The sequence below is a fragment of the Paraburkholderia piptadeniae genome (genome assembly GCF_900007165.1).
Lineage (GTDB): Bacteria > Pseudomonadota > Gammaproteobacteria > Burkholderiales > Burkholderiaceae > Paraburkholderia > Paraburkholderia piptadeniae.
In genome coordinates, this window is record NZ_CYGY02000024.1 from 56,292 (window position 1) to 170,591 (window position 114,300).

At 64.9% G+C, this 114,300-nt stretch carries 102 protein-coding genes, 1 tRNA gene, 1 other RNA gene and 1 riboswitch (2 of these 105 running past the window's edge); of the genes, 49 read left to right on the top strand and 55 right to left on the bottom strand.

Features of this window, described 5'->3' with window-relative positions; all coding sequences use genetic code 11:
- Positions 1–84: the end of a class A beta-lactamase gene (bla, locus tag BN2476_RS12035; protein ID WP_087734390.1), read on the top strand. The gene continues 810 nt to the left of window position 1, outside the view; only the last 84 of its 894 coding nucleotides appear in the window; the start codon falls outside the window, past its left edge; the stop codon is at positions 82–84.
- A 31-nt stretch (positions 85–115) separates the two neighbouring features.
- On the opposite strand, the gene BN2476_RS12040 is transcribed toward bla, so the two are convergent.
- The 3 genes from BN2476_RS12040 to lptF are packed head-to-tail and all read right to left on the bottom strand — an operon-like array spanning position 116 to position 2,771.
- Positions 116–496, bottom strand: a complete 381-nt coding sequence (locus tag BN2476_RS12040) for a sirohydrochlorin chelatase (protein ID WP_087734391.1) — start codon at positions 494–496, stop codon at positions 116–118.
- A 22-nt stretch (positions 497–518) separates the two neighbouring features.
- Positions 519–1,667 carry an LPS export ABC transporter permease LptG gene (lptG, locus tag BN2476_RS12045; RefSeq protein ID WP_087734392.1) on the bottom strand — a complete coding sequence of 383 codons (1,149 nt, stop codon included), beginning with the start codon at positions 1,665–1,667 and terminating at the stop codon, positions 519–521.
- Positions 1,668–1,670: 3 nt separating this feature from the next.
- Positions 1,671–2,771 (bottom strand): LPS export ABC transporter permease LptF, encoded by a 1,101-nt coding sequence (gene lptF, locus BN2476_RS12050; protein WP_087734393.1) that lies wholly within the window; start codon positions 2,769–2,771, stop codon positions 1,671–1,673.
- 137 nt (positions 2,772–2,908) lie between these two features.
- On the opposite strand from lptF, the gene BN2476_RS12055 reads away from it, so the two are divergent.
- The 3 genes from BN2476_RS12055 to BN2476_RS12065 all read left to right on the top strand — a co-directional run bounded on the left by BN2476_RS12055 (position 2,909) and on the right by BN2476_RS12065 (position 5,738).
- The gene (locus tag BN2476_RS12055) at positions 2,909–4,420 is read left to right on the top strand and encodes a leucyl aminopeptidase (protein ID WP_087734394.1); all 1,512 of its coding nucleotides are present in this window, start codon (positions 2,909–2,911) and stop codon (positions 4,418–4,420) included.
- 46 nt (positions 4,421–4,466) lie between these two features.
- Positions 4,467–4,883: a DNA polymerase III subunit chi gene (locus BN2476_RS12060; protein WP_087734395.1), complete on the top strand. Its 417-nt coding sequence runs from the start codon at positions 4,467–4,469 to the stop codon at positions 4,881–4,883.
- A 78-nt stretch (positions 4,884–4,961) separates the two neighbouring features.
- Positions 4,962–5,738 carry a DUF2486 family protein gene (locus tag BN2476_RS12065; RefSeq protein WP_087734396.1) on the top strand — a complete coding sequence of 259 codons (777 nt, stop codon included), beginning with the start codon at positions 4,962–4,964 and terminating at the stop codon, positions 5,736–5,738.
- Between the two features lie 68 nt (positions 5,739–5,806).
- Here the strand turns inward: BN2476_RS12065 and BN2476_RS12070 are convergent, their stop codons facing one another.
- Positions 5,807–6,133 (bottom strand): c-type cytochrome, encoded by a 327-nt coding sequence (locus BN2476_RS12070; RefSeq protein WP_087734397.1) that lies wholly within the window; start codon positions 6,131–6,133, stop codon positions 5,807–5,809.
- A gap of 193 nt (positions 6,134–6,326) precedes the next feature.
- A complete protein-coding gene (ilvD, locus tag BN2476_RS12075) occupies positions 6,327–8,000 on the bottom strand; it encodes a dihydroxy-acid dehydratase (RefSeq protein ID WP_087734398.1) in 1,674 nt (557 codons plus the stop codon).
- 176 nt (positions 8,001–8,176) lie between these two features.
- Between ilvD and BN2476_RS12080 the strand changes: the two genes are divergently transcribed.
- Together BN2476_RS12080 and lgt are read left to right on the top strand one after the other, a co-directional pair.
- Entirely contained in the window at positions 8,177–9,130 is a 954-nt protein-coding gene (locus BN2476_RS12080) for a LysR family transcriptional regulator (protein ID WP_087734399.1), read from the top strand.
- Between the two features lie 112 nt (positions 9,131–9,242).
- Entirely contained in the window at positions 9,243–10,148 is a 906-nt protein-coding gene (gene lgt / locus BN2476_RS12085) for a prolipoprotein diacylglyceryl transferase (RefSeq protein WP_087734400.1), read from the top strand.
- A gap of 112 nt (positions 10,149–10,260) precedes the next feature.
- Here lgt and BN2476_RS12090 read toward each other — a convergent pair whose 3' ends face one another.
- The 5 genes from BN2476_RS12090 to BN2476_RS12110 form a co-directional block, all read right to left on the bottom strand.
- Positions 10,261–10,995: an SIMPL domain-containing protein gene (locus BN2476_RS12090; protein WP_087734401.1), complete on the bottom strand. Its 735-nt coding sequence runs from the start codon at positions 10,993–10,995 to the stop codon at positions 10,261–10,263.
- Between the two features lie 221 nt (positions 10,996–11,216).
- Positions 11,217–11,687 (bottom strand): EVE domain-containing protein, encoded by a 471-nt coding sequence (locus BN2476_RS12095; protein ID WP_087734402.1) that lies wholly within the window; start codon positions 11,685–11,687, stop codon positions 11,217–11,219.
- Between the two features lie 103 nt (positions 11,688–11,790).
- Positions 11,791–11,972: non-coding RNA, 6S RNA (gene ssrS / locus BN2476_RS12100), on the bottom strand.
- Positions 11,973–12,035: 63 nt separating this feature from the next.
- Positions 12,036–12,350: a cell division protein ZapA gene (locus tag BN2476_RS12105; protein WP_087734403.1), complete on the bottom strand. Its 315-nt coding sequence runs from the start codon at positions 12,348–12,350 to the stop codon at positions 12,036–12,038.
- A complete protein-coding gene (locus BN2476_RS12110) occupies positions 12,347–12,712 on the bottom strand; it encodes an ATPase (RefSeq protein ID WP_087734404.1) in 366 nt (121 codons plus the stop codon). The genes BN2476_RS12105 and BN2476_RS12110 overlap by 4 nt, the downstream gene beginning before the upstream one ends.
- A 220-nt stretch (positions 12,713–12,932) precedes the next feature.
- Positions 12,933–13,198, top strand: a riboswitch (cobalamin riboswitch).
- 64 nt (positions 13,199–13,262) lie between these two features.
- Here BN2476_RS12110 and BN2476_RS12115 point away from each other — a divergent pair.
- From BN2476_RS12115 to cobC, 6 genes are all read left to right on the top strand, one after another.
- The gene (locus tag BN2476_RS12115) at positions 13,263–15,275 is read left to right on the top strand and encodes a TonB-dependent receptor plug domain-containing protein (RefSeq protein WP_087734405.1); all 2,013 of its coding nucleotides are present in this window, start codon (positions 13,263–13,265) and stop codon (positions 15,273–15,275) included.
- Positions 15,276–15,281: 6 nt separating this feature from the next.
- Positions 15,282–16,331: a FecCD family ABC transporter permease gene (locus tag BN2476_RS12120; RefSeq protein ID WP_087734406.1), complete on the top strand. Its 1,050-nt coding sequence runs from the start codon at positions 15,282–15,284 to the stop codon at positions 16,329–16,331.
- Entirely contained in the window at positions 16,328–17,146 is an 819-nt protein-coding gene (locus BN2476_RS12125) for an ABC transporter ATP-binding protein (protein WP_087734566.1), read from the top strand. The genes BN2476_RS12120 and BN2476_RS12125 overlap by 4 nt, the downstream gene beginning before the upstream one ends.
- A gap of 52 nt (positions 17,147–17,198) precedes the next feature.
- The gene (gene cobT, locus BN2476_RS12130) at positions 17,199–18,269 is read left to right on the top strand and encodes a nicotinate-nucleotide--dimethylbenzimidazole phosphoribosyltransferase (RefSeq protein WP_087734565.1); all 1,071 of its coding nucleotides are present in this window, start codon (positions 17,199–17,201) and stop codon (positions 18,267–18,269) included.
- 85 nt (positions 18,270–18,354) lie between these two features.
- Positions 18,355–19,104, top strand: a complete 750-nt coding sequence (locus BN2476_RS12135; RefSeq protein ID WP_087734407.1) for an adenosylcobinamide-GDP ribazoletransferase — start codon at positions 18,355–18,357, stop codon at positions 19,102–19,104.
- Positions 19,089–19,679, top strand: a complete 591-nt coding sequence (cobC, locus tag BN2476_RS12140) for an alpha-ribazole phosphatase (RefSeq protein ID WP_087734408.1) — start codon at positions 19,089–19,091, stop codon at positions 19,677–19,679. The genes BN2476_RS12135 and cobC overlap by 16 nt, the downstream gene beginning before the upstream one ends.
- Positions 19,680–19,712: 33 nt before the next feature.
- On the opposite strand, the gene BN2476_RS12145 is transcribed toward cobC, so the two are convergent.
- Genes BN2476_RS12145 through cobU form a run of 4 tightly spaced genes read right to left on the bottom strand, consistent with a single transcriptional unit; the run spans position 19,713 to position 23,136 of the window.
- Entirely contained in the window at positions 19,713–20,597 is an 885-nt protein-coding gene (locus BN2476_RS12145; protein ID WP_328590289.1) for a cobalamin-binding protein, read from the bottom strand.
- A 47-nt stretch (positions 20,598–20,644) separates the two neighbouring features.
- Complete coding sequence (gene cobD, locus BN2476_RS12150) at positions 20,645–21,646, bottom strand: threonine-phosphate decarboxylase CobD (RefSeq protein ID WP_087734410.1); 1,002 nt, start codon at positions 21,644–21,646, stop codon at positions 20,645–20,647.
- Positions 21,647–21,649: 3 nt separating this feature from the next.
- Positions 21,650–22,591 (bottom strand): adenosylcobinamide-phosphate synthase CbiB, encoded by a 942-nt coding sequence (cbiB, locus tag BN2476_RS12155; protein WP_087734411.1) that lies wholly within the window; start codon positions 22,589–22,591, stop codon positions 21,650–21,652.
- Positions 22,588–23,136, bottom strand: coding sequence for a bifunctional adenosylcobinamide kinase/adenosylcobinamide-phosphate guanylyltransferase (cobU, locus tag BN2476_RS12160; RefSeq protein WP_087734412.1), 549 nt, complete (start codon positions 23,134–23,136; stop codon positions 22,588–22,590). Before cobU ends, cbiB begins: the two co-directional genes overlap by 4 nt.
- Before the next feature lie 159 nt (positions 23,137–23,295).
- Here cobU and BN2476_RS12165 point away from each other — a divergent pair, with 159 nt between their 5' ends.
- Complete coding sequence (locus BN2476_RS12165) at positions 23,296–24,786, top strand: cobyric acid synthase (RefSeq protein ID WP_438942876.1); 1,491 nt, start codon at positions 23,296–23,298, stop codon at positions 24,784–24,786.
- A 122-nt stretch (positions 24,787–24,908) separates the two neighbouring features.
- Positions 24,909–25,343, top strand: a complete 435-nt coding sequence (locus BN2476_RS12170) for a DoxX family protein (RefSeq protein WP_087734413.1) — start codon at positions 24,909–24,911, stop codon at positions 25,341–25,343.
- Between the two features lie 113 nt (positions 25,344–25,456).
- Here BN2476_RS12170 and BN2476_RS12175 read toward each other — a convergent pair whose 3' ends face one another.
- Entirely contained in the window at positions 25,457–25,876 is a 420-nt protein-coding gene (locus tag BN2476_RS12175; protein ID WP_087734414.1) for a PaaI family thioesterase, read from the bottom strand.
- 214 nt (positions 25,877–26,090) lie between these two features.
- Between BN2476_RS12175 and BN2476_RS12180 the strand changes: the two genes are divergently transcribed.
- On the top strand, positions 26,091–26,750 hold the full coding sequence (locus tag BN2476_RS12180; protein ID WP_087734415.1) for a ParA family protein: 660 nt from the start codon (positions 26,091–26,093) through the stop codon (positions 26,748–26,750).
- 65 nt (positions 26,751–26,815) lie between these two features.
- Here BN2476_RS12180 and panD read toward each other — a convergent pair whose 3' ends face one another.
- The 4 genes from panD to BN2476_RS12200 all read right to left on the bottom strand — a co-directional run bounded on the left by panD (position 26,816) and on the right by BN2476_RS12200 (position 29,519).
- Complete coding sequence (gene panD / locus BN2476_RS12185; protein ID WP_087734416.1) at positions 26,816–27,202, bottom strand: aspartate 1-decarboxylase; 387 nt, start codon at positions 27,200–27,202, stop codon at positions 26,816–26,818.
- Between the two features lie 85 nt (positions 27,203–27,287).
- Positions 27,288–28,121: a pantoate--beta-alanine ligase gene (gene panC, locus BN2476_RS12190; RefSeq protein WP_087734417.1), complete on the bottom strand. Its 834-nt coding sequence runs from the start codon at positions 28,119–28,121 to the stop codon at positions 27,288–27,290.
- Between the two features lie 339 nt (positions 28,122–28,460).
- Positions 28,461–29,333 (bottom strand): segregation and condensation protein A, encoded by an 873-nt coding sequence (locus BN2476_RS12195; protein WP_087734418.1) that lies wholly within the window; start codon positions 29,331–29,333, stop codon positions 28,461–28,463.
- On the bottom strand, positions 29,334–29,519 hold the full coding sequence (locus BN2476_RS12200; RefSeq protein WP_087734419.1) for a DUF3460 family protein: 186 nt from the start codon (positions 29,517–29,519) through the stop codon (positions 29,334–29,336).
- A gap of 465 nt (positions 29,520–29,984) precedes the next feature.
- Between BN2476_RS12200 and BN2476_RS12205 the strand changes: the two genes are divergently transcribed.
- Complete coding sequence (locus BN2476_RS12205; protein WP_235850805.1) at positions 29,985–31,697, top strand: autotransporter assembly complex protein TamA; 1,713 nt, start codon at positions 29,985–29,987, stop codon at positions 31,695–31,697.
- A gap of 43 nt (positions 31,698–31,740) precedes the next feature.
- A complete protein-coding gene (locus BN2476_RS12210; RefSeq protein ID WP_087734421.1) occupies positions 31,741–36,090 on the top strand; it encodes a translocation/assembly module TamB domain-containing protein in 4,350 nt (1,449 codons plus the stop codon).
- Between the two features lie 73 nt (positions 36,091–36,163).
- Here the strand turns inward: BN2476_RS12210 and BN2476_RS12215 are convergent, their stop codons facing one another.
- From BN2476_RS12215 to BN2476_RS12225, 3 genes are all read right to left on the bottom strand, one after another.
- Positions 36,164–38,032 carry an adhesin gene (locus BN2476_RS12215; protein ID WP_087734422.1) on the bottom strand — a complete coding sequence of 623 codons (1,869 nt, stop codon included), beginning with the start codon at positions 38,030–38,032 and terminating at the stop codon, positions 36,164–36,166.
- A 309-nt stretch (positions 38,033–38,341) separates the two neighbouring features.
- Positions 38,342–40,528, bottom strand: a complete 2,187-nt coding sequence (gene metG, locus BN2476_RS12220) for a methionine--tRNA ligase (protein WP_087734423.1) — start codon at positions 40,526–40,528, stop codon at positions 38,342–38,344.
- Positions 40,529–41,178: 650 nt separating this feature from the next.
- Positions 41,179–41,829, bottom strand: a complete 651-nt coding sequence (locus tag BN2476_RS12225) for a YiaD family glycine zipper/OmpA-like lipoprotein (protein ID WP_087734424.1) — start codon at positions 41,827–41,829, stop codon at positions 41,179–41,181.
- A 270-nt stretch (positions 41,830–42,099) separates the two neighbouring features.
- On the opposite strand from BN2476_RS12225, the gene apbC reads away from it, so the two are divergent.
- The 8 genes from apbC to BN2476_RS12265 all read left to right on the top strand — a co-directional run bounded on the left by apbC (position 42,100) and on the right by BN2476_RS12265 (position 49,955).
- On the top strand, positions 42,100–43,188 hold the full coding sequence (apbC, locus tag BN2476_RS12230) for an iron-sulfur cluster carrier protein ApbC (RefSeq protein ID WP_087734425.1): 1,089 nt from the start codon (positions 42,100–42,102) through the stop codon (positions 43,186–43,188).
- Between the two features lie 215 nt (positions 43,189–43,403).
- Positions 43,404–43,934: a superoxide dismutase family protein gene (locus tag BN2476_RS12235; RefSeq protein WP_087734568.1), complete on the top strand. Its 531-nt coding sequence runs from the start codon at positions 43,404–43,406 to the stop codon at positions 43,932–43,934.
- A 305-nt stretch (positions 43,935–44,239) separates the two neighbouring features.
- The gene (gene dcd, locus BN2476_RS12240) at positions 44,240–44,809 is read left to right on the top strand and encodes a dCTP deaminase (protein WP_087734426.1); all 570 of its coding nucleotides are present in this window, start codon (positions 44,240–44,242) and stop codon (positions 44,807–44,809) included.
- 76 nt (positions 44,810–44,885) lie between these two features.
- The gene (locus BN2476_RS12245) at positions 44,886–47,168 is read left to right on the top strand and encodes an arginine/lysine/ornithine decarboxylase (RefSeq protein ID WP_087734427.1); all 2,283 of its coding nucleotides are present in this window, start codon (positions 44,886–44,888) and stop codon (positions 47,166–47,168) included.
- A gap of 2 nt (positions 47,169–47,170) precedes the next feature.
- Positions 47,171–47,908 (top strand): lysozyme inhibitor LprI family protein, encoded by a 738-nt coding sequence (locus tag BN2476_RS12250; RefSeq protein WP_173819613.1) that lies wholly within the window; start codon positions 47,171–47,173, stop codon positions 47,906–47,908.
- A gap of 291 nt (positions 47,909–48,199) precedes the next feature.
- Positions 48,200–48,880 (top strand): CsgG/HfaB family protein, encoded by a 681-nt coding sequence (locus BN2476_RS12255; protein ID WP_087734428.1) that lies wholly within the window; start codon positions 48,200–48,202, stop codon positions 48,878–48,880.
- Between the two features lie 26 nt (positions 48,881–48,906).
- Positions 48,907–49,275, top strand: a complete 369-nt coding sequence (locus tag BN2476_RS12260; protein ID WP_087734429.1) for a DUF4810 domain-containing protein — start codon at positions 48,907–48,909, stop codon at positions 49,273–49,275.
- A gap of 2 nt (positions 49,276–49,277) precedes the next feature.
- Entirely contained in the window at positions 49,278–49,955 is a 678-nt protein-coding gene (locus BN2476_RS12265) for a DUF799 domain-containing protein (RefSeq protein ID WP_087734570.1), read from the top strand.
- A 64-nt stretch (positions 49,956–50,019) separates the two neighbouring features.
- Here the strand turns inward: BN2476_RS12265 and BN2476_RS12270 are convergent, their stop codons facing one another.
- Entirely contained in the window at positions 50,020–50,940 is a 921-nt protein-coding gene (locus BN2476_RS12270) for a bestrophin family protein (RefSeq protein WP_087734430.1), read from the bottom strand.
- On the opposite strand from BN2476_RS12270, the gene BN2476_RS45470 reads away from it, so the two are divergent.
- A complete protein-coding gene (locus BN2476_RS45470) occupies positions 50,933–51,142 on the top strand; it encodes a hypothetical protein (RefSeq protein ID WP_143810953.1) in 210 nt (69 codons plus the stop codon). The genes BN2476_RS12270 and BN2476_RS45470 overlap by 8 nt on opposite strands.
- Here the strand turns inward: BN2476_RS45470 and argH are convergent.
- Together argH and BN2476_RS12280 are read right to left on the bottom strand one after the other, a co-directional pair.
- Entirely contained in the window at positions 51,097–52,503 is a 1,407-nt protein-coding gene (gene argH / locus BN2476_RS12275; RefSeq protein WP_087734431.1) for an argininosuccinate lyase, read from the bottom strand. The two genes, BN2476_RS45470 and argH, sit on opposite strands and share 46 nt — an antisense overlap.
- 141 nt (positions 52,504–52,644) lie before the next feature.
- A complete protein-coding gene (locus tag BN2476_RS12280; protein ID WP_087734432.1) occupies positions 52,645–53,460 on the bottom strand; it encodes a helix-turn-helix transcriptional regulator in 816 nt (271 codons plus the stop codon).
- Positions 53,461–53,781: 321 nt separating this feature from the next.
- Here BN2476_RS12280 and BN2476_RS12285 point away from each other — a divergent pair, with 321 nt between their 5' ends.
- Positions 53,782–54,534 (top strand): class I SAM-dependent methyltransferase, encoded by a 753-nt coding sequence (locus BN2476_RS12285; protein WP_087734433.1) that lies wholly within the window; start codon positions 53,782–53,784, stop codon positions 54,532–54,534.
- Positions 54,535–54,607: 73 nt separating this feature from the next.
- Here BN2476_RS12285 and ppc read toward each other — a convergent pair whose 3' ends face one another.
- A complete protein-coding gene (gene ppc, locus BN2476_RS12290; RefSeq protein ID WP_087734434.1) occupies positions 54,608–57,676 on the bottom strand; it encodes a phosphoenolpyruvate carboxylase in 3,069 nt (1,022 codons plus the stop codon).
- Positions 57,677–58,040: 364 nt separating this feature from the next.
- Here ppc and hemC point away from each other — a divergent pair, with 364 nt between their 5' ends.
- From hemC to BN2476_RS12305, 3 genes are read left to right on the top strand one after another with little or no spacing between them, the layout of a single operon-like run.
- Positions 58,041–59,036: a hydroxymethylbilane synthase gene (gene hemC, locus BN2476_RS12295; protein WP_087734435.1), complete on the top strand. Its 996-nt coding sequence runs from the start codon at positions 58,041–58,043 to the stop codon at positions 59,034–59,036.
- Positions 59,036–61,090, top strand: coding sequence for a fused uroporphyrinogen-III synthase HemD/membrane protein HemX (gene hemDX, locus BN2476_RS12300; RefSeq protein ID WP_087734436.1), 2,055 nt, complete (start codon positions 59,036–59,038; stop codon positions 61,088–61,090). The genes hemC and hemDX overlap by 1 nt, the downstream gene beginning before the upstream one ends.
- Positions 61,091–61,092: 2 nt before the next feature.
- A complete protein-coding gene (locus tag BN2476_RS12305) occupies positions 61,093–62,283 on the top strand; it encodes a heme biosynthesis protein HemY (protein ID WP_087734437.1) in 1,191 nt (396 codons plus the stop codon).
- A 96-nt stretch (positions 62,284–62,379) separates the two neighbouring features.
- Here BN2476_RS12305 and BN2476_RS12310 read toward each other — a convergent pair whose 3' ends face one another.
- The 3 genes from BN2476_RS12310 to BN2476_RS12320 all read right to left on the bottom strand — a co-directional run bounded on the left by BN2476_RS12310 (position 62,380) and on the right by BN2476_RS12320 (position 66,252).
- Entirely contained in the window at positions 62,380–63,699 is a 1,320-nt protein-coding gene (locus BN2476_RS12310; RefSeq protein ID WP_087734438.1) for an MFS transporter, read from the bottom strand.
- Between the two features lie 257 nt (positions 63,700–63,956).
- Positions 63,957–64,715 carry an SDR family oxidoreductase gene (locus BN2476_RS12315; protein WP_087734439.1) on the bottom strand — a complete coding sequence of 253 codons (759 nt, stop codon included), beginning with the start codon at positions 64,713–64,715 and terminating at the stop codon, positions 63,957–63,959.
- Between the two features lie 97 nt (positions 64,716–64,812).
- Positions 64,813–66,252: an aldehyde dehydrogenase family protein gene (locus BN2476_RS12320; protein ID WP_087734440.1), complete on the bottom strand. Its 1,440-nt coding sequence runs from the start codon at positions 66,250–66,252 to the stop codon at positions 64,813–64,815.
- Positions 66,253–66,596: 344 nt separating this feature from the next.
- On the opposite strand from BN2476_RS12320, the gene ppa reads away from it, so the two are divergent.
- Positions 66,597–67,124 carry an inorganic diphosphatase gene (gene ppa / locus BN2476_RS12325; protein WP_087734441.1) on the top strand — a complete coding sequence of 176 codons (528 nt, stop codon included), beginning with the start codon at positions 66,597–66,599 and terminating at the stop codon, positions 67,122–67,124.
- Between the two features lie 75 nt (positions 67,125–67,199).
- On the opposite strand, the gene BN2476_RS12330 is transcribed toward ppa, so the two are convergent.
- From BN2476_RS12330 to BN2476_RS12340, 3 genes are all read right to left on the bottom strand, one after another.
- The gene (locus tag BN2476_RS12330; RefSeq protein ID WP_087734442.1) at positions 67,200–67,529 is read right to left on the bottom strand and encodes an H-NS family nucleoid-associated regulatory protein; all 330 of its coding nucleotides are present in this window, start codon (positions 67,527–67,529) and stop codon (positions 67,200–67,202) included.
- Positions 67,530–67,685: 156 nt separating this feature from the next.
- Positions 67,686–67,994: a GIY-YIG nuclease family protein gene (locus BN2476_RS12335; protein ID WP_087734443.1), complete on the bottom strand. Its 309-nt coding sequence runs from the start codon at positions 67,992–67,994 to the stop codon at positions 67,686–67,688.
- A gap of 9 nt (positions 67,995–68,003) precedes the next feature.
- Complete coding sequence (locus BN2476_RS12340; protein WP_087734444.1) at positions 68,004–69,176, bottom strand: GNAT family N-acetyltransferase; 1,173 nt, start codon at positions 69,174–69,176, stop codon at positions 68,004–68,006.
- Between the two features lie 397 nt (positions 69,177–69,573).
- On the opposite strand from BN2476_RS12340, the gene BN2476_RS12345 reads away from it, so the two are divergent.
- Both BN2476_RS12345 and BN2476_RS12350 read left to right on the top strand, forming a co-directional pair.
- On the top strand, positions 69,574–71,631 hold the full coding sequence (locus BN2476_RS12345; RefSeq protein WP_087734571.1) for an NAD(+) synthase: 2,058 nt from the start codon (positions 69,574–69,576) through the stop codon (positions 71,629–71,631).
- Positions 71,632–71,761: 130 nt separating this feature from the next.
- Entirely contained in the window at positions 71,762–72,100 is a 339-nt protein-coding gene (locus tag BN2476_RS12350; protein WP_087734445.1) for a P-II family nitrogen regulator, read from the top strand.
- Positions 72,101–72,351: 251 nt separating this feature from the next.
- On the opposite strand, the gene BN2476_RS12355 is transcribed toward BN2476_RS12350, so the two are convergent.
- The 5 genes from BN2476_RS12355 to BN2476_RS12375 form a co-directional block, all read right to left on the bottom strand.
- Positions 72,352–73,518 carry a porin gene (locus tag BN2476_RS12355; protein ID WP_087734572.1) on the bottom strand — a complete coding sequence of 389 codons (1,167 nt, stop codon included), beginning with the start codon at positions 73,516–73,518 and terminating at the stop codon, positions 72,352–72,354.
- A 580-nt stretch (positions 73,519–74,098) separates the two neighbouring features.
- Entirely contained in the window at positions 74,099–74,884 is a 786-nt protein-coding gene (locus BN2476_RS12360; RefSeq protein ID WP_087734446.1) for an ABC transporter ATP-binding protein, read from the bottom strand.
- A gap of 30 nt (positions 74,885–74,914) precedes the next feature.
- Complete coding sequence (locus BN2476_RS12365; RefSeq protein ID WP_087734447.1) at positions 74,915–75,628, bottom strand: ABC transporter permease; 714 nt, start codon at positions 75,626–75,628, stop codon at positions 74,915–74,917.
- Positions 75,625–76,314, bottom strand: a complete 690-nt coding sequence (locus BN2476_RS12370; protein ID WP_087734573.1) for an ABC transporter permease — start codon at positions 76,312–76,314, stop codon at positions 75,625–75,627. Before BN2476_RS12370 ends, BN2476_RS12365 begins: the two co-directional genes overlap by 4 nt.
- Positions 76,315–76,616: 302 nt before the next feature.
- Positions 76,617–77,393, bottom strand: coding sequence for an ABC transporter substrate-binding protein (locus BN2476_RS12375; protein ID WP_087734448.1), 777 nt, complete (start codon positions 77,391–77,393; stop codon positions 76,617–76,619).
- A gap of 543 nt (positions 77,394–77,936) precedes the next feature.
- Between BN2476_RS12375 and BN2476_RS12385 the strand changes: the two genes are divergently transcribed.
- Positions 77,937–78,644 (top strand): pirin family protein, encoded by a 708-nt coding sequence (locus BN2476_RS12385; protein WP_087734450.1) that lies wholly within the window; start codon positions 77,937–77,939, stop codon positions 78,642–78,644.
- A 182-nt stretch (positions 78,645–78,826) separates the two neighbouring features.
- Here the strand turns inward: BN2476_RS12385 and BN2476_RS12390 are convergent, their stop codons facing one another.
- Positions 78,827–79,369: a Spy/CpxP family protein refolding chaperone gene (locus BN2476_RS12390; protein ID WP_087734451.1), complete on the bottom strand. Its 543-nt coding sequence runs from the start codon at positions 79,367–79,369 to the stop codon at positions 78,827–78,829.
- A gap of 223 nt (positions 79,370–79,592) precedes the next feature.
- Here BN2476_RS12390 and BN2476_RS12395 point away from each other — a divergent pair, with 223 nt between their 5' ends.
- Positions 79,593–80,318 (top strand): response regulator, encoded by a 726-nt coding sequence (locus BN2476_RS12395; protein WP_087734452.1) that lies wholly within the window; start codon positions 79,593–79,595, stop codon positions 80,316–80,318.
- Positions 80,302–81,633 (top strand): ATP-binding protein, encoded by a 1,332-nt coding sequence (locus tag BN2476_RS12400; protein WP_087734574.1) that lies wholly within the window; start codon positions 80,302–80,304, stop codon positions 81,631–81,633. Before BN2476_RS12395 ends, BN2476_RS12400 begins: the two co-directional genes overlap by 17 nt.
- Positions 81,634–81,745: 112 nt before the next feature.
- Here the strand turns inward: BN2476_RS12400 and BN2476_RS12405 are convergent, their stop codons facing one another.
- A complete protein-coding gene (locus tag BN2476_RS12405; RefSeq protein ID WP_087734453.1) occupies positions 81,746–82,012 on the bottom strand; it encodes a double-stranded DNA-specific endonuclease in 267 nt (88 codons plus the stop codon).
- A gap of 157 nt (positions 82,013–82,169) precedes the next feature.
- The gene (locus BN2476_RS12410; RefSeq protein WP_087734454.1) at positions 82,170–83,849 is read right to left on the bottom strand and encodes a sensor domain-containing diguanylate cyclase; all 1,680 of its coding nucleotides are present in this window, start codon (positions 83,847–83,849) and stop codon (positions 82,170–82,172) included.
- A 695-nt stretch (positions 83,850–84,544) separates the two neighbouring features.
- Here BN2476_RS12410 and BN2476_RS12415 point away from each other — a divergent pair.
- A complete protein-coding gene (locus BN2476_RS12415) occupies positions 84,545–86,299 on the top strand; it encodes an ABC transporter permease (protein ID WP_087734455.1) in 1,755 nt (584 codons plus the stop codon).
- Positions 86,300–86,321: 22 nt separating this feature from the next.
- Positions 86,322–87,665 carry an ABC transporter ATP-binding protein gene (locus BN2476_RS12420; protein ID WP_087734456.1) on the top strand — a complete coding sequence of 448 codons (1,344 nt, stop codon included), beginning with the start codon at positions 86,322–86,324 and terminating at the stop codon, positions 87,663–87,665.
- Between the two features lie 123 nt (positions 87,666–87,788).
- Here the strand turns inward: BN2476_RS12420 and BN2476_RS12425 are convergent, their stop codons facing one another.
- The 3 genes from BN2476_RS12425 to BN2476_RS12435 all read right to left on the bottom strand — a co-directional run bounded on the left by BN2476_RS12425 (position 87,789) and on the right by BN2476_RS12435 (position 90,373).
- Complete coding sequence (locus BN2476_RS12425; protein ID WP_087734457.1) at positions 87,789–88,355, bottom strand: hypothetical protein; 567 nt, start codon at positions 88,353–88,355, stop codon at positions 87,789–87,791.
- Positions 88,352–88,939, bottom strand: coding sequence for a hypothetical protein (locus BN2476_RS12430; protein WP_143810954.1), 588 nt, complete (start codon positions 88,937–88,939; stop codon positions 88,352–88,354). The genes BN2476_RS12425 and BN2476_RS12430 overlap by 4 nt, the downstream gene beginning before the upstream one ends.
- Before the next feature lie 375 nt (positions 88,940–89,314).
- Positions 89,315–90,373, bottom strand: coding sequence for a sigma-54 interaction domain-containing protein (locus tag BN2476_RS12435; RefSeq protein WP_087734458.1), 1,059 nt, complete (start codon positions 90,371–90,373; stop codon positions 89,315–89,317).
- Between the two features lie 508 nt (positions 90,374–90,881).
- Between BN2476_RS12435 and BN2476_RS12445 the strand changes: the two genes are divergently transcribed.
- From BN2476_RS12445 to otsA, 6 genes are all read left to right on the top strand, one after another.
- Positions 90,882–91,199 carry an ElaB/YgaM/YqjD family protein gene (locus BN2476_RS12445; protein ID WP_087734460.1) on the top strand — a complete coding sequence of 106 codons (318 nt, stop codon included), beginning with the start codon at positions 90,882–90,884 and terminating at the stop codon, positions 91,197–91,199.
- A gap of 70 nt (positions 91,200–91,269) precedes the next feature.
- Complete coding sequence (locus BN2476_RS12450) at positions 91,270–91,527, top strand: hypothetical protein (RefSeq protein ID WP_087734576.1); 258 nt, start codon at positions 91,270–91,272, stop codon at positions 91,525–91,527.
- Between the two features lie 313 nt (positions 91,528–91,840).
- The gene (locus tag BN2476_RS12455) at positions 91,841–93,247 is read left to right on the top strand and encodes a sigma-54-dependent transcriptional regulator (protein WP_087734461.1); all 1,407 of its coding nucleotides are present in this window, start codon (positions 91,841–91,843) and stop codon (positions 93,245–93,247) included.
- Positions 93,248–93,326: 79 nt separating this feature from the next.
- The gene (locus BN2476_RS12460; RefSeq protein WP_438942873.1) at positions 93,327–93,644 is read left to right on the top strand and encodes a hypothetical protein; all 318 of its coding nucleotides are present in this window, start codon (positions 93,327–93,329) and stop codon (positions 93,642–93,644) included.
- A gap of 188 nt (positions 93,645–93,832) precedes the next feature.
- Complete coding sequence (locus BN2476_RS12465) at positions 93,833–94,045, top strand: hypothetical protein (protein WP_087734462.1); 213 nt, start codon at positions 93,833–93,835, stop codon at positions 94,043–94,045.
- A 200-nt stretch (positions 94,046–94,245) separates the two neighbouring features.
- Positions 94,246–95,667 carry an alpha,alpha-trehalose-phosphate synthase (UDP-forming) gene (gene otsA, locus BN2476_RS12470; RefSeq protein ID WP_087734463.1) on the top strand — a complete coding sequence of 474 codons (1,422 nt, stop codon included), beginning with the start codon at positions 94,246–94,248 and terminating at the stop codon, positions 95,665–95,667.
- 123 nt (positions 95,668–95,790) lie between these two features.
- On the opposite strand, the gene BN2476_RS12475 is transcribed toward otsA, so the two are convergent.
- The 9 genes from BN2476_RS12475 to BN2476_RS12515 form a co-directional block, all read right to left on the bottom strand.
- Positions 95,791–96,381 carry a hypothetical protein gene (locus BN2476_RS12475; protein ID WP_087734464.1) on the bottom strand — a complete coding sequence of 197 codons (591 nt, stop codon included), beginning with the start codon at positions 96,379–96,381 and terminating at the stop codon, positions 95,791–95,793.
- Positions 96,382–96,567: 186 nt separating this feature from the next.
- Entirely contained in the window at positions 96,568–98,010 is a 1,443-nt protein-coding gene (locus tag BN2476_RS12480) for an MFS transporter (protein WP_087734465.1), read from the bottom strand.
- Between the two features lie 214 nt (positions 98,011–98,224).
- Positions 98,225–98,734, bottom strand: a complete 510-nt coding sequence (locus BN2476_RS12485; RefSeq protein ID WP_087734466.1) for a YbhB/YbcL family Raf kinase inhibitor-like protein — start codon at positions 98,732–98,734, stop codon at positions 98,225–98,227.
- Positions 98,735–98,930: 196 nt separating this feature from the next.
- Positions 98,931–99,377 (bottom strand): very short patch repair endonuclease, encoded by a 447-nt coding sequence (locus BN2476_RS12490; protein ID WP_087734467.1) that lies wholly within the window; start codon positions 99,375–99,377, stop codon positions 98,931–98,933.
- Complete coding sequence (dcm, locus tag BN2476_RS12495) at positions 99,377–100,675, bottom strand: DNA (cytosine-5-)-methyltransferase (protein WP_087734468.1); 1,299 nt, start codon at positions 100,673–100,675, stop codon at positions 99,377–99,379. Before dcm ends, BN2476_RS12490 begins: the two co-directional genes overlap by 1 nt.
- 325 nt (positions 100,676–101,000) lie before the next feature.
- Positions 101,001–101,324: a hypothetical protein gene (locus tag BN2476_RS12500; protein WP_087734469.1), complete on the bottom strand. Its 324-nt coding sequence runs from the start codon at positions 101,322–101,324 to the stop codon at positions 101,001–101,003.
- Positions 101,325–101,802: 478 nt separating this feature from the next.
- Positions 101,803–102,093, bottom strand: coding sequence for a hypothetical protein (locus BN2476_RS12505; protein WP_087734470.1), 291 nt, complete (start codon positions 102,091–102,093; stop codon positions 101,803–101,805).
- A gap of 489 nt (positions 102,094–102,582) precedes the next feature.
- Positions 102,583–102,657 (bottom strand) — tRNA-Arg (locus BN2476_RS12510).
- Between the two features lie 107 nt (positions 102,658–102,764).
- Positions 102,765–102,956, bottom strand: coding sequence for a rubredoxin (locus BN2476_RS12515; RefSeq protein WP_087734471.1), 192 nt, complete (start codon positions 102,954–102,956; stop codon positions 102,765–102,767).
- Between the two features lie 270 nt (positions 102,957–103,226).
- On the opposite strand from BN2476_RS12515, the gene BN2476_RS12520 reads away from it, so the two are divergent.
- Both BN2476_RS12520 and BN2476_RS12525 read left to right on the top strand, forming a co-directional pair.
- Positions 103,227–103,628, top strand: a complete 402-nt coding sequence (locus tag BN2476_RS12520) for a DUF4399 domain-containing protein (RefSeq protein ID WP_087734472.1) — start codon at positions 103,227–103,229, stop codon at positions 103,626–103,628.
- 246 nt (positions 103,629–103,874) lie between these two features.
- Positions 103,875–105,800 carry an ATP-binding cassette domain-containing protein gene (locus BN2476_RS12525; protein WP_087734473.1) on the top strand — a complete coding sequence of 642 codons (1,926 nt, stop codon included), beginning with the start codon at positions 103,875–103,877 and terminating at the stop codon, positions 105,798–105,800.
- Between the two features lie 27 nt (positions 105,801–105,827).
- Here BN2476_RS12525 and BN2476_RS12530 read toward each other — a convergent pair whose 3' ends face one another.
- The gene (locus BN2476_RS12530; protein WP_087734474.1) at positions 105,828–106,187 is read right to left on the bottom strand and encodes a HepT-like ribonuclease domain-containing protein; all 360 of its coding nucleotides are present in this window, start codon (positions 106,185–106,187) and stop codon (positions 105,828–105,830) included.
- A 486-nt stretch (positions 106,188–106,673) separates the two neighbouring features.
- On the opposite strand from BN2476_RS12530, the gene BN2476_RS12535 reads away from it, so the two are divergent.
- The 3 genes from BN2476_RS12535 to BN2476_RS12545 all read left to right on the top strand — a co-directional run bounded on the left by BN2476_RS12535 (position 106,674) and on the right by BN2476_RS12545 (position 111,807).
- Positions 106,674–108,659, top strand: a complete 1,986-nt coding sequence (locus BN2476_RS12535) for a DNA topoisomerase IV subunit B (protein ID WP_087734475.1) — start codon at positions 106,674–106,676, stop codon at positions 108,657–108,659.
- An 81-nt stretch (positions 108,660–108,740) separates the two neighbouring features.
- Positions 108,741–111,059, top strand: coding sequence for a DNA topoisomerase IV subunit A (gene parC, locus BN2476_RS12540; RefSeq protein ID WP_087734476.1), 2,319 nt, complete (start codon positions 108,741–108,743; stop codon positions 111,057–111,059).
- A gap of 289 nt (positions 111,060–111,348) precedes the next feature.
- The gene (locus BN2476_RS12545; RefSeq protein WP_087734477.1) at positions 111,349–111,807 is read left to right on the top strand and encodes a CopD family protein; all 459 of its coding nucleotides are present in this window, start codon (positions 111,349–111,351) and stop codon (positions 111,805–111,807) included.
- Positions 111,808–111,914: 107 nt separating this feature from the next.
- On the opposite strand, the gene BN2476_RS12550 is transcribed toward BN2476_RS12545, so the two are convergent.
- Together BN2476_RS12550 and BN2476_RS12555 are read right to left on the bottom strand one after the other, a co-directional pair.
- Positions 111,915–113,132, bottom strand: coding sequence for a chromate transporter (locus BN2476_RS12550; RefSeq protein WP_235850802.1), 1,218 nt, complete (start codon positions 113,130–113,132; stop codon positions 111,915–111,917).
- A gap of 212 nt (positions 113,133–113,344) precedes the next feature.
- A protein-coding gene (locus BN2476_RS12555; RefSeq protein ID WP_087734479.1) for a bifunctional diguanylate cyclase/phosphodiesterase crosses the window boundary here: on the bottom strand, positions 113,345–114,300 show its final stretch. 1,414 nt of this gene lie beyond the right edge of the window; 956 of the gene's 2,370 nt are visible here — the last part of the coding sequence; the start codon falls outside the window, past its right edge; the stop codon is at positions 113,345–113,347.

The following is a 114,300-nucleotide window of genomic DNA, read 5'->3' on the forward strand; positions in this document are numbered from 1 at the left end:
ACTGGACTAACGCCGAAGGAAACGCCGCCCCAGGACGAGGTCGTCGATGAGGCTGCGCGGATCGTGTTCGACGTGATGAAGTGAAGCGTGCTTCTTGTCCGTGGCGTAAAGCCGGTCAGGAAGAAGCCTGCCGCAGGCAATAACCGGCGATAGCCTCGATCACATCGGCGTCTTCGCCGACGGCAACGGAGCAGCGGATCTCGACATTGGGGTTGGCCGCTCGGCACTGATCGAGGATAAGCGGCAAGTCGCGCCGGATATGTCCGCCTTGGCCGAAGAACACAGGCACGACGGTCACGACGGACGCCCCTGCGGCCGCCTGATCGGCGACGGCGGAAGGCAGATCAGGCGTCATCAGTTCGAGGAACGCGAGCGACACGGGCCCTGCATCGGCGCCGCGCAACTCGCGCAAGCGGGTAGCAAGACGCTCGAACGGCTCGGCCCAGCGCGCGTCACGCGCGCCATGCGCAAACAGCACAATGCCATGCGATCCCATAGCCGGAGCGTCCCGTAAAAAACTAATGCCGGTCGACCCACTTGAGCCCCACGAGCCCAAGCACGAGGTACAACAGCGCCGGCGTCGCGGCCGTCAACGGCGCCGGCCAGGTGTTCAGATTACCGATGTGCGAGAACAGTGTGTTGAAGAGCTGAAAGCTCATCCCCAGCATGATCCCGCCGAACACCTTCACGCCCACCACGCCTGCACGCGTGTGCAAGTAGGCGAACGGCAACGACAGCACCAGCATCACGAACACCGCGAACGGATACAGCAGCTTGCGCCACAACGCGATCTCGTACCGTTGCGTGTCCTGATGGTTCTCGGTCAGGTGCTGGATGTAGCGGAACAGATTGAACATCGACATCCGCTCCGGCGCGACCAGCAGCACCGACAGAATCTGCGGCGTCAGTTCCGAGCGCAACGAGTATTCGGGCAGCGTCACCTGCTTCGCGCGATATACCGGGTTCAGTGCGTCGGCGGGCTTGCCCGCGTCGGGCGCGACGTCGATCAGTTGCGTATCGGTGACGTCCGTCAGCGCCCAATGTCCGGGCGGCTGATACTTGCCCGACTTCGCGATGCGCACGTTCGACAGACGGAACTTCGAATCGAACTCGTAGATGCGCACGTTCGTGATCGTCGCGTCGGGCTGCAACTGGCCGACGTTCACGAAGCGCGTTACCTGTTCGCCGTCGGCGCGCGCCGTCAGCGTGTCTTTCACCCAGACGCCCGACTCGAAGTTGCTCGACACCGACGAGCCCAATGCCTCCAGACGCACGCGCTCGGATAACTGGTCCGTGTACGGGCCGACCACTTCGCCGATGAGGTACGTGAGAATCACGAGCGGAATGCCGATCTTCAGCAGCGAGCGCAGCGCCTGGTTCGTCGCGAGGCCGGACACGCGGAAGATCGTGTACTCGGAATTGGCCGCCATCTGCGCGAACACATAGATCGCGCTGATCAACGCGGCGACGGGAATGATTTCGTAGAAGCGCGACGGCGTCTGCAACGCGACGCGCAGCACCGCATACTGGAACTTGTAGTTGCCGTGGCCGACCGAGTTCAGTTCGTTGATCAGGTCGAAGAAGAAGAACAGACCGGAAAACGCGAACAGGATGAAGATGAACGTGAGATAGACCTGCCGCGCGAAGTACTTTTCATAGATGCGCATCGGTCACGCTCCCTGCGCCGTGCGGCCGAACATCGCCCGCGTGAACAACGGCCGGTTGCGCACCCGCAGCCAGAAGATGAACGCGACGACCAGCGCGACGACGATATGCAGGCCCACGAGGCCCACGCCGAACGACATCTTGCCCTGCTCGATCCACGACTGCACGACGTTCAGCAGATTCGAATACGTCAGATAGATCAGCACGGCCATCACGAGATTGATCGTGCGGCTGCGGCGCGGATTCTGGTGTGCAAGCGGAATGGCGAGCAGCATCAGGTTGATCGCGATCAGCGGCAGCCCCGCGCGCCACGCGAATTCGGCGAGATTCTGGCGCGTCGGATCGCGGAACAGGTCAAGTGTGGGCGTGCCCGTCGTGGTCGGCGTGTTCACGACAGGCTGGCTCTGGATCTTCACGCCGTATCGCTCGAACTCCATGATGCGGAAGTCGGGATGTCCCGGCTCGCCGTCGTAGCGGCGGCCGTTTTCGAGCACGACGAAGCGGTCGCCGTTCTTGTGCGTTTCCGTGTGGCCGTTCTTCGATACGACCACGTTCACCTTGCCGTTCTCCGTGCTCGTGACGAACACGTTCTCGACGTGGCCCTGATCCGGCGACATCTTCTCGATGAAGAACACACGGTGGCTCGTAGCCGATTCGCGGAACTGGCCCGGCGCGAGCAGCGAGACTTCGTCGCGCTGCTGGAAGCGCGCGCGGATCAGCTTGCTCTGCTGGTTCGACCACGGCCAGCCGACGAACACGAAGAATGCAATCAGAATGATGATGGGCGTCGCGAACAGTCCGACCGGCTTGATGAAGCGCGTGAGGCTCACGCCCGACGCGAGCCACACGACCATTTCGGAATCCTTGTACCAGCGCGTGAGCACGAACAGGATCGACACGAACAGCGTCGCGACCAGCATGATCGCGAGATAGCCGATGACCGTGAGGCCGATCAGCACGAGCACGTCGCGCGGATCGATTTCACCCGATGCGGCGAAGCCGACGATGCGGATCATCATCGTCGTCAGAACCAGCGTGAGCAGGACCATGAACACGGCACCAGCCGTGTACGCCAGTTCGCGCTGGAGGGAGCGTTCAAAAATCATGGTTGATGAGGAGAGGGCGCGCCACGGTGGACGGCGGGGTTGGGCCCCATCACGCCTTCCGTGCAGCCGCCGCGGGAAAAATAGCGGATAATTGCGGCTTTCATCCTAAGCCCAGATTTTATCCGAGGACAAGCGCGATGGACTTTAGCATAAAAGCCTGTGATTGGAGCAAAGGCTCGACCAACGGATTCCTTACCGGGAAATCGGATTGCGTCGTGATCGGAGTGTTCGAGTCGCAGACGCTGTCGGGCGCAGCGCTGGAAATCGACGCGGCCACCAAGGGGCTGCTCACGCGCATCGTCAAGGCCGGCGACATGGACGGCAAGATCGGCAGCACGGTGTTCCTGCATGAAGTGCAGGGCATCGGCGCGTCGCGCGTGCTGCTGGTCGGCCTCGGCAAGCAGGATGCCTTCACGCAGAAAGCCTACGGCGACGCCGTGCGCGCGGCATGGCGCGCAATCCTCGGCACCAAGGTTGCGCAGGTCACGTTCACGCTGGCCCAGGCGCCCGTCAAGGAGCGCTCGTCGGATTGGGCGGTGCGCGCCGCGATCGTCGCGCTGCGCGAGCTGACCTACAAGTTCACGCAGATGAAGAGCAAACCGGACAACGGCTCGCGCGCGCTCAAGCGCATCGTGTTCAGCGTCGACGGCGCCGATGAAAAGCTCGCGAAGGTCGCCGCAAAGCAGGGCGTCGCGCTCGCGAACGGCATGGACCTGACGAAGGATCTCGGCAACCTGCCGGGCAACGTCTGCACGCCGACCTATCTGGCGAACGCCGCGAAGAAGCTCGCGAAAGACTGGAAGCTGAAGGTCGAGGTGCTCGGCCAGAAACAGCTCGAAGCGCTGAAGATGGGCTCGCTCCTGTCGGTCACGAAAGGCTCCATCGAGCCGGCGCAATTCATCGTCCTTCAGTATCAGGGCGGCTCCGCGAAGGTTGCGCCCGTCGTGCTGGTCGGCAAGGGCATCACGTTCGACACGGGCGGCATCTCGCTGAAACCCGGCGACAGCATGGACGAGATGAAGTACGACATGTGCGGCGCGGGCTCGGTGCTCGGCACGCTGCGCGCCGTCGCCGAAATGGGCCTGAAGCTGAACGTCGTCGGCATCATTCCGACCTGCGAGAACATGCCCGCAGGCAACGCGACGAAGCCGGGCGACATCGTCACCAGCATGAAGGGGCTGACGATCGAAGTGCTGAACACGGATGCCGAAGGGCGTCTGATCCTGTGCGACGCGCTCACTTACGCGGAGCGTTTCAAGCCTGCCGCCGTGATCGACATCGCGACGCTGACGGGCGCGTGCATCATCGCGCTCGGCCATCACAACAGCGGCCTCTTCTCGAAGGACGACGTGCTGGCGGGCGAACTGCTCGATGCGTCGAAGGAAGCGGGCGATCCGGCATGGCGTCTGCCCCTCGACGACGAATACCAGGAACAGTTGAAGTCGAATTTCGCGGATATCGCCAACATCGGCGGACGTCCGGCGGGCAGCGTGACGGCGGCGTGCTTCCTGTCGCGCTTCACGGACGCGTATCCGTGGGCTCACCTCGACATCGCGGGCACCGCATGGAAGAGCGGCGCGGCGAAGGGCGCGACGGGCCGTCCCGTGCCGCTGCTGTCGCAATTCCTGATCGACCGCGCCGCACAATGACGCATCGCAGTCCCCGCGCGCACGAAGCATTGAAGCAGGCTCGCCGATGACCCGCATCGACTTCCATTCGAACGTCGGCGATTCGCTGCTCTATGCGTGCCGTCTCGTGCGCAAGGCGTATCAAGCCGGCCAGCCGCTGATCGTGCTGGCCGAGCCGCCGCGGCTGCGCGCGTTCGACGAGCAGCTCTGGACTTTCTCTCCGCTCGACTTCGTGCCGCATTGCATGGCGGCGAGTCCGCTCGCGGCGCAAACGCCCGTCGTGCTCACGTCGTCGCTCGACGATGTACCCCATCATCAGATACTGTTGAACCTGAGCGCGACGGTGCCGACGCAGTTCGCGCGCTTCGAACGCCTGCTGGAAATCGTCGGCAACGAGCCCGACGAACTGGCCGCGGGCCGGGAGCGCTACCGCTTCTATCGCGATCGCGGCTATGCTCTAAACAACTACAAGCAGGGCGCCTGACGGTTCATGTCCGCTCGATGCGCAGTCTTGTCCGATTCGCGCGGAACCGCATCGTCCGATCTTTAAAGGGAGGCTTTCGTGTCCCAATCTTCTGACTCTTCCGATCAAGACATTCCCGTTCTGACCGATGTGATGGTCACGGGCCACGATCCCCATGCGAAGACGAAGCGCTCGAAGCGGCATGGGCATGGCCACGATACTTCGCATGCGCAGCGGCATGAAGCGGCGCAAGGCGACGACGCGCATCGAGAAGCGCATGAAGAGGCACATGAAGGTGCGCATGAAGATGCACATGAAGCGGCACATGAAGCGCCTCGCGAACGCGCTCACGAGCCGACCGCGCAAGAAGACGATGTGCCCGTGCTCGATTCCGTGTACGAACCCGCGCTTGACGATCTGCCGGGCGAGCCGGCGATGCATCCCGAACTCGAAGGAATGACGGCGCATGCGCAGCAAGCCGCGCACGACGAAGCGCTTGCGCCCGCGCGCGAGCCCGCGCAGTTCGTGCCGGGCGAAGCGGAGTTCACATCGGGATCAGCGGCTGAACGCTATGTCGCGCCGCCCGACCTCAGCGCAGCGCACACGCCGACCGAGCGCATCGACGCACCTGCCGACACGCCCGAATACGATGCGGACGTGCTGGCCGAACGCTTGCGCGCACGCTTCGCGACCTATCTGAAAGGCGAGGGGCGCAACCTGATCGAAGCGCGTTGCCGCGACGCGTTTCAGGATCACACGACGTGGCTCGTCAACCAGATCACGCGCGAAGTGGCGCTCGCGCTCGAAACGGAAATGCTGAGGTGGGTGCGCGAAGCGATCCGCGAAGAACTCGGCAACAGCGCGGACGGCAAGTAAGCGGCATTTGACGTTTTAATCCGCGCGTCGATGGTGCGCAACCGCAAGGCCGTACCCGGCGCCGTGCGTTATTTGAGCGTCATGATCCAGCTTGCGAGCGACGCCGCTTCGTCGGGCGTGACCTGCGTGTTCGCGGGCATCGGCACGGTGCCCCAAACGCCCGCGCTGCCTTCGACGATCTTGCGTGCGAGGTAATGCGACGCATCGCTGCGCGACGCGTACCGGGCGGCGACATCGTGCAGCGCCGGTCCCATGAACTGCCGCGTCACCGAATGGCAGCTCATGCAGTTCTCCTTCTGTGCGAGCGCGAGGCCTGTGGCCGATTCCGCGCGCGCCGCGCCGGCGAGCGCCAAAGCGCCTGCCAGCAAGACTGCCGCATACGACTTCGATTTCATTATGGTCTCCGCCCGCGACTGGGCCCGGCCTGTGGTGGACGCATTATAAAAGCAAAGGGGCACACGGCGATCCGTGTGCCCCTTCGTTCATCGAAGTATCGCGTTGCCTTCGTTCACAGCGATCCAGCGTTGCTGCGTTGCGTCAGCGAAGGCGGCGCTTGCGGCGTCAGTGACGCGAGCGCCGCTGGCCGCGTCAACCCGTGACGGCGCCCTTGTTCGCCGGCTTCGCGAGCGCCGCGAACTTGGCCAGCACGCCACGCGTGTAGCGCGGCGCGGGCTGCTTCCATGCTGCGCGGCGGCGAGCGAGTTCCGCATCGTCGACGTTCAGTTGCAGCAGCAGCTTGTGCGCGTCGATCGTGATCGAGTCGCCTTCCTGCACGAGCGCGATCGTGCCGCCGACGAATGCTTCCGGCGCGACGTGACCCACGACCATGCCCCACGTGCCGCCCGAGAAGCGGCCATCGGTGATGAGGCCGACGGATTCGCCCAGACCCTTGCCGATGATCGCCGAAGTCGGCGCGAGCATTTCCGGCATGCCCGGACCGCCCTGCGGGCCGAGATAGCGCAGCACGACGACGTCGCCGGCCTTGATCTTGTCGGCGAGGATCGCTTCCATCGCGCTCTGCTCGTCGTCGAACACGCGCGCCGGGCCCGTGATGACGGGGTTCTTCAGGCCGGTGATCTTCGCGACGGCGCCGTCTTCCGCGAGGTTGCCCTTCAGGATCGCGAGGTGGCCTTCGCTGTAGAGCGCCTTGTCGATCGGGTAGATCACGTTCTGGTCCGCGCGCGGCTTGCTTGGCACGTCCTTCAGTTCTTCGGCGATCGTCTTGCCCGTGATCGTCATGCAGTCGCCGTGCAGCAGGCCCGCGTCGAGCAGGAGCTTCAGCACTTGCGGGATGCCGCCTGCCTTGTGCAGATCGGTCGCGACGTACTTGCCCGACGGCTTCAGGTCGCAGATCACAGGCACTTTCTTGCGCATGCGCTCGAAGTCTTCGATCGTCCAGTCGACTTCCGCGGCGTGCGCAATCGCGAGGTAGTGCAGCACGGCGTTGGTCGAGCCGCCCGTCGCCATGATCAGCGCGACCGCGTTTTCGATCGACTTCTTCGTGATGATGTCGCGCGGCTTGAGGTCCTTCTTGACGGCTTCGACGAGCACGCGCGCCGATTCGGCCGCCGAATCCACTTTCTCCTGATCCGGGTTCGCCATCGTCGACGAGTACAGCAGCGACATGCCGAGCGCCTCGAACGACGAGCTCATCGTGTTCGCCGTGTACATGCCGCCGCACGAGCCCGTGGTCGGGCACGCGTTCTTTTCGACCCCTTCGAAATCTTCCTGCGACATGCGGCCCGCCGTGAATTCGCCGACGGCTTCGAACGACGACACGATGGTCAGGTCGGTGCCCTTCCAGTTGCCCGGCCTGATCGTCCCACCGTAAACGTAGATGCCGGGGACGTTCATGCGCGCGAGGCCGATCATGCCGCCCGGCATGTTCTTGTCGCAGCCGCCGATCACGACCACGCCGTCCATCCACTGACCCTGCACGCAGGTCTCGATACAGTCGGCGATCACTTCACGCGAGACGAGCGAGTACTTCATGCCTTCCGTGCCCATCGACATGCCGTCCGAAATGGTCGGCGTGCCGAAGGTCTGCGGGTTCGCGTCGGAGCGCCTGACGGCCTCGACGGCGGCATCCGTGAGGCGTTGCAGGCCGGCGTTGCACGGCGTGATCGTCGAGTGGCCGTTGGCGACGCCGATCATCGGCTTGTCGAAGTCGTCCTTCTGATAGCCGAGTGCGTAATACATCGAACGGTTCGGCGAACGCGCGACGCCTTGCGTGATGTTCTTCGAACGACGGTTGTACGGCATGGGGAGCTCCATCCAGTTGTTTGATCCGTGCGCCCGTTGGCTTGCTCGCGGCCCAATGGCCGGGCGGGCTGGCGTGGGTTCTTAAGTCTAGTTCGGGCGCGTCGCGCAAGAATGCAGTTTCTGCAAACGAATGTCCAATATATTATTCAGCGTCGATTAGGTCGTAAAATGTATCAATGAGCCTGCCCGCGATTCCCGATCTCCGCCAGTTGCGCTATTTCGTGACCGTCGCCGAAGAAAAGCACTTCGGGCGCGCGGCGGCGCGGCTGTCGATGACGCAGCCGCCGCTGTCGCAGGCCATCCGCGCGCTCGAGGACACGCTGGGCGTCGAACTGTTCGCGCGCACGAAGCGCTCCGTCGAACTGACGCAAGTCGGCGCGGATCTGCTGCCCGAGGTGAGGCGCCTGCTCGCGGCCGCCGAAGGGCTGCGGCCGCTCGCGCAGAGCCTCGCGCGCGGCGAGGCGGGCGTGCTGTCGCTGGCGTTCGTGTCGACGGCCGACTACGGGCTCCTGCCGCCGCTCTTGCGCGAGTTCGGCGCGCGGCATCCGCGCGTGCGGCTCGAACTGCTCGAGGCGACGAGCGACGTGCAGATCGACGAACTGGTGGCGGGACGCATCGACGCAGGTCTCGTGATCGGGCCGCTGCCGCCGCGCTACGCGGCGCAGCTGTCGTGGCTGCCGCTCGCGCGCGAGCCGCTCGTGATCGCGATGTCGACGGAGATGGCGGCGCGCATCGAAGGCGACGCGCAGAGTGCCGCCGAATGGCGCGACCGGCCGTTGAGTCTCGCGCAAGCGGGCGACGCGCCGCTCGTCGTTTTCCCAAGGCGTCTTGCGCCAGGCTTTTATGACATCATTATGGATTGCTACGGTGCGGCCGGTCTCACGCCGCGCATCGGCCAGGAAGCGATCCAGATGCAGACGATCGTAAGCCTCGTGTCAGCGGGGATGGGCGTCGCACTGGTGCCGCAATCGTTGCGTAACCTGCGGCGCACGGGCGTGGTGTATCGTCCGCTGCGCGAATCGGTGCCTGCTGTCGTTACGGGGCTCGTGTGGCGCACTGCGGAAGTGAGCCCCGTGCTGGCCGGTTTCATCGACATCGTGCGCGCGCATGCCGATGCACTCGCCGGCTAGCGGCCGGCACGTGCCGATGCGCTAGTGGCTGACATGGCGAACGCGCTGCGAACCCTTTATCTCCGCGCGCGTCCAATGCGCTTGAATAACGACGAACCCCTATAACGATACGATGCACATCCACCCGAATTTCGACCCCATCGCCATCCATCTGGGGCCGCTCGCCGTCCGCTGGTACGGCCTGATGTATCTGGTCGCCTTCGTCATGGCGATCGTCGTGGGCCGCCTGCGGCTGCGTCTGCCGCATGTCGCCGCGCAAGGCTGGACTCCGAAGGATATCGACGACATGCTGTTCTACGGCGTGCTCGGCACGATCCTCGGCGGCCGTCTCGGCTACGTGCTGTTCTACAAGGCAAGCTGGTACTTCGCGCATCCTCTCGACGTCTTCAAGGTCTGGGAAGGCGGCATGTCGTTCCACGGCGGCTTTCTCGGCGTGACGCTCGCGATGATACTGTTCGCGTGGCAACGCAAGCGCACGTGGCTGCAGGTGACGGACTTCGTCGCGCCGATGGTGCCGACGGGTCTCGCGGCAGGGCGTCTCGGCAACTTCATCAACGGCGAGTTGTGGGGCCGCGTGACGTCGCCGGATGCACCGTGGGCGATGCTGTTCCCGGGCGCCGCGAACGAAGACGCGGGCTGGATCGCCGCGCATCCGGCGCAGGCCGCGCAATGGCATCTCGTCGATGTGTTCGCGCAATATCACATGCTGCCGCGCCATCCGTCGCAGCTGTACGAGATCGCGCTCGAAGGCGTCGTGCTGTTCCTCGTGCTGTGGTTCTTCACGCGCAAGCCGCGTCCCGTGGGCGCGGCGTCGGCGGTGTTTCTGATCGGCTATGGCCTCGCGCGCTTCACGGTCGAGTTCGCGCGCGAGCCCGACGACTTCCTCGGCTTGCTGGCGCTCGGGCTGTCGATGGGCCAATGGCTGTCGCTGCCGATGATCATCGTGGGCATCCTGATGCTGCTGTGGGCGTATCGACGCAACGGCCGCGAGGCCGCGCAAACCATCAAGGCGAGCTGAGCATCGCGTCGCGTTCGTTCAGGCGGATATGAAAAACGCCACGGTATGCCGTGGCGTTTGTGTTTGCGCGTAGCAGTTGGCAAATGCGGATGGCAACTGCGGTTGGTGCGCGTTATTTCATCTGCACCGATCCCGACACGTTGACCGTCACCGTCGACGTGCCGCCTTCGACAGGCACGGGCGCGGCGGCCTTCGCGCTGTTGCCATCGGAGCGCATGCTCATCATCATCACCGGGCGCGGCGGCACGCCGCCGTGGCCGACGTTTACTTCGCGGATCGAATAGCCGCTGTAGCCGAACGCCTGCGCGGCGGCTGTTGCCTGCTGCCTGAACGATGCGATTGCCTGACCTGTCAGCTTTTGCTCGGCGGCGCGCTGCGCTTCCGGCGACAGCGAAAACTGCACGTTGCCGACCTGCATGATCGACGACAGTTGCCCCGCGAGCTTCGACGCCGCCGCGAAGTCGTGCGATTCGAGCACGATCTCCGTGCGGCCGCGCCATGCGGAGATGCGCCCATCGCGGTCCGTCGACGGATAGATCGAGAACGCCCCAGTGCGCGCCGTCACGCCCGCGACGCCCTTGGCTTTTTGCAGCGCCTGGTCGGCGTGCTGGTTCAGCGTGCCCGTCAACGACGATGGATCGCTCGCTTCCTGTTCGTAGAACAGCGTGATATCGACGACGTCCTGCGGCACTTCGGCGCTCGCCTGCGCGTTCAGCGACAGGACGCCCGCAGGCTGATACTGCTGCACAACGGTTTGCGCGTTTGCGGCGGCGGGCGTGAGCGCGAGTGCGAGAGGCGCCGCGCATGCGCCGGCGAGCGCCCACACGAGCGCGGATTTTTTCGTCATTGTTCGACTCCTTCGTTGAGCAGATTGTGCGCGCATGCATCGACGGTGCGGCGCACGTCGTTCGTTCGACGCTCGCGCGTGACATGGCGCTTGCGGGCGATTAGGCGTTTGAAAAGGCCAACTGGTTCCCCGAGTTCATTCGAGCATCGCTTCGAATGCGAGTGTGCGACCCGATGCCGCGCGGTTGAATGCGGACCCGTCGGCCTCATGCACCTTGGGCTTTATGCGGCTTGCTTCGCGAGCTGCTTCGTGATGAACGCCCACTCGGCTTCGGTGACGGGCGTGATCGAAAGCCGGTTGCCTTTCGCGAGCACGCGCATGTCAGCGAGCTCGGGATGCGCGCGCAACTCGGCGAGCGGAATCAGCTGGATCTTCTTCTTGAACACGACGTCGACGAGCGTCCAGCGCGGCGTTTCCTGCGTCGATTTCGCGTCGTAGTAGTCGCTCTTCGGATCGAACTGGGTCGGATCGGGATAAGGCGCCGACGAGACTTCGGCGATGCCCGCAATGCCGGGCTCCGGGCAGCTCGAGTGATAGAAGAGCACGCCGTCGCCGATCTTCATGATGTCGCGCATGAAATTGCGCGCCTGATAGTTGCGGACGCCCGTCCATGGCAGCGTGCGCTGCGGCGCGTTAGCGAGATCGTCGATGCTTGCTTCGTCCGGTTCGGACTTCATCAGCCAGTAGCGCATGAGTCGATTGAACGTGAAGAAGAGGGAAGGGTTTGCCGATCAGTTCTCGCGCAGGCAAGCGCGCAAAGAAAAACGGCACCGGACAAAGTCCGATGCCGTTCATTGGGTCCCCGCCATAGCCGCTAGGCCGGCATCCTGAACCTGAGGTTCAGAATTGGTCGCAGTTAGCAGCACTTCGGGTACATCAGACTGAGTGACGCGCACGCCCGTGCTACAAATTTCCGCAACCGTGCACATAGCATTGGTTCAAGGAATATATGACCTTGGCGAACCAGGCAGGGAAGCTGAAAAACGTTTGCTCTACAACATTGGCCTGATTGCCGATCAATCAAGCCCATCGCGATTCATTTACTGCACGCTGTACTGTTGAATAACAGTGCCCAGCTGCTCGTTCATCTGATGCATTGTACGCCGGATTTCCTCGGCGGGAAACGATTCTCCGTGACGTACGCTGGCTTGCAGCCTAAGCAGTTCCGATGCCAGCGACAGCGCCGCCATCACGGCGATACGGTCCTGGCCGCGCACGCTGCTGTTGGCACGGATCTTCGTCATCTCGGCGTCTACACGCGCCACTGCTTCGAGCAGCGCCGTCTCCGTTTCCGGCGAGCAGGCGAGACGATAGAACTGGCCGAGGATCGACACTTCGATCTGCTTCGTGCTCATGCATTTTCTCCCTGGCGGGTCGCGTCGTTGTTCGCGTCGTGATTGGCCTGCGCCTGCTGTTCGGGCGCGAGGAGATCGAGTTGATTGTCGGGCTCGTTATGACCACGCGCGCGCGGCAGCTTCTCGAGGATCGCGTTCAGACGCACCTGGGCGTCGTCGATCTTCGCGGACAGCGCATCGCGCTCCGCCTGCAGTGCGTTGCGTTCTTCACGGACCTGTTCGAGTTCTGCGCGGGTGGATTCGCATTCGGCACGCGCTTGCGCGAGCTGTTCTTCTAGCGCGATGCGCGCCTCGTTATAGCGCTGGCTGATCTCGATCAGCCGGCCGATGTTCTGTGACAGTGTTTCGAGTTCGGTGAGCATGTGCTGCGTCCTCTAAAGACATGGCATTCTAGCGCGGAATGTCGCACGCTCGGACATTTGTCTCGTTTCGAGACGTAACAGTAACGCGTTAAAGCCGCATTATCCAGGTGTCCATCCGCATTTAACGCATTTTTACCCCTTAAAAAGGGGCTTTTTTAACAGTCCCCCTTTGGGCATTCGTACGACGTCCCGCGTTTCTTGACGCGTTTGCTCACCACTTCTACACTTGCGGCGCTCTGGTGCCCGCGCGCGGTATCGCGCCGCGCGCAGTTAAACGGGAAGCAGGGAGCGAAGTCCTCTCCGGACGAGCCAACCTGCGCTGTCCTCGCAACGGTACAACGACCGCAGATCCTGCAGGTCGACCCATGCACGCGTCGAACCGTCTGTGTGTTCGAACGCCGTGCGAGAAGCCACTGCGCGCTTGCGCGCGGGAAGGCGGGTCGGCAAGTCGTCAGCCCGGATACCGGCCAGAGGCAAGGGGCGCGTCGCCCCTTGGACAGGCAACGGCCCACGAGGAGCGGGCCGCGCATAGGCCCACAGGATTCTTTCGATGCTCACCCCGCTGTTCCCGCGCGTTGCGCGTGCGCCGTACGCCGCGCTTGCCGTCCTTGCATACGCACTCTCGTGTGCGCCGTCCGCAGCTTGCGCGCAGACCGAGGCACAGCCTCAACCGCAGCCCCGAACACAGACCCAGGACCACGCGGACCCATCCGCCACGACGACGGATGGATCGGACAGCGGCACCGGGAAGCCTTCCGCAAAACCCTCTGCCGCGACCATCTCGACGGACGCCGGCCCCGATGCGCCGACGCTCTCGCCGATCGTGGTCACTGCGGAGCGCGGCGCCCAACGTCTCGCCGATGCCATTCCGCAGACCACGCTGTTCGACGCACAGGACATCGCCGATACGACCGCGCGCGATCTGCCCGGGCTGCTTCAACTCGCGCCCGGCGCGCAGATCGTGCGCAACGGCGGTCCCGGCTCGACGTCGAGTCTCTTTCTGCGCGGCGCGTCGGCGACGCAATCGCTCGTGCTGATCGACGGCGTGCGCGTCGATTCGGTGAGCCAGGGCAGCGCGCAGCTCGAACAGATCCCGCTCGACCAGATCGATCATGTCGAAGTGGTCAACGGCAATGTGTCGGCGCTGTACGGCTCGGGCGCGATCGGCGGCGTCGTGCAGGTGTTCACGAAGGACGGCGGCAATCATCCGCCGCGCTTTCACTTCGAGGTCGAGTACGGCAGCTATCACACGCAGCGGCAAGCGGCGGGCGTGGACGGCGCGCTCGACAAAGACGGCAAGACCACCTTCAGCGTCACGCTCGCGCGCGCGAAGACGGATGGCTTCTCGTCGATCGATCCCGCGCTCGCGCCCGTCAATCCGAACGCGAACGGCTACTTCAACGAGAGCGTGAGCGCGTCGCTGCGTCACAGGTTCAACGACCGATGGGACGTGGGCCTGCGCTATTTCCAGTCGAACGGAAACGACAGCTTCGACAATCCGTTCGGCCTGCCCACCGATCTCAACAATCTGCACAGCAAGGTGCAGACGGCGTCCGCGTTCGCGAACGGCAAGCTCACTGACTGGTGGACGACGCACTTCATCGCCGCGACCGGCAACGATCGCAGCAACACGGCCCTCAACGGCGACTATCTGTACCGCTACGATTCGGACAACCGTCAGTACACCTGGCAGAACGATTTCACGTTTGCGCGCGATCACAAGCTGCTGATCGGCTATGAGCATCTGGACCAGACGCTCGACTCGAACCAGTACACGGCGCCCGACCGTCACGTGAACTCGGTGTTCGCGGGCTACTCGGGGCGCCTGGGCAACAACCAGATTCAGGCGAATGTGCGGCGCGACCAGTACTCGGATTTCGGCGGAGCCAACAGTTACTATCTGGGCTATGGCTACGACTTCGACGAGCACTGGAAGGCGACTGCAAGCTGGTCCGATGCGTTTCGCGCGCCGAGCTTCAACGACTTGTACTTCCCGTTCAGCGGCAATCCGCTGATCCAGCCGGAGCGTAGTCATTCCGTCGAGGCGGGCTTGCAGTACGCATCGGATGCGCTGGGCCTGATGAAGCTCACTGCGTTCGAGACGCGCTATACGAACCTGATCGACTACGTGCAGACGACGCCGGGCATCTACGTTGCAGAGAACGTCGGCCATGCGAAGGTGCAGGGCATCGAAGGATCGTGGGCGGGACATGTCGGCAGGACGGATGTGCGCGCGGCCGTGACGTTCCAGAATCCCGTCGATGAAGACACGCATACCGATCTGAACCGGCGCGCGCGTCACTTCGCGTCGTTCGCCACGAACCGCAATATCGGCAGCTGGCGCGTGGGCGGGGAATGGATTCTGAGCGGCGAGCGCGTCGATGGCGGCACGCCGCTCGGCGGTTATGGCATTGTGAATCTGTCCGCGCGCTATCGCATCACGAAGGCATGGTATGTCGCTGCGCAGATCCAGAATCTCTTCGACAAGGACTATGAACTTGCCTACACGTACAACACGCCGCGACGCAGCGCGTACATCACGCTTGGCTGGCAGCAGCAGTAACGCGCGATGAGCGGCGCCGTGCAACGTCAACCCCTTCATGTCGCGCGAAGCATGAGTGCGAAGCGCGCGCTCGCGATCTGGGCCACGCTCGGCGTTGCCGCGCTCGTCGTGTTCGTGGCGTCGCTCGCATTGGGCAGCGTCAGCGTCGCACCGCTGCGCGTGTTCGCTGCGTTGCTGCCGTCGCACGACGCAGCCGGCGATCTGGCTGTCGAGATCGTTCGCACGCTGCGGCTGCCGCGCGCGCTCGCGGGCTTCGGATGCGGCGCGCTGCTCGCGCTCGCGGGCGCGTTGCTACAGGTGCTGTTGCGCAATCCGCTCGCCGAGCCGTATGTGCTCGGCGTGTCGGGCGGCGCGGCGAGCTTCGCGCTCGTCACGATGATCGCGGGTTGCGCGTGGTGGATCGTCGATGTGTCTGCATTCGCGGGTGCGTTCGCGTCGATCCTGCTCGTGCTCGGACTCGCGCGCGGCGCGTTGTGGCGCGGCGAGCCACAGGACGCGTCGCCGCGTCTTCTGCTGACGGGCGCCGTGATCGCAGCGGGGTGGGGCGCCGTCATCACGCTGCTGCTGACCGTCGCACCCGACAATCGTTTGCGCGGCATGCTGTTCTGGCTCACCGGCGATCTGAACGGCGGCGGTATGCCGTGGCTCGCGCTTGCCGCGTTGTGCGTGGCGTTGATCGCAATCGTGCCCGCCGCGCCGCAACTCAATGTGCTGCTGCGCGGCGACGCAGCGGCGCAGGCGCTCGGCGTGCCTGTGATGCGCGCGCGGCTGCGCGTGTATCTCGTCGCATCGCTGGCTGCCGCGGCGGCCGTGACGACGGGCGGCACGATCGGCTTCGTCGGACTCGTCGTGCCGCACATGCTGCGTCTCGCGTTCGGCAACGATCAGCGGATGCTGCTGCCCGCGGCCGCGCTCGGCGGCGGCGTCGCCGTGATGGGCGCCGATCTGGTCGCGCGCATCGTGATCGCACCCGCGCAGTTGCCTGTCGGCGTGATCACGGCATTGACGGGCGTGCCTGTGTTTCTGTGGATGCTGCTGCGGCGGAGGCGCGCATGAATGCACGCGCCGCGATCGAGTACACGTTGCACGCCGACGGGCTGACGTTGCGTGCAGGCTTGCGCACGCTGCTCGACGATTTCACGCAAACGTTCCATCCCGGCGAGGTCTGGTGCATCGCCGGGCCGAACGGCGCGGGCAAGACCACGTTGATCTCGACGCTCGCGGGCCTGCTGCATCCGGCAAAAGGTCATGTCGAACTCGACGGCAGGCGCGTGAACGAATGGCCGCTTGCGCGGCTCGCGCAGCGTCGCGCGCTGATGCCGCAAGCGTCGCACGATGCGTTTAGCGCGAGCGTGCTCGATATCGTGCTGCTGAACCGCTTTCCGCATCTGGCCGGGTGGGGCTGGGAGCGCGACGAAGATCGCGCGGCTGCGCATGACGCGCTCGATACGCTCGGTCTCGCGGATTTCGCTTCGCGCGATGTGCTGTCGTTGTCGGGCGGCGAGCGCCAGCGCGTCGCGCTCGCGGCCGTGCTGTGCCAGGACGCGCCGTTGCTGCTGCTCGACGAGCCGCTCGCGCATCTGGACCTGCATCATCAGATCGATTGCCTCGAAGCGTTGAACACATGGACGCGCGGGGCGGGGCGTACAGTGATGTTCTCGTGCCACGATCTGAATCTCGCGCGGCGTTTCGCGACGCATGCGCTGCTGCTCGAAGGCAATGGCGTCGCGCATGCGGGACCCGTGCGCGATGTGTTGACACCATCGCTCGCGAGCCGCGCATTCGGCTATCCGCTCGTGCTGATCCGCGACGGCGACGACGAAGCGCTGATTCCGGCAACGCGTCCATTGGCTCGCACCGACCCTGCATGAACCGCGCTTTTTACGCAGATACCTTATGCAGACACATTACGCAGATACGAACATGACCACTTCGCCCTCACTGCACGCTTTGTCAGCCTTGCCCATTGTCGAGCCGCTCGAACAGACGCTGCGCGCCGGACTGCAACGCATCATCGATCTGAAGACCAAGCCGCCTGGCAGCCTCGGCCAGCTCGAAGCACTCGCGTTGCAGATGGGCATGATCCAGCGCACGACACAGCCCGCGATCGTGCGTCCCGCAATGATCGTCTTCGCCGGCGATCACGGCATCGCGAACGCGGGCGTAAGTCCTTATCCGCAAGCCGTGACGGCACAGATGGTGCTGAACTTTCTCGCGGGCGGCGCGGCGATCAACGCGTTCAGCCGCGTCGCTGGCCTCGAGCTCGAAGTCGTGAACGCGGGCGTCGCGTACGACTTCGCGCCGCACGAAAAACTCGTCGACATACCCGTCGGCAAGGGCACGCGCAACTTCGCGCAAGAACCGGCGATGACGCGCGACGAAGCGCTCGCCGCAATGCGCGCGGGCGCGGAGCGCGTGCGTCATCACGCAGCGCTCGGCACCAACGTGATCGGCTTCGGCGAGATGGGCATCGCGAACACGTCGTCGGCTGCATGTTTGATGAGCAGGCTGTGCGGCATCGCCATCGACGAATGCGTCGGGCGCGGCACAGGCCTCGACGACGCCGGCCTCGCGAAGAAGCGCAATGTGCTGGCGGCGGCGCTCGCGCATCACGCGGCGCCCGACGATCCGCTCGATGTGCTCGCGACGTTCGGCGGCTTCGAGATCGCGATGATGGCGGGCGCGTATCTCGCGGCGGCGCAAGCGCGCATGACGATCGTCGTCGACGGTTTCATCGCGTCATCGGCGCTGCTGGTCGCCGATGCAATCGCGCCCGCCGTGCGCGACTACTGCGTGTTCGCGCATGCATCGAACGAGGCGGGGCACCGGCGCATGCTCGATCACTTCGGCGCCGCGCCGCTGCTCGCACTCGATCTGCGTCTTGGCGAAGGCACGGGCGCGGCGCTGGCGATGCCGCTGCTGCGCGCGGCCGTCGCGTTCATCAACGAGATGGCGAGCTTCGAATCGGCCGGCGTCGCGCAGCGCGACGCGTGATGCCACTCGCGCGCACGAACAAGGGACGTCTGAATGAACCGTGCAGAGCGAACCGTGAAGAACGAACCGCGAGCGACGACCAGCGATGAATGAACTGCGCTATTTCTTCACGGCGCTCGGCTACTTCACGCGCGTGCCCGTGCCGCGCTGGGTCGGCTATGAGCCGCATTATCTGAACGCGGCGGCGCGCTACTTTCCGCTCGTCGGCGCATTGGTCGGCGCGGCGGGCGCGGTCGTGTACATGGCTGCACTGCGCATCTTTCCGGCGAGCGTGGCCGTGCTGCTTTCGATGGCGACGACGCTGCTCGTCACGGGCGCATTCCACGAAGACGGACTGGCCGATTGCGTCGATGCGTTCGGCGGCGCTTATACGCGTGAAGATACGCTGCTCATCATGCACGACTCGCGCATCGGCGCATTCGGCGCGATTGCACTGATGATCGCGCTCGCGCTGAAGTGGCAAACGCTCGCGTCTTTGCCGCCGCTGCGTGCGGCGTGGCTGATGATCGCAGCGCACGCGGCAAGCCGCGCATGCGCGATCAGCTATCTCGTCACGCTCGATTACGTGCGCGCGGAAGGCAAGGCCAAGCCCGTCGCGCAGCGCATGTCCCGCAATGCGTTTGGCTGCGCTATCGTACTGGGTATGCCGTGGCTCTTCTGGCCGCAATGGCGGGCCGGTTGCATCACGCTGCTCGTGCTGGTCGTGTTGCGTATTGCATTGAGCCGCTATTTCGTCAGGCGCATCGGCGGATATACGGGTGACTGTCTGGGCTTCGCCCAGCAGGTCTTCGAACTGGCCATTTATCTGGTAGGGCTCGCATGGATATCGTTCTGATCCGTCACCCGGCTGTCGACGTCGAAGAAGGCATCTGCTATGGCCAGAGCGACGTGGCGCTCGCCGATGCGCCGGAAGCATCGGCGGCCGCGCTGGCCGTGCGTCTCGCGACCTTGCAGGTGCCCGCGCCGCGTGTGCTGCTCTCGAGTCCGCTCACGCGCTGCGCGTCGGTGGCCGCCGCGCTCGCTGCGAACTTCGGCTGCGCATATAGCTGCGACGACAGCCTGAAGGAAATGGACTTCGGCGCGTGGGAGCTGCAGCGCTGGAACGATATCGATCGCGCGTTGATCGACGCATGGGCGAACGACTTCGAAGGCGCGCGTGCGCATGGCGGCGAAAGCGTCGAGCAGTTCGTGAGCCGCGTGCGCGCATGGTTCGACGCGCTCCAGCAGACGCGCGAACTGTCGCCTGCCTATGTCGTCACGCATGCGGGCGTGATGCGCGTGATCGCGGCGACGGTGCTCGGCTTGTCCGTCGAGCGCTGCCTGAAGTGGTCGCTCGACATGTCGGGCTGCGTCTGGTTGCGCCGCGACGACGTCACGCACGACTGGTCGATGGTGCGCTGGAACGCGTGACGTTCTGAGACAAGTTCTGCTTCAACTGCTGCTTCAACGATTCGGCCGGCGCGAGCGTGCTATATCGAGGTCCTTGCACAGTTGCGCCGCGCCTTGCGCGAGACGCGGCGCGGGGCGGTTGATCAGATCGCCGTCGATTGCAAAGAGGTTGTTGCGCGCGACGGCCTTCATGCCCGGCCATGCCTTCCATCTGTCGAGCGAAGGCAGCGGCCGGTCGGGTTTCGTCGCGCCCGGCGCGGCCGTGACGATAGCCTCGGGATTCGCGGCCAGCACGGCTTCCGTCGAGACCGTCGGCACCAGCGGTTCCAGCTTCGCGAATACATTGCGGCCGCCGCATAGCGCGATCACGTCGCTGATCATGTGCTCGCCGTTGAGCGTCATCAGCGGCTCGTCCCATACCTGATAGAACACGCTGACACTCGGCTGCGTCGAGTAGCGTGCGCGCAGGCTCGCGATGTCGTCGCGCCAGGCTCGCGCTGCCGCATCGGCGGCTTGCGATGTGCCGAGCAACTGGCCGAGCTTCGTCAGCGTGACAGCGATGTCGTCGAGATGATGCGGCTCGCTGAAATAGAGCGGGATATGCATTTCGCGCAAGCGATCGATCTGACGCTGCGCATTGCCATGACGCCACACGACGATCAGATCGGGCTTCAATGCGACGATGCGTTCGAGGTCGAGCGATTTGTTGTCGCCGACGCGCGGCAACTGTTTTGCTTCGGGCGGATAGTCGCTATAGCTCACCGCACCGACGAGCTTTGCGCCGCCGCCCGCTGCGTAGATCATTTCAGTCACATGCGGCGCGAGGCTGATCACGCGTTGCGCGGGTTGCGCGAGCGTGACGGGCGTGCTGGTGTCGTCAGTGACGGTTATCGGGGTGCTTGCGTTCGCGTTCGCATATAGCAGCATTGAAGCGAGCATGAGCGCTGCGCTCAGTGCGCGGAATCGTCGGGCTGGTTGCATCGTTTTTATAGCGCCGCCATGCTCGTCCGAAGGCTCTCTTCGAAGCGCAGCCATTGCGCTTCCGTTGCGGGCAATCCAAAGCGCACGCTCGCGGGCTCGCGGAAGAATCGCGTCCATACGCCTTCTTGAGCGAGCGCATGATGAAGTTGCTCACCGCGCGGGTCTGCGATCCATGCAAAGAGCGGTGTCGCATGCACGTCGAACCCGTGTGCGTCGAGAAGCGCAACGAGACGCGCGCTGTCTTGCGCGAGCCGCTTACGCATCGCGTGCTGCCACGCCGTATCGGCGAACGCGGCGCTCACGGCGTGACGCGCAGGACCGCTGACGGTCCACGCGCCCAACATATCGTCGAGCGATTCGAGCAGGCGAGGGCAGCCGAGCACGAAGCCCGCGCGCACGCCGGCAAGACCGAAGAACTTGCCCGGCGAGCGCAGCACGACAAGTCCTTCGCGATCGGTGCAAGCAGCAAGCGACTGCGCAGGCATCGAATCGGCAAACGCTTCATCGACGATCAGCGTGCCGCCGCGTGCGCGCAACGCTTCATGCCATTGCAGCAGCAATGAGGCGCTCAGATGCTCGGCTGTCGGGTTGTTCGGATTCACGACGACGGCATGCTTGAGGTCATCGGGCAACGTCGAACGCGCGACGTCGAGCGTCGTCACGCGATGTCCTGCCCGCGCAAACGCGGGCGCGTATTCGCCGTACGTCAACGGCGCAATGCCGACGCTGCCGCGCTCGAGCACGAGCGGCAGCATGCGGATGGCCGCCTGGCTTCCCGCGACGGGCAGCACATGCGATGCGTCGGGCGCGCCGTAGTACCGCGCCGCGCGTTCCGCGAAACTGTCGCCGCTATCGGGCAGACGCCGCCATGCATCGGCGGGAACGGGCGGCACCGGGTAGCCGTGCGGATTGATACCCGTCGACAGATCGAGCCAGGCGTCGTAGGCAATGTCGTAACGGCGCGCCGCTTCGTGCAGGTTGCCGCCGTGCTGAACGGATCGCGTCATCGTCTAGCCCTGAAACGGCACGCTCAGCAACGCGAGCGCGATGAATACCGCGAGCCACAGAATGACGGTCCGCTCGACCAGCATCAGCGCCGCCTCGACATGCCGCGCGCTCGCCGCGTGGCCCGCGCCGAGCATGGGACGCTGTTCTATCACGCCGTGATACACAGCCGCGCCGCCCAGCAGCACGTTGAGGCTGCCCGCGCCGGAGGCCATCACGGGCCCCGCGTTCGGACTGTCCCAGCGCGGCGCCTGTTCGCGCCAGCATTGCAGCGCGGTGCGCGTGTCGCCGAGCAACGCGTAACTGAATGCGGTGAGGCGCGCGGGTAGCCAGTTCAGCACATCGTCGAAACGCGCGGCCGCCCAGCCGAAGCGCAGATAGCGCGGCGTCCGATAACCCCACATCGCGTCGAGCGTGTTCGCGAGACGGAACGCGAGCGCGCCCGGTCCGCCGAAAATCGCGAACCAGAAGAGCGCGCCGAAGATCGCGTCGTTGCCGTTTTCCAGCGCCGATTCGACGGCAGCGCGCGACAGCGCGCCTTCGTCCGCGTGCGACGTTTCACGCGAGACGATGCGCGACGTCAGCACGCGCGCCTGCGCGAGATCGCGGCTCGCGAGCGCGCGGCCGATGGGCGCGATGTGATCGTGCAGGCTGCGCGCGCCGAGCGCGAAATAAAGCAGCGCGACGTGCAGCGCGCACGCCAACACGAACGGCAGCGCCAGCGCGAGCCACGTCGCGACGAGAACGGGCGGCACGACGGCCAGCAGCCACGCGAGAATGCCGAGCAGCCGGCCGCACCGCCCCGTGTTGAGCGCGGCTTCGAGTCTTGCCGCGAGCTTGCCGAAGCCGACGAGCGGATGCGCGCGGCTCGGTTCGCCGCACCATCGGTCGATGGCCACGGATGCCGTCGCCAGCGTCGCGACGAGAGGCAATGACAGCAGCATCATGAGCGGTCCGCCGTTTTCAGATGCAGCGGCAGGCCCGCGACCATCATCGTGACCTGCGTGCTGATCGCGGCAATGCGTTGATTGAGCCGTCCCAGCTCGTCGACATAAAGACGCGTCGCCGCGCCCAGCGGCACCACGCCGAGCCCGATCTCGTTGCTGACGACGATGATCTTCGCGCGTGCCTGCGCGAGCGTTTCTTCGAGCATCGCGAAGCGCGCGAGGTAATCGTCGAGCGGCGGCGAGCCATCGGCGGGGCACAGCAGGTTCGCGAGCCACAGCGTCAGACAGTCGATCAGCACGCACTGCCCCGGCTCATCGATCGACGCGAGCGCTTGCGGCAAGTCGAGCGGCGCTTCGAGCAGCGCCCAATGCGCGGGCCGCCGCTCGCGATGGCGCGCGACGCGCGCGGCGAACTCGTCGTCGCCGATCCGCGCGGTCGCGACATAGGTGACGGGCAGCGCGCTCGCGGTCGCGAGCCGTTCGGCGTGCAGGCTCTTGCCCGAACGCGCGCCGCCGAGGACGAAGGTGAGGTCGCGGGAAATCATCGCGTGATTGTACCGACAGTGTCCGCATGTGCCGTGACGAATGCGCGCGCTCGCAAGCGCGATGGGATAATGCGGGCTTCCCTTCCTCCGACTGCGCGCATGGCCACCGTGTCCGCTTTTTCTTCCGTTTCGACCGAAGCGCCCGACGTGCCCCTCGATATGTCCTTGAACGTGCCGCGTGGCACGCTGATGATCCAGGGCACGACGTCCGATGCGGGCAAGAGCACGCTCGTTGCCGGCCTGTGCCGTCTCGCGCGGCGCGCGGGCGTGCGGGTCGCGCCGTTCAAGCCGCAGAACATGGCGCTCAATAGCGCAGTGACCGTCGACGGCGGCGAGATCGGCCGCGCGCAGGCGTTGCAGGCCGTGGCCGCGGGCATCGACGCGCACACCGATCTGAACCCCGTGCTGCTCAAGCCGACGAGCGACCGCGGCGCGCAGGTAATCATTCACGGCAAGGCGCGCATGAATCTCGACGCGCGCGCGTATCACGACTACAAGCCCGTCGCGTTCGAAGCGGTGCTCGAATCGTATGCGCGCCTGAAGGCGTCGTACGACACGATCTTCGTCGAAGGCGCGGGCAGTCCCGCCGAAATCAATCTGCGCGAGCGCGACATCGCGAACATGGGCTTCGCGGAAGCCGTCGATTGCCCCGTCGTGCTCGTCGCCGACATCGATCGCGGCGGCGTGTTCGCGCATCTGACGGGCACGCTCGCCTGTCTCTCTGAAAGCGAGCAGGCGCGCGTGCGCGGCTTCGTCATCAACCGCTTTCGCGGCGACGTCAGCCTGCTGAAGCCGGGGCTCGAATGGCTCGAAGCGAAGACAGGCAAGCCCGTGCTCGGCGTCGTGCCGTATCTGCACGGCCTCACGCTCGATGCCGAAGACATGCTGCCGCGCGAGCTGCGCGCCACGCACGCAGGCGACGCCGCGCGGACCTTGCGCGTCGTCGTGCCCGCGCTGCCGCACATCAGCAATCACACGGATTTCGATGCGCTACGCGCGCATCCGCAAGTCGACTTTCACTACGTGCGCGCGGGCAGCGCGCCGCCGCCCGCCGATCTGATCATCCTGCCCGGCTCGAAGAACGTGCAGGGCGATCTGGCGTTTCTGCGCGCGCAGGGCTGGGACGCCGTGTTGCAGCGTCATCTGCGCTACGGCGGGCGCGTGATCGGCGTTTGCGGCGGCATGCAGATGCTGGGGCGCGAAGTCGCGGACCCGCACGGCGTCGAAGGGCCGCCCGCGACGGTCGCCGGACTCGGCTGGCTCGACTTCTCGACGACGCTCACGCGCGACAAGACGCTCAAGAACGTGACGGGGCGCCTCGCTGTCGATGCCGCGGACATCGCCGGCTACGAGATCCACATGGGCGAGACGCAAGGCCCCGCGCTCGACGCGCCCGCGCTGCTGCTCGACGATGCGGACGGCCGCTCGCGTCCCGACGGCGCCCGTTCCGCCGACGACCAGATTCTCGCGACCTACGTGCACGGTCTCTTCGACACGCCCGCCGCATGTGCGTCGCTGCTCGCGTGGGCAGGGCTCGCGAACGCCGAGCCCGTCGACTATCCGGCGCTGCGCGAGGCGTCGCTGGAGCGACTCGCCGATACGCTCGCCGCGCACCTCGACCTGAAGCGCATGTGGGCGGCTGTCGGTTGATTCGTTCTCGACGCGAATTAATCTAAGCCGGGAAGACGGTTTTTCCGATGCATTGGTTCGAATAAAGTCCGTTCCATCGACAGCGCAATCCGCGCCGTCAAACCCTCATCGAAGGAACCGACATGAACCTGACCGCGAGCAACAAGGCCGATCTCGCCGCCACGATCCTGCGCGTCGCGCTGGGCGTGCTGTATCTGGCGCACAGCCTGCAGAAAATCTTCGTCTTCACGCTGCCGGGCGCGGCGCAATTCTTCGTGTCGATCGGTTTTCCGGGCTGGCTCGCCTATGTGACGACGTTCGTCGAACTGTTCGGCGGGATCGCATTGCTGCTCGGCGTGCAGGTGCGCTGGGTCTCGCTCGTGCTTCTGCCGTTCATGCTCGGCGCGCTGTCCGTGCATCTGCCGAACGGCTGGGGCTTTGCGTCGCCGCACGGCGGCTGGGAATATCCGGCGTTCTGGGCCGTCACGCTCGTCGTGCAGTCGCTGCTTGGCAATGGCCTTTTTGCTGTCGGCGGCGCGAAGGCGGAGTCGCTGGGGCAGGCGCGCAAGCCCGCTTGATACGGCGATGTGGGGCTGGCGCGCTGCCAGCTTCCCAACAAAAAAACGGCACGCGGGCGTGAGCCTCGTGCCGTTTTTGTCGTTGATGGCTTGCAGCGTTCAGTACCCCACCTTCAGTACAGCACCATCTGCGTGCACCGGAACAGAGCCATCGTCTTGCCGTTCGGATCAGTCACCGTCGCGTCCCAGACCTGGGTGCTGCGCCCCAGATGCACGCCTTTCGCGACCGCGCGAATCGTCCCTTCCGTCGACGTCCCGAGGAAATTGCTCTTCAGTTCGATCGTCGTGAAGTTGCGCGCGTTGTCCGGCAGATGCGCAAGGCACGCGTAGCCGCACGCGGTGTCGGCGAGAGCGATCACAGTCGCCGCGTGCAGGAAGCCGTTCGGCGCGAGAAGTTCACTGCGCACGGTCAACTCGGCCGTCAGCGTGCTTTCGGCGAGGTCGATCACACGCACGCCCAGCAAGCCAGGCAACGAACCTTTCTGGCGTTCGTGGAGCCGGTCGATCGTGTAATCGCTGCGCAGTTTGCTCATAATCCTGGTACTCTCGAAAAAAAGGGAGGGAAGCGTCCCTCGGGCGCGTAGGGACTTCGACGCGACAGGTTTTGCCGATATTATCAACGGCTGGAATAATCGGCCCACGCCCTGCCAAACGCCCGAGCCGTATCGGCGGGCCGCGGAGCGCGGGCGGGCCGGAAATCGAGCGGCAAACCGGCTGGCAGCGCCAGCTATCTTCCCGGGAGAATTCATGACGGTGATCGTGGTGGCGAATCCAAAAGGCGGTGTGGGCAAGAGCACACTGTCGACCAATCTGGCTGGCTATTTCGCGGCTGAGGGCCAATGGGTCGCGCTCGCCGATCTCGACCGGCAGCAGTCCGCGCATGCGTGGCTCGATCTGCGCCCGGAAACGCTGCCGGCCATCGAAACGTGGCACGTCGATCCGGACGCGCCTGCCAAGCCGCCCAAGGGTCTCGAGCAGGCAGTCGTCGATACGCCCGCCGGGCTGCACGGCAACCGGCTGAACGTGGCGCTGTCGCTCGCGGACAAGGTGATCGTGCCGCTGCAGCCGTCCATCTTCGATATTCTCGCGACCAAGGAATTTCTCGAGCGGCTCGCGAAGGAAAAGGCGGTGCGCAAAGGCGCGATCGAGATCGGCGTGGTCGGCATGCGCGTGGATGCGCGCACGAAATCGGCGGACCAGTTGCATCGCTTCGTCGAGGGGCTCGACCTGCCCGTGCTCGGCTACCTGCGCGATACGCAGAACTACGTGCAACTGGCGGCGCACGGCCTGACGCTGTGGGACGTCGCGAAAAGCCGCGTCGAGAAAGACCTGGAGCAGTGGGAGTCGATCACTGCCTGGCTCAACGGGAAAGGCCCGGGCGGGAAGGGGAGCGGGAAGAAAGGCTGAAGGCGGCTCTTCGTTCTGAGAGCCGCTTCAGCCTTTGTTGCTACCGACGGTGGCTGGCGATCGGATCAGGTCCAGCTTTGCGTCGGCACGTGATCGCGGCTGCCCTTGATCACGTTGTTTTCGTCGACGAACACGAGGTTCGGCTTCCAGCCGGCCTTCAGCTCTTCTTCGTCGACGTTCGCGAACGCCGCGATGATCACGAGATCGCCCAGCTGCGCGCGCCGCGCCGCCGAGCCGTTCAGCGAGATCATGCCGCTGCCGCGCTCGCCCTTGATCGCATACGTCGAAAAGCGCTCGCCGTTGTTGATGTTCCAGATGTCGATGCGCTCGTTCTCGACGATGTTCGCCGCTTCCAGCAGGTTTTCGTCGATCGCGCACGAGCCTTCGTAGTGCAGCTCGCAGTGCGTGACCACCGCGCGGTGAATCTTCGACTTCAGCATGTTGCGTTGCATGGCTAATCCTTTGGCGTTGCTACTGCTTTGGCTGCTTTGGCCACGTTGGGCCTGGTCCGGGCGCGAATCGGCGCCGCGGTTGAGTTCAGATCTCGAGGTTGTCGATCAGGCGCGTCACGCCGAGCTTCGCGGCGGCGAGCACGACGAGCGGCGCATCCGGTTCGTGCGCGGCAGGCGCGATAAGGTTCGAGCGCTTTCGGATCGCGATGTAGTCCGGCTTCCACCCGCGCGAGGCGAGCGACGCCATCGCCTCCTGCTCCAGCTTCGCGAAATCGCGGCTGCCCGACAGCACGGCTTCGCGCACGCGGCCGAGCGTGACCGCGAGCATTGGCGCTTCGGCGCGCTCGGCCTCGCTCAGATAGCGGTTGCGCGAGCTGAGCGCGAGACCGTCTGTGTCGCGCACGGTTTCGGCGGCAATGATGTCAGTGGGCAGCGCGAACTGCTCGGTCATCGCGCGCACGATCATCAACTGCTGATAGTCCTTCTTGCCGAACACGGCGACGCGCGGCTGCACGCACGACATCAGCTTCATCACGACCGTGCAGACACCGGTGAAGAAGCCGGGCCGGAACTCGCCTTCGAGGATATCGCCCAGGTCGTGCGGCGGATGCACGCGGTATTCCTGCGGCTGCGGATACATGTCCCGTTCCGTCGGCGCGAACAGCACGTAGACGTTTTCCTTCTGCAGCTTCTCGATGTCCGCTTCGAGCGTGCGCGGGTATTTGTCGAAGTCTTCGTTCGGGCCGAACTGCAGGCGGTTCACGAAGATGCTCGCCACGACCGGGTCGCCGTGCTGGCGCGCGAGGCGCATCAGCGACAGATGGCCTTCGTGCAGGTTGCCCATCGTCGGCACAAAGGCGGTGCGGTTCTGGCCGCGCAACTGGTCGCGCAATTCCTGGATCGAGCTGATGACTTTCATGGTCGGGCGGTGTTGTGAACCATTCGGGCCGCTAACGGACGGCTGGATGGCTCGCGGTTGTCTCGTTTGCGCGAAATGTCGCGCGCTTTCGTAATATCCACGCAGAGCCGGCCGGGCCGGCTTTGAAGCCTTCAAAGCGCGGGATTGTAGTGGATTTGCTGTTGTGCTGCACCAATCGAGGCGGGGGGTAAACGCCTGTTTTTGCGCCTGGTTTTGGGGCCGGAGCCATTGCCGGGAGCGCGTCTGTTGAAGCGCCCGGAAGACCCTGCTGCGAGTTCGCGGACAGCTAAGACGGGAGTATGACGCAACGATCGTTCCCCGCGCCGATGCCGCCGTCTGTCAGGCCGGCAGGTAAGCCAGCCGCACGTAAATCGGCGCGAACGGCTCGGCCTGCGTGATCTCGATCAACGATTCACGCGACAGCTCGAGCATCGCGATAAAGTTCACGACGACCACGGGTACGCCGCGCGTCGTGTCGAACAACTCCGAAAACTCCATGAAGCGAGCGTTCTGCAGCTTGCGCAGGATCACGCTCATGTGCTCGCGCACGGACAACTCCTCGCGCGAAATCTTGTGATGCTGGACGAGCTTCGCCCGCTTGATCACGTCGGCCCACGCGGCGCGCAGGTCGTCCGTGTTCACGTCCGGGAAGCGCGGCGTGATGCTCTGCTCGATGTACACCTCGGCGCGCAGGAAGTCGCGGCCGAGTTGCGGCAACTGATCGAGGCGCTGCGCCGCGAGCTTCATCTGCTCGTATTCGAGCAGGCGGCGTACCAGTTCGGCGCGCGGATCTTCCGCATCCTCGCCCGTGTCCGCCTTCTTCACGGGCAGCAGCATGCGTGACTTGATCTCGATCAGCATCGCCGCCATCAGCAGATATTCGGATGCGAGTTCGAGATTGGTCTTGCGAAGCTGTTCGACATAGCCGAGATATTGGGCCGTCACTTCGGCCATCGGAATGTCCAGCACGTTGAAGTTCTGCTTGCGGATCAGGTACAGCAGCAGATCCAGCGGGCCTTCGAAGGTCTCGAGAAAGACTTCGAGGGCATCCGGCGGAATGTACAGGTCCTGCGGCAGCTTGAAGAGCGGCTCGCCGTACAGGCGAGCGAAAGCAATGCCGTCGACGGTGTCGGGCGTCGAGTCGGTAGCGGGCGTGGCGAGCGCTGCGTCGGACTTTTCCGTTGCGGCGCGAGCCTCGTCGGCGGTGGTCACTTAGAAGTTCTGGTAGTAGACGTACGGCGTCTGCCTCACGCGCGCAGCCTGATTTGACGCGCGTTCGTCGAGGTCGATCGGCTGCTTGTCCCACAGGAGCGCACGGCCGCGACGCTGCTCTTCCTCCAGAGTGGGCTTTTGCTGCTTCAGTTGGTTCAGGAACTGCGTGATATCCGATTGATACATGGCTCGACGTCCGTGAATGAAGGTGACGGCGCCCGAAAGATGGCCTGAAACGCGGGGCCGCCGGTGCAGGACAGGATTTTACCGCAAGCCCGGGCAGGTCAAGCGAAAAGTCGGCGGAACCGCGAGCGGCCCGTGGCGTCCAAGGCGGGCACCCGTGACATGCGCTGCGTATGTCACGGGTGCGTTGGCACGGGCTGGCGCGACGCGTTCGATGAATTGCCGCGAGCGCCGATGTGGTCAAATAGCGGGGGTTTCCCTTGCGCCTTGCTTGACTGGCCGGGTATCGGCATTCTTCAACAAATCGTCAAAATGAGCCGGAGGTCGTGTTTGGCGGGGTGGACCATCGAGCGGTCATGCAGACGCCGCAACGAAATCCTGGTGCAAGACCGTCCCGCGATGCAGCGCGCATCGTATGCGGCGGTGCTGCTGCGCGCGTGCCTGTCGTGCGGGCTCTGCGTGCTGCTGATGATGACGGCTTCGCACGCCAACGCCGCGCGCGCAAAGCCGTCGTTCAAGGTCGACGTCGAGGCTGAGCCGCGCTCGCTGCGCAAGCTGCTCGAAGAACATCTCGACATTTCCCGCTTCGCGAAACGCGACGATATCTCCGCCGAGCAGTTCGATTTCCTCGTGACGGCCACGCCGCAGCAGGTGCGCGATCTCGCGTCGACGCAAGGCTATTTCACGCCCGTCGTGCGGACCGACGTGCGCACGGTGGACGATAAAAAAGAGGTGCGCGTTTCCGTCGATCCGGGCCCGCGCACGACGATCTCGTCGATTTCGCTGTCGTTTCGCGGCCCGGTGCTGACGGAAGACCCGTCGCAGGAAAACGCGACGCGCTTCGCGTTCTCGCTGCACGAAGGCGATCCGTTCACGCAGTCGGACTGGGACGACGCGAAGGAGGCGGCGCTGAAGGCGCTCCAGGCGCGCCGCTATCTGGGCGCGAAGATCGCGCGCTCCGAGGCGCGCGTCGACCCGCGCACGCACGAAGCGAAACTATCCGTCACCTTCGACAGCGGCCCGACATTCACGATGGGCAAGCTCGACGTGTCAGGGCCGCGGCGCTATCCGGAGCGCATCGTCGAGAACGTGAATCCGATTTCGCCGGGCGAAGTCTACGACGTGCAGCGCGTGACGGAGCTGCAGCGCCAGTTGCAGAACACGCCGTACTACGCGAGCGTCGCGATCGACGTCGGCAACGATACGGAAAAGCCGCTCGAAACGCCCGTGCACGTGAAGGTCAGCGAGTATCCGTACAACAGCGTGCGCGGCGGTGTCGGCTATTCGACGGACACGGGCGCGCACATTCAGGGCTCGTATTCGTATCTCGACACGTTCGGCGCGGCGTGGCCGTTTTCCGTCGCTGGCCGGCTCGACCAGATCCAGCAGTACGGCGAGGTGAAGCTTTCAATGCCGCCGGGACGCCGTGGCTGGACCAATAGCGCGCTCGCGTCGTACACCAGCACGGACGTGTCCGATACGCGCATCTACAGCATGCGCGCGGGCGTGCAGCGCACGCGCACGTCGCAGTACATCGACTACGCGTATTCGATCCTGTACTACCAGGACCGGCTGGACCAGAACACCCAGGCGCCGACGACGAGCCGCGCGCTCGTGCCCGCCTGGTCGTGGACGCGCCGCAATACCGACGATCCGCTGTTCCCGCGCTCGGGCAACCTGCTGCACGTCGAGGCGGGCTTCGCGGTGAAGGGCTTCCTGACCGACCAGACATTCATTCGCGGCTATGCGCGCGGCCAGCAGTACGTGCCCGTCGGCGCGCGCGACCTGATCCTGTTCCGCGCTGAACTGGGCGGCGTATTCACGAGCGGGCCGTCGAGCGGCGTGCCGGCGTCGCTGCTGTTCCGCGCGGGCGGCTCGAATTCGGTGCGCGGCTACGGATATCAGAGTATCGGTAACAACGTCGGCGGCTCGATTCTGCCGACCAAGTACCTGGTGACGGGCTCATCCGAGTATCAGCACTGGTTCAATCGCGACTGGGGCGCGGCGGTGTTCTTCGACATCGGCACGGCCACCGACACATGGGGCGAAAAGGTTTTCTTTCCGGGTGTCGGCGTGGGCGCGCGCTGGCGCAGCCCCGTCGGTCCCGTGAACGTCGACCTCGCCTATGGCATCCGCAACAAGAGCGTGCGGCCTTATCTGACACTCGGCATCGCCTTCTGATTTCCCACTGAACCCACACCGAACCCGATAGCCATTCCCAAGCATGACGACGGACCCATCCGCGAATCCATCAGAGAACCCGCAGGGCGGCAACCCGCCGGGCGGCGAGCCGCCTCGCGGCGCGGATGGGTCCGGCACGCCGCCGCCCGGGAAAAAGCCGCGCCGCGGCCGGCGGCTGTGGCAGGCGATCGTCTGGGGGATCACCGTGCCCGTCGTGCTCGTCGCGCTAATCGGCGGTGCGCTGTATGGCGTGTTCGCCACGGAGCGCGGCACCGCTTACGCGTGGCAGACGGCCGTGAAGCTGCTGCACGGGCAGCTCGAAGGCAAGCTCGACGGCGGCTCGATCGCGACGGGTCTGCACATGCGCGACGTGCGCTGGCGCAGCCTCGACGGCACCGGCACCGATATCCGCATCGACCGCATCGACGGGCGATGGGCGCTGTCCGACAAGCCCTGGCGCTTCGTCATCGACTATCTGCACGTGGGCACGATCGATGCGCGCATTGGGCCGTCCACCTCGAAGTCCGCGCCGATGAGCTTGCCGAAAGACCTGCGCGTGCCGCTGCAACTGGCCGTGCGCGATCTGAGCGTCGACAGGCTGATCCTGCGCGAAGGCGGATCGACGTCCGAATACGCGCGCTTGCTCTTTCACGGGCGCAGCGACGGAAGGCATCACGAGGCATCCGTCGACCGGCTCGATACGCCGTTCGGCGCGGTGACGGCGGCGGCGAAGCTCGACGGCGTGCGGCCGTTTCCGCTGACGGGCGACGCCGGTTATTCCGGCAAGGTCAACGACGAGCCGGTGCAGGTGCGCGCGCATCTGTCGGGCACGCTCGAAACGCTCGTCGCCGAACTCGACGCGACGGGGTTGAAGCTGGCAGGTCACGCGCGCGTCGAGGCGACGCCGTTCGCCGACGTGCCGTTGCAGCGCGCGACGCTGACTTTCGATCACGTGAATCCGCAGGCTTTCGCGCCCGGCGCGCCGCTCGCCGATCTCGCCGTGCGCGCCGAGTTGCAGCCCGTGCAGCGCGATGCGGCGGGGCATGAGGCGATGCATGGGGCGGCGAGCGGCGCTAGCGGCGTGGGTGCGGCGAGCGGCGCGACTAGCGCTGGCGTGGCGAGTTCGGTGGCTACCGCAAGTCCGGGCAAGGCTGCGAGCCCGGCCAGCGTCGCGAGTACCGCCCATCCGGCAAGCGTAGCGAGCGCCCCCGCGCCCGCATCACAGCCCGACGCCGCTGGCGGCGCACGCGCTTTCGCCGTGCAGGGCGCGGTGTCGATCGTGAACGCGAAGCCCGGCTCGATCGACCAGCACCTGCTGCCGCTGATCGACGCGCATGTCGACGTGCGGCTCGACGCGCAGGCGCAGCACCTCTCCAACCTGAACGTGCGGCTCGTGAAGGACGCAACCGTGACGGGCGGCGGTACGCTGACGGGCAAGCGGGGGCAGTTCGATCTGCAGGTCGCGAATCTGGACCTGAACGCGTTGCAGGCGAGCGTGCGCCCGACGCAGTTCGCAGGGCCCGTCTCGATCCGGCTGAACGACGATACACAAGGCGTCACGCTCGATCTGAACGATCCGAAGTCGGCATTGCGCGCGCAAGGCAAGATCACGCTGGACCCGGCGCGCACGAGCTTCAACGACGTGCGCATCACGTCCGGCAAAGGCCGCATCGACCTGAATGGCGCGATGAAGCGCGACGAGCACTCCACGTACAACCTCAAGGCGACGCTGACCGATTTCGATCCGCTGACGCTGACCACGCAAACACCGTCGCGCGCGGCGGCGCCAGTCAACAAGGGCGGCTCGGCAAAGGGCAAGTCGGGCAAAGGCCGCAACACCACGACGGGCACGCCTGAAGCACCCACGAAGGCGCCCACGAAAACGGCGGCGCATTCACCGGCAAAAGCCTCCGCGTCGCGCAAGATCGAGGCGCGCGTGAACGGCACGCTGTCGGCGGCGGGCGTGCTGGGCCCCACGTTCACGACGAAAGCCGAGTTCCGCCTCGGCGAAAGCGTCTACGACGGCCTGCCGATGACGGGCAGCGGCACCGTGCAACTGGCCGGCTCGCGCATCCTGCCGAGCCGCGCGAGTCTTTCCGTCGCGGGCAATCAGCTCGATCTGCAAGGCAGCTTCGGGGCCCGCGGCGACCGCCTGCGCTTTCATGTAGACGCACCTGATCTCGAACGGCTCGGCTTTGGGCTTGCCGGTCTCGTCGCGGCGCAGGGCGACGTGACAGGCACGTTCGACCATCCGAACGTCGCGCTCGACTACAAAGCGGAAAACGTCGTGTTCGCGTCGAACAGGGTCGGGCATGCGGAAGGGCACGTCGAGTTGCGCGACGGCGCGAACGGCGCCATGGTCTTTACGACGGACGCGCGCGATGTCAGCACGGCGGGCGTCGAACTGAACGCGCTCACCGCGCGCCTGAACGGCACGCGCGCGAAACATACGCTCGACGCCGCCGCGAAGGGCTCGCTGAAAGGCCGGCCACTCGACCTGGCGCTGGCAGCGAACGGCAAGCTCACCGACGCGCGCGACGGCACGCACTGGGACGGCACCGTCACACGCCTGTCGAACAAGGGCACGCCTGCGCTGAACATGGAATCGCCGCTCACCGTCAGCGCGGGCGGCCAGCGCGTGACGCTCGGCGCGACGCGGCTGACGCTCGAAGGCGCGGTGCTCGATCTGAAGTCGTTCGCGCTCGATCACGGTCGCATCCGCTCGGCGGGCACGCTGACGGGCGTGTCGGTCGCGCGGATGCTCGAATTGCGCCAGGAGTTCACGGGCGTGCCGTCGACGCTGAAAACCGATCTCGTCTTCGACGGCAACTGGGACTTCGCGCTCGCTGATACGGCGACGGGCCATATCGACCTGAAGCGGCGCGGCGGCGACATTACGCTCGAAGTGGGACGCGGCTACGCGCCTGTCGGCATTAGCGACATCGCCGCGCGCGCGGACTTCAGCGGCGGCAATCAGCTGAACGCGACCGTGCATGCGCAGGCAAGCCGCATCGGCGTGATCGACGCGTCGGCGCATACGCCGCTCGTGCCGCGTGACGGCGTGCTGACGCTCAACCAGGAAGGGCCGCTCACGGGCAGCATCAACGCGAACGTGCCGTCGCTGAAAACGACGGGCGGCCTGTTCGGGCCGAGCTATCTGCTCGACGGCCATCTGGCGCTCAAGCTCGCGCTCGGCGGCACCGTCGCGAAGCCGAACCTGTCGGGCTCGCTGATCGGCGACGGACTGTCGGCGACGCTCGTCGACCAGGGCGTGCAGTTGAAGGACGGCGTGGTGCATATTGCGCTCTCCGAAAACCTCGTCGATTTCCAGCAGGTCGAGTTTCACGGCGCATCGGGCACGCTGCGCGCGACGGGCCGCGTGCGGCTCGACAACGCGGAACCCGACCTGACGGCGAACATCGTCGCCGACAAGCTCGAACTCTTCGCAGCGCCGGACCGGCAGCTGACGATGTCGGGCAGCGCGAGCATGGCGAACGCCGGCGCGCAGGGCGGGCTCGCGATCAACGGCAAGTTCGTCATCGATCATGCGATGTTCGACATGCCCGAGAAGGGCGAGCCGCGTCTCGGCGACGATGTCGTGGTCGTGCGCCCGGACGGGTCGGTGGCGGGCGGCAAGCCGCAGGAAACCGGCAATTCGAACAAGCCGGTCGGCGCGTTGGCGCCGCGCGCGAACATCGATATCGATCTCGGCCAGAAATTCCGCTTCCGCGGCCAGGGCGCGGACGTCGGCCTGCGCGGCACGATCACCGCGTTGAGCGCGCCGAATATGCCGCTGCGCGCGGTCGGCAACGTGCGCGTGACGGAAGGCTCGACCTATACGGCGTTCGGCCGCAAGCTCGGCATCGAAAACGGCTTCTTCACGTTCAACGGACCGGTCGCGAATCCCGGCATCAACATTCTCGCGATGCGCCGCAACCAGCAGGTCGAGGCGGGCGTGCAGGTGACGGGCACGATCCAGTCGCCCGTCGCGAAGCTGGTGTCGGAGCCGAGCGTGCCGGACAACGAAAAGCTCTCGTGGCTGCTGTTCGGACACGGCACCGATCAGGGCAACAGCGTCGGCCAGCAGAGCACGATGACAACAGCGCTCGCCCTGCTCGGCAGTGCCAGCGGCAAGCGCATCGCACAGGAGTTCGGGCTCGACGAATTCTCGATCGGACGAAGCGAAGTGGGGCTGACCGATCCGCAGGTCGTGATGGTGTCGAAGGCGATGAGCGAGTGGCTCGTGATCGGCTATGAGCAGGGCCTGCAATCAGCGAGCAACGCGATCAAGGCGACCGTGAACCTGACGCGCTACTGGTCGGTGGCCGCGTACGGCGGCACGTTCCAGGGGATGGACTTGCAGTACACGCGGCGCTTCGACAGGCTGCGATGATGATCAAAAAAGGCCGGCGCGCTGCGCGAGCGGCCGGCCTGCTGGCTGCGAAATGGGAAATGACGGGTATGCGTTAGCGCGGGTCCGCCTGCCGTTGCGCATTCACCAGCGCCTGCACGATCCGGCCGAACCCCTCGGGCCGTCCCTCGAAGATGCGCTCGACGGCCTTTTCGTCGATCAACCGGCGCCGCAGCATCTCGCGCTCGGCGTGCTGCGTGGCGAGCCGCACGGCGGCGCGCACGTACTCGTCGATCGAATGCGTGGTCAGCCAGGCGGGCATGCCCGCGCGTCCGAAGAGCCCGCTGTCGATATGCTCGAAGACTTCCGCGCCGCACAGATTGACGCCGGGCAGACCGAGCGTGAGCGCGTCGACGATGCCGTTCGTATTGCCGAACGGAAACGGACTCACGAACATGTCCATCGTATTGATGATCTTGAGATAGGCCGGGTAGCTCATCCCGCCGTACACCAGCACGTTTTCGCGCGGCAGCGCCGCCTGGATCAGCCGGCGCACATAGGCGATATCGAGACCCTCGGCCCACGACGTCATGAAATGGAAGCGCACGGGAATGCCGGCCGTTTCGATGATTCGCCGGCACGCGCCGAGGAAGCGCGGGTTGAGCTTCATCGCGCTCGCGGTCACGGCGATGTCGATGAACTCGCCGCGCTCGGGAATGCCAGGCGTGATGTCGGTGAGCAGTTTTGACGGCACATACGGTTGGCCGTCTTTCGGCAGGCGCATCAGCTTTTCGCTGAAGCACGCGGGATCGCCGACGAAATCTTCCTCGACGCTCACATAGTCGATGCACGACGCGTGCATCGTCGCCGGGTGGCCGAGCGCCGCGATCTGCAGCGGCGCGACGCGTACGTTCGTCATGAAGATCGTGTGCGGGAACATGCCGACGCTCGGCATGTAGAGCACGGCGGGCCGATTGTCGCGCGCGAAGTTCTGCACCTGCCGGACGATCTCGCCGACATACTCCGGATGCTCAAACGGGATGAAGCGATCGAACACGGCGCGGCCTGCTTCGTCCACATGCTGCGCCTCGCCGAAGGCGACGACTTCGAAGCGCTCGCGCGCCGCGAGCATCGTGCGCGAATGCGTGCGATAGATCGAATGGCCGCCGTTGAACCATTCGAGCACGACGATCATCAGCGGCTTGCGCACGGCCTGTTCTTCCGACGCGGGAGCGGGCGCGACTTCCGCCTCGTGGGCGAGCAGGCCGAGCGAGTCGAGTTTCCTGCGCACGAGCTGGCTGATGCCGCGCTTCATCGCATGGCGGGTCGGCAGGTCGGAGTAGCTGCAATGCATGTACGCGCCGCAGACGGCTGCGCCCGGCAGGTTGTCGAGGTCGTCGATGGTTTCGAGCGCGCCGGGCAGCCATTCGATCAGGCGCTCGCGCTTTGCGTGCGCCGCCGGCGAGATCACGACGGCCGAACCCACGATCGACATGCCGAGGCTCGTCGCGAGCGCCGGCTCGCTCTTCGCCAGATCGGCAAGATCGATTTCGTACTGCGATTCGACCGTGTACAGGACGATCTGCTTTCTGACCAGCGCCTTCGCGCTGTCGGCGTCATCCGATGAAGCCGCGTGATCGAGCAGCGCGCGCAGGATGTGATCCGTGCTGCCGTACGCCGACGCGACGAACAGCATGTTGATCCAGTGACGGCTCGAGAAAAGCTGATTGAACTGCTTGTCGTTCAGGCGGAATTGCGGATCGGCGAGGAGGGTCGTGAGGGCGTCGGCGATGCGTTGCAGCGTCGCCGCTGCTTCCTTGCTCGTCGGGAGCATCGGATCGGCGAACGCCAGGTCGACGCCCGGCAGCCGGCTGCGGTTCGAGATGAGTGTGTTGATCAACACGATCAGCGCTTCGTGCGCGGCGTCGTAGTCACGGGAAGCGACGAGGGCTTCGAACTGGTCGAGGGAGTATTCAGTGCTCATGTCGGTGGTCGATTCGGGATGACGAGCGGGTGTGTGTCGTCGTCGATATGCCCGCTCTGAAGCGAGTGTCGTCAGCTGAAGCGCCGGCTGCCGGGCCGTCTGACAAACCGATCGCAATTTTCGAAGAATTCGATCCGGCTGAATGTAGGAACACTCTTATTTTGAGAAAGGATTTGGCTGCGGAAGCTGTTCCGTCTGGTTTTGCGTTGCCCAATCACAGATACCGAAGCCAGGACGAAAAAAAAAGCACGTCCAAAGACGTGCTTCCGTAGTGGCGTCTGTTCGCGCCAACAGTGCGATGCGCTCGCGTTACTTGACGCGCATGCCGGGCTTCGCGCCGCTGTCCGGCTCGAGCACGTAGATGCCCGGCTCGGCCTTCTCGTCGGCGGCCGATGCGGCGAGCACCATGCCTTCGGACAGGCCGAACTTCATCTTGCGCGGCGCGAGGTTCGCGACCATCACCGTCAGCTTGCCGACCAGCTGCTCGGGCTGATACGCCGACTTGATGCCCGAGAACACGTTGCGCGTCTTTTCCTCGCCGACGTCGAGCGTCAGTTGCAGCAGCTTGTCCGATCCTTCGACCGCGCGGCAATCGACGATCTTCGCAATGCGCAGGTCGATCTTCGCGAAGTCGTCGATCGTGATGATGCCGCTGTCGTCGGGCCTTGCCTGCGTGTCGCCGTGGGCGGCCGCCGTGGCTTTCGCGTGTGCCTTGGCTTTGGCCTGCGCCTGCGTCTTGTCGGCTTCGGCTGCCGCGCCGGCGGCCGGTTGCAGCGAGCCGCGGTTCGCGACGAGCAGCGCCTCGATCTGCTTCGGATCGACGCGGGTCATCAGGTGCTTGTACGCGTTGATCGCGCGCGCGGAGGTCAACGGCTTGTCCGCATCTGTCCACGTCAGCGGCTCGACGCCGAGGAACGCCTCGGCCGCTTCGACGACCTTCGGCAGCACCGGCTTGAGCGCCAGCGACAGCAGACGGAACGCTTCGAGCGACACGCTGCACGTCTCGTGCAGCGCGGCCGAGTTCGCCGGGTCCTTCGACTGATCCCATGGCTTGGCCGTATCGACGTACGCGTTCACGGAATCCGCGAGCTCCATCGTCAGGCGCAGCGCGCGGCCATAGTCACGCGACTCGTAGTGCGCGGCGATCAGCGGAATCGCGGCGCGCAGCGACGCCAGCAGCGGATGCTGCATCGCGCTGTCCTGCACGCGGCCGTCGAAGCGCTTGATCAGGAAGCCGGCGGCGCGGCTCGCGATGTTCACGTACTTGCCGACGAGGTCGCTGTTCACGCGCGCCTGGAAGTCTTCGAGGTTCAGGTCGATGTCTTCCATCGTGCTGTTCAGCTTGGCCGCGAAGTAGTAGCGCAGCCATTCGGGGTTCATGCCCGTTTCGATCACGCTGTTGGCCGTGATGAACGTGCCGCGCGACTTCGACATCTTCGCGCCGTCGACGGTCAGGAAGCCGTGCGCGAACACGTTGGTCGGCGTGCGATGGCCGGAGAACTCGAGCATCGCGGGCCAGAACAGCGTGTGGAAGTACAGGATGTCCTTGCCGATGAAGTGATACTGCTCGGCCGTCGAGCCCTTCTTCACCCACGCGTCGAAATCGACGCCGCGCTTTTGCGCGAGATTGCGGAAGCTCGCGTAGTAGCCGACAGGCGCGTCCAGCCACACGTAGAAGTACTTTCCCGGCGCGCCCGGAATCTCGAAGCCGAAGTAGGGCGCATCGCGCGAGATGTCCCAGTCGGCGAGCTTTGCTTCGCCCGCGTCGCCGAGCCATTCGCGCATCTTGTTGGTCGCTTCCTGCTGCGCGAGGCCGCCGACCCAGCCGCGCAGGAACGACTCGCAGCGCGGGTCGGACAGCTTGAAGAAGTAGTGCGTCGAAGTTTTCTTGATCGGCGTCGCGCCCGACACGACCGAGTACGGGTTGATCAGCTCGGTCGGCTGATACGTCGAGCCGCACACTTCGCAGTTGTCGCCGTACTGGTCCTTCGCGTGGCACTTCGGGCACTCGCCCTTGATGAAGCGGTCCGGCAGGAACATTTCCTTGACGGGGTCGTATGCCTGCTCGATGTCGCGCGCCTCGATCAGGCCGGCCGCCTGCAGCGCCGTGTAGATCGACTCGGACAGCACTCGGTTCTCTTCGGAATCGGTCGAGTAGTAGTTGTCGAACGAAATGCCGAAGTTGTCGAAGTCGCGCTTGTGCTCCTGCCACACGCGGTCGATCAGCTGCTTCGGCGTGATGCCTTCCTGTTCCGCCTTCAGCATGATCGGGGTGCCGTGCGTGTCGTCGGCGCCGACGTAGTAGACCTCGTGCCCATGCATTCGCAGCGCGCGGACCCAGATGTCCGTCTGGATATATTCGACCAGGTGGCCGATATGGATTTGCCCGTTCGCGTACGGCAGGGCAGACGTGACGAGGATCTGGCGGCGGCTCTTCGGCGCGCCGGCGGCGGTGAGGTCCGCGGATTGAACCGCGGTGGCGTCGGTTGCTGACATGTGGGTTCTATGGACTGGCGGAAGGTACGGGCGGCCGTCACAACGTCAACGCGGACGGCGCTGCGCCCAGGACCGCACGGGCGGGGCATCCGCTCATGCAGCTCGGGTTGTCGAACGCGGCTTCGCGGATTGTCGTCGCGCGTAGAACCGGCCCGAATCGTCGATTTTACCAGCGTGGACCTATCGAGGCAGCGCGCAGGTGAGAGCGGGCATTCAGGGTCATTCCGCGGCGAGGCGGCGGCAATGCGTGTCGCGCCTGATCGGCTGCGCAAAGAGACGTCGCCTTGCGTTCACATCGAATACATCACGCAGTTGAGCGCCGCCGAATAGGGTCGCGATGCACCCGTTCGCGGTGCGTAGCGTCTTTGTAGAAGAGAAGGGAGAGCAGGCAAAAAAACCGGGGCTATGGCCCCGGAGCAACAACGACAAGAGGAGAATGGTGACGCGGCGGCGTCGCCGCACACGTACCGTAAAGACAGACAGCGGAATTTCAGAAGAGTTCGAAAATTTTTTCGATTCGCTTGTGCGGTCCGCTGCGAGGCTCTCGGGGCGCTTTGGCCAGGCGCTACGCAGGTTGCCTTCCCCGTTCCCGCTCGAGCTTGTCTGGACGGGGCTCTGCGAGGCAGAGTCCCGTCCTTTCCCCACAGTCCTTATTGCGCGTGCTGCGCCATTGCGCGCAGATAGATTTCGACGCGGCGGTTTTGCGCACGGCCCGCTTCCGTGTTGTTGTCGGCGATCGGCTGGTTCGCGCCCATGCCCGAAGCGGACAGGCGCTGCGGCGCGACGCCGTCCTGCGCCAGCGCGTTCGTCACGCTTTGCGCGCGATTGACGGAGAGCGTCTGGTTATAGGCGGGCTGACCCGTGCTGTCGGTGTGGCCCACGACTTGCGCAACCACTTCCGGATTCTGGTTCAGCGTTTGCGCCACCTGCGTGAGGACAGGTGCGAACGACGACTTGATCGCGTAGCTGTTCGTATCGAACGTGACCGAGCTCGGGATGTTCAGCTTGAGCGAGCCGTCCGGCTGCTCACTGATCTGCGTGCCCGTGCCCTTCGTCGCGCCCGACAGCTTGTTCTTGATGTTCTGCCAGTTGTAGCCGGTGACGCCGCCGACCGCCGCGCCGACGCCCGCACCGATCGCCGCGCCCTTGCCGCCGCCGAAGATCGCGCCGAGCGCGGCGCCCGTGCCCGCGCCGACGCCTGTGCCGACGGCCGTGTTGGTGCCTTGCTCGGTTGCGCAGCCGCCGAGCAGCGCGCCAACGACAGCCAATGCCGACAGGCGTGTCATGATTTTTGCGTTCATTCTTGAGTCCTCTTGAGTAAGACGGTCGACACACAGATGCAGGGTTCGCGATCGCGCCGACAGCCGGAAAGGGTCTTCCGGCAAGCCCCGACGCCAGCCACTACAATGACAACTGAGTCAGCGACGATTCGGCCCTATAGCAAACTTGCGCGGCAAGCGTGCCAATGAGACAGGTTTTAGGCAATGCCGGCTAACAATTTCTTTCAATATTTCCGGCGTGTCGCGCATCCTTCGATCGCGCGCCGCGCCGAGCGTTCCCACGGAGACTCAATGAGCATCGATCGGGCTTTGATAGACGCGGCCCTCGCAGCCCTCACCGACCCCAACACGCAGCGTCCTTTCGCCGCGGCCAAAAGTTTCAAGAACGTCACCGTCGATGGTGCCGCGGTCAGCGTTGACGTGGTACTCGGCTATCCGGCCAGGCGCCAGTTCGACACGATCCGCGCGCTCGTCGCCGACGCGCTGAGCGGCGTGCCCGGTGTCGCCGAAGCGCGCGTGCAGGTGTCGCAGGACATCGCCGCGCATACCGTGCAGCGCGGCGTGAAACTGTTGCCCAACGTCAAGAACATCGTGGCCGTCGCGTCCGGCAAGGGCGGCGTCGGCAAGAGCACGACGGCCGTCAATCTGGCGCTGGCGCTCGCGAGCGAAGGCGCGTCGGTGGGTATCCTCGATGCCGACATCTACGGCCCGTCGCTGCCGATGATGCTGGGCATCGAAGGCCGTCCCGAGTCGCCCGACGGCCAGTCGATGAACCCACTGGCGGGCCACGGCGTGCAGGCGAACTCGATCGGCTTCCTGATCGAGCAGGACAACCCGATGGTGTGGCGCGGCCCGATGGCCACGTCCGCGCTCGAGCAGTTGCTGCGGCAGACCAACTGGAAGGATCTCGACTATCTGATCGTCGACATGCCGCCGGGCACGGGCGACATTCAGTTGACGCTGTCGCAGCGCGTGCCCGTGACGGGCGCCGTGATCGTCACGACGCCGCAGGACATCGCGCTGCTCGACGCGAAGAAGGGCTTGAAAATGTTCGAGAAAGTCGGCATTCCGATTCTCGGCATCGTCGAGAACATGGGCCTGCATATCTGCTCGAATTGCGGCCACGAGGAGCATATCTTCGGCTCGGGCGGCGCTGAGCGGATGTCGAAGGAATACGCCGTCGACGTGCTCGGCAGCCTGCCGCTCGACATCGCGATCCGCGAGCAGGCCGATTCGGGTCATCCGACGGTGGTCGCGGACCCGGATGGCCGCGTCGCCGAGATCTATCGGACGATTGCCCGCAAGGTCGCGATTCATATCGCCGAGCGTGCGCGCGACATGAGCTCGAAGTTTCCGACCATCGTCGTGCAGAACACGTAGGGCGCACCGCGCCGCCCGTTGCGCGATCGGGACGTCGCGCAACGGCGCGGATCGCGGCATGATCCGGCTGTGCCGGCCAGGCCAGTCGGCGAAACAGGTCTTCAGAAGGCGGATTGAAAGGGGTCTGAATGCGGGCCCGCTCGCGGTATCATGTCGGCTTCATCAGGTCCGGCAACGCGGTCGCGGGGACGGCCGGCGCTCGACAAGAGGATCGCATGAGAAAACGAATCGGCGGCAAGGCGATCAAGACAAGCATCGTCCTGGCTGCGACCTGTCTCCTGTTATCGGGGTGCAGCTTCCTTAGGCCTCAAGAGAAACGCGCAGACGCGCAGTTGGTGCCGACGCTCGGCAACAACGCGCGCGGCATGGTCACGTTCATCGAGCACTCGGATGGCGTGCAGGTGACCTACAACCTGACGGGCCTGCCGCCGAACAGCGATCACGCGCTGCAGGTCCACGAACGCGGCGACTGCAATTCCGCCGACGGCTCGGGCGCGGGCGCCATATTCGCACCGGCGGCGGAGCGCCTGAAGATCGGCGCGCGCGTCGAAGGCGATCTCGGCAATATTCACGCGGACGCGGCGGGCGTGGCGGCGGGCTTCATCGTCGCGCCGGACGTATCGCTCGACGGCGTGCGTTCGGTGATGCAGCGCGCCGTGCTGCTGCATCGCGACGCGTCCGATCCCTATGCGTATCCGCAGCACGGCGCCGGCCCCGCCATCGCATGCGGGCTGATCCGCCCGTAACTTCCTGTCGTTCACCAGATGGGGGCGCGCATCGCCCGTCGTTGCGCCGCATCAGCCAATCGTTTGCGCAGCGCGTAAATCCATCGTTCTCCGTCCGTATTTCCTTGGTCATCCATCGGGCATTGTCCGCTGCCGTTTTTCGGCGAAAGCACGATGCAATGCGCGCGGGCGGACGCGATACACGCCGCATCGGGCATGCTTGCCGTGATCGCGTAAAATAAGCGCCTTTCGTCCGGCGGCGCGCGCTCCGTGAGCGGCGCGCGAGCGTCTGTCGGCCCGATACAACCCGTCAGCAGCGTTCACCTATGAGCATCAAATCCGACAAGTGGATCCGGCGCATGGCCGAAGAGCACAAGATGATCGAGCCGTTCGCGCCGAATCAGGTGCGCGCGACGGAAGACGGTCGCAAGATCGTCAGCTATGGCACGTCGAGCTACGGCTACGACATTCGCTGTGCCGACGAATTCAAGATCTTCACGAACATCAACTCGACGATCGTCGATCCGAAGAACTTCGACGAGAAGTCGTTTGTCGATTTCAAGGGCGACGTCTGCATCATCCCGCCCAACTCGTTCGCGCTCGCCCGGACGGTCGAATATTTCCGCATTCCGCGCAGCGTGTTGACGGTGTGCCTCGGCAAATCGACGTACGCGCGTTGCGGCATCATCGTCAACGTGACGCCGTTCGAGCCGGAATGGGAAGGACACGTCACGCTCGAATTCTCAAATACGACACCATTGCCTGCGAAAATCTACGCGAATGAAGGCGTTGCGCAGGTGCTGTTCTTCGAAAGCGACGAGATTTGCGACGTATCCTACGCGGATCGCGGCGGCAAGTACCAAGGTCAGCATGGCGTGACGTTGCCGAAGACGTAACGATAACGCGCATTGAATCACCAGCTATCCGGGTGACCGCTGCGCAGCAGCGGTCGTTCTTTTTGGAGAATCGCCCATGAAGTTTCGTTTTCCCGTCGTCATCATCGACGAAGATTTCCGCTCCGAGAACATCTCCGGTTCCGGCATCCGGGCGCTTGCCGAGGCCATCGAGAAAGAAGGCGCGGAAGTGCTGGGTCTCACGAGCTATGGCGATCTGACCTCCTTCGCGCAGCAGTCGAGCCGCGCGTCGTGCTTCATCCTGTCGATCGACGACGACGAGCTGCTGCCGTACGTCGAGAACGGCGACGACCAGGTGCCCGAACTGGCGCCCGCGATCATCGACCTGCGCGCGTTCGTCGCCGCCGTGCGCCGCCGCAATGCGGACATCCCGATCTTCCTGTATGGCGAGACGCGCACGTCGCGCCATCTGCCGAACGACATCCTGCGCGAGCTGCACGGCTTCATCCACATGTTCGAGGACACGCCGGAGTTCGTCGCGCGCCACATCATCCGCGAGGCGAAGGTGTACCTGGATTCGCTCGCGCCGCCGTTCTTCAAGGAGCTGGTGCAGTACGCGGACGAAGGCTCGTACTCGTGGCACTGCCCGGGCCACTCGGGCGGCGTCGCGTTCCTGAAGAATCCGCTGGGCCAGATGTTCCATCAGTTCTTCGGCGAGAACATGCTGCGCGCGGACGTCTGCAATGCCGTCGACGAACTCGGCCAGCTACTCGATCACACGGGCCCCGTTGCTGCTTCCGAGCGCAACGCGGCGCGCATCTTCAGCGCGGACCATCTGTTCTTCGTGACCAACGGCACGTCCACGTCCAACAAGATCGTCTGGCACGCGACCGTCGCGCCCGGCGACATCGTGCTCGTCGACCGCAACTGCCACAAGTCGATCCTGCACGCGATCACGATGACGGGCGCGATCCCCGTGTTCCTCACGCCGACGCGCAATCACTTCGGCATCATCGGTCCGATTCCGCGCGACGAGTTCAAGCCGGAAAACATCCGCAAGAAGATCGAAGCGAATCCGTTCGCACGCGAAGCGCTCGCGAAGAACCCGAACCTCAAGCCGCGCATCCTGACGATCACGCAGAGCACGTATGACGGCGTGATCTACAACGTCGAGATGATCAAGGACCTGCTCGGCGACATGCTCGATACGCTGCACTTCGACGAAGCGTGGCTGCCGCACGCCGAGTTCCACGAGTTCTATCAGGACATGCATGCGATCGGCGCGGGCCGTCCGCGCACGGGCGCGCTCGTGTTCGCGACGCACTCGACGCACAAGCTGCTCGCGGGCATCTCGCAGGCCTCCCAGATCGTCGTGCAGGACTCCGAGAACAGCACGTTCGACCGCCACCGTTTCAACGAGGCGTATCTGATGCATACGTCGACGAGCCCGCAGTACGCGATCATCGCGTCGTGCGACGTGGCCGCCGCGATGATGGAGCCGCCGGGCGGCACGGCGCTGGTCGAGGAATCGATCGCGGAAGCGCTCGACTTCCGCCGCGCGATGCGCAAGGTGGATGCCGAATACGGCGACGACTGGTTCTTCAAGGTCTGGGGCCCGGAAGAGCTCGCGGAAGAAGGCATCGGCTCGCGCGACGACTGGATGCTGCGCCCGAACGACCGCTGGCACGGCTTCGGCGAGCTTGCGGACGGCTTCAACATGCTCGACCCGATCAAGGCGACGATCATCACGCCGGGCCTGGACGTGGACGGCGAATTCGGCGAGACGGGCATTCCCGCCGCGATCGTCACGAAGTACCTGGCCGAGCACGGCATCATTGTCGAGAAGACGGGCCTGTACTCGTTCTTCATCATGTTCACGATCGGCATCACGAAGGGCCGCTGGAACTCGATGGTCACGGAGCTTCAGCAGTTCAAGGACGACTACGACAACAACCAGCCGCTGTGGCGCGTGTTGCCCGAGTTCGTCGCGCAGCATCCCGCGTACGAGCGCATCGGCCTGCGCGATCTGTGCGAGCAGATCCACAGCGTCTATCGCGCGAACAACATCGCGCGCCTGACGACCGAGATGTACCTGTCGAGCATGGAGCCCGCGATGAAGCCGTCCGATGCGTTCGCGAAGCTCGCGCACCGCGAGATCGACCGTGTTCCTATCGACGAACTCGAAGGCCGCGTCACGTCGATCCTGTTGACGCCGTATCCGCCGGGCATTCCGCTGCTGATTCCGGGCGAGCGCTTCAACAAGACCATCGTCAGCTATTTGCGTTTCGCGCGCGAGTTCAACGAGCGCTTCCCGGGCTTCCACACGGATATCCACGGTCTCGTGGGCGAAACGATCAACGGGCGCATCGAGTATTTCGTCGATTGCGTGCGCGACTCGTGATCATGAAGCAGGCACCGCGCTTCGGACTTCGGCGTCATGCGCGCGCGGCTGCATGCGCGGCGCTGCTGGGCGTGCTCGCGCCGCTCGCCGCGCTGACTTTCGCGCCCGCCGCGGCGCGCGCGGAAGCGGCAGCGGCCGACCCGATCGACGCATCGATGCGCGCGTGTCTCGCGCGCGCGGACATGTCGTCGGCGGCGGGGCAGGTGCATTGCACGGACACGGCGCGGCTCGCGTGGCAGGCGTCGATGGACCAGTCGTTCCAGCAGGTGCTCGCGAAGGTGCCCGACGCGCAGCGCAAGAAGTGGCAAGAGAGCCAGCGCCGCTGGCAGGCGTGGCGCGACGCCGACGGCAAGCTGCTCACTGCCGTGCTCGCCACGACGCAGGGCACCTCGTATCAGATCGCCGGCGCGGACATGCAGTTGCAGCCCGTGCGCGACCGCGCGCTCGCGCTGCGCACCGTGGCGGCGAACGCGGGCAAGCAGGACCCGAAGACGCGCCCGCGCGCCTGTTCGTTCGACGCGCAGTGCGAGCACGCGATGTTCGATCTGAACCGCTATTACCGGCGTCTGCATGCGAAGCTGCCCGCGCACGCGCGCCCGACATTGACGCACGCGCAACGCGCGTGGAGCGCATATCGCGACGCGACCGTTCCCCTGATGGACGCGCGCACGCAAATCGATATCATCGGCGCGCGCGTTGCGCTGCTGAAGCGCATGGGCGATACGGCCCGCAACGATTGAGCCGCGCTGTCGTCGCGTCGCATTTCTTCCAGTCTCCAGGTTGTTCGTCCGGCAGGCGCAATTGCGTTGCACCTGCCGACGTTTGCGCATGGCACGCGGCTTCGCGTGACATGCGCGCATCGTGACGACGCGCAAATCCCTTCATGCGTCGAATGACATTTTTTTAAAGTTGCAGGTGCAAGTGCCGGTATCTTTCGTCGCGCTATCAGAGCGACCGACGAAAGCGCGGCACACTGCCGCCCGATCCGGAAGGCCGCTCGAAGCGCGAGTCATTCTTTGAACGGGACCAACATGTTGAAGCCATTCACACCTTGCGCATTGATCGTCGCAGTATTGGCCGCCACGGCACTGGGCGGATGCGCGACCGAGGCGTCGCGCTCGCTGCCGACGCCCGAGGTCAGCAGTGCAAACGTGCCGCACGCCGGCAAGCCGGTGCCTGTCGCCGTCGGCAAGTTCGACAACCGCTCGAGCGACATGCGCGGCATCTTCTCCGACGGCGTCGACCGCGTCGGCAGCCAGGCGAAGACCCTGCTCGTCACGGCGTTGCAGCAGAGCCGCCGCTTCTCCGTGCTCGAGCGCGACAACCTGAGCGAAATCAGACAGGAAGCGCAGATCGCCAACAAGGCGCAGCAGCTCAAGGGCGCCAACTATGTGATCACCGGCGACGTGACCGAGTTCGGTCGAAAGGAAGTCGGCGATCAGCAACTGTTCGGCATTCTGGGGCGTGGCAAGAGCCAGGTTGCCTACGCGAAGGTCAGCCTGAACATCGTCGATACGACCACGTCGGAAGTGATCGCCTCCAGCGAGGGCGAGGGCGAATACAGCCTGTCGAACCGCGAGATCATCGGCTTTGGCGGCACGGCGTCGTACGACTCGACGCTCAACGGCAAGGTGCTCGATCTCGCGATCAAGGAAGCCGTTAATCACCTCGCCGAACAGGTCGACGCAGGCGCGCTACAGGCTGCGAAGTAACACCATCCATCACGATCAACAAGAACATGTCGAAGCGATTCAATTGGCGGACCGGCTTTGCGCTGCCGGCCGCGGCGGCGTGCGCGCTACTGTCCGCGTGCGCGAGCACGACGAACAGCCCCGCGCTCTATCAATGGGACGGCTATCAGCCGCAAGTCTACGAGTACTTCAAGGCGCAGAAGAGTCCGCTCGAGCAGATCGATGCACTCGAAAAAGCACGTCAGCAGATTCTCGCGAAGGGCGCATCGGTTCCGCCGGGCTTCCGTGCGCATCTCGGGATGCTGTACGCGAGCGTCGGCAAGAGTCAGGAAGCGAAGCAGGAGCTGCTCGCCGAGAAGCAGTCGTTTCCCGAGTCGTCGACGTACATGGACTTTCTGCTGAGCAAATTCCAATGACCATGAAGCGCTTCTTTTCGTTCAGGCTGTTCGCCGCGCTGTCCGTGCTCTTCACATTGACGGCATGCGTCGCCCACGCGCCCCGTCAGGCGGACTACACCGCGTTCCGCAACAGCAAGCCGAGGACGATTCTCGTGCTGCCTCCCGTCAACAACACATCGGATGTGAGCGCCACGTACGGCATGCTGTCGCAGATGACGATGCCGCTCGCCGAGGGCGGCTATTACGTGGTGCCCGTCGTCGAGATGGAAGAGACGTTCAGGCACAACGGCCTGACCACGCCGAACGACATCCAGAACGTCGCGCCCGACAAGCTGCGCAGCGTCTTCGGCGCCGATGCGGCGCTGTACACGACGATCACGCAGTACGGTTCGAAGTTCATGATTGTCGACAGCACGACGGCCGTAACAGCCGGCGCGAAGCTCGTCGACCTGCGCTCGGGCGACACGCTCTGGCAAGGCACGGCAAGCGCGACGGGCAAGGAACTGGGCAACAACTTCAGTGTGAATACGGGTGGCCTGATCGGCGCAATGGTGCAGGCGGCCGTCAAGCAGGTCGCGCATTCGCTGGCGGACGAATCGCATGATGTCGCCGGACTGACGAGCCGCAAGCTGCTGTCGAGCGGCGGCGCGAACGGCCTGTTGTATGGTCCGCGTTCGCCGAAGTACGGCACGGACTGATCTTGTCATGACGAACGCGCGCCGGATGTGGCCGGCGCGCGTTTCACGGACGCATGCTCGCGCGCTACGTGAGCAGATAGTCGTCCTTCAACCCCGTCTTGTGCAGCGAAGGCTGCGCGAGCAGATCGCGGGCTGCGTCTTCGATGGTGGCGGAGAGCGCATCGAGTGCGAGGTCGTTGTCGTCGGTGCCGAAGGGCTCTTCGATCTGCGATGCGATCGCATCGAGCGCCATGAACGTGTACGCGACGAACACCGAGAAAATCGGCGTAAATGCGCCGACGCTCTCTACGAGCCCGAACGGCAGCGCCGCGCAGAAGAAGTACACGGTGCGGTGGATCATCACCGAATACGCGAACGGCAGGGGCGTCGACACGATCCGCTCGCAGCCGCCGATCACATCCGATAGTCCGTTGAGGTTGCGGTCGATCGCGTGAACCGTCCACGCGTCGAGCTTGCCGTCGCGCGCCTGACGCTGCACCCATTCGCCGAGCCAGAGCAAGATCGTTGCGGGGCGGTAGCGCGACATCATGACGCGTTCGAAGAGCGCTTGGTCGAGCCTCGCCGACAGATCCTGCGACGGATCGGTGCCTCTTAGCTGATGACGCAGCGCATGCGCAAACGCGCCCAGCACCTGCACGAATTCCTGCGTGTCGCTCGCGGAGATCTGTGCGGACGGCAGCGTCAGCACCTGACGCGTCAGCGAGCGCGTCTCGTTGAGCAATTGTCCCCAGAGCTTGCGCGCTTCCCAATAGCGGTCATAGCTCGCGCTGTTCCGAAAGCCGAGAAAGATCGCGAGCGCAATGCCGATCAGCGAGAACGGCGTGGTGCTCACGTTCACGTCGATGCGCAGCACGTGAACATGCACGGCGAGTGCGACAATCGAGATCAGCAGAATGAGGCCGAGGCGCGGCAGCAGTTCGGGCAGGACGGAGCCGCGCCACGCGAGCAGCATGCGGAACCAGTGGAGTTGCGGGCGGATGATCATGACGATGGGAGTCCTGTGCGAGCAATTGCATCGTGATGGTATCCAATGGTGCCGGCCTTTGCTCTGCGCGGAGGCGCTCATCAAAAACGAAAAAGGCGAATCCTCGCAAGAGAATCCGCCTTTTGGCGCACAGCAGAGAGCAGGCAAAAGCCGCGATCAGTCCATCGCCGCCCGCGCAGCCGCAATCGCCGCGCGCACCTGATCCGGCGCAGTGCCGCCAGGATGATTGCGGCTCGCCACCGAGCCTTCCAGCGTCAGATAGCCGAACACATCGTCGCCGAGCAGCGACGCGACGTTCGGCAACTCGGCCTTCATTTCATCGAGTGAAAGATCGGCCAGATCGCAGCCGCGCTGATCGCAGATGCGGACAGCGTGCGCCACCGCTTCGTGCGCATCGCGGAACGGCAGACCGCGCTTGACGAGATAGTCGGCGAGATCGGTCGCCGTCGAAAAGCCTTGCAGCGCAGCGGAGCGCATCGCGTCGGGCTTGACCGTGATGCCCGCGACCATCTCGGCGAAGATGCGCAGCGTATCGGCGACGGTATCGACGGTATCGAACAGCGGCTCCTTGTCTTCCTGGTTGTCCTTGTTGTACGCGAGCGGCTGGCCTTTCATCAACGTGAGCAGCGCCATCAGATGGCCGTTCACGCGCCCGGTCTTGCCGCGCGCGAGTTCGGGCACATCCGGATTCTTCTTCTGCGGCATGATCGACGAGCCGGTGCAGAAGCGATCGGCGATATCGATGAAGCCAACGCGCGGGCTCATCCACAGCACGAGTTCTTCCGAGAAGCGCGATACGTGCGTCATCACGAGCGCCGACGCGGCCGTGAATTCGATCGCGAAGTCGCGGTCGGACACGGCGTCGAGCGAGTTCGCGCAAATGCCGTCGAAGCCGAGCGTCTTCGCGACGGCATGACGGTCGATCGGATAGCTGGTGCCCGCGAGCGCCGCCGCGCCGAGCGGCAGACGGTTCACGCGCGCGCGGCAATCGCGCATGCGCTCGGCGTCGCGCGAGAACATCTCGACGTAAGCGAGCAGGTGATGGCCGAACGTGACCGGCTGCGCGACCTGCAAGTGCGTGAAGCCCGGCATGATCGTGGCGGCGTTCTTGTCCGCGAGGTCCAGCAGCGCGACGCGCAGGTCCTTCAGCAGATCGCCGATGCGGTCGATTTCGCCGCGCAGCCACAGGCGGATATCGGTTGCGACCTGGTCGTTGCGCGAGCGGCCCGTGTGCAGACGCTTGCCCGCATCGCCGATCAACGCTGTGAGGCGCGCTTCGATGTTCAGGTGCACGTCTTCGAGATCGAGTTGCCATTCGAACTCGCCGCGCTCGATTTCACCCTTGATCTGCGCCATGCCGCGCTGGATCGCCGCGAGGTCGTCGGCGCTGATGATCTTTTGCGCGGCCAGCATCGACGCGTGCGCGAGCGAGCCTTCGATGTCGACGAACGCGAGACGCTTGTCGAAGAAAACCGACGACGTATAGCGCTTGACGAGTTCCGACATCGGCTCGGAGAAGCGAGCCGACCAGGCTTCGCCTTTTTTATGCAGTTGGGACGTCATGGTGATGGGCAGTTTGCGAGGTGAAGACGCGGACGGCGCGGCATCGCTGCGCCGCCTCGGGGAGAGATCGATTTTAACACCCGCCGCGCGGCGAACCTTGCGGCGCGGCGGGAAGTCCGGATTGGGCGGACGACGCGGATATCATTCTTCGCGCACGAGCACGACGAGCTTCAGGTCTTCGCGGTGCGCGGGCTTGAACGTGATCTGGTTGTAGACAACATGGCCGTCGCGCGGATGGTTGAACCGGCGCTGTCCGCCTTCGCGCTCGTTGACGTCCTGCGACGCCCAGAAGCGCGCGAACGCATCGCTCGCGGCCGACAGCGAATCGATCAGCGAGCGCGTGGGCGCGTCGTTTTGATGGCGGATCGAATCGGCGCGATATTCGGCGGCGAGGCGCCGCGCGCGGATTTCCCAGTCGACGATCAGGCTGCGCGCATCCGGCGACAGGAACGTGTAGCGCAGCAGGTTGCGGTCATGTTCGCCGTCGAGCCAGCCGACGAACAGATCGGCTGCCGGCGCGTTCCACGCGAGCGCCGTGAACTGGCGGTCGAGCACGTACGCGGGCGCGTTCACGAGCTGGACGGTCTTGAGCAGCATCGCGGGGGTATCGGCGGCGGCCGGGTCGGGCTCGGCGGGGTCGCGCTGGGCGGCCAGTTCGAACAGATATGCGCGCTCGGCCCGCGACAGCTGCAACGCGACGGCGATGCGCGCGAGCGCATCGGCGGACGCGGACACGGGCCGTCCCTGTTCGATCCACGTGTACCAGGTGGGGCTCACGCCGCACAGCTGGGCGACTTCCTCGCGGCGCAGGCCGGGCGTGCGGCGGCGCGGTCCGGGCGGCAGGCCGACGGCTTGCGGCGACAGGCGCTCGCGATGCGCGCGGATGAACTCGCCTAGCGCGCGGGCAGGCGATGCATCGAGGGGCGGGGCGGAATCGGCGGAAGAGGGCGTGGTCATGTCGCGGACTGCGGTGGCTGGTAATCTCGATACCAGAATAATTGCTTGACTTGTACCGGTACAGGACGGGCTCTATTGTAGCGACTGGAACGGAGCGTGCGAACACGCGCGTTCGAGTGCGCGAACATGAGGCTCACAGGCAACCCTCAATGGGCCGCAACCATTTGCATGGGACCGGGGCAAGGCGCCGAAGCGTCAACTACGGTCGATAACTTTGTATGGGACGGGAATAGGGCGCAAAAGCGCCAACTCCGGTCGACAACTTTGTATGGGACCGGAGTAAGGCGCTAAAGCGCCAACTCCGGTCGACAGGAGCACACGATGAAGCATCACGATCAGGTGGCCGACGCGTTCGGCTCGACAGCGGCCGCGTATCTGACGAGCCAGGTGCACGCGACGGGGGCGGACTTGCAGGCGCTGGCGTCGGCCGTCGCCGGGACGCCGGGCGCGGCCGTGCTCGACATGGGGTGTGGGGCGGGGCACGCGAGTTTTGCCGTTGCGCCGCACGCAGGGTCCGTCGTCGCGTACGACATCGCGCCGCAGATGCTGGCCACCGTCGACGCCGCCGCGCAGGAGCGCGGGCTGTCGAACATCCGGACCTCGCAGGGCGCGGCCGAGAAGCTGCCGTTCGCCGATGCTTCGTTCGACTGGGTGATCAGCCGGATGAGCGCGCATCACTGGCACGACGTGCCGCTGGCGCTCGCCGAAGTGCGGCGGGTGTTGAAGCGAGGCGGACGTGTGCTGTTCATCGACATTGCCGGGAGCGATCATCCGTTGCTCGATACGCATCTTCAGGCAGTCGAAGTTCTGCGTGACGCTTCGCATATCCGCGACTATCGCGTTGACGAGTGGCTCGCGTTTTTCGCCGCCACCGGATTTTCCGCGGTCGTACGCGAGCGGTGGCGCCTGCCGATCGAGTTCGCTTCGTGGGTTGCGCGGATGAGGACGCCTGAGGCGCGTGTCGCCGCGATCCGCTCTGTCTGGGCTTCAGCGCCGGATGAAGTCCTCGAATACTTCGATGTGCAGGATGATGGGTCGTTCAAGCTTGATGCGTTGATGATCGAGGGGCATTAAGTTCTATCTCGCAGACAAAAAAAAAGGCGGCGGCCCAAAAAGACCCGCCGCCCGCAGGGCAAAAAAAAAGCAATTAACCCGTATTCCTCAACCCAGCCGCAATCCCGTTGATCGTCAAATGAATCCCGCGTCGAACGCGCAGGTTCGTATCCCCGCCGCGGTGCCGCTTCAACAGTTCCACTTGCAGGTGATTCAGCGGATCGAGATAAGGGAACCGGTTCTTGATCGAGCGCGCGAGCAACGGATTATCGGAAAGCCGTTCCTTCCTGCCCGTGATCTCGGAGAGCGCGTTCGACGTCCGCTCCCACTCGGCGACGATGCGCTCGAACACATGCTTGCGCAGCTTCTTGTCCGTGACGAGCGCGGCATAGCGCGACGCCACCGCGAGGTCCGTCTTTGCGAGCACCATGTCCATGTTAGACAGCAGATTCGAGAAGAACGGCCACGTCTTGTGCATCTTGCGCAGCAGATTCAGCCGGCGCTCACGCTCCACATTCGAGTCCGACGCGTCGAGCCATCCCGCCACGGCGCTCCCGAAGCCATACCAGCCTGTCAGCAGCAACCGGCACTGGCCCCATGAAAAGCCCCACGGAATCGCGCGCAGATCCTCGATCTTGCGTTGCTTCGGGTCCTGCAGCTTGCGCGACGCCGGCCGGCTGCCGATGTTTAGCTCGGCGATCTCCGCGATCGGCGTCGACGAGAAGAAGTAGTCGGTGAAGCCCGGCGTTTCATAGACGAGCGCGCGGTACGACGCCATCGCCGCGTCGGAGAGCGTCTGCATCGTCTCCTCGAAGTCGGGCAGCTGCGCGGGCGCATTGCCGTGCGGCAGCAGCGAGGCTTCGAGCGTCGCGGCGACGACCGTCTCCAGATTGCGCCGGCCGATCTCCGGGTTGCCGAACTTGCTCGCGATCACTTCGCCCTGTTCCGTCAAGCGGATCTGGCCGTCGACGGTGCCGGGCGGCTGCGACAGGATCGCCTGATACGTCGGGCCGCCGCCGCGGCCGACCGTGCCGCCGCGGCCATGGAACAGACGCATCGTGATGTTGCGCTCGTTGAAGAGCGACACGAGCGCGAGCTCCGCGCGATACAGCTCCCAGTTCGACGTCAGGAAGCCGCCGTCCTTGTTGCTGTCCGAATAGCCGAGCATCACTTCCTGCTCTTTGCCCTGGTTCTCGATGATGGCATCGATGCCCGGCAGCGCGAGCAGGTCGCGCATGATGTGCGGCGCGTTGCGCAAGTCGGGAATCGTCTCGAAGAGCGGGATCACCATCAGGCCGGCGCGCGCCGGATCGACGGGGTTGCCGAGCGAGCCTTGCAGCAGTCCTGCTTCCTTTTGCAGCAGCATCACTTCGACGAGATCGCTCACCGTCTCCGTGTGCGAAATGATGTAGTTGCGTACCGCGCGCGCGCCGAACTTCTCGCGCGTCACGCGCGCCTGCTCGAGCACGCCGAGTTCGCTCTTCACGAGATCCGAGTATTCGACATACGGCGAGCGCAACAGGCGCGGCTGCGACAGCTCCGCGAGCAGCACGCGCAGCTTGTCCGCTTCGGGCAGCGCCGCGTAATCGCTTTCGACGCCCCCGCGGCGCAGCAACTCGGCAATCACCGCTTCGTGAATGTCCGAGCTTTGGCGCAGATCGATGCTCGCGAGGTGGAAGCCGAACACTTCGGCCGCGCGCGTCAGCGGCGACAAGCGCGGCGTCGCGAGCGACGCGCCGTGATGCTCGGCGAGCGACTCGATCAGCACATGCAGATCGCGCACGAACTCCGACGCGTCGCCATACGGGATCGCGCGAATCTTCGGCACGCCGGGGCCCGCGCTGCGCACGGGCACGACGCCTTCGCCGAGGCGCACGCGCGCGCTCGCGGCAAGGCGCGTGTAGATGCCGATCAGCGCGCGCCGGTACGGCTCGTCGGTGCGGTGCGGCGAGTGGTCGGGCGAGGCGTCCGCGAGCGCCTTCACGCCTTCGCTTGCGCCTGCCAGCAGATTCGACACCGACAGCTCCGCCCCGAGCTTGTGCACCTGCTCCAGATAGTGCTCGAAGATCACCGCGGCCTGGCGCGTGATCGCGTTTTCGAGGGTTTCGCCCGTGACGTTCGGATTGCCGTCGCGATCGCCGCCGATCCAGCTGCCCATCTGGAAGAAGGACGGCAGGCGCGCGTCGAGGCCGTGCTCGACCAGCGCTTCTTCGATATCGGCGTAAAGCGCGGGAATTTCTTCGAGGAACGTCGCGCGGTAGTACGACAGCGCGTTCTCGATTTCATCGGCGACGGTCAGGCGCGAATCGCGCAGCATGCGCGTCTGCCACAGCGACGTCACGCGCGCGCGCAGCAGCGAGTCGTTCTGCAGGCGCTCTCGCGCCGTCAGCGGCTGGTCGCGCTCGGCGAGCAGTCGCGCGATGTCGTGCTGCGCGTCGAGGATGCTCTTGCGCTGCACTTCCGTCGGGTGCGCCGTCAGCACGGGGACGATCAGCGCGTCGTTGAAGAACTGCTGCAAAACGGGCGTCGCGGCCGCGTTCGCTTCGACGAGACGGTCGAGCGCGTGCGCGACCGTACCCGGCTGCGACGTCGAGCCGGCCAGATCGTGAATGCGGTGCCGGCGGTTGCGATGACGGTCTTCGGCAATGTTCGCGAGATGCGAGAAGTAGCTGAACGCGCGCACGACGCTCACCGTCTGTTCGGGCGACAGCGCGCGCAGTTTCTTTTCGAGCGTCTGCGCGGCGACGCTGTCGTCCTCGCGGCGAAAGCGCACCGCGTGCTGGCGAATCGTCTCGACCACGTCGAACACCTCGTCGCCTTCCTGCTCGCGCACCACGTCGCCGAGCAGCCGCCCCAGATAGCGGATGTCCTCGAAGAGCGGCTGGTCCTTGTCCTCGCGCGTGCGGGCGTTGTCTTTCAACGGCGCGGCCTCCTGCTTGCTCGCGCTGTTGTTCTTGATTCGTTTCGACAGGCTGTTGGCGGCCGCTTTGGACGACTTGATCTTCGTGGATTTGCCGGTTTTGCCGGAATCGAGGGCTTGTGTTGCTTTCAGGGCCTTGGCGGCCTTGACAGCCTTGACGGCGGGAGCAGCCGATGCGGTGTTTGCAGCGTCGGGCGAGGCAGTGTTGCGGCGGGCAGGGCGCGCCGATCCGGAAGACGTCACGATGTTTCCTCAGGAAAACCAGGGTCTAAAGAATGTGGACTGCAACTTCGGTTACTGCGGGGAACTGCGCTAAAAGCCTGTCAACGATGCGGCGCGCGATGGAGGAAGGGCCAGTTGCGCGTGCTGCGCTGCATTAGATGATCGCGCATGCGGCGCATCGACGCGCGAACGACCGTGCTCGGGCTTCTGGCGGCCACGCAAGTCACGAATCGATACGGCTCATCGAGCAGTCCGCGCCGACACCGTGCGCGGACCCGTCTCCTCCATCGAACTGCTTCGGCATGGCCGTGCGGCCAGCGAGAGGTTGCCGAAGCGCGTGCTAACATTGTTTGTTATCACATCCCGTCGTTCAATGACTCAAACAATGAATTCCGAGACGCTTGCGCTCACGCCGCCCACTACGCTTGTCATCGCGTCGCGGGAAAGCCGCCTGGCAATGTGGCAGGCGGAGCACGTGCGGTGTGCGCTGCACAAATTATATCCATCTTGTGACGTAAAAATCCTCGGAATGACGACACGCGGCGATCAGATTCTCGATCGCACGCTGTCGAAGGTCGGCGGCAAGGGTCTGTTCGTGAAGGAACTGGAGAACGCGCTCGCCGACGGCCGCGCCGATCTCGCCGTTCATTCGCTGAAAGACGTGCCGATGGAACTGCCCGAAGGCTTCGCGCTGTCCACCATCATGGAGCGCGAAGACCCGCGCGATGCTTTCGTCTCGAACCAGTACGACACGCTTGCCGCGCTGCCGCCCGGCAGCGTGGTCGGCACGTCGAGCCTGCGCCGCGAAGCGATGCTCCGTACGCGCTATCCGGAGCTCGTCGTGAAGTCGTTGCGCGGCAATCTCGATACGCGCCTCGCCAAGCTCGATCGCGGCGACTACGCGGCCATCATTCTTGCCGCCGCTGGTCTGAAGCGCCTCGGTCTCGCCGGGCGCATCCGTTCGCTGCTCGATCCCGCCGACAGTCTGCCCGCCGCGGGTCAGGGCGCGCTCGGCATCGAGATTCGCGCGGACCGCGCGGACCTCGCCGCGTGGCTCGCGCCGCTGCATCACGAGCACACGGCCGCCGCCGTCGAAGCGGAACGCATGGTGTCGCGGGCGCTCGGCGGCAGCTGCGAAGTGCCGCTCGCGGCTTACGCGACATGGCACGACGGCGCGCTGCATCTGCGCGGCATCGTTGCGACGCCCGACGGCCAACGTGTGCTCTCCGCACAAGCCTCGGCGCCTGCGCCGACCACGGGCGCCGCGCTCGAACTCGGCCGCGAAGTCGCGAGCCAGCTCGAAGCGCAAGGCGCGATGGACATCGTCCGCGCGCTCAGCACGGCGAGCGGGCCGGCGGCTGGTCCGGCGAATGCCCCGTGATGGCGGCCGGCTCGAACCCGACATCCGCTGATTCCCCGTCGACGGACGGCGCAGGCCCGTCGCGCGGCCCGCACCTGAGCGTCGTGCTGACGAGACCGGCGGGACAGTCCAATGCGCTCGCCAAGGTGCTGCACGACGCGGGTGTCGCGACCGTCGAATTTCCGCTCATCGAGATCGCGCCCGCCGACGACGAAGGCCCGCTGCGTGCTGCGCTCGCGTCGCTCGACCGATACGCGCTCGTCGTGTTCGTATCCCCGAATGCCGTCGATTACGCGTTCGCGCGCCACGACGCGATCTGGCCGCATGCGCTGCCCGTCGGCGTCGTCGGTCCGGGCAGCGTCGCGGCGCTCGCGAAGCACGGCGTCGAAGCGCCCGCGTACACAGTGATCAGCCCGGGCGCCAGCGCCGACGACAACGACGGCGCGCGCTTCGACTCGGAAGCGCTGTATGCGGCGCTCGAAGCGTCGCTCGGCGAGAGCGCGTTCGAAGGCAAGCGCGTGTTGATCGTGCGCGGCGACGGCGGCCGCGAATGGCTCGCCGACCGTCTTCGCGAAGCGGGCGCCGAAGTCGAGACCGTCGCGGCTTACCGGCGGCTCGTGCCCGAGCCGTCGATCGGCGCATGGTCGCGCATTCATGCGCTGCTGTCGGGCGAATCGAAGACGCCGCACGCGTGGCTCGTCACGAGCTCCGAAGGCGTGCGCAATCTCGGCGAACTCGCGCACGACCATCTGACCGTCAGCGAGCAGGCGCAACTGAAGCGCGCGATGTTCGTCGCGCCCCATCCGCGCATCGCGGAAACCGCGCGGGGATTGGGTTTTGATAGCATTACGGTGTCCGGTGCGGGCGATGAACGTATCGCGCGCACGCTGTTGTCCCTCGCTGTTCCTTCCGAAGTTCAACCGGTCCAGTCCAACCCGGCACAAGAACGCATGACTGATACCAACGCATCCACGAACCCCACGCCCAACTCCGCGCCGCGGCCCGCCACCACGCTGCCGCCGAATCAGCCCTTTACGCCTTATGAAATGCAGCAGCCGAAACGCGGCAAGGGCACGGGTCTGCTCTGGGTCGTCGTCGCGCTGGTGCTCGCCGTGGCGATCGCGGGCGGCCTTGCGCTGAACCGCAGGATCATCAAGCTCGATCAGCAACTGTCGCATCGGCAGCAGGCCAATGACGCGTCGACGGCCGAGCTGCGCGTGAAGACGGAGCAGGCCGTCGCGACCGTGCAAGCCGCCAACGCGCAGATTGCGCAACTCGAAGGCAAGCTCGCCGATGCGCAGAACGCGCAACAGGCGCTGCAGCAGCAATACGCGGATCTCGCGCGCAACCGCGACGACTGGACGATGGCCGAAGTCGGCCAGATGCTGTCGAGCGCCAGCGAGCAATTGCAGCTGACGGGCAACACGCAGCTCGCGCTCTTCGCGCTGCAGAGCGCCGACACGCGCCTCGCCGCGTCGGACGGCGCGCAGGTGCTGGCCGTGCGCAAGGCGATCGCGCAAGACATCGACAAGCTTAAGTCCGCGCCTTCGACGGATCTGACGGGTCTCGCGATCAAGCTCGACAACGCGATCGACCAGATCGACCAGCTGCCGCTTTCCGGCGAGGCGCCCATCGCGCACGCGACGCCGCATGCGGCCGAGCCGAAGGACGTCGACCGCGTCGCGGCCGCGACGGGCGAGCCGAAGTGGAAAGCGTGGTGGAACCAGTTCGTGACGGGCATCGGCCAGCAGCTGACCAGTCTCGTGCAGGTGCGCCGTCTCGATCACGCCGATGCGATGCTCGTGTCGCCGGATCAGGGCTACTTCCTGCGCGAGAATCTGAAGCTGCGTCTGCTGTCGGCGCGACTGGCGCTGCTCGCGCGCAATCAGACCACGCTCAAGTCCGATCTTCAGGCCGCGGATGAGGCGCTCGCACGTTACTTCGACGCGTCGTCGAAGAAAGTGCAGAACGCGCGCGATCTCGTCAAGGAGGTCGACCAGGGCTCGGGGGCCGTCGAAGTGCCGAACCTGAATACGAGCCTGCAGGCCGTGCACCAATACCGGAACCGGGGTTAATCATGGCGCTGCGTGGACTTCTCTGGCTCGCATTCCTGTTCGCGATCGCCGTCGTGCTCGCGCTCGTCGGGCGCTTCGACACCGGCCAGGTGCTGCTCGTCTATCCGCCGTATCGCGTCGATATTTCACTGAATCTGTTCGTCGTCGGCCTCATCGTCGCGTTCATCGTGATGTATGTGCTGCTGCGCATCGTGCGCAACATCTGGGGCATGCCGCGGCGCGTGGCCGCGTACCGTGCGCGTCAGCGGGTCGCGAAGGCACATTCGGCGTTGCGCGACGCAATCGCGAATCTGTATGCGGGGCGCTTTTCGCGCGCCGAAAAGGCCGCGCGCGATTCGCTCGCGAATCCCGCCAACAAGGGCGCGGCAGGCCTGATCGCGGCGAACGCCGCGCACCGGATGCACGAATACGCGCGCCGCGACGAATATCTCGCGCAGATCGATGCCGCCGACTGGCAGGATGCACGTCTGATGGCGACGGCCGACATGCGCGCCGATGGCCGCGACGCCGATGGCGCGCTGCTCGCGCTCACCGAAATGCAGTCGCAGGGCGGCCGCCGCATTCACGCGCAGCAGATCGCGTTGCGCGCGCAGCAGCAGTTGAAGAACTGGGGCGAAGTGCTGAAGCTCGTGAAGACGCTTGAGAAGCGCGAGGCGATTCATCCCGCCGTGGCCGTGCGTCTGCGTCAGCTGGCGGCGGAAAACCTGTTGCGCGACCGCCGGCATAATGCCGACGCGCTGCTCGAACTGTGGCATTCGCTGACGCCGACCGAGCGCCATTCGCCGCGCCTCGCCGATCTCGCGGCCGAGCTGCTGGTCGCGCTGAACCGTCCGCAGGATGCGCGCAAGATCGTCGAGGACGCGCTCGCGCAAAACTGGGACGCACGCCTGTTGCGCCGCTATCCGGATACGACGGGCGGCGACGCACTGCCGTTGATCCAGAAGGCCGAAGGCTGGCGCAAGGAGCGCCCCGACGATGCCGACCTGCTGTTCACGCTGGGCCGTCTGTGCCTGCATCAGCAGTTGTGGGGCAAGGCGCAGTCGTTCCTCGAACAGGCGCTGAAGGAAGCCGACAACGAGACGCTCAAGATCCGCTCGCACCGCGCGCTCGCGCGTCTGCACGAGCAACTGGGCGATGCGTCGAAGGCGAGCGAGCACTATCGGGAGAGCGCGCTGGCGATGAATATCGTCTGATGCGCTGAACGGCTTGGGCCGCAAATGAAAAAACCTCGGCGACTGGATAGTCGCCGAGGTTTTTTTCTTGCTTGAAGCGGCGAGGGCGGTGCGCGCCTACTTGTTCACGAGCCGTGCCGGCACGCTGATCGCGAGCAGGCCGCCAAGAATCATGAACGCGGCGAGCATGTACATGCCCGAGTCGGTGGTGGAGGTGATCTGCTTGAGCCAGCCCACCGCATACGGGCTCAGGAAGCCCGCGAGATTGCCGATCGAATTGATCATCGCGATGCCCGCCGCCGCGCCCGTGCCCGCGAGGAAGGACGTCGGCAGACTCCAGAAGAGCGGCAGGGTCGTGATGATGCCCATCGTCGCGAGCGTGAGCGCGGCCATCGCGAGCGTCGTGTCGTGCGCCCAGACGACAGAGAGTACGAGGCCGAGCGCGCCCGCGAATCCAGGCAGCGCGACGTGCCAGCGGCGCTCGCTCGTGCGGTCGGCGCTGCGCGCGACGAGCACCATCGCGATCACGGCGGCGGCGAAGGGGATCGCCGAAAGCAGGCCGATCATGAACGCATCGGTGACGCCCGTCGACTTGATGATGGTCGGCAGCCAGAAGCTCACGCCGTACAGTCCCATCACGAACGAGAAGTAGATCAGGCTCATCAGCAGCACGCGCGGGCTCATCATCACCTTGCCGATCGAGTGATCCTCCTTCGTTGCCTCTTCAGCGGCGATATTGCGCTCGAGTAGTTCGCGCTCCTGGTCCGTCAGCCACTTTGCCTTTGAGATGCGGTCGTCGAGCACGACGAACACGAGGATGCCGACGATCACGGACGGTATGCCTTCGAGCAGGAACAGCCACTGCCAGCCATGCCAGCCGTTCGCGCCATTGAACGCCTTCAGGATGTAGCCCGAGATCGGCCCGCCGACGACGCCCGAAATCGCAATGGCCGTCATGAACCAGGTCGTCATGCGGCCGCGCCGGTGCGCCGGATACCAGTAGGTCAGATACAGGATGATGCCGGGGAAGAAGCCCGCTTCAGCGAGCCCGAGCAGAAAGCGCATCGCATAGAACATGGTGGGCGTGGTGACGAACATCGTCAGCATCGAGATGATGCCCCACGACACCATGATCCGCGCGATCCACACCCGCGCGCCGACGCGGTGCAGGATGATGTTGCTCGGCACCTCGAAGATGAAATAGCCGATGAAGAAGATGCCCGCACCGAAGCCATAGACGGCGTCGGAAAGGCCCAGGTCGGTGCTCATGCCGAGCTTCGCGAAGCCGACGTTCACGCGATCCAGATACGCGACGACATAGCTAAGCATCAGAAGCGGCGTCAGACGCCAGGCGACTTTCCTGTAGGTCGCCTCTTCGAAAGTGGAAGGCGGCGCGCCTGCGCCGGGATGGTGAAGCGGATTCGCAGGACTGGACACGCGTGTCTCCTATCGACCAGCGTTGGCGTTCCGCGCCTTACGCCGGTCCTATGTAAAGCTCGTTATTGTGGAAATGACGTACCGCCGTTCGCGATTCTAAACGTTCAACGCGCGCTGAAAAGACGCTTGACGTCGGGGAATACACTGACTTTTTAATGGCTAATGAGCGTCATGCAGTGCGGCGCACGCGGCGCGCACGCGCACTCGCGCCCGCGCATGGCAGGAACGTCCGGCGCGAAAACAACCTGCACGTACCGCTACACGCAGCGTCCGCCGTCCACTTCGAGACACACGCCCGTGATGAACTCCGCTTCGTCCGACGCGAGATAAAGCGCCGCATTCGCGATGTCCTGCGGCGTCGAGAAGCGGCCGAGCGGAATGCCCGCCAGAAACTTCTGCCGGTTCTCCGGTGTGTCCTCGACGCCCATGAACTCCGTCAGCAGTCCCGTCTCGCCGATCACCGGGTTCACGCAGTTCACTCGAATGCGGTCCGGCCCGAGCTCGACGGCAAGCGCCTTGCTCGCGACGATCACGGCGCCCTTGCTGCCGTTGTACCAGACGAGCCCAGGGCGCGGCCGCACGCCCGCCGTCGACGCGATATTGACGAACACGCCGCCGCCTCGCTCGCGGAAGTACGGGACGAATTCGCGCACGCTCCAGTAGATGCTCTTCACGTTGACGGCGTACACGCGGTCGAACTCGGCTTCCGTCACATCGAGCACCGGCTTGTTCCGATGCGTCGTGCCCGCGTTGTTGACGACGATCTGCACGCTGCCGAAGTCTTCGATGGCGGCGGCGCGCAACGCGCTCCAGTCGTCCGCGCGCGTGACGTCACCCGCGACGGCAATCGCCTTGCCGCCCGCCAGCGCGATCTCGCTCGCGACGCGCTCGGCCGCCGGGCCGTTCAGATCGTTGACGACGACGTTCGCGCCTTCGCGCGCATAGGTCTTGGCGATGCCTTCGCCAAAGCCCGAGCCGCCGCCTGTGACGATCGCCGTTTTACCTGTCAGCCGCATGATGTCTCCTCTGTCGATGGGAGTCAGGGCCGTGGCCCTTGCCCCCGTTCCATGAAAGATGGTTGCTGTTGTTGTGCGAATCGCCTGGGGTTGCGCGTCAGCCGTGTTTGATCGCGACGGTTTTCAGCACCGTAAAGCCGTACAGCGCTTCGAAGCCTTTCTCCCGGCCGTGGCCCGAATGCTTGACGCCGCCGAACGGCAGCTCGACGCCTCCGCCCGCGCCATAGTTGTTGATGAACACCTGTCCCGAGCGCACGCGTCTCGCGATGCGCAACTGGCGTGCGCCGTCGCGCGTCCAGATACCCGCGACCAGCCCGTACTGCGTGCCGTTGGCCAATGCGAGCGCTTCGCCTTCGTCGGCGAACGGCAGGGCGGCGAGCACCGGGCCGAACACTTCTTCGCGCGCGAGCCGATGCGTTGGCGGCACGTCGCGCAACAGGGTCGGCGCCTGATAGAAGCCGTCTTCCGGCGCTTCCGCGATCACTTCGCCATGCGCCGCCATCGGGATACTGTCGTGCTGCGCGTCCGACAGGAAGTCCCATACGCGGCGCTGCTGCTTCGCGCTGATCAGCGGACCGCAGTCGAGATCCGCGTGCGCCGGGCCGACGCGTAGCTCGCTGAACGCCGTCGCGAGCCTGTCGAGCAGCGGCTCGTAGATGCTCCGCTCGATCAGCACGCGGCTGCCCGCCGAGCAGGTCTGCCCGGCGTTCTGCACGATCGCGTTGACGAGCGTCGGCAGCGCGGCTTCGAGGTCGGCATCCGCGAAGACGATTTGCGGCGACTTGCCGCCCAGCTCAAGGGTGACAGGCACGTGGTTCTCGGCGGCCATCTGCGTGACGAGCTTGCCCGTTTCGGGCGAGCCGGTGAACGAGATGTGATCGATGCCCGGATGGCGCGCGAGCGCCGCGCCTGCTTCGTGTCCGTAGCCCGTGACGACGTTGAGCGCGCCCGCCGGCAGGCCCGCTTCGGCCGCGAGTTCGGCGACGCGCAGCACGGAGAGGCACGCGTCCTCGGCGGGCTTGACGACGCACGCGTTCCCCGCAGCAAGCGCCGCGCCCACGCTGCGCCCGAAGATCTGCATCGGATAGTTCCACGGCACGATGTGGCCAGTGACGCCGTGCGGCTCGCGGATCGTGAAGACGGTGTAGCCGTTCTGGTAGGGCAGCGTTTCGCCGTGCAGCTTGTCGGCGGCGCCCGCATAGAACTCGAAGTAGCGCGCGAGCGCGGCCGCGTCGCCGCGCGCCTGCTTGAGCGGCTTGCCCGTGTCGCGCGCTTCTATCTGCGCCAGTTCTTCGTGGCAGGCGGCGACGAGCATCGACAGCCGGTACAGCAGACGGCCGCGCTCGGCTGCGCTGGCGGCGCCCCATGCGCCGTCGTACGCGCGCCGCGCGGATTCGACGGCGGTATCGATGTCGGCGGCCGCGCCGCGCGCGAGCGTCGTGAACGGCTGGCCGTCCGAGGGATCGACGACGGGGATCGTCTCCCCGCCCGATGACGCGGCCCATTCGCCGCCGATGAAGTGTTTCGCTTCTTCCACACATGCTCCTTGCCTGAGGCGACAGAGGACGATCAACGAAAAAACGGGACAGCGGACGACGATTGCCTTGCGTTCGCATGACGGGCTAATGGAACCGTCGATAACGACTGGCAGCCCGCGCGATGCGCGGCGACTAAAGACGGATGCTTGCGCAACGGGCACTCGGCGAACGGGTGCCGCCAGTCGTAAGACGATTATCGCGCCGATCGCCGCGAGGGTGTCATTGGCCGATTGGCTATAATGGCGCATTCCGCAGTGTCCGGGTTGCGGCGCCGCGTTCCGTATCGCGAACGCAGCGCGCGCCGCGCGCCATCTTTCACATTTCATCCTGATCAGAGAGCGCCATGAGCTTCAATCACGTCCCCCCTGGTAAAGACCTCCCGCAAGACTTCAACGTCATCATCGAGATTCCGGCGCAAAGCGATCCGGTGAAGTACGAGGCCGACAAGGAACTGGGCATGCTCGTCGTCGATCGCTTCATCGGCACGGGCATGCGTTATCCCGCGAACTACGGCTTCATTCCGCAGACGCTGTCGGGCGACGGCGACCCCGTCGACGTGCTGGTGATCACGCCGTTCCCGCTGCTGGCGGGCTCCGTCGTGCGCGCACGCGCGCTCGGCATGCTGCAAATGACGGACGAATCGGGCGTCGACGCGAAGCTGATCGCCGTGCCGCACGACAAGATCTGCCCGATGACGGCGGACCTGAAGTCGATCGATGACGTGCCGCAATACCTGAAGGATCAGATCAAGCACTTCTTCGAGCAATACAAGGCGCTCGAGAAGGGCAAGTGGGTGAAGGTCGAAGGCTGGGCGGGCGTCGATGCCGCCCACAAGGAAATCAGCGAAGGCGTCGCGAACTACAAGAAGTAATCGGTACGCTGAAAGTCCGCTGGCAAAACGCTCCTTCGGGAGCGTTTTGTTTTTTGGGGCAGCGCCGCCGCGCCCTTACTGCCGGCGCACTGTCGCGAGCCGCGTGCCGGCGAACGGGTCATGGCGCCAGTCGACGGTCGGGTGTGCCGCCGGTTTGGACCGCGTGGCGCGCTTCTCGACGGCGAAGTGCTCCATCGACTGACCGGCGCTGACGGCCTGGCTTAGCCACTGTGGCAGATTTCCTTTGCCGTCCCACGTATCGCCGGAAGCGCTGCGAAAGCGCGCCGATTTCTGCCGCGTGCGCTCTTCGGCCAATGCAGCCGCGAGGTCGGTGATCTTGATACCGACTTGCGCCATGCGGCGGCGCAGATACGCAATCATGCTGTCACGCTTACGCTCGTCCATTTGCTTTCCCCTTGAGGTTCCTGCCAGGTAAACGCACTGCGTCGGTGTGGATTCGGTGTGGGGAAGTATGCTGTCGGGCCGGGGGAGCGTCGAGGTGCGATTGTTGAAAACACTGTTGCTGCGCAGACAACGGCGCGGCTCGGTCACGAGCACGGATCAGGCTTCCCCGGCGTCCGGCGCCTCTGCTTCGCCCGGCGCGGGCAGCACGGATTCGAGCGTCCGCGCGCCTGACGCCAGCTCCCGCTTCTGCGCGGGCGCGAGCTGCTTGACGCGGTACTCGGCCCGCAATGCGCTCGAGCGGTCGGCGAGTTCGAACGACGCGAGCAGGCGCACGGGCTTGCGCGAGCGCGTGTAGCGCGCGCCCGTGCCGTTGCAGTGCTTGTCGAAGCGCGCGGCGACGTCGGTGGCGATGCCCGTGTAGACGCTGCCGTCCGAGCATTCGATCAGATACAGAAACCACGGCATCGCGCGGGCCTAGTCCTTGAACGGGTTGTGTTCGCGCAGTTCGTCGACGTACGCGTGGATGTGATTCTTCTCGCTGTCGAGAAACCGCGCGACGGCATCCGAGAACGCCGGATGCGCGAGCCAGTGCGCCGAGCGCGTGACGGTCGGCATGAAGCCGCGCGCCATTTTGTGCTCGCCCTGCGCACCGCCTTCGAACACGCCGAGCTTTTGCTCGATGCAGAATTCTAGCGGCTGATAGTACGCGGTCTCGAAGTGCAGGCAGGGCACGTGTTCGAGCGCGCCCCAGTAGCGTCCGTAGAGCGTGCCGCCTGCGTTCGCGCCGTCGCGCTGATAGACGACGAGCGAGCTCGCAATCGGCTTGCCCTCGTATTCGGCGATCACCAGCATCAGGTTCTCGGGCATCGACGCGCCGATCATCCGGAAGAAGTCGAGATTCAGATACGGACTCGAAAAGTGCTCGCGGTACGTCTGCCGATAGCACTTGCTGAAAAAGCGCCATTCGGCGTCGCTGATGTCTTCGCCGGGCACGCGGCGAAACGTGATGCCCGCTTCGCGCACCTTGCGGCGCTCGGCGCGAATGTTCTTGCGCTTCTTTTGTTCGAGCGTCGACAGGAACTCGTCGAAATCGCGGTAGCCTTCGTTGATCCAGTGAAACTGCACGCCTTCGCGCTGCATCATGCCGAGGTCCGTCAGCACCTGCGCTTCCGTTTCGGTCGGGAAGAGCACATGCAGCGACGACACGTCGGCCTGCTCGGCGAACGCGACCAGCGTGGCGGCGAGATGGCGCAGCGCGTGCTCGTCGGCGGCGATGAGGCGCGTGCCCTGCACGGGCGTGAACGGCACCGCGCACAGCAGTTTCGGGTAGTAGGGCAGGCCGTTGCGCTTGTACGCGTCGGCCCATGCCCAGTCGAACACATACTCGCCGTACGAGTGGCCTTTCGCATAGACGGGCGCGGCCGCGGCCAGCTTGCCCGTGCGCGGATCGGTCAGCGTGACGAACTGCGGCGCCCAGCCCGTATCCGCGACGGCGCATTGCGTCGCGTGCAGCGCGCTCAGGAATTCGTGGCGCAAGAATGGCGTCGGTTGCGCCTGCTGGCTGAGCAGCGCGTTCCACTCGGCGGCATCCACTTCGAGCGGCGAAGCGAGAATGCCCGCGCGGTAATCAAAACGTTCCTGGTTCAATCTGTTCGACCGTTGGCGATACTGTTGACGCGCTCGCGTGGGCTCGCGGCCCGACAGGACTTGGGGATACCGATATGCGGGTGCTGCGCGCGCGTGGGGCCGGTTCGCCTCGATGCAACCTCGATGCAACGACGGTGCGATGACAAGGCGCTGACTCCAGCGCGGCGCGACGAACGGCCATGTTAATGCAAATGCGTGCGCGAAGTGCGCAGCGTGGTCTGCGCGGCGGGCGCGGCGATTGCGCGAAGGCTTGCACGCACGCGATCGAGACCTGGAATGCGCTTACCGCTTATCATCTACGCTGTTCGATAGCCGCCGTTTCGCGCGTGACCGCCTGTCGTTCGATCGGTCCGATCCGTTCGATTCGCCGACGCACGCGCCCGAAGGAATCTCTGACATGAAAGGCAATTTCTTTAACCTGTATTCGCATCGCTTTGCGCGCGTCGCGGTCGGCGTGCCGCGCTGCCGGGTGGCCGACCCCGCCTTCAACGCCGACGAGACGATCAAGCTCGCGCGCGAAGCCGCCGCGAAGGGCGCGGCCCTCGTCGCGTTTCCCGAGCTCGGCCTTCCCGCCTATACCTGCGACGATCTCTTTCATCAGGGCGCGCTGCTGGATGCATGCAAGACAGCGCTGGCAAAGATCGTCGATGCGTCGAAGAAGCTGCCCGCCGCGCTGATTGTCGGCATGCCGCTTCAGGTGGACCACAGCCTGTTCAACTGCGCGGTGGTCGTCGCGCGCGGCGCCGTGCTGGGCGCTGTGCCGAAGAGCTATCTGCCGAACTACGGCGAGTTCTACGAGGCGCGCCAGTACACGCCCGCCGACAGCGCCGTCGCGCGCGAGATCGAGTTGCTCGGCGAGCGCGTGCCGTTCGGCGCGTCGCTGCTGTTCGAACTGACGGACGTGCCCGACTTCCGCTTTCACGTCGAGATCTGCGAGGACGTGTGGGTGCCCATTCCGCCGTCGTCGTTCGCGGCGCTCGCGGGCGCGACGGTGCTCGTGAACCTGTCGGCGTCGAACATCGTGGTCGGCAAGTCGGGCTACCGGCATCAGCTCGTCGGCCAGCAGTCGGCGCGCTGTCTCGCGGCATATCTGTACACGTCGGCGGGCCGCGGCGAATCGTCGACCGACATGGCGTGGGACGGCCAGGCGTTGATCTGCGAAAACGGCGAGATGCTCGCCGAGTCCGGGCGCTTTCTCGACGACTCGCACCTGATCTTCGCGGACGTCGATCTCGAGCGGCTCTCGCACGAACGCATGCGGCAGACGACCTTCGGCATGTCGGTGCAGCGTCACAAGGACGAAGTGGCGAAGTTCCGGATCGTGCGCTTCGCAATCGATCACGATACGTCGCGCGCGTTGCCGATCGAGCGCAAGGTCGAGCGCTTCCCGTACGTGCCCGCCGATACGCGGCGCCGCGACGAACGCTGTAACGAGGTCTACAACATCCAGGTGCAGGCGCTCGTGCAGCGGCTGTCGGCGTCGGCTATCCAGAAGGTCGTGATCGGCGTGTCGGGCGGGCTCGACTCGACGCATGCGCTGCTCGTCTGCGCGAAGGCAATGGACCGTCTGAAGCTGCCACGCACGAACATCATCGGCGTAACGATGCCGGGCTTCGCGACCAGCGACCGCACGCTGAAGCAGGCGCGCGAGCTGATGGAAGTGGTCGGCTGCACGTCGATGGAAATCGACATCCGGCCGAGCTGCGAGCAGATGCTGAAGGACCTCGGCCATCCTTATTCGGCGGGCGAGGCGAAGTACGACATCACGTTCGAAAACGTGCAGGCGGGCGAGCGCACGAACCATCTGTTCCGCCTCGCCAATTTTCACAACGGCATCGTGATCGGCACGGGCGATCTGAGCGAACTGGCACTCGGCTGGTGCACGTATGGTGTCGGCGATCACATGTCGCACTACAGCGTGAACGCGAGCGTGCCCAAGACGCTGATCACGCATCTCGTGCGATGGGTCGCGGAGACGGGCGCGATCGGCAAGAGCGGCTCCGGTACGCTGCTCAATATTCTCGCCACCGAGATCAGCCCCGAACTCGTGCCCGGCAAGGCAGCAGGCGCCATTGAGCAGAAGACCGAGTCGTTCATCGGGCCCTACGAGTTGCAGGACTTCAACCTGTACTACGTCTTGCGCTACGGCTTCGCGCCTTCGAAGGTGGCGTACCTCGCGCTGCACGCATGGCGCGACAAGGAGAAGGGCGGCTGGCCGGAAGGCGCGCACGTCGCGCGCAACGAGTACGACCTCGCCGCGATCAAGCGCAATCTCGGCATCTTTTTGTGGCGCTTCTTCAAGACGAGCCAGTTCAAGCGGAGCTGCGTGCCGAATGCGCCGAAGGTGGGCTCGGGCGGATCGCTGTCGCCACGCGGCGACTGGCGCGCGCCGAGCGATTCGGAGGCGACTGTCTGGACCGATGACCTCGCAACGGTTCCGGATAAAGCCGCCTGAAGTCCGTCCTTATCTGCCGTCGCGTGCGCGCCGCTGCGCGCGGCGGCGTGCCCATGCTGGCAACGTGTGAAGCGCGGCGTAGAATCTACGCATCTGAACCTTCCTTTTTCGAACCGAGACGAGGCCTGCCATGAAACGCATCACCGCCATCATCAAACCGTTCAAGCTCGACGAAGTCCGCGAAGCGCTCGCCGAAGTCGGCCTGACGGGGCTGACCGTCACCGAGGTCAAAGGCTTTGGCCGTCAGAAAGGACATACCGAGCTGTATCGCGGCGCCGAATATGTCGTCGATTTTCTGCCGAAAGTGAAGATCGAAGTCGTGGTCGCCAACAACCAGACCGATCAGGTGATCGATGCGATCATCGGCGCGGCGCGCACGGGCAAGATCGGCGACGGCAAGATCTTTGTCGCGGATGTCGAGCGCGTGATCCGCATTCGCACGGGTGAGGAGAACGAAGCCGCCGTGTAAGCCGTATCGCGCGCGTCACGCATCGGTGGCGTCGCGCATCGCGTTGGACCACGCGCCGGCGTTGCACTGCGCCGGTGCTTCGATGCACGAGATAAGTGCCTTGAATTGCGGCTTTGAACTTCGGCTTTGAAGTTCACCGTCTGCGCAAATAAAAAAAGGTGCGACACCCTTTCGGACATCGCACCGATACGCGCCTCTCGCAGCAGCGTGAAAACTGTTTCTGTTAAAGCTCTTCTGTCTGCACCGTTCGATTAGAACGAGTGCTGGATACCTGCATACACGCCCGTTTGGCTGTGGCCAGGCAGCGGGTTGTCGCTGGCGACCGAGTTGCCGTTCGGGTTTGCGTTCAGGCCGTAGTTGGCGCCCTTGCTGTTCTGGACCGTTGCAACCTGCAGGTCGAGCAGCGTGCGCTTGGACAGGTTGTACGAGCCGCCGACCGTATAGATCGTCGCGTTGCCTGCGCCGTTGTTGCCGTTCACGTGGTAGACGGCTGCGATCAGCGCTGCGGCCGGCGTTGCTTGCCACGTCACGCCGCCCCATTCGTGGTCGAGCGTGGTCGGCTGACCCGGCAGCTGGCCCGTTGCGCCCGACGAGCGGATCGCCTGGTAAGCAGCCTGAATCTTGAACTGGCCGAGGAACACGTTCACGAGAGCCGAGTATTCGCGCGACGCTGCGTACACGCCGCCCGTCGTCACCGAGCCGTTTGCGCCCGGCAGATTGATCAGGCTGGTGTTCGGACCGTACAGCAGGCCGTTGCCCGGGTTGCGGATTTCGTCATAGAGACCGCGAACCTGGAACAGCGACGAGGTGTAGGTGATCTGCGCACCGGCTTCGCGGCCTTGCGGCGTCGTGCCGTTACCGTTCCAGTTCGTCGCGTTCGACAGCGCGTATTGGCCGTAGAAGTCAAAGCCTGCGATCTTCGGCGACTGGTAAGCGACGTTGTTGCTCGATTGCGGCCAGTTGCGGCCACGCACCAGCGATGCCGACGACCAGTTCGACTGACCGAACGGATCGAAGTCCCACACGCCGTTCGAGATGAACAGCATGCGGCCCATCGTGAACGTACCGTATTGGTTGTTCGCGAAGCCGACGGTCGCCCAACGATTGAAGAGACCGCCGCCGCCGGGGCCTGCGCCCGTCATCGTGTTGAACGAGCCTTCCAACTGGAACACGGCCTTGGTGCCGCCGCCCAGATCTTCAGCGCCCTTCAAGCCCCACAGGCTGGTACCCCAGTCGCCGCTTTCTGCGCGGAAGCGGTGCGTGCTGCTCTGCGCGGCACCCGCTGCGTTCGGGTTCGTCGGCACACCCGACATGTACTCCAGACCAGCGTCCAGACGCCCGTACAGCGTCACGCTGCTCTGTGCGTGTGCTGCAACGCCGAAAGTCAGCAGCGCTGCGGCAGCCAAAGCTTTCTTCATCTTCTCCTCCATACCCTGTCAAAAAGTAAAGCCAGTACTGCGAGTGGTGCCCGGACGCCAGCGGCGCCGAGCAGGAATCCCTTTCAGGGAGATGGGCGGGTGATCGGTTGTTTTGTCGATGCAGCGTCGAGGCTGTCTGATCGTCACGCCGATCTCTCTCGCGACCGGTATCTCCTGTATGTTCGTTTTGAAGTGAAACTACTTTTCTTGAACTTTGTTTTGCTACTTTCGTTACTAATTTAGCAAAATACCCCTCGGTTGGCGAATAAATTAGCGATGCCCGGTAAAGATGTCTCTAAATTGCAATACCACTGTGAGACAAGTGGCGTGCGGAGGCCTCCGAATAGGGCTCCAGGCCTTGCCCGACAAGGGAAGCACGGTCGTTAATGAGGTGTGTCAAGGATTGCCACTATTGACGCGATATATCGTCCGGAGTAGGGGTGTTCCGGGGCGTCGGTGGTGCAGATGTTGGGATGCCGAAGCTTTGAGGCGGCGCAGGAAGGACAGGAGGCGTCGCGGGTGCGCAATAAAAAGGGCGCCGGTAAGCGCCCTGTAATACTACATAAACTACATCCAACGATTATTTCAGGCTGCCTGACAGGAACTGCTTGAGGCGCTCACTCTTCGTGTTCCTGAACACTTCGTCGGGATGGCCTTCTTCTTCGACGCGCCCCTGATGCAGGAACATCACGTGATTCGACACGTTGCGCGCGAACGCCATCTCGTGCGTGACGACGATCATTGTGCGGCCTTCCTCCGCGAGCGTCTGCATGACCTTCAGCACTTCGCCGACCAGCTCGGGGTCGAGCGCGGAAGTGGGCTCGTCGAACAGCATCACGTCGGGGTTCATCGTCAGCGCGCGGGCGATCGCCACGCGCTGCTGCTGGCCGCCCGACAGATGCGACGGATATTGCTTCTCGACGCGCGGCGCGAGGCCCACTTTCTCGAGATACGTGCGGGCGCGCTCCTCGGCATCCTTGCGCGACATGCCCAGCACGTGCAGCGGCGCCTCGATGACGTTTTCGAGCACCGTCATGTGCGTCCACAGATTGAAGTGCTGGAACACCATCGAAAGTTTCGTGCGCATCCGCTGCAATTGCTTCTGGTCCGACACGCGGAGCGCGCCGTGCTTGTCCTTCTGCGTGCGGATCTCCTGGCCGTCGACGAAGATACGCCCGGAGTTAGGCTGTTCCAGGAAGTTGATGCAGCGGAGCATCGTGCTCTTGCCCGAGCCGGACGAACCGATCACGCTGATCACGTCGCCGCGGTTCGCGCGCAGCGTGACGCCCTTGAGAACTTCATTGTCGCCGTACTGCTTGTGGAGGTTGTCGACGAAAAGCATTTGCTGTGTGGCTTGAGTGTTCATCGGGTTCCTTGACTTGCTTATTCGCCGTCGTTACTTGCCTTGAGGGCGCAGATAAGCGAGCCAGCGGCGCTCGGCGCGGCGGAAGAGCCAGACGAGCGAAAAAGAAATGACCAGATAGAGCAGGGCGGCGATGCCGAAAGCGTTGAACGACTGATAGGTCGCCGAGTTGACGTCGCGCGCGATCTTCAGGATGTCGGGCACGGTCGCGGTGAAGGCGACGGTGGTCGCGTGCAGCATCAGGATCACTTCGTTGCTGTAGTACGGCAACGCGCGGCGCAGCGCCGACGGCAGGATCACGCGGCGATACAGCGTGAACTGCGACATGCCATAGGCGCGCGCGGCTTCGATTTCACCGTACGGCGTCGCCTTGATCGCGCCCGCGAAAATTTCCGTCGTGTACGCGCAGGTGTTCAGCGTGAACGCGAGCAGCGTGCAATGCATGCCGTCGCGAAAGAACGCGTTGGTCAGCCCGTTCGAGCGGATGATTTCGAGGCTGTAGAGGCCCGTATAGCAGAGCAGCAGTTGCACGTACAACGGCGTGCCGCGGAAGATATACGTATACAGCCACACCGCGCTCGCGAGCCACTTCTTCTTCGACACACGCGCGACGGCGAGCGGCACCGACAGACAGAAGCCCAGGCCGATCGACACGACGAGCAGCCACAGCGTGATGACGACGCCCGTGAAGCGGTAGCCGTCGGTGAAAAGATAGTTGCGCCAGTATTCCTGGATCAGCTCGATCATAGTTCCGCCTTGCGCACGCCAGTCGAGTAGCGTTTTTCGAGGTACATCAGCACGAAGTTCGACACCGTCGTGATCGCCAGATAGATCGCGCCGGCCATCAGCGTGAAGAAGAAGAAACGCAGCGTGCCCTTGCCGGCATCCTGCGATGCCTTGACGACATCCGCGAGACCGATGATCGACACGAGCGCCGTCGCCTTGACCATCACCTGCCAGTTGTTGCCGATGCCGGGCAGCGCGAAGCGCATCATCTGCGGGAACATGATCCGTGCGAACACCTGCCAGCCCGTCATGCCGTACGCGGCGCCCGCTTCGAGCTGGCCGCGCGGCACCGCGAGGAACGCGCCGCGGAAGGTCTCGGTGAAATACGCGCCGTAGATGAAGCCGAGCACGGCGACGCCGGCGACGAACGGATCGATGTCGATCTGATCCCAGCCAAGCATGTCGGTGAGATTGTTCAGCCAGATCTGGATGCTGTAGAAGAGCAGCAGCATCAACACGAGATCGGGGACGCCGCGCACGAGTGTCGTGTAGAGAGTGCCGATGCCATACGACATGCGGTTTTTCGACAGCTTCGCTGCCGCGCCAAGCAGACCGAGCAGGAACGCCAGCGCAAGCGACAGGATCGCCAGCTTGACGGTCTGCACCGTGCCGGCAAAGATGAGCGGGCCGTAGCCTTGAAAGAGCATAGTGAGTCCTTGACGACGCTCCCGCGCGTCGCGAAAGACGCGGAACGCGTGCGCTGCGGCGGGTCGCACGAAGGCCGATGCCGTATCGCCTTCGATGTCTCCCGTGCGGCGCACAGCATGCCGCTGTGCGAATCATGACTGCCTGGCCGTTGCCGGCCGGCAGCGCGTTTTCCAGCTTGTTTGTTACTGCTTGTTTGCTGCATTGCGTCCGACTGTATTACGAAGCCCGGCGACGGGCCCATCCGGGCCTGTCCCGAGCCTTTGCCGCGCGACGCCGGCGCGGGCGGCTCGCCCATCGAAGCCTAGCGGCTCTGATAAATATCGACGTCGAAGTACTGCTTCTCGAGCCGCTTGAACGTGCCGTCCTGATGGATGTCGGCGAGCGCCTTGTTGAGCTTCGCCTTCAGCTCGCCGTCTTCCTTGCGCACGCCGATGGCCATGCCTTCGCCGATCGTCTTCGGGTCCTTCACTTCCGGGCCGGCCCACGCGAAGCCTTTGCCGCGCGGCGTCTTCAGAAAGCCTGCGTCGGCCTGCAGTTCATCTTGCAGCGACGCGTCGAGACGCCCCGTCGCGAGATCGGCGTACACCTGGTCCTGGTTCTGATACGGCACGATCGTCACGCCCTTGGGCTCCCAGTACGCCTTCGCGTACGCCTCCTGCGTCGAGCCCTGTTCGACGCCGACGCGCTTGCCCTTCAGCGATTCAGCCGTCGGCAGAAGCGGAGAGCCCGCCTTCGCGATCATGCGCGCGGGCGCGTCGAACAGCTTGTCGGAGAAGTCGATCTGCTCGCGGCGCTTGTCGGTGACGGTCAGCGACGACACGATGATGTCGTACTTCTTGCCCTTCAGCGCCGGGATGATGCCGTCGAAATCCTGCGGGATCCACACGCACTTGACGTTCATCTTCGCGCACAGCGCCTTCGTCAGATCGACGTCGAAACCGACCATCTGGCCGTTCGGCGCCATCGATTCGAACGGCGGATAACTGGCGTCGACCCCGATGCGCACGGTTTTCCATTCTTTTGCCATAGCCCCCGTGGCCATGACTGCGAGCGCTACGCACAGTGCGAGCTTCTTCATGTTTCTCCTGACTTCCGATCGCCGCGGTGCCGCCCTGCGCCGGCGACCATCGGCTGGTTGCCGGCCGTCGCCATTCTAGGCGGACAAAATTATGCTGCCCGGGTTAAAGGCGAATTGACCGGCTTTGCCGCCGATTCACTGGCCCAGGCGGCTTCCCGCACGCTGGCGTCTCTGCCCACCCAGGCGGCCTTGAGGCGCGCTCCCTTTGCTGCCCGGCGGCGCGCGCCTTGATTGGCGATCCGTCCGGACGCGCCACGCGCGTCGACCCTTTCCAAAAAGCGCGGTATTTTACCCGAACCCGGGCGCGGTGCCAGTAGCAGTCGTGTAGCAGCCGCGCGGAAAAAGCCCTTTGCTGCCAGAGACATGCGTGCGCGGCGCGATGTCGCGTACGCCTGCGGATGTCGCCCCGGCCGATGCGGCGCGCATTGCACGGCCGCCGCCATTGCCATCATTTGCGGAACGATCCGGTGCAGTGGCGGTGGTTGTTCCGGGCGCGCGCGGCCCATACATTCCCGTCATCGCCAATTTTCACGGGAGAGTCACATGATCACGATTCGCCGCTCCGACGAACGGGGCCACGCCAACCACGGCTGGCTGGACTCGAAGCACAGCTTCTCGTTTGCCGATTACTACGATCCCGAGCACATGCACTTCGGCCCGCTGCGCGTGATCAACGAGGATCGCATCGCGGGCGGGCAGGGCTTCGGCACGCACGGGCATCGCGACATGGAAATCGTTACGTATGTGCTGGACGGCGCGCTGTCGCATCGCGACAGCATGGGCAACGGCTCGACGATTCGCCCCGGCGACGTGCAGCGCATGAGCGCCGGCACGGGCGTGATGCATAGCGAGTTCAATGCGTCGCAGGAAGACCTGCTGCATCTGCTGCAGATCTGGATCATTCCGAAGCGCGCCGGCGATCAACCCGGCTACGAGGAAAAGCGCTTCAGCGATGCGGACAAGCGCGGCCGTCTGCGCGTCGTCGTGTCGCCGGATGGGCGCGACGGCTCGGTGACGATTCACGCCGACGCGTCGATCCACGCCGGTCTCTTTGACGGCGCGGAACGCGCCGAGTACGCGCTCGCGGCGGGGCGCGAGGCGTATGTGCAGGTCGCGCGAGGCGCATTGACCGTGAACGGCGAAGCGCTGAAGGCAGGCGACGCCGCGATGATCACCGATGCGTCGGCGGTCACGCTCGAGAACGGCGAGGGCGCCGAGGTGCTGCTGTTCGATCTGGGGCAGTTGCGTTAAGCGGTCAGCCGGCGGTGCTGTAGTAGTCCGCGCGCTCCCGCGTTCACGCGACGAGCGATGAGAAACGCCACGGGAAATTCATTCCCGTGGCGTTTTCTTTTACGTCTGGCGCGCAATGCTCCGCGCGACGCAAGGGCAGCCAACCGCGCCGCCCTGCGCAACGCGTCACGAACGCTCGACCCTTACGGCTTCACCGCCGAAGCCGCCGCGTCGCCGCGCTGCTTTTCCCAACGCTCGCGCATCTTCTCGTGACGCTGCTCCATCTTCGCGAAGTGCTGCTTGAGCGCGGTGCTGACGGTGGTCTTCTGCTGGTCGTTCAGGCCGTTATAGAAGTTGAGCCACGCCGTCGACGTCTGTTCGCGCAGTTGCGCGTCCTTCTGCTCGATCTGCTGATGCGCGGCGTGCATCGCGTTCAGGTCGAGGATCGGCTGCTGCTGCATCTGCTTGAACTGCTGACGCATCTGCTCGTGGTTCGCGCGTTCCGCTTCATGGCTTTGCTTCATCGTGTCGAGCGCGGCCTGCCATTGCTTTTCCTGATCCGCGTTCAGCTTGAGCTGCCCGTGCAGCTGGTTCAGCTCCTTCATGAAGTGGCCGTGGTGCCAGCCGGGACCGCCAGGACCCATGCCGCCGGGACCGCCCTGGGGCTGCGCGGCGAAGGCGGACCCGAGACTCAGTGCGAGCGATGCGGCGGCAACGGCGAGAAAGCGTGATGTTTTTTTGGACATTACAGTGCTCCTTGATGACTAGCCGACGATGCCGCCTGTCTCGAAGGTGGACGGGCGTGCATTCGGTAAGGCACAGCGTAGAAGGATCGAACGAGGGGCGTGTTACGCGTATCCTTGCGGAAGTTACGCGACATTACGTGTGCCTTTCGTGGTAACACCCCGTAACCCTTTAGGGGGCCAGTTGGGTCGAATAGCCGTCGGGGTGCGCGTTACACTTCAAGCCATGGCTACTCAAATTCTTGTCGTCGATGACGACGTCGAACTGCGCGACCTGCTGCGCGATTACCTGGCCCGGCAAGGCATCGAGGTTTCGGTGCTGCATGACGCCAGCTCGCTGGAACGCCGCATCGAGCGCGAACGCCCCGACCTGATCGTGCTCGACCTGATGATGCCCGGCGTCGACGGGCTGACGGCGCTGCGCAAGCTACGCGCGTCGGGCGACGATATCCCCGTCATCATGCTCACGGCGCGCGCCGACGACGTGGACCGTATCGTCGGCCTGGAACTCGGCGCGGACGATTACCTCGGCAAGCCGTTCAATCCGCGTGAGCTGCTCGCTCGCGTGCAGGCGGTGTTGCGACGCCGCAAGACGCAGCCGTCGGCGGCCGCGCCCGAGCAGCGCGAGCCGTTTTCGTTCGGCCGCTTCACGCTCGATTTCCAGTCGCGCACGCTGCATCAGGAAGGCAAGCCGCTCACGCTGTCCGGCAGCGAATTCGCGCTGCTGAAGATCTTCGTCAATCACCCGATGCGCACGCTCACGCGCGAGCGCCTGCTCGAACTGCTGCACGGTCCGGAATACGACGGCACCGACCGCGGCATCGACGTGCAGGTGTGGCGCCTGCGTCGCATCCTCGAAACCGATCCGTCCGTGCCGCGCTTCATCCAGACCGTGCGCGGGCGCGGATATGTGTTCGTCCCCGATGGCGAGCAACATGCGTCGTCCAATTGATTCGCTGTTCGGAAGGCTGGCGCTGCTGGTCGTCTGCGTGCTGCTGCTGTCGCATTTCGCGTGGTATCTGCTGGTCCGTTTCGAGCGCAACCAGTTGCAGACGCGCTATGCCGTCGAAGAAGCGGTGTTCCTCGTCGATGCCGTCCGCGATCACGTGAGGCGCGAGCCCGACCAGCCGCTGCCGTCGCGCGTGCGTCTCGTCGATCCCGCCAGCAACGACGTGCCGCCCGATGCGCCGAACCTGCCCACGCCGCTCAACCGCTTCCTCGACGACGTGCGCGACCGCATGCCCACTTCGACGCAGGTGCGCATCGGCGCGCCCGGCAAGCCGCCCACGTTATGGGTGCGCTCGGCGAGCGACGCGAGCTGGATCGTCGTGCCCGTGCAGCCGCTGCGGCCGCCGCGGCCGCTCGACCGGATGGTGCTGTGGCTCGGCATCATTTTCTCGGCGGGCGTGATGGCGGCGCTCTTCGCGGCATGGCAGTTGCAGCAGCCGCTGCGCTCGCTCGCGCAGGCCGTCGCGCGCTTCGGGCGCGGCCTGCCCGTGCCGCCGTTGCGCGAACGCGGGCCGCGCGAGCTGCGTCAGCTGACGCACGGCTTCAATCAGATGGTCCAGGAAGTCGAGCGCACGGAGCACGACCGCGCGGTGATGCTTGCGGGTGTCGCGCACGATCTGAAGACGCCGCTTGCGCGTCTGCGGCTGCGCGCCGAAATGATGGACGAACCGAAGATGCGCGACGGCGTCGTGCGCGACGTCGATTCGATGACGCATATCGTCGAGCAGTTTCTGGTGTTCGCGCACGACGGCGCGGATCGCAGCGAGCCCGTCGAAGTGGACGCGCAGTGCGAGCGCGTGGTGCGCAGCTATCGCGCGGTATCGTCGGGCGTGCCGACGGTGCAGACGGATTTGCGCGCCGGTCCCGGTTTCAGGCTGCCCGCCGCGACGCTCGACCGCATCCTGTCGAATCTGCTCGACAACGCGCATGCGTATGGCGCGCCGCCCGTTGTGGTTTCCACGGCGCGTACGCCTCGAGGCTTCACGCTGACCATCAGCGACAACGGCAACGGCATCGCCGCGCAGGATCTGATCAACGCAAGCCGTCCGTTCGTGCGGCTCGATCCCGCTCGCGGCGGCAATGGTCATAGCGGCCTGGGGCTCGCGATCGTCGAGCGGCTCGTGCGGCGCGCGGGCGGCGAATGGCAGATCGGCAACAATGACGCCGCAACCAATGGCGGGCGAGGACTGCGCGTGCAGATGACGTTCCCGCTGGAATCGGAGTCGCGCGCGGCGGCGGCTTCGGAAAGCGTCTGGTGATCCGCCGTGCAGCGTCAGGAAGTTCGACGGAAATGAATTGACGGGTATCGACGGGCAGTGACGCCCGTCATTCCCTTTCACGCGTGCTGCACGCGAGGCGAGAGGCTCCCGCCTATTCGGTGAAGAGCGAGTTGAGCGCGGCGGCCGCTTCGCTGTCGACGGTATTCCACGTGACCGTGTCCGCCTCGAAGATGTAGTGCGTCGTGTACTTGCCAAGACGCGCCAGGATTTCTTCCTGGATCACTTCCGGCGCCACTTCCAGTTTCAGATACCACGCGGTCGACGACAGGCGCGTCTGAAACGCGCCGTACTCTGCAAGCAGATGATCGAAAGCGTCAGCGTCCTGATCGCGGCAGACGATGACCAGATTTCCCTTCATGCGAACCTCCGGGGGAGCGTACAGCGGTGATCACAACCTTCGTTCGAAAGTCGATGATACCTGCTTGCGCTTCGCTTGCCCGGCGGCTTCGACACAGCGATGCGGGCTGCATGGCCCGCGAACATCATGCGCGCGCCTGACGGCGTATTTCAGACGATCACCAGACGCTCGCGGACGCGCGCGTGGGCGGCGCGGTGTCGTCGGGCGGAACGGCTTCGCTGCGATCGCGGCCACCCTGTTTCGCCGTATAGAGCGCCTGGTCGGCGCGGCTGACGATGCGCTCCGGCAAGTCCTCCGGCGACAGCTCCGTGATGCCGATGCTCACGCTCAAGCTCACCGATGGAGGCAGCTTCGTCGACGGCATCGACTTGAGCCTCACGCGCAGACGCTCGACCACTTCGAGCCCCGCGCCGAGCGCCGTCGCGGGCAGCAGAATGCCGAACTCCTCGCCGCCGAGCCGCCCGATCGCGTCGCTGCCGCGCAGTTCGCTGCGGCAGGTATCCACGAAGTGTTCGAGCGCGCGGTCGCCCGCCGCGTGACCGAAGCGGTCGTTGATCTGCTTGAAGTGATCGAGGTCGGCGATCGCCATGCAGAGCGGCTCGCCGGCCGCATGCGCGCGGTCGATCTCATGGCGCAACAGATCGAGGAAATAGCGCCGCGACAGCGCGCCCGTCAGCGCGTCGTGGCGGGCCTCGGCGGACAGCAGCGTATTGGCCGACTGCAACTGCTCGGCGAGCACGCGCGTCGCGCGGTGGTGGCGCCGCTCGCGCAGGTACGACACGGTGATCACCCAGGCCAGCGCGACCGTGCCCGCGAGCGTCAGGAACACGAGCATGTGATCGCGCTTGTGATTGCGCATCAGCTCGGGCCATGCGGCGAGGGGATCGACGAGATGCGCGGAGAGCCCCGAGTTCAATCCTTCGCGCGACTGATAGAGCGTCGGGATCGGCTGGCCGGGCATGTCGAACAGCTGCTCGGCGATCTCAGGCGGCACCCACGGCGCATCGCGGCGCACCTGGCCCTTGACGGACCGGATCTGGATGGGCTGGAAGTGGTCGCGATGATAGGTGCTCATGCGCTCGGCCTCGCGCATCTGCGTGACGCGGGAGTTCGGCATCGCCTGCCCTTCGAGGGCGGCGTTGTGCGCCATGATGATCACGCCGTTGTCGTCGGTGACGAAGGTGCCCGCGTGCGCGACCCAGTGACGCAGCCGCGCAATGCCGACCTTCGCGACGATCGCGCCGACCAGCAGGCCGTCATCGTAGACGGGCGCGGAAATGAAGATGCCCGGCTCGCCGCTCATGCGGCCCACGCCGTACGCCTCGCCGAATGCGCCGAGCAGCGCGTTGGTCAGATAGCTGCGCGTGCGCATGTCGAGCCCGACAAACGACTGCGTGTTCTGCGCGTTGCTCGCGGCAACGCATAGTCCGTTCGCATTGACGAGCCAGATGATGTCGAGGCCGGAGAAGCCCTGGGCGTCGCGCAGAAAGCCGTCGATGCCCGCCAGTTCGGGCGATTTCAGCAGTTCTTCCCGATGAGCGGGTTCCCCGTCGACGCCTGAAACGGCATAATTCTGCGAATGTGTCAGCGCCTGCTGGATCACGCCGAGTTCGGCCATGGTGGCGGGTATGGCGCGCGACATCGCCAGGTCGCTCGCGATCACTTCGGCCATGTTGTAGACGATCGAGCCGGACATCTGCCGCTGCTGGCGCAAGGCGGCATCCAGTTCTTGCTGTACCATCCGGTCCGCGACCAGGCCGGATGCGAACCAGCATGCGATCACGACCAGTATGAAACTGGCCGGTCCCGATGCCTGGCGCAAGATTGTCCTTTTCATCGACCCTCTGATCCGTCTGACTGATTCATGCAACAAAGCCTTTCGTTGCAACGCGCCGGCGCTGGGCCGTTCCTGTCGATCTTCGCCGTGCGCCGCACGGACCCAGGATAGATGCGCCGGTCCGCCGTCCTCGTTGCTGGCAGCCTGCTGGATACGCCGCTTCCAGATTTTAACCGTCGTGCGGCAAGGCGCCAGTCAGGATTTGCTCGCTTGAAAGTCCCGTGTGGTCTTTAACGGCTTCTGATGGGACTTTCTGAATAGCGCGGCGCGATTCCGATGTGGCTCGCGCGCGACGGTCCGCGAGCATGGGCGCGCGGCGCTGCGCGGCTCGCTGCTTACAGATGCATTCCGAAAACCATTCAGCGTGACATTTGAATGTCAACGGTTGTTTCTGTCACACAGGTTGTAGTAGTGTCGTGCCGTCCAAAACGAGGAAAGCTCGCCGTTCTGCCGGCGACGGCCCGCGCAACCGGTTGCGCCGGCCGTGTGCGCAGGCCGGCATGGGGCGCCGCGCAACGTCTTCGTTGCCGGCCAATGCGTATTCAACGCCAACGATCTACCGCGCATTAGCGTTTTGTCATGCCTGATTTCCGCTTTCCGGATCGAAACTCGGACCGCCGCGCCGCGCGCCCCGCGGGCGTAGCCATCATGGCGTGCGGCAAGCTCGCGTTCGCGCACAATGGGAGGGCCGTCTGATGGATGTGTTCGGCTTCACCCTGAACCGTACCGCCAACGCATCGGCGTGGCGGGTACTGCCCAACCGCTGGGATTTCATTGCGTTTCCGTTGATCATCTGCGTGATCGCGATGGCGGCCATCGGATTCCACCAGACGATGGCGCCCATCTCGACGCTCGAGGCGAAGCCGATCTCGCTCGATCCGTCGAACCTGCCCGAGTACGCGTTGCGCACGACGCTGCGCATGCTCGCCGCGATGGTCGCGTCGCTCGTCTTCACGCTGGTCTACGGGACGCTCGCCGCGAAGAGCCGCCGCGCGGGCCAGGTGCTGGTGCCGATTCTCGACATCCTGCAGTCGGTGCCCGTGCTCGGCTACATCTCGTTCACGGTGACGTTCTTCCTCGCGCTCTTTCCGTCGCGCGTGCTGGGCGCCGAGCTGGCCGCAATCTTCGCGATCTTCACGAGCCAGGCGTGGAACATGACCTTCAGCTTCTATCAGTCGCTGCGCACGGTGCCGCGCGATCTGGACGAAGTGTCGAAGGGCTTCCATCTGACGTCGTGGCAGCGCTTCTGGAAGCTCGAAGTGCCGTTCTCGATGCCGGGCCTCATCTGGAACATGATGATGTCGATGTCGGGCGGCTGGTTCTTCGTCGTCGCATCCGAAGCGATCACGGTCGGCAATCACACGATCACGTTGCCGGGCATCGGCGCGTACCTGGCGCAGGCCATCGGGGATAAGAACCTGCACGCGATCGGCTGGGTGATCCTCACGATGACGGTCGTGATCCTCGCGTACGACCAACTGCTGTTCCGTCCGCTCGTCGCGTGGACCGACAAGTTCCGCATGGAGACCACGAGTTCCGGCGATGCGCCCGAGTCGTGGCTGCTCGACCTGATCCGCCGCACGCGGCTGATTCACCGTCTGCTCGTGCCCATCGGCTGGATGTTCGCGAAGGCTGCGCGCATTCCGATCCGCTGGCCGAGCGTCCGTGCCGTGAAGTTCGCGAAGCCGGCGAGCGAGAAGTCGTCGAAGGTCGGCGACATCGTGTGGGCCGTGATCGTCGTCGTGGTCACGCTGTATGTCGTATATCGCGTCGTCGAGTATGTGCGCTCGGGTGTGACGCTCGACGAGGTTGGCCATGTGTTCCTGCTCGGCCTCTTCACGCTGTTGCGCGTGACGCTGCTGATCCTGCTCGCGTCGGTGGTGTGGCTGCCCCTCGGCGTGCTGATCGGGCTGCGTCCGTCGCTCGCCGAAAAGATCCAGCCGCTCGCGCAGTTCCTCGCGGCGTTCCCGGCGAACCTGCTGTTCCCGGTGTTCGTGATCGTGATCGTCAGGTTCCATCTGAATCCGGACATCTGGCTCTCGCCGCTGATCGTGCTCGGGACGCAGTGGTATATCCTGTTCAACGTGATTGCAGGCGCGAGCGCCTATCCGAACGACTACAAGGAAGCCGCGAAGAATTTCCGCATCCGCGGCTGGCAGTGGTGGCGCCAGGCGATGCTGCCGGGCGTGTTCCCCTACTACGTGACGGGTGCGATCACGGCCTCGGGCGGCGCGTGGAACGCGAGCATCGTTGCGGAGGCCGTGCAGTGGGGCGATACGAAGGTCGCGGCGCATGGCCTCGGCGCTTACATCGCGCAGTACACGGCCGCCGGCGACTATCCGAAGATCATTCTGGGCATCGCGGTGATGTCCCTGTTCGTGTCCCTGTTCAATCGTCTGTTGTGGCGTCCGCTGTACGCCTATGCCGAAAGCCGTCTGCGGCTCGATTGAGATTCATTGAAGGCAAAACGCGATGCAAAACCCTAAAGCCGTTACCGCCACGCCGATCCAGACGCCGCCGATGCCGCCGCGTCTCGGCGAAGAAATTCTGCGCGTCAAGGACGTGTGCCGCGGGTTCAACAAGACGCAGGGCGAGCTGCTCGTCCTCGACGACGCCAACCTGTCGTTGCGCGAAGGCGAGATCGTCGGTCTGCTCGGACGTTCGGGCTCGGGCAAGTCGACGCTCTTGCGCATCATCGCCGGGCTGATCGAGCCGACGGACGGTGAAGTGACCTATATGGGCAAGCCGCTCAAAGGTCCCGCCGAAGGCGTCGCGATGGTGTTCCAGACGTTCGCGCTGTTTCCGTGGCTCACGGTGCTGCAGAACGTGGAGGCGGGTCTCGAAGCGCTGGGCGTCGGCGCGCGCGAGCGCCGCGAGCGCGCGCTGGCCGCGATCGACCTGATCGGTCTCGACGGCTTCGAGAACGCGTATCCGCGCGAGCTGTCGGGCGGCATGCGCCAGCGCGTCGGCTTTGCGCGCGCGCTGGTCGTCGATCCGACGCTGCTCCTGATGGACGAGCCGTTCTCCGCGCTCGACGTGCTGACGGCCGAAACGCTGCGTACCGATCTGCTCGATCTGTGGACGCAGGGCCGCATGCCGATCAAGTCGGTGCTGATCGTCACGCACAACATCGAGGAAGCGGTGTTCATGTGCGACCGCATTCTCGTGCTGTCGTCGAATCCGGGCCGCGTGATCGCCGAGATCAAGGTGCCGTTCAAGCATCCGCGCAATCGTCTGGACCCGGCGTTCCGCCGCCTCGTCGACGACATCTACGCGAAGATGACCGCGCGTCAGAAGGACGAAACGACGAAGAAGGGGCTGGAGCTGCACAGCTGGCTGCCTCACGTGTCGACCAACCTGATGGCGGGTCTGATCGAAATGCTGGCGGCCGCGCCTTACCACGGCCGCGCGGACATGCCGGAAATCGCGCGCTCTTTGCATCTGGAAGTGGACGACCTGTTCCCCGTCGCCGAAGTGCTGCAGCACCTGGGTTTCGCCGACGTGCGCGAAGGCGATATTTTCCTGACGCCGCCCGCGCGCGTGTTCGCCGAGTTCGGCACGCAGGAGCGCAAGATGATGTTCGCCGAGCATCTGCTGCGTCACGTGCCGCTCGCGGCGCGGATCAAGAAGGTGCTGAACGAGCGGCCGGGACATCGCGCGCCGCGCGTGCGCTTCGAGCAGGAGCTGGAAGACTTTCTGTCCGACAGCGCGGCGGAAGAGACGCTCGATGCCGTCATCAACTGGGGCCGTTATGCCGAGATTTTCTCGTACAACGACCAGACGGAAATCTTCAGTCTCGAGGACGTCGAGTCCTGATCCTGCGAGCAGCGCCCGATCGATTCGGGCGCGCGCAAATGCAGAAGGGGAGCCGTGGCTCCCCTTTTTTCGTGTGCGACGCGTCTGCATCGTTTCGTGCGGCGGGACGTATCAGCGCCCAGGTTACTGCAGATTGCCCCAGCGCTCGACAGCCGGTTCCGCCGATGCCCACTTCCAGTAGTTGTTGTCCTGCTGGCATGCGGCAGCCGTGTACCAGTAGACCTTCGAGTCCGGCTTGTCGCCATCGACGACGGAGAACACGAACTCCTTGCACATTGCGAGCGACGAAGCGAACGCGCGCGTCACGCGCACCTGGCCGTGGCCGTTCTCGATGGGCAGCGCGTGCTTGACGCTCCAGTCCCGCGTTTCGCCGACGGGCATCGCGCCCGCGAGCGCCGCGATCACATTCTGCTGATCCGAATGCATGACGCGCAGATACCGCGCGACGGCTTCGTCGGTGGCGGCCTGCACCGCGATGCCGACGCCGATGCCCACGGCGGGATTCGCCGTGACGAGCCCCGTTGCCGCGCCTGCGCCCGCGCCCGCCGCTGCGCCCACGGAGGTCGAACTGCAGCCGCTCGTGAGCGTCAGCGCGCCGACGCACAACGCGCCGGCGAGCGCGAGCCGCGCGCACGCACGATTCGCGCGCAGCCGATGCAGTGCCCGCCTTTGTGTCGAGCGCGCGCTCATTGCAGCGAGCCCCAGCGGTCGGTCGCGGGTTCGGCCGATGCCCACTTCCACGCATTGCCGTCGCGGCAGATCGACGCGACATAGAACGCGCTCGATGCGGGCACGTTCTTCGTCGCCGTTTTGTCGACGGAGAACACGATCTCCTTGCAGTCGAGCTCGCCCATGCTGATCGTGCGGCTCACGGTCACGCGGCCGTGCTCGTCGTCTTCGAGCGGCACCGAATGCGTGATGCTCCACGGCGCGACGGCGCCCACCGCGAGCGGGCCCGCCGCGATCGCGATGCTGTCCTGAGTATTGCGGTGGATGACGCGCTCGGAGTACTGGACGCCCGCCCGCGCCGCAGCGACGGCGCCAAGCCCGATGCCCGTCGCGACCGCCGCGTTGTTGGTGACTTTGCCGGCGATGGCCGCGCCGGCGATACCGGCGCCCGCCGTCGCGCCTTCCGTGTAGAGCGAGCTGCAGCCGCTCAGTGCCGTCGTGACGGCGACGGCCAAGGTGGCAATCAGCGTGGCGCCCGGAAAGACTGAACGCCGCATCGTTGCGGGCCGCGCCGTGTGCGCTTGGCGGTGCATGGCTTTTTGCATTTCTTGGTCATGGCTCCTGCTCGTGCCTTCGATGCGCGGACCGCGCCGGCGCGAAGGACGGACTGCGTCTGATTTTTACGCAGCGGCATTGTGCAGGATGCCTTTTGTAATTGGCATAGGGAAAGTGCAAGCAATTGCAAAAGATGCTGCGGGGCCGCTGTCTTTCTGCTTGATTTCGCTAGCAGTCCGCATGCCTGGACGGGGCGCAGCGTCGCCGCCAACGCGCGAAGACGCGCGTCGCGTGCGCGGCGGCGCGTGTGAGGAATCGACTGTGAATGAGCGGCAGGAGATGCCGCACTAAACGCGATAGATGCGCGTGCAACGAAGCGCACGACTGTGGCGCGGCACGCGACGCATCACATGCCGCGTCGCGCGTCACGATTCGTCGGGATTCGAATCTTCGTCGCCGTATGCGCTGAGCCGGTTGTACAGCGTCTTGAGACTCACACCGAGCGCCTTGGCCGCGCGCCGCTTGTCGCCGCCGCAGTATTTGAGCGTGCCGAGGATGATCTGCTTCTGCGCATCGGCGAGCGGCGTGCCAATCCACACGCTCATCGAATCGCCGAGCGTGACGGGCTTCTTCACGCGCGACATCAGATGCGGATGCGGCAATTCGACGGCCTTCTCGGCGAGAATGAACGCGCGATATACGGCGTTCTTCAGTTCGCGCACGTTGCCCGGCCATGACCATGTGCGCAGCGTTTCCATCGACCGCTTGCTGAAGACCTTGTTCGCGCCTTCCTGGCGATTGAGTTCATCGAGGAAATGCAGCGCGAGCAGCTCGCGGTCGCCTTCGCGTTCGCGCAGGGGCGGCGCGCGCAGCGGAAACACGGCGAGCCGGTACATCAGGTCCTCGCGCAGGCCGTTTTCCTTCACGGCGACGGCCGGGTCGCGATTGGTCGCGGCGATCACGCGCACGTCGCCGCGAATCAGCTCGGTGCCGCCGACTCGATAGAACGTGCCCGTTTCCAGCGCGCGCAACAGCTTGACCTGGCGCACGGGCGCCATTTCCGTCACTTCGTCGAGGAACAGCGTGCCGCCGTTCGCGTGCTCGAAGTAGCCGACGCGGCCTTGCACCGCACCCGTGAAGCTGCCTTTCTCGTGGCCGAACAGTTCGGCTTCGATCAGTTCGTCGGGAATCGCGCCGCAATTGACGGCGACGAACGCGCCGTCCTTGCGCGCGCTGTGCTCGTGGATCGTGCGGGCGATCAGTTCCTTGCCGGTGCCCGATTCGCCGATGATGAGCGCGGTCGCATCCGTCGCGGCCACGCGGTCGATCTGCTCGTAGAGATCCAGCATCACCGGCGACGAGCCGTACAGCACGCCATACGCCTTCAGTCCGGGGACGCCTTCGACCATGCGTTGCCTGCCCTGTGGCGCGGGAGCGCTGCCACCGCCTTGCGCAGCGGGCGAGTCCAGATCGGTTGACGACATAGCCAAGGGTGTCCTGTGCAATTTCGGGTGAGTGTCTGAATGGCGCAGGCCAGTATCGGGTGCGTGGACTGCCCCGTAAGTGGGTCCACTATCTCATAAAAGGCAATTTAACCATTGGCACGCCATGTCCGGCAAGGCGCGCGCGAATTTCGCATTCGCTGAAAATATGCAAACTTTGACGGACGATCGGCGTGAGATGCCGGAAAAAGTTGCATCCGTTGCGCGATCTCCCGGCAACTTTGTCTGTTTTGCGCGCGCCTCGCGCGTATCTTGAAATCAGCGGCGACGCGGAACTCGGCGGCCGGGCTTGGATCGCATAGAGATGGTCGGGTACGCCCGTTGCGAGACCGCGGAAAGGGCGGATGGACGCGCGCGGGAGCTCGAACTGGCGACGCGCCATGCGTGGCGGTGAGCGCGAAGAGGCGCCTCGAGTTTGTAGCGCTGGCCTCCACCGGACCGGCCGTCGGCCGATGAGACAGACCGGTCCCGCGCCGGAAAGGAGATTGCGATGACAGAAACGACCGAGCAGCTCGCATTGGGCAGGCAGAAAATTGTCGAGGATCTCAGGGTGCTGTTGACCGACTCGGAAGAGATGCTGCGGCTCGCGGCGACCGTTCCGGGCGAGGGCCTCGATTCCTTGCGCGAGCGGCTGCGCACGCACGTCGATACATTGCAGGCGGCGCTCGGAGGTGCGCAGACGTCGGCGCATCGTCGCTACCGTAGCGCGACGGTTCAGACCGAGCGGTATGTTCGCCAGAACCCATGGCAGTCGCTCGGCATCGCGGCGGGCGTCGGCTTCGCGCTCGGTTTGCTCGCGTCTCGGTGATCGGCGTTCACGGACGCTGCCGGGCGCGATGACGACCCCAGTCCCCATTCACGACGACAAGGAGTTCAAGATGGCACGACCCGCAATCGGCATATTCGGCGCTCTGTTCGCAATGGGCAGCGTACTGGCCTGGCGCTGGGTGCAACGGCAGCGCGGCGCGCAGCCACCGCTGGCGCGCGATCTGACGCGCTGGGAAGGCGAGGGCGGCTCGGTGACAGACCCCGAGCAGCAGCCCGGCACGCAAGCGGCGCCCGCCACGCATCTGCGTGGCGGCAACGGCGCGGATCACAGCGCGAGCGGCGACGCATGGCCGTTCCCACGCGGATGATGATGCCGCCGCCACGGCCGCGGCGAGTCGTGCACGCCGCGGCCCGCGCCTGTTGGCCAACGGCCGATATTTTTTTCGGTATAAGCCGTATAATGACCAAAAACAACAACAATATGTGAGATTGACGGCAAAATTTACGGAAATTGTTGCGCAGATGCGTTAAATCGGAAAATCTTTCCGATTCGAGCGTCCGGCGCTGCGGCGCAGGCTTAGGCCTGACATCGCAGCGCGCGGGCGTTTTCGTCGTCGCAACTTTCTGGCGAACGCAGGCTGTGCGTGTTCACTACCAGTACTTTCGAGCTTTCTACACGCGATGCCACATGTATTGATTGTCGATGACGATCCAGGTACCCGCGATGCGCTTGCGGCGATCATCGCGGAAGACGGGCTGACGACGGCCACGGCGAGCGACCTGCGCGAGGCGCGCATCCAGCTCGTGCGGCAGATGCCCGATGTCGTGTTCACCGATCTGAAGCTGCCCGACGGCACGGGTGTCGATCTGTTCGATGATCTCGATCCGCGCTCGGGCGTCGAGTTCGTCGTGATCACGGGTCACGCGACGGTCGAATCGGCCGTGAGCGCGCTGAAGATGGGCGCCGCCGACTATCTGGTGAAGCCGATCAACATGCAGCGCGTAAAGGCGATTCTGAGCCGCCTGCCGCGCGCCGGCGATCTGAAGGCCGAGATCGGCACGCTGCGCGGCGAACTGCGCCGCATGGGCCGCTTTGGCCTGATGCTCGGCAACTCGTCCGTCATGCAGCAGGTGTACGACCAGATCAGCCGCGTCGCGCCGACGGCGGCCTCTGTGATGCTCGTCGGCGAATCGGGCACGGGCAAGGAAGTGGCCGCGCAGACGCTGCATCAGCTGAGCCTGCGCCGCAAGCATGCGTTTCTCGCGGTGAATTGCGGCGCGATCTCGCCGAACCTGATCGAATCGGAGATGTTCGGCCACGAGCGCGGCGCGTTCACGGGCGCGGACCGCCAGCACAAGGGCTATTTCGAGCGCGCGAATGGCGGCACGCTGTTCCTCGACGAAATCACCGAAATGCCGATCGAGTTGCAGGTGAAGCTGCTGCGCGTGCTGGAGACGGGCATGTTCATGCGCGTCGGCACGACGAAGGAAATCGAAACGGATGTGCGCCTGATCGCCGCGACCAACCGCGATCCCGAGCAGGCCGTGCTGGAAGGCAAGCTGCGGCTCGACCTGTATCACCGGCTCAACGTGTTTCCAATCAGCCTGCCGCCGCTGCGCGAGCGCGGCAAGGACGTCGAATTACTCGCGCAATCGTTCCTCGACGACCTCAACGAGCAGCACGGCACGAAGAAGCACTTTCCGCCCGCCGTCCGCGAGATGCTGCTGTCGTATCCGTGGCCGGGCAACGTGCGCGAGCTGAAGAATTACGTGCAGCGCGCGCACATCATGTCGAGCGCCGATTCGGACAGCACGGCGACCGTGCCGCTGCAGATTTCGCTGTCGAAGCCGACGGCGGGCACGGCGATCACGATTCCGTTCGGCACGTCGCTGGCCGAAGCCGACCGTCAGCTGATTCTCGCCACGCTCGAGCAGTGCAGCGGCGTGAAGACGCGCGCCGCCGAGATTCTCGGCATCAGCCTGAAGACGCTGTACAACCGGCTCGTCGAGTACGGCAACGACGCCGGCCGCGCCGATGGCGACGACGTCAACGACGAACCTCAGGCGCTCGGCAAGGCGGACGCCTGAGCATCTCCTGACGTCAGGCCAGTCAGTTACGCCGATCGTCCTCGCGGCCACGTCGGACGGCGTCAGAACGGCACAGGCTTTGCTGAATCAGTTCGACCAGTTGCATCGCACCAGCGAGACGATAGTCAACGAAATCAGGGAGTTCAACATGCCGGATTACGACGCCGTCCACGATCTGCGCGCGCATCGCCCCGACCCCACCACGCCCGATACGCCCGACGAGCCCGAGCCGGGCCAGCCGCCCGAGCCGGACCAGCCGGACCAGCCGGATACGGTGCCCGATCCGACGCGCGAGCCCGTTGAACCCGACGCGCCGCCTATCGGCGATCCGCCGTCGCAGCCTTCACAGACGCCGCATACGCGTCCCGGCGCCGCGCTGCGTGGCGGCGCGTCATGAAAATCAACGCCGTCAACGCCGCTCGTTGACACGCGTCGCGGCGAGTGCAATTGCCGGGCCTGAGAGATGTATCTGTTACAAAACCGGCGAACTTTTTACCGGCAAATTACGTTCGTCGGCCTAGACTAAGGTGATGCGGCTCGATCGACCCCACGTTCGGGCAGTAGCCTTCCCTGGAGGCGTCCATCATGAGACATCCCGCATTGCGGCGCTCCGCGCGCCATTCGAAGCGCGATCAGCGCCCAGCCGGCGGCACGGGCAATCAACCAGCGACACCTGACCCGGCGCACGAGAACCGCGCCGCGCCTGATGCTCCGCCTGACGGGGAACACAACCAGGGCGGCACGCGCCAGGAAGGGCTGGATTACCAGCGCGATCTGGGCTCCGAGCAGGACGCCTGAGCCGTCGTTTGCGACCGGTCCCGGCTCATTCGACAGGCGAATAATTTGCTGCGCGCAATCGTGTGCGCAGTGTGTTTTTGCTTGTCTGTCACATTTACATACATCTTTATTCCATGAGCTTGCGCAATACGGCATGAGATTTGCATGCCGTAACTCGGTGTATCACCGCATGTAAGTCAACTGAATGAGGTGGAGCCGCAATGAGCAGATTGATCGTAGTTTCAAACCGCGTCGCGCCGACTCAGGAAGGACGCCCCGCAGCGGGCGGTCTGGCGATCGGGGTGCTGGATGCCCTGAAGGAAACGGGAGGTGTGTGGTTCGGATGGAGCGGCGAGATCGCCGCCGAGCCGTCGCCGCCCGTCATCGAAAAGCAGGGCAACGTGACCTATGCGACGGTGGGGCTGACCAAGCGCGACTACGACCAGTACTACCGCGGCTTCTCGAATGCGACGCTGTGGCCGACTTTCCACTATCGCAATGATCTGTCGCGCTACGACCGCCAGGAGTATGCGGGCTACTTGCGCGTCAACGCGTCGCTCGCGCAGCAGCTGAAGGAGCTGGTGAGGCCCGACGACATCATCTGGGTCCACGACTATCACCTGTTGCCGTTCGCGCGGTGTCTGCGCGATCTCGGCGTGAAGAACCCGATCGGCTTTTTCCTGCATATTCCGTTTCCCGTGCCCGAAGTGATGCGCACGGTGCCGCCGCACGAAGAACTCGTGAAGAGCATGTGCAGCTATGACGTGGTCGGGTTTCAGACGGACGCGGACCGGCAATCGTTCGTCGATTACATCGAGCGCGGCAACCACGGCACGCTCAGCGACGAGAACATGGTCCACGCGTATGGCCGTTTCCTGAAAGTCGCCGCCTATCCGATCGGCATCTATCCCGACGCGATCGCGAAAGCCGCCGAACAGTACGGCGACCGCAAGGCGGTCCGCAGCTTGCGCGACGCGATGCGCGGCCGCAAGCTGATCATGAGCGTCGACCGGCTCGACTATTCGAAGGGGCTCGTCGAGCGTTTCCAGGCGTTCGAGCGTCTGTTGCTGAACGCGCCCGGCTGGCATGGCCGCGTTTCGCTCGTGCAGATCGCGCCGCCGACGCGCTCCGACGTGCAGACCTATCAGCGCATTCGTCAGAATCTGGAAGGCGAGGCGGGGCGCATCAACGGCCGTTTCGCGCAGCTCGACTGGACGCCGATCCAGTACCTGAACCGCAAGTACGAACGCAATCTGCTGATGGCGCTGTTCCGCCAGTCGCAGGTCGGCTACGTGACGCCGCTGCGCGACGGGATGAACCTCGTCGCGAAGGAGTATGTCGCGTCGCAGGACCCCGCCGATCCCGGCGTGCTGGTGCTGTCGCAGTTCGCGGGCGCGGCCGAGCAACTGCCGGGCGCGCTGGTCGTCAATCCGTTCGACCTGTCGCAGATGGCGGAGGCGCTGGAGCGCGCGCTGTCGATGCCGCTCGCCGAGCGCCAGGCGCGTCACGCGGACATGATGGCGCCGCTGCGCGAGAACAACCTCTCGGTGTGGCGCGATACGTTCCTCGCGGACTTGCGGCACGTCGCGACGGCTTCATCGGTGACGGAGAAGGCGGTCAAGCGCGCCGACGTCACGGCATGACGTGAGATCCCGCGACATACGCGCGCCATGCGCGTTCGCGTCCGCGGCATGTGCGCCTGCGACGCGCGCGCGCCGAAGCGGCAGCCTGTAACGGCTGCCGTTTTCGTTTCCAGCCGGGCGGGCTCAGGCCTGCTGCTGGTTCAGCTCGGTCAGCGGCACGGGCGTCTGACGCGGATCGAAATCCGCCCATTTGCCGCGCTGCCAGCGGCCCGTCGCGCGCTCGATGTCCGCGCCGCCTGCTTCACGCAGGACGCGCGCGGCTTCCATCTGATTTTCTGGGCACACGTGCACGGCGACGAGCACGCCCGAATTGCGCAACTCGTGATGCACGACGTCGTGATGCTCGTGCGGACGGCTGCGCGCGTGCACCATCCGGCCGACGAGCGCGCCCAGATACGCGCCCGTACCCGCCGCGATCACGACGACGGGCATCGACGCCGCGAACGCCGTGAACACCGCGACACCGATCACGGCCCCCGCGACCGCGCCGATCGTGACCGCGTGGTGATGGAGATGCAGCGTCGGCAGCGGCGCGCTCGAGATCGTGGGTGTCGCGCCCGCGTGTTCGTCGAGCGGATGGCGCGCGTGCTGGCCGCGCGGATTGACGAAGAAAAGCGTGACGTCTTCCCCGAGGAATCCGTTGTCGAAGAGCTTCTGCGCGGCGTCTTCAGCGGCGGGGAAAGTGATGAAACGTCCAGCGACGATGAGTGACATGGCGCCCCCTATCGCGTTCAAAGGCCAGAACGAAAGCCCCGCCGGCCATCGCGACGAACGGCGGCGGGTCATAACCTTCGACTACAAGAAGAGGCGCAAAGTGCGGGGACGGAAGCCGTTCGGTGCAAACGGCTGGATGAGGCGGTCCGGCGGGAGAAAGGGCGCAAAGCGACCGACACGCTGAAACTATCGCGCTGCCGTCGCCGCGCCATGCTGCGTCACGCGCATCGTGCTGACGACGGACGCCACTGCCGAAAAGCACGCCGCCAGATAGAGCGAGATGATGGGGCCATGCTCCCGCGCGACGCCGAACACGAGCGCGACGAGCGCCGAGCCGAGCGTTTGCCCCGTCAGACGCGCCGTGCCGAGCATGCCGCTCGCGCCGCCGCTGCGATCGCGCGGCGCGGCCGACAGCATCGTCCGGTTGTTGGGCGACTGGAAGATGCCGAAGCCCGCGCCGCACAGCGCCATGCGCCACACGATATCGACGGGTGTCGGGTGCGCGCCGAGCGTCGCGAGCAGCAGCAGGCCGACAGTGAGCGTCGCGAGTCCGGCGCCGCCCAGCCAGCCAGCCGAAATCCGGTCCGACAATACGCCCGACAGCGGCGCCGCGCCGACGATCACGAGCGGCCACGGCGTCATCAGCAAGCCCGTTTCCACTTGCGACATGCCGAGATGGTTCTGCAGCAGGAAGGGCAGCGACACGAACGCCAGCATCTGCGCGCAGAACGAGCACACCGACGCGCCGACCGACAGCGCGAAGATCGGAATCTTCAGCAGATCGACGGGCAGAAGCGGCGCGGGTTGCGTGAGTTGTCGCCGCACGAAGAAATAGCCGATCACGACCGCGGCGATCAGCTCGACGGCGACGAACCCGTACCATTCGCCGTGGCCGAGCCCGTCGACGGCAAAGATCAGCAGGCCGAACACGAACGCGTTCATGATTGCGCTCGGATAGTCGTACGGCGACGGATGGCGTTCGTTGCGCGGCAGCGCGCGCAGGCCCACCGCGATCGCCGCAATGCCGATCGGCACGTTGATCGCGAACAGCCACGGCCAGGGCGCGACGGACAGCACGCCCGACGCCACCGTCGGCCCGACCGCGGACGAGATCGCCACGACCATCGCGTTGATCGCGATGCCGCGCCCAAGGCGCGCGGGCGGATAGATCATCCGCACGAGCGCCGTGTTCACGCTCATGATGCCCGCCGCGCCGAAGCCCTGGATCACGCGGGCGAGCGCGAGCGCCGGCAGCGAGCCGGACAGCGCGCAGCCGAGCGATGCAACCGTGAACAGCACCATCCCGCTCAGATAAACGCGCCGGTAGCCGATCCGATCGCCCAGCGACGACAGCGGCAGCAGCGAGATCGTCACCGACAGCTGATACGCGTTGACGATCCAGATCGAACTCGCGGCGCTCGCATGCAGATTGCGCGCGATGGTCGGCAGCGCGACGTTGGCGATCGCGCTGTCGAGCACGGCGAGCGTGATGCCGAGCGCGACGACGAGAATCGCCCAGTAGCGTTGCGGCAGCGGCAAGCCGAGTTCGGCGTCCGGCGCGGGCGACGCGGCAGCGGACACGGGCGAGCCGGAAGTGTTGCCGTTGTCCCTCGAAGAAGATGCTTGCATTGTGTTGTTGTGATGGACGGCGGGGCGGCCGCGTTTGGTCGCCGGTAGAGTCAAGGATTGTGATTCCTGTTGTCGACGGGATGATGCATGGTCGTGCCGACCCGGCATGAAGCTCGCGTTGCGCGCGGCTTTCACGCCGGATCATGCGGGCTGCACAGCGAAAGCGCGGGCGAGGCAAGGCACGGCAACGCTTTCGCCTTGCCCGCGCGCATCGTTACTTCAGTTCGTACAGGCCCGTGTACGTGGCCGAATCGATCTCGTTCAGGTGCGTCATGAAGCGCGCAACCGCGTTCGTCGTATCGGCGGAAAGGGGCAGGTTCGTCACCTTCAGCGCGTGAATGCGGTAGATGTAGCGATGCGGCTTGTCGCCGCGCGGCGGCGCTGCGCCGCCGAAGCCGACGGTGCCGTAGTCGTTGCGGAACTGCACCGCGCCTTGCGGCAGCAGGCTGCCGTCGGCCTTGCCCGCATTGCGAGGCAGCGAGCGCGTATCGGCGGGAATGTTGACGACCACCCAGTGCCAGAAGCCGCTGCCCGTGGGCGCGTCGGGATCGTAGACGGTGAGCGCTAAGCTCTGGGTGTCGGCGGGCGGCGACTCCCATTGCAATGCCGGAGAGACGTTCTCGCCGTCGCCGGCGACGCCGAACGACTTGTCGTTCATCTCCTGTGCTTTCGGCATGAAGCCGTTGGCGGGGAAGTCGTCCGACCAGACTCGGAAATCAGCCATCGTGTGCCTCCTTCAAAGGGGTGGTTCCAGATGGACGGAAGCCGCTGAGAGACCGCTGGAGAGACTTCAGCGAGCCAATCGAGTGTAGCACCGGCGCCTTGCAATGTTCGCCGGAGCGGGCGCGACGGCTGGCCTTGCAGGCGACGCGGCGGACTCCGCGGAAAATGGAACGGCAAACGACGCGGCAAGCGGTGCGTCAGGCGCGTTCCTCGTGCAGCGGCGTATCGCCGTGCAGCCAGTCGATCAGACGTTGCAAAACGCCGTCGATATCCCGGTTCGCTCCGCGCAAGGCGCATTCCCACACCGTCGCGACGCGCCAGCCGCCGTCGAGCAGCGCGGCCTGGGCCTTCGCATCGTTGGCGCGGTTGCGGCCGATTTTTTCGCGCCAGAAGTCCGGGCGCGTCTGCGGCCATTTGAAGAGATGACAATCGTGACCGTGCCAGAAGCAGCCATGCACGAAGATCACGGCGCGGTAGCGCGGCAGCACGATGTCGGGACGGCCGGGCAGATCGCGCGCGTCGAGCCGGAAGCGGAAGCCGCGCCGATGCAGCAGGCTGCGGATCAGAACCTCTGGCTTCGTGTTGCGTCCGCGAATGCCGGACATCATCCGGCTGCGCGTGGCGGCGTCGACGATATCGATCATCAGGCGGCCAGCTCCACCGCGCCATCCGCGTGCGCCTCGCGCCCCAGCGCCAGCACGTGCGGCAGCATGATCCGCGCGACTTCGCGCATCACGGGCACCACGACGCTGTTGCCGAACTGGCGATACGCCTGGGTGTCGCTGACGGGAATGCGGTATGTGTCGGGAAAGCCCATCAGGCGCGCGCATTCGCGCGGTGTCAGACGGCGCGGGCGCTGCCGCTCGCCCTGATAGACGAGAATCTCCGAGCCGTCCTTGTGATACCGGGCCGACAGCGTGCGCGTCACGCTTTGCGGATACGCCATCCCGTAGCCGAAGCCGTTGCCGGCTGCGCGATGCTTGTCCGCGTAGTTCTTCAGGTAGGTCCAGAGCTTGGACGTCAGCGTGTACTTCGGTTGAACCTGGCGGGCGGCGTGATCGAAGAAACGCTCGGCATCCCACGGCAGGACGGGCTCCGTGCCGTCCGTCCGGTGCAGGATCGACGCAAGACGCGGCCCTTCTTCGGGCAGTCGCAGATCGTCCCACGTGAACGACGTCTTGCCGCGAAAGCCGACGATGATGATCCGCTCGCGATGCTGCGGCGTGAAATGCGCGCCGTCGATCACGCGGTAGTGCACTTCGTAGCCGAGCTCGTCGCGCAGCGTTTGCAGGATCACGTCGAAGGTGCGGCCCTTGTCGTGCGACAGCAGGTTCTTCACGTTTTCGAGCAGAAACGCGGCCGGCCGGCGCGCGGCGATGATGCGCGCGACGTCGAAAAAGAGCGTCCCCTGCGTCGCGCACTCGAAGCCGTGCGGGCGGCCGAGCGCGTTCTTCTTGCTGACGCCTGCAATCGAAAACGGCTGGCATGGGAAGCCGCCGAGCAGGATGTCGTGTGCGGGGACCTCTTCGGCGGGAAAGGTGACGATGTCGCCGATCAGCGTGTGTCGCCGGGCGCCTTCAGGTTGCGCGGGTTCGTCGCGGAAATTCTCGCGATACGTCTTCTGCGAGAAATCGTTCCACTCGCTCGTGAAGACGCACTGTGCGCCGTGTGTCTCGAAGCCCATGCGGATTCCACCGATGCCCGCGAACAGATCGATGAAGCGCAGGCCCGAATGATCGCCCGTCGCTGGCGAGGTGCCTTGCCCAGCCGTGGAATACAGCAGCGCGCGCAGCGACGGTTCGAGCATCGCGGGACAAGGCGTTTCGCCTTTCTCCCAGCGGCGCACCGTCTTGATGTCCTTGCCGACATGCGCGGCGATTTCTTTTTGTGTGAAGCGGGTGCGCGCCTGCTTCAGCAGGTCAAGCGGCCAAGCCTGGGTCACAGGAGTCCTTGCTGGGTATTTTTGCGGACATTATGACCGATTAATGTCCCCAATTTGCGGTCGTTGCGCGGTCGGCGGAGAAAATACCCAGCTTGGATGGATTGATGCCCGGATGTTTTGATGGCGGCGATGACACGGGGAGGGGCAGCCCCGGCGGCGCGCCAGCTCGCGCTGTCGCCGTGCCGCCGGGTGTTCGCGCTGCCGCGAGCAGCATCGTGGAGGGACGCGCGCGGCGGGTCAACCAATGTCAAATGCGCGAAGCGCGTTCACCCTGCGGCTGGGATGCCAGCCGCTTGTGGTCACGCTCGTCGTCGCACTCGCGCGCTCAGCGCCGGCGGCGCACGCGATGCCGGTTCGCGTCGCGGGATGCCGCGGGCTGCGCGGTCGCCACCGGCAGGGGCGCCAGCTCCTTTGCGCAGAGGTCGTCGAGTTGCAGCAGCAAGTCGTCGATTGCGCAAAGTTGCGAGTTGGTCAGATGCTCGGCTTCGAGCAGCTCGAAGAGCCGCTTGCGCCAGTAGGCGGCTGGGAGAATTGACCCACCCAGGTCGCCGTGCATTGAAGGCCGCATGACGCGGGCAATGTGCGCGATGTCCTGATCGATCAGAGTCGATTTGAACGATCCCGCCGACGAGGTGAGGAAGTTGTCCATGCTCGCACTACGGCAGGGGCTGGGAAAACTTTAGGGTCTTGTGAAAGTATTTTTTTGGGTCCAGCCGGCACGCCGATGGGGACGGCTTTCGCCTGTCCAGCCGGGTCGACTCATGTCAGCGCCAGCGCGAGGCTGCACGTGAGCACGACGATCATCAGGCCAGCGGCGACAGCGAGGTTGTATGGGTAGGGCATCTCGTCAACCTGACGTATCGGAGGAGTGACGAAATAATAAGTGGATGCCGCCCGCTCGTCCCCAGACAAATAGCGGGTTAGGTGGGAGAGCGCACATTGGTCGGCGGCGCGGGGATTCGAGGCTTGGGGCAGGCGGGCGTTGGGCGCAGGATGGCGCGCGTGGCATTTTCGTGCCGCCTCGCGCCCGGGGGCGGCTCGGGTTAGCTGCGTGGCGGGTTCGCTGCGTTACAGGGCGGCTGCCAGCGCGAGCGGCGCAAACGGGCAGCGTGCCGCTGGACAGTGTGTCAGGCCGGCTCGTCGGGATTGGCCGGATTCGCCGGACTGGCGGGCGGCTTGGCAGCAGCGCCTTCGAGGAACCTGCGCGTCGATTCGAACGCTTGCAGCATCTGTTCCGGCCACGGCGTTTGCAGCATCACCGCCTGATGATTCTCGAACGCCGAGTTCAGCAGCTTCGACAGTTCGGGCGAACTCAGATGGCGCAGCAGCACGCTGACGGCGATGGCCGTCGCCTGGCTTGCGCCCGCCGTTTGCAGTTCGGAAGCGGTGAGGGCGGCGACTCGCTTGTTGATGTCCATGGAAAGTGTCCTTCGTAGTCCTGGCGCGTTGCGCAAAGTGCGTGATTTTGTCACGGACGGTCGAGGCCGACCGGATGCGTGCAATCCGCGAAACCGCCGCACGATCCGCGCCACGCCGTCGTCTGCAGCGCCGCGCCCCTTTTGCTATCAAAAAGGGAACGGTGTTTTGGCAATTCCGGTAATTCTCTTGGCGCCGGGAGCCGGTAAACTCAAGTCAGATATTTCGCTTTGGAGCCGATGATGCTCGTGACCTTTTTTGTGCTCTGGCCGCTTGCGGCTGCCTCGCTGTTCGCGCTCAGCCGATTCTTCGATCGTCGGGACCAACGACAACTGGCGCCGGTTCGGATCTCGCGCAGACGCTAGACGGCGCATCGCTGTCGAAGTCTCGGCGTCCGATGCGACGCCGGCATCGCAGCCAATAAAAAACCCGCACAGCGTGAGCCGTTGCGGGTTTTTTATTGGGGCGCCTTCCGCCACCGAACTGGTGTCTGGTCCCCCCGACAGGAATCGAACCTGTATCTAGCGCTTAGGAGGCACTCGTTCTATCCATTGAACTACGGGGAGGAGCCGCCGACGAGCGCAGAGTATAACGCACGACGCAGCGGTTCGGAGACTGGCGGGGGCGTCCGCGGATCAGCGCCACATTGGCGCCGCAGCGCCTGTCGACCCGCTCAGAACTCGACGACGGCGAATTCCGCCTTGCCGACGTCGCACAGCGGGCAGCGCCAGTCATCCGGGATGTCCGCAAAGCGCGTACCGGCCGCGATGCCTTCTTCGGGCAAACCTTCTTCCTCGTTGTAGATCCAGCCGCAAATCAGGCAGACCCAGCTCTTGTATTCGATCACTTCACTCACGACACGCACTCTTCATCGACTCAACGCAATATCCGCACAGCTCTGCCCCTTTATTGGGCAGCCGGCGGCGACCCGCAATATTACCGGAATTCCCTGGAAGGCTTGAGCCTCCCGTTCCGTTTATCGTTCTAAATCAATGCGAAGGCGCGAGCCGCGGACGATCCGGCCCGCGTGCGGCACGGTGCGAGCGACTATTCTTCGCTCGCGATGCCGCCTTGCGCGGCAGGCACGCGGCGTGCGCCTTGCGCCTCTCGAATCACTTTGCCAAGGAGGAAAACGATGCTGAACAACAGATGGCTGGCCGGCGCAGCGTGCGCGGGCATGCTGGTCGTGTCGGGCGTGGCGCATGCTGCAAACGTCTCCTTCGTCGAGCCGAAGGACGGCGCGACCGTGAGCAATCCCGTTCACGTGAAGTTTGCCGTCGACGGCATGAAGGTCGCGCCCGCTGGCACGATGACGGAGGGCACGGGGCACCACCATCTGATCGTCGACGGCAAGCCGCTGCCGAAGGGCGAGGTCATTCCCGCCAACGACAAGTCGCTCCATTTCGGCAAGGGCCAGACGGAAACGGAAATCACGCTGCCGCCGGGCGAGCATACGCTGACACTCGATTTCGGCGACGGCGCGCATCGTTCGTACGGTCCGGAGATGAGCAAGACCATCACGATTCACGTGAAGTAAGCGTCGGCGCGATTGCGGCGCTCGCATTTGAGACGCGGGCATGCGGCTGGCGCTTGCCATCCGCCGCTGCTTTCGCGCCTTTCCGCGACTTCGAGCGATAGCGGACTTCGTGGTCCTGGTATTGCCGCAACCGACGCCCATGCGATTCGTCCTATGCCATCGTGCCGGGCCGGATCGCCTCAGTGTCCGCGCCATCGACCGGTACAATGAGCGCTTTCGACTCATCGCTGGTTTCTTCATTTTTCCATGTCGCTTTACACCATTACGGGCGCGCAACTGGCGTTCGGCCACGTCGCGCTGCTCGATCACGCGGATTTCTCACTCGAAGCCGGCGAGCGCGTCGGGCTGATCGGCCGCAACGGCGCGGGCAAGTCGTCGCTGCTGAAGATCGTCGCCGAACTGGCCAAGCCGGACGACGGCCTGATCACGCGCCAACAAGATCTCGTGACGGTCTACGTGCCGCAGGAACCGGAGTTCGACGCCGACGTGTCGGTGTTCGACACGGTCGCGGCGGGCCTCACGCACGCGAGCGCGCTGCTCGACGAATACAACACGGTCGCGCACGAGCTTGCGGAAACGCCGGAAGGGGCGCAGCACGACGCGCTGCTCGCGCGGATGAACGCATTGCAATCGTCGCTGGATGCGACCGACGCGTGGAACTGGCGCACGCGCGTCGCCACGACGCTCGCGCAGATCGGGCTCGACGGGGACGCGCGCGTCGGCGCGCTGTCGGGCGGCATGCAAAAGCGCGTCGCGCTCGCCCGCGCGCTCGTCGTGCAGCCGGATGTGCTGCTGCTCGACGAGCCGACCAATCACCTCGATTTCGACGGCATTCGCTGGCTCGAAGAACTGCTGGTCGCACAGCGCGCGGGCTTGCTGTTCATCACGCACGACCGCGCGTTTCTCGATCGCGTTGCGACGCGCATCGTCGAACTGGATCGCGGGCGTCTGCTGTCGTATCCGGGCAATTTCTCCGCGTATCAGACGCGCAAGGCGCAGCAGCTCGAAGTCGAGCGAGTCGAGAACGAGAAGTTCGACAAGCTGCTTGCCCAGGAAGAAGTGTGGATTCGCAAGGGCGTCGAGGCGCGGCGAACGCGCAGCGTCGGCCGCATCGCGCGGCTCGTGCAGATGCGCAAGGAGCAGGCGGAGCGCCGCAACGTGCAGGGCAACGTGAAGCTCGACGTCGGGCAGGGCGAGAAGTCGGGCAAGATCGTCGCCGAACTCACGGACGTGACGAAACGCTACGGCGCGCGCACGGTGGTCGGCCGTTTCTCGACGACGGTCATGCGCGGTGACAAGATCGGCTTTGTCGGTCCGAACGGCGCGGGCAAGACGACGTTGCTCAAGCTGATTCTCGGCGAGTTGCAGCCGGACGAAGGCAAGGTGCGCGTCGGCACGAACCTTCAGGTGGCGTACTTCGACCAGATGCGCGCGCAGCTCGACCCCGAAAAGAGTCTCGCCGATACGATCAGCCCGGGTAGCGACTGGGTCGAGATCAACGGCCAGAAAAAGCATGTGATGAGCTATCTCGGCGACTTCCTGTTCGCGCCGGAACGCGCGCGTTCGCCCGTGAAGTCGCTATCGGGCGGCGAGCGCAACCGGCTGCTGCTCGCGCGTCTTTTCGCGCGTCCAGCGAACGTGCTGGTGCTGGACGAGCCGACCAACGACCTCGACATTCCGACCCTGGAGCTGCTCGAAGAACTGCTGACCGACTATGAGGGCACCGTGCTGCTGGTCAGTCACGACCGCGCGTTTCTGGACAACGTCGTGACGTCGGTGATCGCGTCGGAGGGCGAGGGCAAGTGGCGCGAATACGTCGGCGGTTTCACCGACTGGCAGATCCAGAGCGAGCGTTCCGAGCAGATTGCACAGCAGGGCGCGCCCAAAGAGCCACCGAAGGAAGCCGCGCCGAAGGAAAGCGCGGCAGGGCGCAATGCGCAGCGCACGGTGAAGCTTTCGTTCAAGGAGCAACGCGAGCTGGAAGGATTGCCCGACCGGATCGCCGCACTCGAAGTGGAACAGAAGACGATCGCCGCGCAAATCGAGGATGGCTCGATCTTCGTGAAGGATGCGCAGGAAGGCGCGCGGCTGACGGAGCGCTATGCGGCGATCGAAGACGAACTGCTTGTCGCGATCGAACGATGGGATGAGCTGGAGAGCAAGGGGAAGTAGAAGCGAGGCGGCCGCGTTCGGCAAACGCTAGGACGTCGGCCGCCGAATTTGCGCCAGCTGTTCTTTGAGCACGGGAAGCTCACGGGTTATCCATTGCCAGGCCAGGTCCGCGTCGAACGAAAAGTAATCGTGCGCAATGCGGTCGCATGTCTGGTGCAGGTGTTTCCATCGCACGTGCGCGTGTGTGGCGGCGAAGTCCGGGTGGTTGCGCTCGACATCGGATGCGACTCTGCCGACGATGCCCAGGTTGTAGATCACGGCATCCTGTACGAGCGAGTCGACGCGGAATGTATCGCCCGTCATGTCCTCGGTGTAGTGCTCGATTCTCGCGATCGCCTCCAGCATGCGTTCGAGGCAATCGGCGATGTGCTGGTCGGTTTGCTTCACGACAGTCCCGCTGTACTAAAGACTAGAAGACACACGCATCGCACGCGCGATGATCCGCGACGAACGTTCTGATTCTGGCGCGACGTGCGCGCCCGGCGTCGGACGCTTTCATGCCGGCAGGCCTTGTGATCATTCGCGAAGGTTCTCCAGTTTATACGGCGCGTGTTCGCCGCAGCTAACGAAAGTCATACAACAAATCGAACCTGCCAACCGTCCTACACCTTCTGTCTAAATTGCCCCGCGCATCGAAATCAGTAAAATACCCGCGAACCTGCTTCCCACGGTCGTTCCGGCGTATCGTCCGCAATCGGGCACGATGGAAAATCGCGGAAAGCAGAAAGGCACACCAACCCGCTGCTGCACGCAAGTCGCGCAGCGCACACACTCCGTTGTTTCGTTTCGCTTTTTTTGAAAACTCAACGCATTGTCCACGCACATGTCCACAAGACATGTGGACGACGATGAACCGACGGACCCGAACGAGCCATGTCAACGAAAAAGCCAAACGCCGCGTATAGCGAAGCATCGATCAAGGTGCTCAAGGGCCTGGAGCCGGTCAAGCAGCGGCCCGGCATGTACACGCGCACTGAAAATCCGCTGCACATCATTCAGGAGGTCATCGACAACGCGTCCGACGAAGCGCTCGGCGGCTACGGCCGTCAGATCACCGTCACGCTGCATGCCGACCATTCCGTGTCCGTCGAAGACGACGGCCGCGGCATTCCGTTCGGCCTGCATCCGGAAGAAGGCGTGCCCGTCGTCGAGATCGTTTTCACGCGCCTGCACGCCGGCGGCAAGTTCGACAAGGCCGCGGGCGGCGCCTATACGTTCTCGGGCGGTCTGCACGGCGTCGGCGTCTCGGTGACGAACGCGCTGTCCACGCGCCTCGACGTCACCGTGTGGCGCGACGGCAAGATCGCCGAACTCACCTTCTCGCACGGCGATGTACTCAAGCCGCTGCAGGTACGCGCGGCGGCGAAGACCGACAAGAAGTCCGGCACGCGCGTGACCGCGTGGGCCGATCCGAAATACTTCGATTCGCCTAACTTGCCGCTTGGCGAACTGCAACGCCTGCTGCGCTCGAAAGCCGTGCTGCTGCCGGGCGTCGAGGTCATCCTCGTCAACGAGAAAACGGGCGAGCGCCAAAGCTGGAAATACGAAGACGGCTTGCGCGGCTATCTGATGGAAGGCATGGCGGGCAGCGACCTGCTGATCCCCCTCTTCGAAGGCGAACGCTACGCGGAAAGCTCGCGCTCGAACGAGGAGACTTTCGCGGAGGGCGAGGGCGCGGCGTGGGTCGTCGCGTGGAGCGAAGAGGGCGCGCTCACGCGCGAGTCCTACGTCAATCTGATTCCGACGCCGGCGGGCGGCACGCACGAAGCGGGGCTGCGCGACGGCCTCTTCCAGGCCGTGAAGAGCTTTGTCGAGCTGCACAACCTGCAGCCGAAGGGCGTGAAGCTGCTCGCGGAAGACGTGTTCGCGCGCGTGTCGTTCGTGCTCTCGGCCAAGGTGCTCGACCCGCAGTTCCAGGGGCAAATCAAGGAACGCCTGAATAGCCGCGACGCCGTGAAGCTGGTGTCGTCGTTCGCGCGTCCCGCGCTCGAACTGTGGCTGAATCAGCACGTCGAGCACGGCAAGAAGCTCGCCGATCTCGTCATCAAGCAGGCGCAGGCGCGCACGCGCGCCGGCCAGAAGGTCGAGAAGCGCAAGAGTTCGGGCGTCGCCGTGCTGCCGGGCAAGCTGACCGATTGCGAATCGACGGAAATCGGACGCAACGAGCTGTTTCTCGTCGAGGGCGATTCGGCAGGCGGCTCCGCGAAGATGGGCCGCGACAAGGAATATCAGGCCATTCTGCCGTTGCGCGGCAAGGTGCTGAACACCTGGGAAACGGAGCGCGATCGTCTGTTCGCCAACAACGAGGTGCACGACATTTCCGTGGCGATCGGTGTCGATCCGCACAACCCTGACGACACCGTCGATTTGTCTAATCTGCGCTACGGCAAGATCTGTATCTTGTCCGATGCGGACGTCGACGGTTCGCACATTCAGGTGCTGCTGCTCACATTGTTCTTCAAGCACTTCCCGCAACTGATCGAGCGCGGCCACGTGCATGTCGCGCGTCCGCCGCTGTTCCGCGTCGATGCGCCCGCGCGCGGCAAGAAGCCGGCGCAGAAGCTGTACGCGCTCGACGAAGGCGAACTCGAAGCGATTCTCGACAAGCTGCGCAAGGACGGCCTGCGCGAGTCGCAATGGACGATCAGCCGCTTCAAGGGCCTCGGCGAAATGAGCGCCGAGCAACTGTGGGACACGACGATGAACCCGGACACGCGGCGCCTGTCGCCCGTCGCGCTCGGCGAACTCGACTTCGACGCGACCGTCGCACGCATGACGATGCTGATGGGCAAGGGCGAAGCGGCGTCGCGCCGTAGCTGGCTCGAAGAGAAGGGCAACCAGGTCGAAGCGGATATCTGAGCGCTGCGCTTCGTGCGTTCGAAACACGAAATCGGACCCGAAACACGAAGCTCACGCGCCGAACAAGGACACGGAATCTAGATGGACGACAACACTCCCGATCTTTTTGCCGAGCCGGCAGCGCCCGAGGGCGATGTCCTGACGCTGGGCAACTACGCGGAACGCGCGTATCTCGACTATGCGGTGAGCGTGGTGAAGGGCCGCGCGCTGCCCGACGTCAGCGATGGCCAGAAGCCCGTTCAGCGCCGCATCCTGTATGCGATGAACGAGATGGGTCTCGGCGACAACGCGAAGCCCGTCAAGTCGGCGCGCGTGGTCGGCGACGTGCTGGGCAAGTATCACCCGCACGGCGACCAGTCGGCGTACGACGCGCTCGTGCGTCTCGCGCAGGACTTTTCGATGCGCTATCCGCTGATCGACGGCCAGGGCAACTTCGGCTCGCGCGATGGCGACGGCGCGGCGGCAATGCGCTACACGGAAGCGCGTCTGACGCCGATCGCGAAACTGCTGCTCGATGAAATCGACCAGGGCACCGTCGATTTCATGCCGAACTACGACGGCTCGTTCGAAGAGCCGAAGCTGTTGCCCGCGCGTTTGCCGTTCGTGTTGCTGAACGGCGCATCGGGTATCGCGGTCGGTCTCGCAACGGAAATTCCGTCGCACAATCTGCGCGAGGTCGCGGCGGCTGCCGTCGCGATGATCCGCCATCCGAAGATCACGCACGCGGAGCTGATGCAGCACGTGCCGGGGCCGGACTTCCCGGGCGGCGGCCAGATCATTTCGAGCGAAGCGGAAATCTCGCAGGCGTATGAGACGGGGCGCGGAAGTCTTAAGGTTCGCGCGCGCTGGAAGATCGAAGATCTGGCACGCGGCCAATGGCAACTCGTGATCACCGAACTGCCGCCGAACACTTCCGGCCAGAAGGTGCTCGAAGAGATCGAGGAGCAGACCAATCCGAAGATCAAGCTTGGCAAGAAGTCGCTGACACCCGAACAGTTGCAGACGAAACAGACGCTTCTGGGCCTGCTCGATGCCGTACGCGACGAGTCGGGCAAGGATGCGCCCGTGCGCCTCGTGTTCGAGCCGAAGTCGCGCACGATCGACCAGACGGAGTTCGTCAACACGCTGCTCGCGCATACGAGCCTCGAATCGAACGCGACGCTGAACCTCGTGATGGTCGGCTCGGATGGCCGTCCGCGTCAGAAGGGCATCGGCGAGATGCTGCACGAGTGGATCGGCTTCCGCTTCACGACGGTCACGCGCCGTTCGCAGCATCGTCTGGGCAAGGTCAACGACCGGATTCACATCCTCGAAGGCCGGATGATCGTCTTTTTGAACATCGACGAAGTCATCCGCATCATTCGCGAATCCGAAGAACCGAAGGCGGCGCTGATCGAAGCGTTTGGTTTGTCCGATCGTCAGGCCGAGGACATCCTTGAAATCCGGCTGCGTCAGTTGGCGCGCCTGGAGAAGATCAAGATCGAGAAGGAGCTGTCCGAGCTGCGCGACGAAAAAGCGAAGCTCGAAGAACTGCTCGGCAGCGAACCGGCGATGAAGCGCCTGCTCATCAAGGAAATCGAAGCGGACGCGAAGCAATGCGGCGACGACCGCCGCACGCTGATCCAGCAGGAAAAGCGCGCGACGTTCGAGGCGCGCGTCGTCGATGAGCCGGTGACGGTCGTCGTGTCGCAGAAGGGCTGGGTGCGCGCACTGAAGGGTCATGGGCTCGACCCCGCCGGCTTCACGTTCAAGGCGGGCGACAGTCTCTATGCCGCGTTCCAGTGTCGCACGCCCGATACGCTGATCGCGTGGGGCAGCAAGGGCCGCGTGTACTCGGTGGCCGTCTCGCAGTTGCCGGGCGGACGCGGCGACGGCGTTCCCGTCACGTCGCTGATCGAACTCGAATCGGGCACGCATCTGATGCATTACTTCGCGGCATCGGCGGACCAGGCGCTGTTGCTGGCGTCGTCGAACGGCTTCGGCTTTATCGCGAAGGTCGGCGACATGGTGAGCCGCGTGAAGGCGGGCAAGGCGTTCATGACGATCGACGAGGGCGCGACGCCGCTCGTGCCGATGCCGATGCTGCCCGACGCGACGCAGGTCGCGTGTCTGTCGGGCGGTGGGCGTCTGCTCGTGTTCGGTCTCGACGAGATGAAGACGCTGTCGGGCGGCGGACGCGGCGTGACGCTGATGGCGCTCGATCCGAACGAAGCGCTGACGCAGGCACTCGCGATCAACGATGCGGGCGTCGTGCTGCAAGGCATGTACCGCAACAAGCCTTCCGACGAGCAGCTGTCGGGCAAAGCGCTCGCGCCTCATGTCGGCAAGCGTGCCCGCAAGGGACGCGCACCGGATACGAAGCTGAAGGTGACGTCGATGCGTCCGGTGCTGGGCGAGTAAGCCGTGTGAGCGCGTGGAATGTGCAGGCGTCATTCACCGCGCACGGCATGATCGTCTAGCCGTACTATCTTCGCTGCTTCGCGCGTCATTGCAGTGTGCTTTGCTGACGCACGGCGCGGCGAAAACCGTGAGCGGGGTCTCTCACGGCGCAATACAAAAGAAATCAGCGCAGAGAATGAACTGCGCATTACGTCGCGGGTCGAATGCGGTCGTTGGCTCATGTCGGAGCCGACACGTTATCGACCAGGACATAACGGCAGCGCGCCATCTTCGGGAAAGGAAAACAACTATGAACAAGGCGATCGAAGTCGCGCTCTTTCTGCATCTGCTGGGCGTCGCCGTGTGGATCGGCGGCATGGTGTTCGCGCACTTCTGCTTGCGTCCGGCGCTCGAAGATCTCTCGCCGCAATTGCGTCTGCCGCTGTGGGAATCGGTGTTCGGCCGCTTCTTCAACTGGGTGGGCGTATCCGTGCTGGTCATTCTGCTGTCGGGCGGTTTTCTGCTGATGCAGTTCGGCGGCGGTCACGCCACCTGGCAACTGCACGCGATGGCCGGCCTCGGCATCATCATGATGCTGATCTTCGGGCATATCCGCTTTGCGGTGTTTCCGCGCATCCGCCGCGCGGTGCAGGCGCAGAAGTGGCCCGACGGCGCGCGCGCGGTGGCAACCGTGCGGCGGCTCGTCATCGTGAATCTGGTGCTCGGCATCGTGACGATCGGCGTGGCGGTGCTGTCGCGCGGGTTCTGATGATCGCTTCTGTGCGATCGTAGCGCTCGACCGTTCCAGCCAAAAGCGCCGCCTATGCAACGACACATGGGCGGCGCTTCTTGCATCGGCATCGGCGAAGCGCCGCGTCAAGCCACGTGCCCGATATACAGCCCGACGCCGCACACGACGGCGACCGTCCCATACACGGCATACACGGGCAATTTCAGTTTCGCGAAGCACAGGCCCGAGAACAGCGCCGTCACGAGATAGGACGGCTCGGGTGGTAGATGGCGCACGATGCGCAGCACAGCGACGGCGAGAAATGCCGTCGTGACCGCGCGCAGCACGCGCATCCCATGCTCGAAGCGCGGGTTCGTCTTCAGCAGATGCAGATGGCGCTGCGCGAGCACGACGAGACAGCCTGACGGCACGAACAGCGCAATCGTCGCGATCAGTGCGCCATGCCATCCTTCGACCAGATAGCCGAAGAACGGCACCACGTTCAATAGCGGTCCCGGCGACAACGGCGACAGCGAGAACGCCAGCGTGAATTCGTTGTTGGTAATGCCGACGGCGGGTGTGACCAGCAGCGTCTTGAGCACGGGCAGCGCGGAGAAGCCGCCGCCGAACAGCGTCAGTCCCGCGCCCGCGAGACGCGGCCATAGCAGCGCGAGTTCGTAGCGACGCGGCAAGGGCAGCGCGAACGCCAGCAGCAGCACACTCAGGCCGATCAGGAGCCGCCAGTCGCCCGTGCCGAGCGTCGTCGCGAGGCGCTCGCCGCGCGCGTCGCTGCGCAGCCAACCCGACATGAACGCCACGCCCAGCAAGCCGATGTACGCGGCGGGCGTATGCGCGCCGACGAGTGCGATGCACCCGAGCACGGCCGCCGTCCATTCGAGCCGCCCACGCACGAGCGCGCGCGTCTGCTTGTACCAGGTCACGCCGATCAGCGTCGCAAGCACGACGCGGAAGTGATCGAGCAACGTCTGCGATACGACCTCACGCACGATCGGCGTGCGGTAGAAGATCGCGAATGCCGTCATCAGCACGAAGAAGGGCAGAACGCTCGCGAGGCCCGCGACCCATGCGCCCGCGCGTCCGCGCAGCGCGTGGCCGAGCTGGACCGCGACATTGCAGCCGACGGGCCCCGGCACCATCCATGCGAGCGCGACGATGTCGGAGAACGCGAGGTGCGTCAGGCGTTCTTCCCGCTCGACGTAGTGATTCTCCAGCTGCGCCATCAGCGCGAGTCCGCCCCACGATAGCGCGGACAAACCGAACACGACGCGAAAGAGCGTCCAGAGCGGCTCGCGTTCGTTGCATCGTGCCGCTTCGTCTGCGGTTGGCGCGCTTAGCGCCGACATGTGCCGGGCTGGCCGCATGCGAATACCTGTCGGGTTGGTTTCTTATGCAGCGCGCGTCGTCGATGGCCGCGACGTCACGCGCCGACCTGATGCGCGTTCGAGCGCAACCGCCCGATACGTGCCGATGCCGTCCATGTCCTGCGTGTATGTCCCGCCCGTGTGACGCCGGATGGGCTGACGGGAACGAAGCCGCGTCAATGCGGCGTTGTTCTTCAGGCCGATTCGTCGCTCGTGCTCGAAGCGTCGCTGGTGCTGTCGGCGTCGCTGCTGTGCGCGACCCGCACGCCGTGCGCGCCGCACACGCCGAAGCGTTCAAGCAGCGCGGGGATGCCCTCGACGGGCACGGGCCGCGAAAACAGAAAGCCCTGCGCCTCGATATGTCCGAGCGCCGCGAGCCACGCGATCTGCTCTTCCGTCTCAGTGCCTTCGACGACCACCGTGAGCCCGAGCGAGCGCGCGAGATTGACGATGGCCGACACCATCACGCAGACGCTGCGGTCGCCGGGAATGGCCTGCACGAACGAGCGGTCGACCTTCAGCGTGTCGACCGAGAAGCGGTTCAGATACGACAGCGACGAATAGCCGGTGCCGAAGTCGTCGAGCGCGATGCGCACGCCGAGCCGCTTCAACGCGAAGATTTTTTCGGAGACGAGATCGGGATACTCCATCATCGCCGTCTCGGTGATTTCGAGTTCGAGGCGGCGCGCGCTGATGCCCGATTCCTCGATGGCCTGCGAAATCGTTTCGTACAGGTCGCCGCGCCAGAACTGCACGGCCGAAATGTTCACGGCCAGCGACAGCGTGTCATAGCCTTGCTGCTGCCACTGCGCGAGTTGCCGGCACGCGGTGCGGATCACGAAATCGCCGATGGGCACGATGAGGCCCGTCGATTCCGCGACAGGGATGAACTCGTTCGCGGGAATCAGACCGTGCTGCGGATGGTTCCAGCGCACGAGCGCTTCGAAGCCGGTGATGCAGCGGCGCGACAGGTCGATCTTCGGCTGATACGCGAGGAACAGCTGCTGGTCGGCGAGCGCGACGCGCAACTGCTGTTCCCACTTCATCAGATGGTCCGCGCGATGCGACAGATGTGGCGAGTAGAACTGGTAGCAGTTCTTGCCCGCGTCCTTCGCGCTGTACATCGCGAGATCGGCCTTCTTCAGTAGAT

Bases quoted from the DNA above. Each gene is read 5' to 3' on its own strand.
- BN2476_RS12375 (WP_087734448.1), bottom strand. From the start codon at position 77,393: ATGAAGAAGCTCGCACTGTGCGTAGCGCTCGCAGTCATGGCCACGGGG.
- cobU (WP_087734412.1), bottom strand. From the start codon at position 23,136: ATGATTTCCCGCGACCTCACCTTCGTCCTCGGCGGCGCGCGTTCGGGC.
- cbiB (WP_087734411.1), bottom strand. From the start codon at position 22,591: ATGATGCTGCTGTCATTGCCTCTCGTCGCGACGCTGGCGACGGCATCC.
- BN2476_RS12165 (WP_438942876.1), top strand. From the start codon at position 23,296: ATGTCCTTGAACGTGCCGCGTGGCACGCTGATGATCCAGGGCACGACG.
- ppa (WP_087734441.1), top strand. From the start codon at position 66,597: ATGAGCTTCAATCACGTCCCCCCTGGTAAAGACCTCCCGCAAGACTTC.
- apbC (WP_087734425.1), top strand. From the start codon at position 42,100: ATGAGCATCGATCGGGCTTTGATAGACGCGGCCCTCGCAGCCCTCACC.
- lptG (WP_087734392.1), bottom strand. From the start codon at position 1,667: ATGCGCATCTATGAAAAGTACTTCGCGCGGCAGGTCTATCTCACGTTC.
- BN2476_RS12425 (WP_087734457.1), bottom strand. From the start codon at position 88,355: ATGAGCGCGCGCTCGACACAAAGGCGGGCACTGCATCGGCTGCGCGCG.
- BN2476_RS12210 (WP_087734421.1), top strand. From the start codon at position 31,741: ATGACGACGGACCCATCCGCGAATCCATCAGAGAACCCGCAGGGCGGC.
- BN2476_RS12060 (WP_087734395.1), top strand. From the start codon at position 4,467: ATGACCCGCATCGACTTCCATTCGAACGTCGGCGATTCGCTGCTCTAT.
- lptF (WP_087734393.1), bottom strand. From the start codon at position 2,771: ATGATTTTTGAACGCTCCCTCCAGCGCGAACTGGCGTACACGGCTGGT.
- ilvD (WP_087734398.1), bottom strand. From the start codon at position 8,000: ATGCCGTACAACCGTCGTTCGAAGAACATCACGCAAGGCGTCGCGCGT.
- BN2476_RS12545 (WP_087734477.1), top strand. From the start codon at position 111,349: ATGAACAAGGCGATCGAAGTCGCGCTCTTTCTGCATCTGCTGGGCGTC.
- BN2476_RS12490 (WP_087734467.1), bottom strand. From the start codon at position 99,377: ATGATCGATATCGTCGACGCCGCCACGCGCAGCCGGATGATGTCCGGC.
- BN2476_RS12485 (WP_087734466.1), bottom strand. From the start codon at position 98,734: ATGGCTGATTTCCGAGTCTGGTCGGACGACTTCCCCGCCAACGGCTTC.
- BN2476_RS12245 (WP_087734427.1), top strand. From the start codon at position 44,886: ATGAAGTTTCGTTTTCCCGTCGTCATCATCGACGAAGATTTCCGCTCC.
- BN2476_RS12120 (WP_087734406.1), top strand. From the start codon at position 15,282: ATGAGCGGCGCCGTGCAACGTCAACCCCTTCATGTCGCGCGAAGCATG.
- BN2476_RS12110 (WP_087734404.1), bottom strand. From the start codon at position 12,712: ATGCTCACCGAACTCGAAACACTGTCACAGAACATCGGCCGGCTGATC.
- BN2476_RS12145 (WP_328590289.1), bottom strand. From the start codon at position 20,597: ATGCTCGCTTCAATGCTGCTATATGCGAACGCGAACGCAAGCACCCCG.
- BN2476_RS12465 (WP_087734462.1), top strand. From the start codon at position 93,833: ATGAGACATCCCGCATTGCGGCGCTCCGCGCGCCATTCGAAGCGCGAT.
- BN2476_RS12125 (WP_087734566.1), top strand. From the start codon at position 16,328: ATGAATGCACGCGCCGCGATCGAGTACACGTTGCACGCCGACGGGCTG.
- BN2476_RS12405 (WP_087734453.1), bottom strand. From the start codon at position 82,012: ATGAAGGGAAATCTGGTCATCGTCTGCCGCGATCAGGACGCTGACGCT.
- BN2476_RS12360 (WP_087734446.1), bottom strand. From the start codon at position 74,884: ATGAACACTCAAGCCACACAGCAAATGCTTTTCGTCGACAACCTCCAC.
- BN2476_RS12480 (WP_087734465.1), bottom strand. From the start codon at position 98,010: ATGCAAGCATCTTCTTCGAGGGACAACGGCAACACTTCCGGCTCGCCC.
- cobC (WP_087734408.1), top strand. From the start codon at position 19,089: ATGGATATCGTTCTGATCCGTCACCCGGCTGTCGACGTCGAAGAAGGC.
- BN2476_RS12525 (WP_087734473.1), top strand. From the start codon at position 103,875: ATGTCGCTTTACACCATTACGGGCGCGCAACTGGCGTTCGGCCACGTC.
- BN2476_RS12445 (WP_087734460.1), top strand. From the start codon at position 90,882: ATGACAGAAACGACCGAGCAGCTCGCATTGGGCAGGCAGAAAATTGTC.
- BN2476_RS12205 (WP_235850805.1), top strand. From the start codon at position 29,985: ATGATGACGGCTTCGCACGCCAACGCCGCGCGCGCAAAGCCGTCGTTC.
- BN2476_RS12090 (WP_087734401.1), bottom strand. From the start codon at position 10,995: ATGACGAAAAAATCCGCGCTCGTGTGGGCGCTCGCCGGCGCATGCGCG.
- BN2476_RS12395 (WP_087734452.1), top strand. From the start codon at position 79,593: ATGGCTACTCAAATTCTTGTCGTCGATGACGACGTCGAACTGCGCGAC.
- BN2476_RS12335 (WP_087734443.1), bottom strand. From the start codon at position 67,994: ATGCCGTGGTTTCTGTATCTGATCGAATGCTCGGACGGCAGCGTCTAC.
- BN2476_RS12365 (WP_087734447.1), bottom strand. From the start codon at position 75,628: ATGATCGAGCTGATCCAGGAATACTGGCGCAACTATCTTTTCACCGAC.
- BN2476_RS12170 (WP_087734413.1), top strand. From the start codon at position 24,909: ATGAACCTGACCGCGAGCAACAAGGCCGATCTCGCCGCCACGATCCTG.
- BN2476_RS12370 (WP_087734573.1), bottom strand. From the start codon at position 76,314: ATGCTCTTTCAAGGCTACGGCCCGCTCATCTTTGCCGGCACGGTGCAG.
- cobD (WP_087734410.1), bottom strand. From the start codon at position 21,646: ATGACGCGATCCGTTCAGCACGGCGGCAACCTGCACGAAGCGGCGCGC.
- BN2476_RS12330 (WP_087734442.1), bottom strand. From the start codon at position 67,529: ATGGACGAGCGTAAGCGTGACAGCATGATTGCGTATCTGCGCCGCCGC.
- BN2476_RS12345 (WP_087734571.1), top strand. From the start codon at position 69,574: ATGAAAGGCAATTTCTTTAACCTGTATTCGCATCGCTTTGCGCGCGTC.
- BN2476_RS12055 (WP_087734394.1), top strand. From the start codon at position 2,909: ATGGACTTTAGCATAAAAGCCTGTGATTGGAGCAAAGGCTCGACCAAC.
- BN2476_RS12500 (WP_087734469.1), bottom strand. From the start codon at position 101,324: ATGGACAACTTCCTCACCTCGTCGGCGGGATCGTTCAAATCGACTCTG.
- BN2476_RS12105 (WP_087734403.1), bottom strand. From the start codon at position 12,350: ATGAGCACGAAGCAGATCGAAGTGTCGATCCTCGGCCAGTTCTATCGT.
- BN2476_RS12505 (WP_087734470.1), bottom strand. From the start codon at position 102,093: ATGGACATCAACAAGCGAGTCGCCGCCCTCACCGCTTCCGAACTGCAA.
- BN2476_RS12135 (WP_087734407.1), top strand. From the start codon at position 18,355: ATGAATGAACTGCGCTATTTCTTCACGGCGCTCGGCTACTTCACGCGC.
- cobT (WP_087734565.1), top strand. From the start codon at position 17,199: ATGACCACTTCGCCCTCACTGCACGCTTTGTCAGCCTTGCCCATTGTC.
- BN2476_RS12080 (WP_087734399.1), top strand. From the start codon at position 8,177: ATGAGCCTGCCCGCGATTCCCGATCTCCGCCAGTTGCGCTATTTCGTG.
- BN2476_RS12260 (WP_087734429.1), top strand. From the start codon at position 48,907: ATGTCGAAGCGATTCAATTGGCGGACCGGCTTTGCGCTGCCGGCCGCG.
- BN2476_RS12235 (WP_087734568.1), top strand. From the start codon at position 43,404: ATGAGAAAACGAATCGGCGGCAAGGCGATCAAGACAAGCATCGTCCTG.
- BN2476_RS12415 (WP_087734455.1), top strand. From the start codon at position 84,545: ATGGATGTGTTCGGCTTCACCCTGAACCGTACCGCCAACGCATCGGCG.
- BN2476_RS12265 (WP_087734570.1), top strand. From the start codon at position 49,278: ATGAAGCGCTTCTTTTCGTTCAGGCTGTTCGCCGCGCTGTCCGTGCTC.
- BN2476_RS12315 (WP_087734439.1), bottom strand. From the start codon at position 64,715: ATGCGGCTGACAGGTAAAACGGCGATCGTCACAGGCGGCGGCTCGGGC.
- BN2476_RS12280 (WP_087734432.1), bottom strand. From the start codon at position 53,460: ATGACCACGCCCTCTTCCGCCGATTCCGCCCCGCCCCTCGATGCATCG.
- BN2476_RS12475 (WP_087734464.1), bottom strand. From the start codon at position 96,381: ATGTCACTCATCGTCGCTGGACGTTTCATCACTTTCCCCGCCGCTGAA.
- BN2476_RS12270 (WP_087734430.1), bottom strand. From the start codon at position 50,940: ATGATCATCCGCCCGCAACTCCACTGGTTCCGCATGCTGCTCGCGTGG.
- BN2476_RS12175 (WP_087734414.1), bottom strand. From the start codon at position 25,876: ATGAGCAAACTGCGCAGCGATTACACGATCGACCGGCTCCACGAACGC.
- BN2476_RS12450 (WP_087734576.1), top strand. From the start codon at position 91,270: ATGGCACGACCCGCAATCGGCATATTCGGCGCTCTGTTCGCAATGGGC.
- BN2476_RS12435 (WP_087734458.1), bottom strand. From the start codon at position 90,373: ATGTCGTCAACCGATCTGGACTCGCCCGCTGCGCAAGGCGGTGGCAGC.
- BN2476_RS12420 (WP_087734456.1), top strand. From the start codon at position 86,322: ATGCAAAACCCTAAAGCCGTTACCGCCACGCCGATCCAGACGCCGCCG.
- BN2476_RS12550 (WP_235850802.1), bottom strand. From the start codon at position 113,132: ATGTCGGCGCTAAGCGCGCCAACCGCAGACGAAGCGGCACGATGCAAC.
- BN2476_RS12180 (WP_087734415.1), top strand. From the start codon at position 26,091: ATGACGGTGATCGTGGTGGCGAATCCAAAAGGCGGTGTGGGCAAGAGC.
- BN2476_RS12355 (WP_087734572.1), bottom strand. From the start codon at position 73,518: ATGAAGAAAGCTTTGGCTGCCGCAGCGCTGCTGACTTTCGGCGTTGCA.
- dcd (WP_087734426.1), top strand. From the start codon at position 44,240: ATGAGCATCAAATCCGACAAGTGGATCCGGCGCATGGCCGAAGAGCAC.
- BN2476_RS12250 (WP_173819613.1), top strand. From the start codon at position 47,171: ATGAAGCAGGCACCGCGCTTCGGACTTCGGCGTCATGCGCGCGCGGCT.
- BN2476_RS12455 (WP_087734461.1), top strand. From the start codon at position 91,841: ATGCCACATGTATTGATTGTCGATGACGATCCAGGTACCCGCGATGCG.
- panD (WP_087734416.1), bottom strand. From the start codon at position 27,202: ATGCAACGCAACATGCTGAAGTCGAAGATTCACCGCGCGGTGGTCACG.
- lgt (WP_087734400.1), top strand. From the start codon at position 9,243: ATGCACATCCACCCGAATTTCGACCCCATCGCCATCCATCTGGGGCCG.
- BN2476_RS12390 (WP_087734451.1), bottom strand. From the start codon at position 79,369: ATGTCCAAAAAAACATCACGCTTTCTCGCCGTTGCCGCCGCATCGCTC.
- BN2476_RS12535 (WP_087734475.1), top strand. From the start codon at position 106,674: ATGTCAACGAAAAAGCCAAACGCCGCGTATAGCGAAGCATCGATCAAG.
- BN2476_RS12520 (WP_087734472.1), top strand. From the start codon at position 103,227: ATGCTGAACAACAGATGGCTGGCCGGCGCAGCGTGCGCGGGCATGCTG.
- BN2476_RS12040 (WP_087734391.1), bottom strand. From the start codon at position 496: ATGGGATCGCATGGCATTGTGCTGTTTGCGCATGGCGCGCGTGACGCG.
- BN2476_RS12350 (WP_087734445.1), top strand. From the start codon at position 71,762: ATGAAACGCATCACCGCCATCATCAAACCGTTCAAGCTCGACGAAGTC.
- BN2476_RS12410 (WP_087734454.1), bottom strand. From the start codon at position 83,849: ATGAAAAGGACAATCTTGCGCCAGGCATCGGGACCGGCCAGTTTCATA.
- BN2476_RS12430 (WP_143810954.1), bottom strand. From the start codon at position 88,939: ATGCAAAAAGCCATGCACCGCCAAGCGCACACGGCGCGGCCCGCAACG.
- otsA (WP_087734463.1), top strand. From the start codon at position 94,246: ATGAGCAGATTGATCGTAGTTTCAAACCGCGTCGCGCCGACTCAGGAA.
- BN2476_RS12200 (WP_087734419.1), bottom strand. From the start codon at position 29,519: ATGTATCAATCGGATATCACGCAGTTCCTGAACCAACTGAAGCAGCAA.
- BN2476_RS12215 (WP_087734422.1), bottom strand. From the start codon at position 38,032: ATGAGCACTGAATACTCCCTCGACCAGTTCGAAGCCCTCGTCGCTTCC.
- BN2476_RS12255 (WP_087734428.1), top strand. From the start codon at position 48,200: ATGTTGAAGCCATTCACACCTTGCGCATTGATCGTCGCAGTATTGGCC.
- argH (WP_087734431.1), bottom strand. From the start codon at position 52,503: ATGACGTCCCAACTGCATAAAAAAGGCGAAGCCTGGTCGGCTCGCTTC.
- BN2476_RS12115 (WP_087734405.1), top strand. From the start codon at position 13,263: ATGCTCACCCCGCTGTTCCCGCGCGTTGCGCGTGCGCCGTACGCCGCG.
- BN2476_RS12385 (WP_087734450.1), top strand. From the start codon at position 77,937: ATGATCACGATTCGCCGCTCCGACGAACGGGGCCACGCCAACCACGGC.
- panC (WP_087734417.1), bottom strand. From the start codon at position 28,121: ATGAAAGTCATCAGCTCGATCCAGGAATTGCGCGACCAGTTGCGCGGC.
- BN2476_RS12285 (WP_087734433.1), top strand. From the start codon at position 53,782: ATGAAGCATCACGATCAGGTGGCCGACGCGTTCGGCTCGACAGCGGCC.
- hemDX (WP_087734436.1), top strand. From the start codon at position 59,036: ATGGCGGCCGGCTCGAACCCGACATCCGCTGATTCCCCGTCGACGGAC.
- BN2476_RS12095 (WP_087734402.1), bottom strand. From the start codon at position 11,687: ATGCGCTACTGGCTGATGAAGTCCGAACCGGACGAAGCAAGCATCGAC.
- hemC (WP_087734435.1), top strand. From the start codon at position 58,041: ATGAATTCCGAGACGCTTGCGCTCACGCCGCCCACTACGCTTGTCATC.
- BN2476_RS12400 (WP_087734574.1), top strand. From the start codon at position 80,302: ATGCGTCGTCCAATTGATTCGCTGTTCGGAAGGCTGGCGCTGCTGGTC.
- BN2476_RS45470 (WP_143810953.1), top strand. From the start codon at position 50,933: ATGATCATGACGATGGGAGTCCTGTGCGAGCAATTGCATCGTGATGGT.
- BN2476_RS12305 (WP_087734437.1), top strand. From the start codon at position 61,093: ATGGCGCTGCGTGGACTTCTCTGGCTCGCATTCCTGTTCGCGATCGCC.
- parC (WP_087734476.1), top strand. From the start codon at position 108,741: ATGGACGACAACACTCCCGATCTTTTTGCCGAGCCGGCAGCGCCCGAG.
- BN2476_RS12225 (WP_087734424.1), bottom strand. From the start codon at position 41,829: ATGAACGCAAAAATCATGACACGCCTGTCGGCATTGGCTGTCGTTGGC.
- BN2476_RS12070 (WP_087734397.1), bottom strand. From the start codon at position 6,133: ATGAAATCGAAGTCGTATGCGGCAGTCTTGCTGGCAGGCGCTTTGGCG.
- metG (WP_087734423.1), bottom strand. From the start codon at position 40,528: ATGTCAGCAACCGACGCCACCGCGGTTCAATCCGCGGACCTCACCGCC.